General features: G+C 61.7%; 101 protein-coding genes and 1 pseudogene (2 of these 102 cut by a window edge). 55 read left to right on the forward strand and 47 right to left on the reverse strand.

Annotation, left to right across the window (positions count from 1 at the left end):
* Positions 1-661, forward strand: partial view of a helix-turn-helix transcriptional regulator gene (locus GFU70_RS16095; RefSeq protein WP_058544554.1) — the 3' portion only. 164 nt of this gene lie to the left of the window's left edge; only the last 661 of its 825 coding nucleotides appear in the window; its start codon lies off the left edge, out of view; the stop codon is at positions 659-661.
* Positions 662-841: 180 nt separating this feature from the next.
* Here GFU70_RS16095 and GFU70_RS16100 read toward each other — a convergent pair whose 3' ends face one another.
* On the reverse strand, positions 842-1429 hold the full coding sequence (locus GFU70_RS16100) for a LysE family translocator (RefSeq protein WP_058544553.1): 588 nt from the start codon (positions 1427-1429) through the stop codon (positions 842-844).
* A 175-nt stretch (positions 1430-1604) separates the two neighbouring features.
* Between GFU70_RS16100 and GFU70_RS16105 the strand changes: the two genes are divergently transcribed.
* The 4 genes from GFU70_RS16105 to GFU70_RS16120 all read left to right on the forward strand — a co-directional run bounded on the left by GFU70_RS16105 (position 1605) and on the right by GFU70_RS16120 (position 5646).
* Entirely contained in the window at positions 1605-3059 is a 1455-nt protein-coding gene (locus tag GFU70_RS16105) for a TrkH family potassium uptake protein (RefSeq protein WP_058544552.1), read from the forward strand.
* A gap of 179 nt (positions 3060-3238) precedes the next feature.
* Complete coding sequence (locus GFU70_RS16110; RefSeq protein WP_116642019.1) at positions 3239-4321, forward strand: bifunctional transcriptional activator/DNA repair enzyme AdaA; 1083 nt, start codon at positions 3239-3241, stop codon at positions 4319-4321.
* 23 nt (positions 4322-4344) lie between these two features.
* Positions 4345-4956: a DNA-3-methyladenine glycosylase family protein gene (locus tag GFU70_RS16115; RefSeq protein WP_058544550.1), complete on the forward strand. Its 612-nt coding sequence runs from the start codon at positions 4345-4347 to the stop codon at positions 4954-4956.
* Positions 4957-5157: 201 nt separating this feature from the next.
* A complete protein-coding gene (locus tag GFU70_RS16120) occupies positions 5158-5646 on the forward strand; it encodes a GFA family protein (RefSeq protein WP_058544549.1) in 489 nt (162 codons plus the stop codon).
* A 21-nt stretch (positions 5647-5667) separates the two neighbouring features.
* Here the strand turns inward: GFU70_RS16120 and GFU70_RS16125 are convergent, their stop codons facing one another.
* Positions 5668-6273 carry a tRNA-(ms[2]io[6]A)-hydroxylase gene (locus tag GFU70_RS16125; RefSeq protein WP_116642018.1) on the reverse strand — a complete coding sequence of 202 codons (606 nt, stop codon included), beginning with the start codon at positions 6271-6273 and terminating at the stop codon, positions 5668-5670.
* 177 nt (positions 6274-6450) lie between these two features.
* On the opposite strand from GFU70_RS16125, the gene GFU70_RS16130 reads away from it, so the two are divergent.
* On the forward strand, positions 6451-7314 hold the full coding sequence (locus GFU70_RS16130) for a universal stress protein (RefSeq protein ID WP_058544547.1): 864 nt from the start codon (positions 6451-6453) through the stop codon (positions 7312-7314).
* A 162-nt stretch (positions 7315-7476) separates the two neighbouring features.
* On the opposite strand, the gene GFU70_RS16135 is transcribed toward GFU70_RS16130, so the two are convergent.
* Positions 7477-7947 carry a DUF1289 domain-containing protein gene (locus GFU70_RS16135; protein ID WP_058544546.1) on the reverse strand — a complete coding sequence of 157 codons (471 nt, stop codon included), beginning with the start codon at positions 7945-7947 and terminating at the stop codon, positions 7477-7479.
* A gap of 408 nt (positions 7948-8355) precedes the next feature.
* On the opposite strand from GFU70_RS16135, the gene acnB reads away from it, so the two are divergent.
* Positions 8356-10965 carry a bifunctional aconitate hydratase 2/2-methylisocitrate dehydratase gene (gene acnB, locus GFU70_RS16140; protein WP_064106912.1) on the forward strand — a complete coding sequence of 870 codons (2610 nt, stop codon included), beginning with the start codon at positions 8356-8358 and terminating at the stop codon, positions 10963-10965.
* Positions 10966-11117: 152 nt separating this feature from the next.
* Here the strand turns inward: acnB and GFU70_RS16145 are convergent, their stop codons facing one another.
* Positions 11118-12398 (reverse strand): serine/threonine transporter, encoded by a 1281-nt coding sequence (locus GFU70_RS16145; RefSeq protein ID WP_153388414.1) that lies wholly within the window; start codon positions 12396-12398, stop codon positions 11118-11120.
* Between the two features lie 432 nt (positions 12399-12830).
* Between GFU70_RS16145 and GFU70_RS16150 the strand changes: the two genes are divergently transcribed.
* Positions 12831-13784, forward strand: a complete 954-nt coding sequence (locus GFU70_RS16150) for a 2-hydroxyacid dehydrogenase (RefSeq protein ID WP_058543081.1) — start codon at positions 12831-12833, stop codon at positions 13782-13784.
* Here GFU70_RS16150 and tssA read toward each other — a convergent pair.
* From tssA to GFU70_RS16175, 5 genes are read right to left on the reverse strand one after another with little or no spacing between them, the layout of a single operon-like run.
* The gene (tssA, locus tag GFU70_RS16155) at positions 13781-14863 is read right to left on the reverse strand and encodes a type VI secretion system protein TssA (RefSeq protein WP_058543082.1); all 1083 of its coding nucleotides are present in this window, start codon (positions 14861-14863) and stop codon (positions 13781-13783) included. The genes GFU70_RS16150 and tssA overlap by 4 nt on opposite strands.
* On the reverse strand, positions 14860-18684 hold the full coding sequence (locus GFU70_RS16160) for a type VI secretion system protein (RefSeq protein ID WP_058543083.1): 3825 nt from the start codon (positions 18682-18684) through the stop codon (positions 14860-14862). The genes tssA and GFU70_RS16160 overlap by 4 nt, the downstream gene beginning before the upstream one ends.
* Entirely contained in the window at positions 18681-19445 is a 765-nt protein-coding gene (locus GFU70_RS16165) for a DotU family type IV/VI secretion system protein (protein WP_058543084.1), read from the reverse strand. The genes GFU70_RS16160 and GFU70_RS16165 overlap by 4 nt, the downstream gene beginning before the upstream one ends.
* 18 nt (positions 19446-19463) lie before the next feature.
* Positions 19464-20795 (reverse strand): type VI secretion system baseplate subunit TssK, encoded by a 1332-nt coding sequence (tssK, locus tag GFU70_RS16170; protein WP_153388415.1) that lies wholly within the window; start codon positions 20793-20795, stop codon positions 19464-19466.
* A gap of 47 nt (positions 20796-20842) precedes the next feature.
* The gene (locus GFU70_RS16175) at positions 20843-21310 is read right to left on the reverse strand and encodes a hypothetical protein (protein WP_058545477.1); all 468 of its coding nucleotides are present in this window, start codon (positions 21308-21310) and stop codon (positions 20843-20845) included.
* 224 nt (positions 21311-21534) lie between these two features.
* Between GFU70_RS16175 and tssB the strand changes: the two genes are divergently transcribed.
* The 10 genes from tssB (at position 21535) to GFU70_RS16225 (ending at position 33163) form a co-directional block, all read left to right on the forward strand.
* Positions 21535-22095 (forward strand): type VI secretion system contractile sheath small subunit, encoded by a 561-nt coding sequence (gene tssB, locus GFU70_RS16180; RefSeq protein ID WP_058545476.1) that lies wholly within the window; start codon positions 21535-21537, stop codon positions 22093-22095.
* A gap of 30 nt (positions 22096-22125) precedes the next feature.
* Positions 22126-23607 (forward strand): type VI secretion system contractile sheath large subunit, encoded by a 1482-nt coding sequence (gene tssC, locus GFU70_RS16185; protein ID WP_003202801.1) that lies wholly within the window; start codon positions 22126-22128, stop codon positions 23605-23607.
* 191 nt (positions 23608-23798) lie between these two features.
* Entirely contained in the window at positions 23799-24296 is a 498-nt protein-coding gene (locus GFU70_RS16190) for an Hcp family type VI secretion system effector (RefSeq protein ID WP_024617958.1), read from the forward strand.
* Between the two features lie 13 nt (positions 24297-24309).
* A complete protein-coding gene (tssE, locus tag GFU70_RS16195; RefSeq protein WP_116642013.1) occupies positions 24310-24753 on the forward strand; it encodes a type VI secretion system baseplate subunit TssE in 444 nt (147 codons plus the stop codon).
* Positions 24737-26527, forward strand: coding sequence for a type VI secretion system baseplate subunit TssF (tssF, locus tag GFU70_RS16200; RefSeq protein WP_058546049.1), 1791 nt, complete (start codon positions 24737-24739; stop codon positions 26525-26527). The genes tssE and tssF overlap by 17 nt, the downstream gene beginning before the upstream one ends.
* Positions 26491-27516, forward strand: a complete 1026-nt coding sequence (gene tssG, locus GFU70_RS16205) for a type VI secretion system baseplate subunit TssG (protein ID WP_116642012.1) — start codon at positions 26491-26493, stop codon at positions 27514-27516. Before tssF ends, tssG begins: the two co-directional genes overlap by 37 nt.
* Position 27517: 1 nt before the next feature.
* Positions 27518-30061 (forward strand): type VI secretion system ATPase TssH, encoded by a 2544-nt coding sequence (tssH, locus tag GFU70_RS16210; RefSeq protein ID WP_153388416.1) that lies wholly within the window; start codon positions 27518-27520, stop codon positions 30059-30061.
* 44 nt (positions 30062-30105) lie between these two features.
* Entirely contained in the window at positions 30106-30588 is a 483-nt protein-coding gene (locus GFU70_RS16215) for a hypothetical protein (protein ID WP_153388417.1), read from the forward strand.
* Positions 30589-30597: 9 nt separating this feature from the next.
* The gene (gene tssI / locus GFU70_RS16220; RefSeq protein ID WP_153388418.1) at positions 30598-32607 is read left to right on the forward strand and encodes a type VI secretion system tip protein TssI/VgrG; all 2010 of its coding nucleotides are present in this window, start codon (positions 30598-30600) and stop codon (positions 32605-32607) included.
* A gap of 13 nt (positions 32608-32620) precedes the next feature.
* On the forward strand, positions 32621-33163 hold the full coding sequence (locus tag GFU70_RS16225; RefSeq protein WP_058543306.1) for a toxin-antitoxin system YwqK family antitoxin: 543 nt from the start codon (positions 32621-32623) through the stop codon (positions 33161-33163).
* Here the strand turns inward: GFU70_RS16225 and GFU70_RS16230 are convergent, their stop codons facing one another.
* Positions 33164-33559: a DUF4280 domain-containing protein gene (locus GFU70_RS16230; protein WP_003202818.1), complete on the reverse strand. Its 396-nt coding sequence runs from the start codon at positions 33557-33559 to the stop codon at positions 33164-33166.
* A 199-nt stretch (positions 33560-33758) separates the two neighbouring features.
* On the opposite strand from GFU70_RS16230, the gene GFU70_RS16235 reads away from it, so the two are divergent.
* The 3 genes from GFU70_RS16235 to GFU70_RS16245 all read left to right on the forward strand — a co-directional run bounded on the left by GFU70_RS16235 (position 33759) and on the right by GFU70_RS16245 (position 36865).
* The gene (locus GFU70_RS16235; RefSeq protein ID WP_058543307.1) at positions 33759-34826 is read left to right on the forward strand and encodes a phosphotransferase family protein; all 1068 of its coding nucleotides are present in this window, start codon (positions 33759-33761) and stop codon (positions 34824-34826) included.
* Positions 34827-34850: 24 nt separating this feature from the next.
* Positions 34851-35618, forward strand: coding sequence for an SDR family oxidoreductase (locus tag GFU70_RS16240; RefSeq protein ID WP_058543308.1), 768 nt, complete (start codon positions 34851-34853; stop codon positions 35616-35618).
* A 131-nt stretch (positions 35619-35749) separates the two neighbouring features.
* Positions 35750-36865 (forward strand): Gfo/Idh/MocA family protein, encoded by a 1116-nt coding sequence (locus tag GFU70_RS16245; protein ID WP_058543309.1) that lies wholly within the window; start codon positions 35750-35752, stop codon positions 36863-36865.
* A 183-nt stretch (positions 36866-37048) separates the two neighbouring features.
* On the opposite strand, the gene GFU70_RS16250 is transcribed toward GFU70_RS16245, so the two are convergent.
* Both GFU70_RS16250 and GFU70_RS16255 read right to left on the reverse strand, forming a co-directional pair.
* Positions 37049-38491, reverse strand: coding sequence for an FAD/NAD(P)-binding protein (locus GFU70_RS16250; RefSeq protein ID WP_116642006.1), 1443 nt, complete (start codon positions 38489-38491; stop codon positions 37049-37051).
* A 15-nt stretch (positions 38492-38506) separates the two neighbouring features.
* Positions 38507-39070 (reverse strand): helix-turn-helix domain-containing protein, encoded by a 564-nt coding sequence (locus GFU70_RS16255; protein ID WP_058543311.1) that lies wholly within the window; start codon positions 39068-39070, stop codon positions 38507-38509.
* A gap of 12 nt (positions 39071-39082) precedes the next feature.
* On the opposite strand from GFU70_RS16255, the gene GFU70_RS16260 reads away from it, so the two are divergent.
* Positions 39083-40087, forward strand: coding sequence for a DMT family transporter (locus GFU70_RS16260; RefSeq protein WP_064106921.1), 1005 nt, complete (start codon positions 39083-39085; stop codon positions 40085-40087).
* A 212-nt stretch (positions 40088-40299) separates the two neighbouring features.
* On the opposite strand, the gene GFU70_RS16265 is transcribed toward GFU70_RS16260, so the two are convergent.
* The 3 genes from GFU70_RS16265 to GFU70_RS16275 all read right to left on the reverse strand — a co-directional run bounded on the left by GFU70_RS16265 (position 40300) and on the right by GFU70_RS16275 (position 45597).
* Positions 40300-41799 (reverse strand): bacteriocin immunity protein, encoded by a 1500-nt coding sequence (locus GFU70_RS16265; RefSeq protein ID WP_153388419.1) that lies wholly within the window; start codon positions 41797-41799, stop codon positions 40300-40302.
* 748 nt (positions 41800-42547) lie between these two features.
* Positions 42548-43024, reverse strand: a complete 477-nt coding sequence (locus GFU70_RS16270) for a DUF6392 family protein (RefSeq protein ID WP_153388420.1) — start codon at positions 43022-43024, stop codon at positions 42548-42550.
* Positions 43024-45597, reverse strand: a complete 2574-nt coding sequence (locus GFU70_RS16275; RefSeq protein WP_153388421.1) for an S-type pyocin domain-containing protein — start codon at positions 45595-45597, stop codon at positions 43024-43026. Before GFU70_RS16275 ends, GFU70_RS16270 begins: the two co-directional genes overlap by 1 nt.
* Positions 45598-45857: 260 nt before the next feature.
* Between GFU70_RS16275 and GFU70_RS16280 the strand changes: the two genes are divergently transcribed.
* From GFU70_RS16280 to GFU70_RS16305, 6 genes are read left to right on the forward strand one after another with little or no spacing between them, the layout of a single operon-like run.
* Complete coding sequence (locus GFU70_RS16280; protein WP_153388422.1) at positions 45858-48782, forward strand: monovalent cation/H+ antiporter subunit A; 2925 nt, start codon at positions 45858-45860, stop codon at positions 48780-48782.
* Complete coding sequence (locus GFU70_RS16285) at positions 48782-49126, forward strand: Na+/H+ antiporter subunit C (RefSeq protein ID WP_003202835.1); 345 nt, start codon at positions 48782-48784, stop codon at positions 49124-49126. Before GFU70_RS16280 ends, GFU70_RS16285 begins: the two co-directional genes overlap by 1 nt.
* The gene (locus GFU70_RS16290) at positions 49123-50808 is read left to right on the forward strand and encodes a monovalent cation/H+ antiporter subunit D (RefSeq protein WP_116642001.1); all 1686 of its coding nucleotides are present in this window, start codon (positions 49123-49125) and stop codon (positions 50806-50808) included. The genes GFU70_RS16285 and GFU70_RS16290 overlap by 4 nt, the downstream gene beginning before the upstream one ends.
* Complete coding sequence (locus GFU70_RS16295) at positions 50805-51293, forward strand: Na+/H+ antiporter subunit E (RefSeq protein ID WP_116642000.1); 489 nt, start codon at positions 50805-50807, stop codon at positions 51291-51293. Before GFU70_RS16290 ends, GFU70_RS16295 begins: the two co-directional genes overlap by 4 nt.
* A complete protein-coding gene (locus GFU70_RS16300) occupies positions 51290-51568 on the forward strand; it encodes a K+/H+ antiporter subunit F (RefSeq protein ID WP_058543321.1) in 279 nt (92 codons plus the stop codon). The genes GFU70_RS16295 and GFU70_RS16300 overlap by 4 nt, the downstream gene beginning before the upstream one ends.
* Entirely contained in the window at positions 51565-51927 is a 363-nt protein-coding gene (locus GFU70_RS16305) for a Na+/H+ antiporter subunit G (RefSeq protein ID WP_058543322.1), read from the forward strand. The genes GFU70_RS16300 and GFU70_RS16305 overlap by 4 nt, the downstream gene beginning before the upstream one ends.
* A 191-nt stretch (positions 51928-52118) precedes the next feature.
* Here the strand turns inward: GFU70_RS16305 and GFU70_RS16310 are convergent, their stop codons facing one another.
* The 3 genes from GFU70_RS16310 to GFU70_RS16320 form a co-directional block, all read right to left on the reverse strand.
* Positions 52119-52556: a DUF3995 domain-containing protein gene (locus GFU70_RS16310; RefSeq protein ID WP_058543313.1), complete on the reverse strand. Its 438-nt coding sequence runs from the start codon at positions 52554-52556 to the stop codon at positions 52119-52121.
* A 136-nt stretch (positions 52557-52692) separates the two neighbouring features.
* A complete protein-coding gene (locus GFU70_RS16315) occupies positions 52693-53703 on the reverse strand; it encodes an ABC transporter substrate-binding protein (protein WP_058543314.1) in 1011 nt (336 codons plus the stop codon).
* Positions 53704-53853: 150 nt separating this feature from the next.
* Positions 53854-54303, reverse strand: a complete 450-nt coding sequence (locus tag GFU70_RS16320; protein ID WP_003202850.1) for a hypothetical protein — start codon at positions 54301-54303, stop codon at positions 53854-53856.
* A 427-nt stretch (positions 54304-54730) separates the two neighbouring features.
* Here GFU70_RS16320 and GFU70_RS29130 point away from each other — a divergent pair, with 427 nt between their 5' ends.
* The 3 genes from GFU70_RS29130 to GFU70_RS16330 all read left to right on the forward strand — a co-directional run bounded on the left by GFU70_RS29130 (position 54731) and on the right by GFU70_RS16330 (position 55653).
* Entirely contained in the window at positions 54731-54967 is a 237-nt protein-coding gene (locus tag GFU70_RS29130) for a hypothetical protein (RefSeq protein WP_116641999.1), read from the forward strand.
* A gap of 131 nt (positions 54968-55098) precedes the next feature.
* A complete protein-coding gene (locus GFU70_RS16325) occupies positions 55099-55329 on the forward strand; it encodes a hypothetical protein (RefSeq protein WP_058543315.1) in 231 nt (76 codons plus the stop codon).
* A gap of 87 nt (positions 55330-55416) precedes the next feature.
* Positions 55417-55653 carry a DUF2789 family protein gene (locus tag GFU70_RS16330; RefSeq protein ID WP_058543316.1) on the forward strand — a complete coding sequence of 79 codons (237 nt, stop codon included), beginning with the start codon at positions 55417-55419 and terminating at the stop codon, positions 55651-55653.
* Positions 55654-55901: 248 nt separating this feature from the next.
* Here GFU70_RS16330 and GFU70_RS16335 read toward each other — a convergent pair whose 3' ends face one another.
* The 14 genes from GFU70_RS16335 to GFU70_RS16400 form a co-directional block, all read right to left on the reverse strand.
* A complete protein-coding gene (locus GFU70_RS16335; protein WP_413468822.1) occupies positions 55902-57569 on the reverse strand; it encodes a methyl-accepting chemotaxis protein in 1668 nt (555 codons plus the stop codon).
* A 114-nt stretch (positions 57570-57683) separates the two neighbouring features.
* A complete protein-coding gene (locus tag GFU70_RS16340; RefSeq protein ID WP_003202859.1) occupies positions 57684-58088 on the reverse strand; it encodes a TraR/DksA family transcriptional regulator in 405 nt (134 codons plus the stop codon).
* Positions 58089-58415: 327 nt separating this feature from the next.
* Positions 58416-59438, reverse strand: a complete 1023-nt coding sequence (locus tag GFU70_RS16345) for an ABC transporter permease (protein ID WP_058546132.1) — start codon at positions 59436-59438, stop codon at positions 58416-58418.
* Positions 59439-59665: 227 nt separating this feature from the next.
* Positions 59666-61219: a sugar ABC transporter ATP-binding protein gene (locus GFU70_RS16350; protein ID WP_153388423.1), complete on the reverse strand. Its 1554-nt coding sequence runs from the start codon at positions 61217-61219 to the stop codon at positions 59666-59668.
* A 77-nt stretch (positions 61220-61296) separates the two neighbouring features.
* Positions 61297-62223 (reverse strand): sugar ABC transporter substrate-binding protein, encoded by a 927-nt coding sequence (locus GFU70_RS16355; RefSeq protein ID WP_058546134.1) that lies wholly within the window; start codon positions 62221-62223, stop codon positions 61297-61299.
* A 51-nt stretch (positions 62224-62274) separates the two neighbouring features.
* Positions 62275-62427: a hypothetical protein gene (locus tag GFU70_RS16360; RefSeq protein WP_165826021.1), complete on the reverse strand. Its 153-nt coding sequence runs from the start codon at positions 62425-62427 to the stop codon at positions 62275-62277.
* A 142-nt stretch (positions 62428-62569) separates the two neighbouring features.
* Entirely contained in the window at positions 62570-63622 is a 1053-nt protein-coding gene (locus GFU70_RS16365; protein ID WP_153388424.1) for a Gfo/Idh/MocA family protein, read from the reverse strand.
* Positions 63623-63760: 138 nt separating this feature from the next.
* The gene (locus tag GFU70_RS16370) at positions 63761-64771 is read right to left on the reverse strand and encodes a Gfo/Idh/MocA family protein (protein WP_153388425.1); all 1011 of its coding nucleotides are present in this window, start codon (positions 64769-64771) and stop codon (positions 63761-63763) included.
* 29 nt (positions 64772-64800) lie between these two features.
* Positions 64801-66732 (reverse strand): 3D-(3,5/4)-trihydroxycyclohexane-1,2-dione acylhydrolase (decyclizing), encoded by a 1932-nt coding sequence (iolD, locus tag GFU70_RS16375; protein WP_058544490.1) that lies wholly within the window; start codon positions 66730-66732, stop codon positions 64801-64803.
* A 76-nt stretch (positions 66733-66808) separates the two neighbouring features.
* Entirely contained in the window at positions 66809-67630 is an 822-nt protein-coding gene (locus GFU70_RS16380; protein WP_153388426.1) for a TIM barrel protein, read from the reverse strand.
* 31 nt (positions 67631-67661) lie between these two features.
* Complete coding sequence (locus GFU70_RS16385) at positions 67662-69164, reverse strand: CoA-acylating methylmalonate-semialdehyde dehydrogenase (protein WP_058544488.1); 1503 nt, start codon at positions 69162-69164, stop codon at positions 67662-67664.
* A 30-nt stretch (positions 69165-69194) separates the two neighbouring features.
* Positions 69195-70004 (reverse strand): 5-deoxy-glucuronate isomerase, encoded by an 810-nt coding sequence (gene iolB, locus GFU70_RS16390; RefSeq protein ID WP_153388427.1) that lies wholly within the window; start codon positions 70002-70004, stop codon positions 69195-69197.
* Entirely contained in the window at positions 70001-70894 is an 894-nt protein-coding gene (gene iolE, locus GFU70_RS16395) for a myo-inosose-2 dehydratase (RefSeq protein ID WP_058544486.1), read from the reverse strand. Before iolE ends, iolB begins: the two co-directional genes overlap by 4 nt.
* Positions 70895-71121: 227 nt before the next feature.
* Positions 71122-73059 (reverse strand): bifunctional 5-dehydro-2-deoxygluconokinase/5-dehydro-2-deoxyphosphogluconate aldolase, encoded by a 1938-nt coding sequence (locus GFU70_RS16400; protein ID WP_153388428.1) that lies wholly within the window; start codon positions 73057-73059, stop codon positions 71122-71124.
* 313 nt (positions 73060-73372) lie between these two features.
* Here GFU70_RS16400 and GFU70_RS16405 point away from each other — a divergent pair, with 313 nt between their 5' ends.
* Entirely contained in the window at positions 73373-74296 is a 924-nt protein-coding gene (locus GFU70_RS16405; protein WP_003202885.1) for a MurR/RpiR family transcriptional regulator, read from the forward strand.
* Between the two features lie 36 nt (positions 74297-74332).
* On the forward strand, positions 74333-74944 hold the full coding sequence (locus GFU70_RS16410; protein WP_116641992.1) for a glutathione S-transferase: 612 nt from the start codon (positions 74333-74335) through the stop codon (positions 74942-74944).
* Between the two features lie 73 nt (positions 74945-75017).
* On the opposite strand, the gene hcnC is transcribed toward GFU70_RS16410, so the two are convergent.
* From hcnC to hcnA, 3 genes are read right to left on the reverse strand one after another with little or no spacing between them, the layout of a single operon-like run.
* A complete protein-coding gene (hcnC, locus tag GFU70_RS16415) occupies positions 75018-76277 on the reverse strand; it encodes a cyanide-forming glycine dehydrogenase subunit HcnC (protein ID WP_116641991.1) in 1260 nt (419 codons plus the stop codon).
* Complete coding sequence (gene hcnB / locus GFU70_RS16420; protein WP_058544482.1) at positions 76270-77679, reverse strand: cyanide-forming glycine dehydrogenase subunit HcnB; 1410 nt, start codon at positions 77677-77679, stop codon at positions 76270-76272. The genes hcnC and hcnB overlap by 8 nt, the downstream gene beginning before the upstream one ends.
* Complete coding sequence (gene hcnA / locus GFU70_RS16425) at positions 77676-77999, reverse strand: cyanide-forming glycine dehydrogenase subunit HcnA (RefSeq protein ID WP_058544481.1); 324 nt, start codon at positions 77997-77999, stop codon at positions 77676-77678. Before hcnA ends, hcnB begins: the two co-directional genes overlap by 4 nt.
* 277 nt (positions 78000-78276) lie before the next feature.
* Here hcnA and GFU70_RS16430 point away from each other — a divergent pair, with 277 nt between their 5' ends.
* Both GFU70_RS16430 and GFU70_RS16435 read left to right on the forward strand, forming a co-directional pair.
* A complete protein-coding gene (locus tag GFU70_RS16430) occupies positions 78277-78960 on the forward strand; it encodes a response regulator transcription factor (protein WP_039592999.1) in 684 nt (227 codons plus the stop codon).
* The gene (locus GFU70_RS16435) at positions 78938-80323 is read left to right on the forward strand and encodes a sensor histidine kinase (protein ID WP_116641990.1); all 1386 of its coding nucleotides are present in this window, start codon (positions 78938-78940) and stop codon (positions 80321-80323) included. Before GFU70_RS16430 ends, GFU70_RS16435 begins: the two co-directional genes overlap by 23 nt.
* 243 nt (positions 80324-80566) lie before the next feature.
* On the opposite strand, the gene GFU70_RS16440 is transcribed toward GFU70_RS16435, so the two are convergent.
* A complete protein-coding gene (locus tag GFU70_RS16440; RefSeq protein WP_058544479.1) occupies positions 80567-80818 on the reverse strand; it encodes a DUF1652 domain-containing protein in 252 nt (83 codons plus the stop codon).
* A gap of 239 nt (positions 80819-81057) precedes the next feature.
* Positions 81058-82542, reverse strand: a complete 1485-nt coding sequence (locus GFU70_RS16445) for a helix-turn-helix transcriptional regulator (RefSeq protein WP_153388429.1) — start codon at positions 82540-82542, stop codon at positions 81058-81060.
* A 303-nt stretch (positions 82543-82845) separates the two neighbouring features.
* Between GFU70_RS16445 and GFU70_RS16450 the strand changes: the two genes are divergently transcribed.
* A complete protein-coding gene (locus GFU70_RS16450) occupies positions 82846-83304 on the forward strand; it encodes an REP-associated tyrosine transposase (RefSeq protein ID WP_153388430.1) in 459 nt (152 codons plus the stop codon).
* 232 nt (positions 83305-83536) lie between these two features.
* Here the strand turns inward: GFU70_RS16450 and GFU70_RS16455 are convergent, their stop codons facing one another.
* Positions 83537-84820 (reverse strand): Zn-dependent hydrolase, encoded by a 1284-nt coding sequence (locus GFU70_RS16455; protein ID WP_058544476.1) that lies wholly within the window; start codon positions 84818-84820, stop codon positions 83537-83539.
* A 67-nt stretch (positions 84821-84887) separates the two neighbouring features.
* Positions 84888-86366 (reverse strand): NCS1 family nucleobase:cation symporter-1, encoded by a 1479-nt coding sequence (locus GFU70_RS16460; protein WP_058544475.1) that lies wholly within the window; start codon positions 86364-86366, stop codon positions 84888-84890.
* Positions 86367-86971: 605 nt separating this feature from the next.
* Between GFU70_RS16460 and hydA the strand changes: the two genes are divergently transcribed.
* From hydA to preA, 3 genes are all read left to right on the forward strand, one after another.
* Positions 86972-88411: a dihydropyrimidinase gene (gene hydA, locus GFU70_RS16465; protein WP_153388431.1), complete on the forward strand. Its 1440-nt coding sequence runs from the start codon at positions 86972-86974 to the stop codon at positions 88409-88411.
* 71 nt (positions 88412-88482) lie between these two features.
* Entirely contained in the window at positions 88483-89850 is a 1368-nt protein-coding gene (locus GFU70_RS16470; RefSeq protein ID WP_153388432.1) for an NAD(P)-dependent oxidoreductase, read from the forward strand.
* Positions 89851-91125 (forward strand): NAD-dependent dihydropyrimidine dehydrogenase subunit PreA, encoded by a 1275-nt coding sequence (gene preA, locus GFU70_RS16475; RefSeq protein ID WP_058544472.1) that lies wholly within the window; start codon positions 89851-89853, stop codon positions 91123-91125. It abuts the gene before it with no gap.
* A 142-nt stretch (positions 91126-91267) separates the two neighbouring features.
* Here preA and GFU70_RS16480 read toward each other — a convergent pair whose 3' ends face one another.
* Together GFU70_RS16480 and GFU70_RS16485 are read right to left on the reverse strand one after the other, a co-directional pair.
* Positions 91268-91888 (reverse strand): TetR/AcrR family transcriptional regulator, encoded by a 621-nt coding sequence (locus tag GFU70_RS16480; RefSeq protein ID WP_003202912.1) that lies wholly within the window; start codon positions 91886-91888, stop codon positions 91268-91270.
* Positions 91889-92709: 821 nt separating this feature from the next.
* Positions 92710-93069 (reverse strand): annotated as a pseudogene (locus GFU70_RS16485) (DUF6124 family protein).
* Between the two features lie 886 nt (positions 93070-93955).
* Between GFU70_RS16485 and GFU70_RS16490 the strand changes: the two are divergent.
* The 7 genes from GFU70_RS16490 (at position 93956) to GFU70_RS16520 (ending at position 101104) form a co-directional block, all read left to right on the forward strand.
* Positions 93956-95143: an OprD family porin gene (locus tag GFU70_RS16490; RefSeq protein ID WP_413468867.1), complete on the forward strand. Its 1188-nt coding sequence runs from the start codon at positions 93956-93958 to the stop codon at positions 95141-95143.
* Between the two features lie 171 nt (positions 95144-95314).
* A complete protein-coding gene (locus GFU70_RS16495) occupies positions 95315-96136 on the forward strand; it encodes an NAD-dependent epimerase/dehydratase family protein (RefSeq protein WP_116641984.1) in 822 nt (273 codons plus the stop codon).
* A gap of 42 nt (positions 96137-96178) precedes the next feature.
* Positions 96179-97084 (forward strand): SMP-30/gluconolactonase/LRE family protein, encoded by a 906-nt coding sequence (locus tag GFU70_RS16500; protein ID WP_058543533.1) that lies wholly within the window; start codon positions 96179-96181, stop codon positions 97082-97084.
* A 56-nt stretch (positions 97085-97140) separates the two neighbouring features.
* On the forward strand, positions 97141-98109 hold the full coding sequence (locus GFU70_RS16505; RefSeq protein ID WP_058543532.1) for a TRAP transporter substrate-binding protein: 969 nt from the start codon (positions 97141-97143) through the stop codon (positions 98107-98109).
* 76 nt (positions 98110-98185) lie between these two features.
* The gene (locus GFU70_RS16510; RefSeq protein ID WP_153388434.1) at positions 98186-98713 is read left to right on the forward strand and encodes a TRAP transporter small permease; all 528 of its coding nucleotides are present in this window, start codon (positions 98186-98188) and stop codon (positions 98711-98713) included.
* Positions 98713-99993 (forward strand): TRAP transporter large permease, encoded by a 1281-nt coding sequence (locus tag GFU70_RS16515; protein ID WP_058543530.1) that lies wholly within the window; start codon positions 98713-98715, stop codon positions 99991-99993. The genes GFU70_RS16510 and GFU70_RS16515 overlap by 1 nt, the downstream gene beginning before the upstream one ends.
* Before the next feature lie 241 nt (positions 99994-100234).
* A complete protein-coding gene (locus tag GFU70_RS16520; protein WP_153388435.1) occupies positions 100235-101104 on the forward strand; it encodes an aldose 1-epimerase in 870 nt (289 codons plus the stop codon).
* Between the two features lie 123 nt (positions 101105-101227).
* On the opposite strand, the gene bkdR is transcribed toward GFU70_RS16520, so the two are convergent.
* Positions 101228-101716, reverse strand: coding sequence for a Bkd operon transcriptional regulator BkdR (bkdR, locus tag GFU70_RS16525; protein ID WP_003202929.1), 489 nt, complete (start codon positions 101714-101716; stop codon positions 101228-101230).
* Between the two features lie 192 nt (positions 101717-101908).
* Between bkdR and GFU70_RS16530 the strand changes: the two genes are divergently transcribed.
* From GFU70_RS16530 to GFU70_RS16550, 5 genes are all read left to right on the forward strand, one after another.
* On the forward strand, positions 101909-103144 hold the full coding sequence (locus GFU70_RS16530) for a 3-methyl-2-oxobutanoate dehydrogenase (2-methylpropanoyl-transferring) subunit alpha (protein ID WP_058543528.1): 1236 nt from the start codon (positions 101909-101911) through the stop codon (positions 103142-103144).
* 1 nt (position 103145) lies between these two features.
* Positions 103146-104204 carry an alpha-ketoacid dehydrogenase subunit beta gene (locus GFU70_RS16535; protein WP_058543527.1) on the forward strand — a complete coding sequence of 353 codons (1059 nt, stop codon included), beginning with the start codon at positions 103146-103148 and terminating at the stop codon, positions 104202-104204.
* Complete coding sequence (locus tag GFU70_RS16540; RefSeq protein WP_153388436.1) at positions 104205-105473, forward strand: dihydrolipoamide acetyltransferase family protein; 1269 nt, start codon at positions 104205-104207, stop codon at positions 105471-105473.
* 3 nt (positions 105474-105476) lie between these two features.
* The gene (lpdA, locus tag GFU70_RS16545) at positions 105477-106859 is read left to right on the forward strand and encodes a dihydrolipoyl dehydrogenase (protein ID WP_058543525.1); all 1383 of its coding nucleotides are present in this window, start codon (positions 105477-105479) and stop codon (positions 106857-106859) included.
* A 285-nt stretch (positions 106860-107144) separates the two neighbouring features.
* A complete protein-coding gene (locus GFU70_RS16550; RefSeq protein ID WP_058543524.1) occupies positions 107145-108164 on the forward strand; it encodes a branched-chain amino acid aminotransferase in 1020 nt (339 codons plus the stop codon).
* Between the two features lie 259 nt (positions 108165-108423).
* Here GFU70_RS16550 and GFU70_RS16555 read toward each other — a convergent pair whose 3' ends face one another.
* On the reverse strand, positions 108424-109353 hold the full coding sequence (locus GFU70_RS16555) for a DMT family transporter (protein WP_116641981.1): 930 nt from the start codon (positions 109351-109353) through the stop codon (positions 108424-108426).
* A gap of 109 nt (positions 109354-109462) precedes the next feature.
* Between GFU70_RS16555 and GFU70_RS16560 the strand changes: the two genes are divergently transcribed.
* The gene (locus tag GFU70_RS16560) at positions 109463-110257 is read left to right on the forward strand and encodes an AraC family transcriptional regulator (protein WP_153388437.1); all 795 of its coding nucleotides are present in this window, start codon (positions 109463-109465) and stop codon (positions 110255-110257) included.
* Between the two features lie 72 nt (positions 110258-110329).
* Here the strand turns inward: GFU70_RS16560 and GFU70_RS16565 are convergent, their stop codons facing one another.
* Entirely contained in the window at positions 110330-111085 is a 756-nt protein-coding gene (locus GFU70_RS16565) for an ArsR/SmtB family transcription factor (protein ID WP_153388438.1), read from the reverse strand.
* Between the two features lie 82 nt (positions 111086-111167).
* Here GFU70_RS16565 and GFU70_RS16570 point away from each other — a divergent pair, with 82 nt between their 5' ends.
* Positions 111168-112304 (forward strand): cytochrome P450, encoded by a 1137-nt coding sequence (locus tag GFU70_RS16570; RefSeq protein WP_116641979.1) that lies wholly within the window; start codon positions 111168-111170, stop codon positions 112302-112304.
* A 15-nt stretch (positions 112305-112319) separates the two neighbouring features.
* On the opposite strand, the gene GFU70_RS16575 is transcribed toward GFU70_RS16570, so the two are convergent.
* Positions 112320-112661, reverse strand: a complete 342-nt coding sequence (locus tag GFU70_RS16575) for an FKBP-type peptidyl-prolyl cis-trans isomerase (RefSeq protein WP_058543519.1) — start codon at positions 112659-112661, stop codon at positions 112320-112322.
* A gap of 146 nt (positions 112662-112807) precedes the next feature.
* Here GFU70_RS16575 and GFU70_RS16580 point away from each other — a divergent pair, with 146 nt between their 5' ends.
* Positions 112808-113869 (forward strand): M4 family metallopeptidase, encoded by a 1062-nt coding sequence (locus GFU70_RS16580; RefSeq protein WP_058543518.1) that lies wholly within the window; start codon positions 112808-112810, stop codon positions 113867-113869.
* Positions 113869-114192 (forward strand): protealysin inhibitor emfourin, encoded by a 324-nt coding sequence (locus GFU70_RS16585; protein WP_058543517.1) that lies wholly within the window; start codon positions 113869-113871, stop codon positions 114190-114192. Before GFU70_RS16580 ends, GFU70_RS16585 begins: the two co-directional genes overlap by 1 nt.
* An 8-nt stretch (positions 114193-114200) precedes the next feature.
* Here GFU70_RS16585 and GFU70_RS16590 read toward each other — a convergent pair whose 3' ends face one another.
* Together GFU70_RS16590 and GFU70_RS16595 are read right to left on the reverse strand one after the other, a co-directional pair.
* Positions 114201-114509, reverse strand: coding sequence for an RcnB family protein (locus GFU70_RS16590; protein WP_058543516.1), 309 nt, complete (start codon positions 114507-114509; stop codon positions 114201-114203).
* Positions 114510-114711: 202 nt separating this feature from the next.
* Positions 114712-115343: the 3' portion of an IS110 family transposase gene (locus tag GFU70_RS16595; protein ID WP_153387477.1), read on the reverse strand. 340 nt of this gene lie beyond the right edge of the window; only the last 632 of its 972 coding nucleotides appear in the window; its start codon lies off the right edge, out of view; the stop codon is at positions 114712-114714.

Genomic DNA, 115343 nt, shown 5'->3' on the forward strand with positions numbered 1-115343 from the left:
TCACGAACGGTCGAATTTCCAGGTAGAGAGCGGCACGGTGGTGCTGATGAACCCGGGCGACGTCCACGCGTGCAACCCGATCGACGATCAGCCATGGTCCTACGTGATGTTGTACGTCGACACCCTGTGGCTCAGGGACTTGCAGCGCCGTATCGGCTTTGACGAAAGCCTGGATTTCCAGGGCTTCGCCACCACGCACAGCCGCGACGTGGAGCTGTTTGCTGCGTTGGGACGGCTGTATGAGCAACTGGTGGACGAGCGACTCGACACTGCCGCCAAGCACGCCGCCGCCGAGGCATTTTTCATTGACCTGCAACAACGGCTCAATCCGGCCGGTCGTCCCGACCGGGGCAGTCATCCGGGCCTGATGCGTGCGGCACAGTTTATCCACGACCATTGCAGCGAAGCCTTGAAGCTGGAAGACATCTGCACCGCCGCGCAGCTGTCGCCGTCCTACCTGAGCCGAGCCTTCAAGCGCCATTACGGGATGACGCCCCACGCTTTCCTGGTCAACCGCCGGATCCAGTTTGCCCGGCGCCAATTGCGCGAAGGCAAGCTGATCGCCGACGTAGCGCTGGACAGCGGGTTTGCCGACCAGGCGCATTTCCAGCGTGCCTTCAAGCAACACCTGGCGGCTACGCCCGGGCAATATCGCGGTTGAGCTTGCTCCGGCCGGGCTCTGTAGGCGCTGGCGAAGCTGGCGATCTTTTGATCTTTTGATCTTTCGCTTGAGATTCAATTGGCTGGGGAAAGATCGCAGCCTCGTTGCACTCGACAGCTCCTACACAGCTCCTACATAGCTCCTACACAGTTCCTATATCCAACAGCTAAACGTATTGACTCAAGGCAACAACAGATACACCGCACTGGCCACCAACAACACTGCCATCGCCCGATTGAACAGGCGCATGGTCGCCGGGTTACCCAGCCACGTGCGCAGAAAACTCCCGGCGTAGGCCCAGCAGCCCACCGAGACGTAGCAGATCACCAGGTAGATCGCCGCAAACTGCCACACCAGCCGCGCCTCGCCGTCAGCCACGAATGCGCCCATCCCCGCTACGCAGGCCAGCCACGCCTTGGGGTTGAGCCATTGCATCAGCGCGCCATGGAACATCGAAGGCGCCCGTCCCTCGTCTTCGCCGCCCAGGTGCCCGTTATCCATCGCCAGTTTCCAGGCCATGAACAACAGAAACGCCACGCCTCCCAACTGCACCACCCGCGTGAGGCCAGGCCAGCGTTGCAGCACTTCATGCAACCCCAAGCCCATCAACACCAGCAGCAAGACAAACCCAAGGGTCGCACCGCCCACATGGCGCAACGTCGCACGAAACCCGTATCGCGCCCCGGAGCTGAGGGCGACGATATTGACCGGGCCGGGTGTAATGGAAGCCACCAAAGCAAAAATGGCCATGGAAAGTATCAAGCTCATCACATATCTTCTTCTTTTCAGGAAAGGGCCTCCAAAATAATGGGGCCGGCGCTGGCGGTATTGAAGAAAACTGCCTTGTCGTCTAGCGTGACCGCTCACTTTTTTACGCAAACTTTACGCGGTAGGCGATTGCCCCCAATCGATACTGTGCGGCTTATTGAATCAGGCGTTTCTCATGTCCATTGCGGTTCTGCGTCTCATCGGTTTTATCCTCGGCATTTTCCTGATTACCCTGGCGGTCAGCATGGCGATTCCGCTGCTCACGCTGATGCTGTACGAGCGCAACGATGATTTGTCGGCGTTTCTCTGGTCGAGCCTGATCACTTTCGTCTGTGGCGTTGCATTGGTCGCCCGTGGAAGACCGGCACACGCCCAGATGCGCCCCAGAGACATGTACCTGCTGACGACCGCAAGTTGGGTGTTCGTATGCGCTTTCGCCGCGCTGCCCATGGTGTTTATCCGACACATCAGTTACACCGACGCTTTTTTTGAAACGATGTCCGGCATCACCACCACCGGCTCGACCATTTTCAGCGGCCTCGATACCGCATCGCCTGGCCTGCTCATCTGGCGTTCGATGCTTCAATGGCTGGGCGGGATCGGCTTTATCGGCATGGCCGTGGCGATCTTGCCGCTGTTGCGGGTCGGCGGCATGCGGCTGTTCCAGACCGAATCGTCGGACTGGTCGGATAAAGTCACGCCGCGCTCGCACGTCGCGGCAAAATACATATTGTCGATCTATTTGGGGCTGACCGCCCTTTCCACCGCGGCATTGTGGTTGGCCGGGATGACGCCGTTCGAGGCCATCAATCACGCCATGACGCTGATCTCCACGGGCGGCTTCTCTACCTCCGATGCCTCTTTGGCTCACTGGACACAACCGGCCATTCATTGGGTCGCCGTGGTCATCATGATTTTCGGCGGGATGCCCTTTGCGCTGTATGTTTCCACGTTGCGCGGCAACAGGCGCGCTCTGATCAAGGATCACCAGGTTCAGGGGTTCATCGCTTTTCTGGTCTTCGTCTGGCTCGCGGCAGGCACCTGGCTGAGCCTCAACAGTGACTTCACCTGGCTCGATGCGGTACGGACCGTAGCCGTCAACGTCACCTCGGTGGTCACCACCACGGGTGTGGCGCTCGGGGACTACACGTTGTGGGGAAGCTTTGCGGTTTTGCTGTTCTTTTACCTGACCTTCGTCGGCGGCTGTTCCGGATCCACCTCCGGAGGCCTGAAGATCTTTCGATTCCAGGTGGCCAATGCGCTTCTGATGGGCAGCTTGAAACAGCTCATCCATCCTCGCGCGGTGACTCAAAAGAAATACAACAACCATCCTATCGATGAAGAAATCGCCCGCTCACTGCTGACCTTTTCGTTTTTTTTCGCGGTGACCATTGGCGTCATTGCATTGGGGTTGGCGCTGATCGGCCTGGACTGGACCACAGCACTGTCCGGTGCGGCCACAGCAGTATGCAACGTGGGCCCTGGACTGGGGGATATCATCGGCCCGGCGGGTAACTTCTCGACGTTGCCAGATTCGGCCAAATGGCTGCTGACCATTGGCATGCTGCTGGGTCGGCTGGAAATCCTGACCGTGCTGGTGCTGTTCACGCCGGTGTTCTGGAAGTATTGAACACCTCGAACAGACAAACAAAGAAGCCGCGACGCCATGAACAGGCGTCGCGGCTTCCCTTCAGGTGATCAGACTCAAAGGGTCCGCTTTTTGTTCGTGAGCATTCGACCAAGCGAACGGAAAATTCACTGTCGATTTTTCGGTGGAGTCGTTCCGGACACGGTTCTATGCTCAGGCCCATGAACCTACACGACTCGCTGCTCCCGCCCCATGCCGAGATGGTCCGCGCCATGCTCGAACGAGACACCGCCTACGAGGGGGTGTTCTTCACTGCGGTCAAGACCACCGGCATTTTCTGTCGCCCCAGTTGCACCGCGCGCAAGCCGAAGCCGGAGAACGTGGAGTTCTTCGCCCATGCCGACGAAGCCATGTCGGCCGGCTACCGGGCTTGCCTGCGCTGCAAGCCGCTGGACGCCGCCGCCATCGCACCCGACTGGATCCAGGCCCTGCTCAAAACCGTGGACGCCGAACCCGACCTGCGCTGGACCGACGCCCTGCTGCTGGAACAAGGCATCGAGCCGCTGAAACTGCGCCGCTGGTTCAAGCAACATTTCGGCATGACCTTTCACGCCTACCTGCGCAGCCGCCGCCTGGGCATAGCCTTGGGCGGCATCAAGGACGGCAGCTCGATCGACAACGCCGCGTTCGACTCCGGTTATGAGTCATTGAGCGGTTTTCGTGACGCGTTCGTGAAGTCCTTCCATATCACGCCAGGCCGCGCGGCCCTCAGCGAACCCTTGCTGTTCACCCGCCTGACTACGCCGTTAGGGCCGATGCTGGCCATGGCCGAACGACGGGGCCTGGTGCTGCTGGAATTCCTCGACCGCCCGGCCCTGACCAAGGAACTGGAAGAACTGCAGCAACGCTACGGCTACACGGTTGCGCCGGGGCACAACGCTCATTTGCAGCAGATCGAGACCGAACTGGCCGACTATTTCGCCGGCAAGCTCACGGCATTCAACGTCCCGCTGCACATGCCCGGCAGCGCCTTCGCCGTACGGGTCTGGGCAGAACTGCAAAAGATCCCCTACGGCGAAACCCGCAGCTACGGCAACATCGCCACGGCCCTGGGCAGCCCCGGCGCCAGCCGCGCCGTGGGCCTGGCCAACGGGCAGAATCGCTTGGCCATCGTCATTCCCTGTCACCGGGTAATCGGTGCGGATGGCTCGTTGACCGGCTATGGTGGCGGACAACCGCGCAAGGCATTTCTGCTACGACTGGAGAAAGCCGCGGTGCAGGTTTCGCTGCCCCTGGCGTTTTGAGCGCCCCGGAGAACGAATACCCGATGCCTGCCTACCACGACGCCAGTGCCTTGCTGGCAAGTCTCGACCTAGACTGGCGACGTCACGTCGAGACCATCGGCCCTTGTCTGCTGCAACCCAAGCCAGCCCGCGATCCCTATGAAGCCCTGGTGCGGGCGATTGCCTACCAGCAACTGCACGCCAAGGCAGGCGATGCAATCCTCGGTCGGCTGCTGGCATTATTCCCGGCGCAGACCTTCCCCGGTCCCGGGCAGATCCTGGCGACAGACGTTGCGCAGCTGCGCGGCTGTGGGTTTTCTGCCAGCAAGATCGCGACGATCCAGGGCATCGCCCAGGCGACGCTGGACGGCATCGTGCCGGATTACGCCACCGCGCGGGCGATGGAGGATGATGTATTGATCGAACGCTTGGTCACCTTGCGCGGCGTCGGACGCTGGACCGTGGAAATGCTGCTGATCTACAGCCTCGAGCGACCGGACATCCTGCCAGCCGATGACTTTGGCGTACGCGAAGGTTATCGACGGCTCAAGGGGTTGGAGCATCAGCCCAGCCGCAAGCAGATGGCTGAGATCGGCCTGGCCTGGAGCCCATATCGGACGGTGGCGGCGTGGTATTTGTGGCGGGTGCCCAAGTGATGGAAGCTGTACCGACGCCTTCGCGAGCAAGCCCGCTCCCACACTGACCGGGCGTGTGCGGAAAATCCATGACCGACACAGATCCCCTGTGGGAGCGGGCTTGCCCGCGAAGGCGGTCACATGGTCACCCTCAACTCAACTGACAAGACGCAGACTGTCTAGGCTGTACTGAGTCATTTCCAATCCCACTGGAGGTTCCCCATGCAGCTCGAAGGATCCTGCCACTGCGGCGCGGTGTCGTTCACCCTCGACAGTGCTCACCCCTACCCTTATCAGCGCTGCTACTGCTCGATCTGCCGCAAGACCCAGGGCGGCGGCGGTTTTGCGATCAACCTGGGGGGCGATGCCCAGAGCCTGAAGGTGCGCGGTCGCAAGCACATCTCGATCTACCATGCGCGGCTCAAGGACGAAGGCGATCAACGCGCCCACCGCAGCAGTGCCGAACGACATTTCTGTTCCTTGTGCGGTTCAGGGCTATGGCTGTTCAGCCCCGAATGGCCGGACCTGATTCACCCTTTTGCCTCGGCCATTGACACACCGCTGCCGGTACCGCCGCAGCACACCCACCTGATGCTGGGTTCCAAGGCACCCTGGGTGGAAGTCGAGGCGCATCCGGGCGACCAGCAGTTCGAGGTCTATCCCCAAGAGTCAATTGCCCAGTGGCATGAGCGCCTGGGGCTGACCGTTTGAAAGGCAGCGCGGCATAACGTCCTATGCCGCAGGCACACCGCTGTGAAAACGAAACTCCACGTCCGGTGACTCGATCAGTTCCCGCTCGGCGTCACGGACCTTGTCGATCACCTGGGCAATGTCCTTGGCGTCGCCGTACTGGTAAGCCAGCTTCAGGTAGCCCTGGAAATGCCGGGCTTCGCTTTTCAGCAAGCCGAAATAGAACTTGCCCAGTTCCTCGTCCAGGTGCGGCACCAAGGCCTCGAAACGCTCGCAACTGCGGGCCTCGATGAAGGCGCCGACCACCAGGGTGTCCACCAGCTTGACCGGTTCGTGACTGCGTACCACCTTGCGCAGCCCCGAGGCATAACGCCCGGCGGAGAGCTGGCGCAAGCCGATCTTGCGCTTTTTCATCAAGCGCATGACCTGCTCGTGATGCACCAGCTCTTCCCGGGCCAGGCGCGACATCAAATTGATCAGGTCGACGTGGGAATGGTATTTGGCGATCAGGCTCAAGGCAGTGCTGGCCGCCTTGAATTCGCAGTTCTTGTGGTCGATCAGCAACGTTTCCTGGTCAGCCAGCGCGGCCTGGACCCAGGCATCGGGGGTGCGGCAACCAAGGAATTCGTGAATTTCGGGAAGATTCATGGGGCTCACGGGAAAAGGTAGTCGAGCGAAGGGCGCCGATTATACCGGCCTGCCCCCAGACCACCAGCCACCGCCGTTGATATGCATCAAGTCGACCACTCAGCCACAGCAACTAGACTGCCCACAACAACTATAGTTGAGCAATGCCAGCCCTTTCATTGCAGGAGAACACCGATCATGCAAGCCATTCGCAGCATCCTGGTGGTCATTGAGCCCGAACATTCGGAAAGCCTGGCGCTCAAGCGCGCCAAACTGATCGCTGGGGTGACCCAGGCCCACCTGCACCTGCTGGTGTGCGACAAAAAGCATGACCATGCCGGCCTGCTCAGCGTGCTCAAGGCCGCACTGCTGGCTGACGGCTACAGCGTCACCACCGAGCAGGCCTGGAACGAAAGCCTCCACGAAACCATCATCGACGTACAGCAGGCGGAAGGTTGCGGGCTGGTGATCAAGCAGCACTTCCCCGACAGCCCGCTGAAAAAAGCCCTGCTGACCCCGGCGGACTGGAAACTGCTACGCCATTGCCCGACCCCGGTGCTGCTGGTGAAAACCGCCGGTTCCTGGAAAGACAAGGTGATCCTGGCCGCCGTCGACGTTGGCAATGCCGACGGCGAGCATCGCCACCTGCACTCCACCATCATCGATCATGGCTATGACATCGCCCTCCTCGCCAAGGCCCACCTGCATGTGATCGGCGCCCATCCCTCGCCGATGCTCTCGTCCGCCGACCCGACGTTCCAGCTCAAGGAAACCATCGAAGCCCGTTACCGCGAACAATGCCGGGCGTTCCAGGCCGAATTCGACATCGATGACCAGCACCTGCACATCGAGGAAGGCCCGGCGGACGTCTTGATTCCGTTCATGGCGCGCAAGCTGCAGGCAGCGGTAACGGTGATCGGCACCGTGGCCCGCTCGGGGTTGTCCGGGGTCCTGATCGGCAACACCGCCGAGGCTGTGCTCGATACGCTGGAAAGTGATGTGCTGGTGCTCAAGCCCCAGGAGGTCGAGGATCACCTGGTGGAGTTGGCGGTCAAGGAGTGACACGCCAACCTGTGGCGAAGGGATTTATCTGTGGGAGCAAGGCTTGCCCGCGATAAAAACGACGCGGTCTCTCTGGAACCGAGGCGCCTGCATCGCGAGCAAGCTTTGCTCCCACAGCGGGGCGGTGCGACGTTTTGCTAAATCCTCTCGCCACAAAAGCTGTCAGCCGCCAATCGCATCCTTCAGGAACCCTGGGGCGATGTAACGCTGGTAATGGGCTTCGGACAAAAGGAAAAACTCCCGATCAATGGCATCGCGCAGGTCCGGCAGTTCCCAGTCGCGAAACTCCGGCATCAGCACCATGCCGTAGGCCTCCAGGTTGTTGATCACCCGTGCGCCCCGGGCGATCAACTGATAGGCCCAGCAATATTGCGACTGGTGCGGCACAAAGCGGATCTTGCGCGACTCCAGTTGCTGGCGCAGCAGTATCGGGTCGAAAACCTCCAACTTGGCCACCATCACCTGCACCAACAGCTGCTCTAGCCGCATCCACACCGCGCGTTTTTCGTCCTCGTTGTAGCCGTTCCAGTGAATCACTTCATGGTGGAACCGCTTGCAGCCACGGCACACCAGGTCACCGTAGACAGTGGAGCAAAGGCCGATGCAGGGGGTCTTGATGAGCTGGTTGGGCATAAGGAAACGCACACGCAAAAGCAGGACAGGCCGGCATGTTAGCCCTTTGTCTAAGATTGATCACCCCTCAAACTTCCAGGCCCAACTTACCTTTAATTTTTTTTTCCCGTAGAATCAGCCAGCCTTTTAAGGCGCCAATGTCCGTTAGAAGCTGTTTTCAAAGCGTCACGAGCACAGTCGTTCCTTCAGAGCGGTGTTGGCGAAGGGTCTTTCCAGCGGGGAAAGCCCAACGCCAACCCTCATCAGCTCCCCGTTCTGCAGGCGTAAAACTTTGAAAGCAGCTTCTGTGAGGAACGTGCGGAAACTCTGGCGTGGTGGCTCAAAAAGCCGCCGACGCGCATGAGTACCGTGGGTTCCTGGATGAGCGTCCCGGACACCCATTTGGGACCACTGATGAGGGTAATAACTGTGCTTGAAGCCTACCGCAAACATATCGAAGAGCGCGCAGCCCTGGGTATCGTTCCCCAGCCGCTTAACGCCGAACAAACCGCAGGCCTGATCGAGCTGCTGAAGAATCCCCCGGCTGGCGAAGAAGCTTTCCTCGTTGACCTGATCACCAATCGCGTTCCGCCTGGAGTCGACGAGGCTGCCTACGTCAAGGCCGGCTTCCTGTCCGCCCTGGCCAAGGGCCAGGCCCAATCCCCTCTGCTGGACAAGAAGCGCGCCGTTGAACTGCTCGGCACCATGCAGGGCGGCTACAACATCGTGACCCTGGTAGAGCTGCTGGACGACGCCGAGCTGGCGCCGGTAGCCGCCGAAGAACTCAAGCACACCCTGCTGATGTTCGATGCCTTCCACGACGTGGCTGAAAAAGCCAAGAACGGCAACGCTCACGCCAAAGCCGTGCTGCAATCCTGGGCTGACGGCGAGTGGTTCAAGAAGCGCCCGGTGCTGGCCGACAAGATCAGCCTGCGCGTGTTCAAGGTCACCGGCGAAACCAACACCGACGACCTGTCCCCTGCCCCGGACGCCTGGTCGCGTCCTGACATCCCTCTGCACGCCCTGGCCATGCTGAAAATGGCCCGTGACGGCATCGTTCCGGACGAGCAAGGCAAGACCGGCCCGATGAAGCAGATCGAAGAAATGCGCGGCCAAGGCTTCCCGATTGCCTACGTCGGTGACGTGGTCGGTACCGGTTCCTCGCGTAAATCGGCGACCAACTCGGTGCTGTGGTTCTTCGGCGACGACATTCCTTATGTGCCGAACAAGCGCGCTGGCGGTTTCTGCTTCGGCAGCAAAATCGCTCCGATCTTCTACAACACCATGGAAGATGCCGGCGCACTGCCAATCGAGTTCGACGTTTCGAACATGAACATGGGCGACGTGATCGACCTGTACCCGCATGCCGGCAAAGTCTGCAAGCACGGTACCGATGAAGTCATCACCACCTTCGAAATGAAGACACCTGTGCTGTTGGACGAAGTCCGTGCCGGCGGTCGTATTCCGCTGATCATTGGCCGCGGCCTGACCGAGAAGGCTCGCGCCGAGCTGGGTCTGCCACCGTTCGACCTGTTCAAGAAGCCTGAAGCACCCGCCGAAAGCACCAAGGGTTTCACCCTGGCGCAGAAGATGGTCGGCAAGGCTTGCGGTCTGGCAGAAGGCCAAGGCGTGCGTCCTGGTACCTACTGCGAACCGAAAATGACCACCGTGGGCTCCCAGGACACCACCGGTCCCATGACCCGTGACGAACTCAAAGACCTGGCGTGCCTGGGCTTCTCGGCTGACCTGGTGATGCAGTCCTTCTGCCACACCGCGGCCTATCCGAAGCCGATCGACGTCACTACCCACCACACCCTGCCTGACTTCATCATGACCCGCGGCGGCGTTTCCCTGCGTCCGGGCGACGGCATCATCCACTCGTGGCTCAACCGCATGCTGCTGCCAGACACCGTGGGCACCGGTGGCGACTCGCACACCCGCTTCCCGATGGGCATCTCGTTCCCGGCCGGTTCCGGCCTGGTCGCGTTTGCCGCTGCCACCGGCGTCATGCCGCTGGACATGCCGGAATCGATCCTGGTGCGCTTCAAGGGCAAAATGAAGCCTGGCATCACCCTGCGTGACCTGGTTCATGCCATTCCGTACTTCGCCATCCAGAACGGCCTGCTGACCGTCGAGAAGAAAGGCAAGAAAAACGCCTTCTCCGGCCGCATCCTGGAAATCGAAGGCCTGGAAGGCTTGACCCTGGAACAGGCTTTCGAATTGTCCGACGCCTCGGCCGAACGTTCGGCTGCCGGTTGCACCATCAAGCTGTCGAAAGAGTCGATCACCGAGTACCTGCAATCGAACATCACCCTGCTGCGCTGGATGATCGGCGAAGGCTACGGTGATGCACGTACCCTGGAACGTCGCGCCCAAGCGATGGAAGCCTGGATCGCCAACCCTCAGTTGATGGAAGCCGATGCCGACGCCGAATACGCCGAAGTCATCGAAATCGACCTGGCCGACATCAGCGAGCCTGTGCTCTGCGCGCCGAACGATCCGGACGACGCCCGCCTGCTGTCCAGCGTTGCTGGCGAGAAGATCGACGAAGTGTTCATCGGTTCGTGCATGACCAACATCGGTCACTTCCGCGCTGCCGGTAAACTGCTGGAGCAGGTCAAGGGTCAGCTGCCAACCCGTCTGTGGCTGTCGCCGCCGACCAAGATGGACGCTCACCAGCTGACCGAAGAAGGCTACTACGGCATCTACGGCAAGGCCGGTGCACGGATGGAAATGCCAGGTTGCTCGCTGTGCATGGGTAACCAGGCACGCGTCGAGCCAAACTCCACCGTAGTGTCGACCTCGACCCGTAACTTCCCGAACCGTCTGGGTGACGGCGCGAACGTCTACCTGGCTTCGGCCGAACTGGCGTCCGTTGCTTCGATCCTGGGTCGCCTGCCGACCGTCGAGGAGTACATGGAGTACGCCGGCAAGATCGACAGCATGGCAGCGGACGTGTATCGCTACCTGAGCTTCGACCAGATCGCCGAGTTCCGTGAAGCGGCTGCAAACGCCAACATCCCGGTCGTTCAAGCCTAAAGCTTAAAACGCCCGACTAAAAACGCCGCCCTTCTTGCGAGGGGCGGCGTTTTTTTTATGCCTGTCTATTTGAGGGGAAGTGCCTTTTTGTTGGGGGCATATCCGTTACCGCAAAAACGGATATACACACCAACCTCGCCCCTCAATAAAAGCTACGCCAAGAGGGAGTAAACCAACGCTGTAATCGCCACCAGCCCCACCAACGTAACGAAGACATTCGAAGCCTGGCCGCGATAACGGGCCATGGCCGGAACTTTGCGGATCGCATACATCGGCATCAGAAACAGGATAGCCGCGATAACCGGACCGCCCAAGGTTTCGATCATGCCCAGGATGCTCGGGTTGAGGGTCGCGACGATCCAGCACACCATCAGCATGAAAACAGCTGTGAGCCGGTCCAAAGTCTTGGGCGCCGGGCGCCGGCCGCTCTTGACGATCAGGCCCTTGAGGCCTTCGCTGGCGCCGATGTAGTGCCCCAGGAACGATTTGGAAATGGCGACAAACGCAATCAACGGCGCGGCAAAGGCGATGGTCGGGTTGCTGAAGTGATTGGCCAGGTACGACAGGATCGACAGGTTCTGCGCCTTGGCCTCGGCCAGTTGCGCCGGGGTCAGGGTCAGCACGCAACTGAATACGAAGAACAGCACCATCACCACCATCAGCACATGGGCGCGGGACAGGATCTGTGAACTGCGCTCCTCGGCGTTATTCCCATAGCGACGTTTCTGGTCCACCGCAAAGGCCGAGATGATCGGCGAGTGGTTGAACGAGAACACCATCACCGGGATTGCCAGCCACAAGGTATGCAGCAGCGCCGAAGGTGCAGGCGGCGTCGATGCCGTGGTCAGGATGCCGCCGCTCCAATGGGGAATCAGGAACACCGCCAGGAACAGCAGCGCAACGATGAACGGGTAGACCATCAGGCTCATGGCCTTGACGATCGCCTGCTCGCCGCAGCGGACCACCGCCAGCAGGCCCAGGATCAGCACCAGGGATAGCACAGCCCGAGGGGGCGCCTGGATATGCAACTGATGCTCCAGGAAACTGCCCACGGTATTGGTCAACGCCACGCTGTAGATCAACAGGATCGGGAAAATGGCAAAGAAGTACAGAAGCGTGATCAGCGCACCGGCCTTGAGGCCGAAATGTTCTTCCACCACCTCGGTGATGTCCGCGCCGTCGCGACCGGACAACACGAAACGAGTCAGGCCCCGGTGGGCATAGAACGTCATGGGGAATGCCAGCACCGCGAGGATCAGCAACGGCCAGAAGCCGCCCAGGCCTGCATTGATGGGTAAAAACAGAGTACCTGCACCGATGGCGGTGCCAAACAGGCCCAGCATCCATGTGGTGTCCTGGCGACTCCACTGGCTGAGGGTGGCTGAAGCTGTCGTTTCAAAGCGCTCTTCGACGCTATTGGCCTGATCATTCATCCGGGCGGATCTCCGTATTCCGGTCACATGCACCCGGCCGGGACGAGTCGGAAAAACCCGACAGGCAGCGCCCTGGCCGAAACAGGGGCGCGATTGTCCGGGATTAGTGAGTAGAAGCAAAGACTTAGCTGAGGAGCGGTTATGCGGATCAGATCATTGCCATGGAATTATCCCTGCATTCCCCTGCCTGCCCTGTGGAAGCAAAGCTTGCTCGCGATAGAGGTGGGTCAGCTTGCATCAGCGCTGAATGTACCGCCGCCTCGCGAGCAAGCTTTGCTCCCACAGATCTGACGGGGTACGACCCGCAGAGCCAGGTCGGCTGCCAGGACACCACGCAACCGAAATGCACATAAAAAGCCAAGCCCCCCTGCCCCCGGCTCCTACAATCAGGTTGAATAGATAAAATCGCCCCAGCGCCCACAGGAGCCCAGCATGACCGCAACCGTTCTGGTACTGATTGAAACCGTCAATGAATACCTACCCATTCTCGAGCGGCAGGGCTACCACCTGGAGTTGGCGCCCACGCCTGCCGAACGCAAGACGGCGATTTTCGAACACGGAGACCGCTTCAGCGCAGTACTGACCCGCGGTCCACTGGGTCTGACGGCGGAAGAAATCGCCGCCCTGCCCAACCTCCAGATCATTTGCGTGATCGGTGCCGGTTACGAACAAGTGGACCTGCAGGCCGCACGCAACCGGGGCATCGTGGTCACCAACGGCGCCGGGGTCAACGCCTCGTCGGTGGCCGACCATGCCATGGCGCTGCTGCTGGCGCTGGTGCGCGACATTCCCCATTGCGATGCTGCCCTGCGACGGGGCGAATGGCCGAGGGGCGCGCGCCCTTCCCTGGCGGGTAAGCGGCTGGGCGTGTTGGGCCTTGGCGCGGTGGGCATGGCGATCGCCAAACGGGCCGCCCAGGGCTTTGACATGAGTGTCAGTTATCACAATCGCCGGGTACGCAATGACGTGCCCTACACCTTCTGCGCCACCCCCACGGAACTGGCGCGGGTCTCGGACTTCCTGATCGTCGCCACGCCAGGCGGCCTGGATACCCGGCAGTTGATCAACAAGCAGACCCTCGATGCGCTCGGCCCAAAAGGGTTCCTGGTGAACGTCGCCAGGGCCAGCGTGGTTGCTACCGCCGATCTGATCAGCGCCCTGGAACACAGGCGAATTGCCGGAGCGGCCCTGGATGTGTTCGATCACGAGCCCGAGGTGCCGCAGGCGCTGAAAAACCTGCCCAACGTCGTCCTCACACCCCACGTGGCCGGCCTGTCGCCGGAAGCGACCCGCGCCATGGTAGAACTGGTGGGCCAGAACCTGACCGCCTTCTTTTCCGGCAAACCCGTGCTGACGCCGGTGCGATTGGCCGACGAGGAACGTTAGAGAACGCCCAACAACGTCCACAACCGGCGGGATTCGGCATCGGCACTGATCAGCTCACCCAGCAACTCGCTCAACGGTTTGTTGCCCCACTCCACACCGCGCCGGATCAGGTAGGGCACCGGGCTGTGGGGTTCGGTGCGGGCCAGGTAACCGGCGATGACCAGTAGCTGTCGGTAGGCCTCTTCACGACTGGCCGGTTCCTGGAATACCTGGGCAGGTGTCGCCTGCGGCTGGGACGTCGGTGTTGTAGATGTCGGGGACGTTTGCACCGGCACGACGGTGGGTTGCTGTGGGTGCATCGCAATGAACTCCTCTACCAGTGCCAGCAAGGCCTGCATCACGTCCTGCAGGGATTTGTAGCCCGGGGCCAGGTTGCCCAGGTAAGCGTCGCTCCAGGCTTCGAGCCGTTGCAGGTGCTGCAGGCTCAACATCAAGCTGCCTTGGCGATGCAACCAGAACGACAAGGGTGTGCTGCGAATCAGTTCGCCAAGTTTCTTTTGATCGTTGCGCGCCGCTTCCGCCGAGGCCTTGGCGTTCTTGCTGTCGTTGACCAGCACTTGCTGGCGCTGCAAGCGTTGCCAGTCGTCCAGGCAAAAAGCGGCGAAGGCCTGTTCCCGACCGTCGAACAACGGCACCCGCGTCAGCAGCACTTCGCTGTAGCGACGGGCCAGCCACTCCAGCGGGATCACCCGCCATGACTGGTCGCCTTCCTCAGCCTGGGGGTGCAACTGCTCCGGATAGCGCTCACACAGCCCCGCCACCAGCGCCAGGCTGCCCGGCAAACCCTCCAGCCCGGCCATATGCAGCCAAGCCTCCCCTAGCCAGGCACTGATCATCAAGTCCTTGCTGCGCTCCAGCAGCAACGTGGTCGCGAGCCGCTCCAGGTCCGGCCACAGGGCGCGCTTGATCGAAGACTGCCACACACCGGTGGGCAGGCTAGTGTCATCCTCCCGGCGCAATTCGCGCAACTGGTCATATTCCGGTTCGTAGCGCAGGTCCGGGCCACAGGGCGATTCGGCGCTGATCGGCTCGAGCAACTGGCTGACCAGCTCAGGCAAAGGCGATATCGGCAAGTTCACAGGCCCTCCTCACGGGTGGCGATGGCGGGGTTCGATGCGCTCGTCATGAAAGGTGAACGGGGCGCCCGCGTCGGCAACGGCGGGATCGACAAGGGCAGTTTGGAGCCCTGGCTCATCAACGACAGGCGCACGAACATCAACGTTTGCTGCGCCGTGCTGGCCTGGGTCTGAGCGGTCACCGGCAGTTGCAGAGCCAAGGGAAAATCGGTGTAGTCGACATTCGGCTGGCGCTGATTCGACACCAGCGAGCGCATCAGGCGCAACAACGACCAAGGCCCCTGATACTCCCAACCGGCCTCCAGGTCGCGCACCACCAGGTTCGGTTGCAGCGGGTCGTTGGCCGGACGCTGATAACCGTTACGGGCCCAGCGCAAGGTCAGGCGCACGGGCTGGCCGACCATCCACCGCAGGTTCTGCTGGCCGCCGCCGGGGTAGCGGATCTGTTGGTTGCCGGCGTCCAGGCTCCAGGCGATCACCTGGTCGGCGCCGCGTTCTTCATCGCGATCGGTGCGCCAGCGCACGTCCATTTCCACCCCCAGGATGCCACTCTTGTCGCGTACGAACAGCGGCCCGAGCCAGGTACCGGCCTGTTTCAAACGATTGAGGAAATCCTCGGCCGCCAGCCGCTCCGGCGTCTGGCTCAACGTCAGCCCGGCCTGGGCCAGGGGTACGCGCGTGTCGATCAGCTCCAGCAAATGCTGGACCCGCGCCGGGTCGGCATCGCTGGCCCGCACATCCTGGGAAAACGGAAAGCGCCCCGCCAGGTACTGATTGAAATAGTTGGCAAGGTCATTCCAGGCGGTCGCCGCCTGGTTCTGTTGCAGGTACAGGCACCGTTGCAGGGCGCCCTGCTGCAACGCGACGGTGCGCAGGGCCAGGTCACCGCGTCCGCTGGGCAGGCTGGAGGTCTGCAAGATCTGCGCGCAGGAGGTGGTGTCCATGGCGATGAAGTCCCGGCTCACCAATTGTTCCAGTTGGGCCGCCGAACTGGCCGGGTTCTGGCTCTTGTACTTGAGCAATTCATCGTTGAGGGCCATGAAGCGTGCCACCTGATCGTGTTCCAGGGTCGACAGGTTGTCCTGCTGGACGATCAGCCATTCCAGCGCAGGCATTCGCTGCTCGGCGATCTGCAGCATCGCGCCAAACTGCTGGTCCAGGTTCAGCTTCAGGTCTTGTGGGTCGCGGGCACCGTACAACTGCAAGCCGAAGTTTTTCGAACCGTCCCAATGCTGGACGTCGGCCCGCTGGCTGAACAGCGGCTGGGCATCGATTTCGCCCAGGCCACTCTTGATCTGCGCCAATGCCCGGCGATTGAGCAAACGCTGGAAACGTATCGCCAGGTCGCCACGGTGCACGTCCATGAAGGCTTTTTGCAGCGCAACGGCCTGGGTCGTTTGTACATTGAAGCCCATGCCAGGCAGCGGCTCGTCGTTTTCATCCAGGCTCAACCACATCGCCCGCGCTGCGGCGCCTTCAGCGGCCTGCATCAGCGCGTCACGGTAATCCGGCGGAATGCGCGGCAGCTCCTCATTGGCATAGCTCTTGTAGCTGGCGAAGTAGTTCAGGGCGACGCTGAAATCATCGCTGCCATCGCCTTGGCTCATCGAACCGGAGTTGCTGTCCGACGGATCCTTCTGCATGGCCAACGCCACGAAGTCACGCTTGAACAGCGCCTGCACCGCGCCCTCCAGCGCCGTGACATGGTCTTGCAAGACCAGCAGGCCACTGCCCTGTTGCACCAACAGATTGTCCCGGGAGCCGGTCTGGACGATCCACTGGTCACGAAAGCTCTGCTGAAGCTTCGCCGCCTGGCTCTCCAGGTCCTGCTCGATATCCGGCCCCAGCAAACTGCTGTGGCTGACTTTGTCCAGCATCTGGCTGTAGCCGGGTACCAGGTCCTGGCCCTTGCCCCGGCCCCAGGCTGAATTGGTCAGGCTGACCAGCGTTTGCAAATCGTCGATCAGCGCCATCAGGTCTTCGAGTTCGCTCAACGAATTGCCACTGCCGGCCTCCAGCCGTTGCAGGTGTAGCTTGAGGTAACCGGCCTGGCGCACGAAGTTGTCCGCCAGGAAGTAATGGTCCAGCCAGCGCTGCATCAGGCCGGTGAAATTATCGGAGACCACCGGGCGCGCGGCGTTCAGGTCCAGCCCTTTCAAATCGCTGTTCTGGGCATCGAACAGCACCCGGTTGTAGAACCGCGGCCGGCTCAAGGTGCCGGTGTTGAGCCCCAGGGACAAGGCGGTGTTGCTCAGTTGCACCAGTTCGTCCAGCGGTGCCTTGGGATCGTTCACCACCTGGCTGAACATCTGGTTGTGCTGTTCCAGGCGTACGGCGAGGTCCACCAGCGCCTTGGCTTTCACGTAGCTCTGCCACTGCGCCGGGTCTTCGTTCTCCACATTGCCCCGCCGCTCGGTGTTGCGGATGGATTTAAGCTGTTCCAGGTCTGAATTGAGCAGGTCCCGCAGGGGCAATATCCAATGGTGCCGAGCCGTCAGGCGCAACCCATTCTCCAGCTGTGTGTCCACGGAGGAGAACCACGAAGTGGGAAAGACCACCGAGACGAAGCGCCAGCGCGGGGCCTTCTCCAACATGTGCCAGTAGTTCTGCACGTTGTGCCGGGTCGGTTCCAGCTGCGGTTCGTCACGGTCGACGACGACGTGGTTCTTATGGGTGCTGAGGATCAACCGTGACAGCTCCTCGGCTTGTTCCACCGAGTCGTGCCAGACCCAGACCATGCCTCCCAACCAGACCAGGCCCACCACCGCCGCCACCCCTGCGGCCAGCCGATGCCCGCGCTGGCGCAGGCGCAACAACCGTGGCACAGGCTGAGCCAGGCCACGTTCGGCCACCAGTCGACGCGACCACAGCTGGCGGGCGAACACGGTTTGCCGCTGGGCATTGTCGCTGGCGGTCAAACCGTCGCCGCTGACAGCCGGTGCCTGGCTGGCAGTGAAATACACCCCGCGAAAACGCGGCGCTTCGCCTTGGGCATTGCCCTGGAACACCGGTTCCAGCAGGATCTGCAAGGCCCGCCGCAAGCCTTCGAAGCGCTCCGGCAACCCATAGAGATCAGCACCCAATTGCCCCGACAGCGCACCGATCTCGATGATCGACTGTGACAACGCGGCGTTGACCTCGTCCAGGGCCTGGTCACTCCAATGCGACTGCCAGGCCGCCTCCGGCAAATAGGGCGAGGACCAGCCCAGCATCGACTCGCGCGCCTCGGCGGGCAGCGCGCTGACCAGCTCCTGGACTCCCGGCAGCTCCTCCATCCCGGTGATCACCACATACACCGGCACGCTGAGGCCGAACCGTTGCAACAGGTCGATAAAGCCACGCCGGACCTTGAGGCTCAGTTCGGTGGTGTGCTCGATGTCGTCAAGGGTGCTGAACGGCACGGTCCAGATCACCGCATCCAATGGTCGCTTGCTGCGCAAGCGCAACATCAGCCCCAACAGGCGCCACCAATTGCCCCGTTGCCGGTTCATGCCTTCATCGGGCAGGAACAACGCCTGGGGCACCACCAGCACCGAGCCTTCGACATCGGCAAACCAGCGCCCGAACCAGGCCGCCTTGTCGGTCGGTTGCAAGCGCCACTGGGCGCACAATTGGGCGCCGTCGGTTTCGTTGCCGAGCATCATCAGCCAAGGCATCTGATAGCGGTCCCGGGTGCCCTGCTCCTGCTCCATGCGGCGCACCGCCCCATAGAAACTGCGGATCGCCGCCCCGCCTTGGGTCCGCAGCCACCAGATCAGGGCCGCGATCAGCAGCACCACGACAATGGCGATCACTACCAGGGCAACGATGCTCAGCGGACTCATGAATCCAACTCCTGAACCACCGCCGACTCATTCAGTTGCAACACCGGCTCGAGCTCCAAACGAATGTCACGCCAGAACACCTGCCCCAGTCCGGTCAGCAACAACACCATCGCCAGGATCGCCAGCCCCAGGCGAAAGCCGTCCGGCAGTGACTCTTGCACCGGCATGCGCACTGGCGGCGTCGCCGAAGCCAGCGCCAGGCGCTGGCTGACGTCGACGTAATCGGGCTCGTGTTGCCAGGCGAACGTGAACAGCGCCGCGCGCCACTTTGCATGCTGAAGCTGGCCAGGCTCGCCACGCAATCGCCCCTGGAACCCGAGGATCAGGCATTGCAGGTAGACATTCGCCAGGTCCCGGGTGCCGGGCATCTGCTCGTCCAGCAGTTTCTTGATCGCCGCGGGCAAGCGCTCGCCGGCCTGGCGACTGGCATACATGCGTGACTCGAGGGGGTGCTGCTGCCAGGCCAGTTGTCCGGGCCAAGGGCTGAACAGCAAGGTTTCGTCCACCAGCGCCACGAAGGCATAGACCAGCGCCTTGACCTGCTCGGTGGCGGCATCGCCGACGGTGGCGAAGGCCACCCGCCACAGACGCTGGGCGCCGCGCCCGGAAAACTCCACCACCCGATTGACCAATACCGCAGGGTCGCTGTCCCTGGGCAAGTCTTGCCACTCCTGGGACCACTTCAGCCAGGCCTGGCGAAAAGCGCTGCTCAGCGGCGCCTCATGCAGACTCCGAACCGCCCCGCCACTTCCATCAGGCATACGACTCCCCTTTTGCGATCAGGCACTTTCACTGGCTTGCGCCACGAACAACACCACTTGCCACGGGCTGCTGGCCTGGGCCGATGCCGGCGCCACGATGTGCAGCGGCAATTGCGCGTCGAACCATTGCCCGCTGGCGGCCACCACGAACAAACGGGTGTCGTCGCCCACGCTGTAGGCCACCTGTTCGTTGCGGCTCATGGCCTGGTGGGGCAGACCGCTCATGCGTTGCCGGCTCAGCAGCGGGATGTGCCGCGCCGACGCGATGATCGCCCCGCGCAACCAGTCGGCCGCCGCCTGCTCGCTGGCGCCGTTGGGCATGCGCAGGCCGATCACCAGGCGTTGCTCCGGCTGGTCATCGGGCAACTGGATCGAGAAGACCTGCTCATCGCGTTCGAAGGCCAGGCTGCGATAGCCGGCACGAACCAGTTCCAGGGTGGTTTCCAGCCAGTCGAGCAACGGCTCGTAGCCGCGCTGCAATTCGAGGAAATCCAGCGGCGCGAAGGCCGGGACGCCCGCCAGCGGATCGAGGGCCGACCAGCTCCCGGCCAGCCCCAGCAGCAAACCGTAGAGCGCCTGGGGCGTCGCCACCCGGGTGCTCAGCGCCCCTTCGACTTCCGGCAAGCGCGCCCACAAGGCGGTCAATTGCCGGCGGATCTCCATGGCATCGTCCTGGTTGCCGGCCGCCTGGGCCTGGCGCAAGCGGCCGGCGAGAAACATGCACTTTTCCCGGGCCCGGGCGCACACCCCGGCGACCCGTCGACCGAGGGCCGACTCCGGCAACAGGATCGGCGTCGGCGGGGTGTAGGGCACGCGCCAGAAGCCGCCGCCCTCCTTGCGGATGCGCAACAACGGCAGGCAGATCGAATCGGCCTTGCTCAGTTGCGTACACAACCTCGGGTTGGGTCGCCAGACGGTGACCGACTCGGGAAATGCACCGCTGGTGAGGTCCGGCAACGCCTCGCCAACCACCGATTGCAGGCGCCCCTTGAGCGGCACCAATTGCCCGGCGCGCCACAGTGGGCTGACGGCCAGGTACACCGTCACGGTGGCGTCGTCGGTCTTGTCGATCGCCTCGCCGATATCCAGCTCCAGGGTCGGCCCGACACCAGCCTGCAGGTTGACCGGCAAGCCGTCCGGCAAGGTGCCTTGCAGTTGCAGCAGCCGCACCTGGCCGGCGCTGAGGGCCGAAGGATCGACTTCCAGCTCGCTGACACCCCAGAACCAAGGGTTGCAGGCCCCGGCAAAGTGCGCGGCCAGGGCCTCGGCACGCAGCCCTTGCAATTGAAAATGCTGGGGCAGCAATTGCATGCCCTCATGCCAGCACACCGCGTCAGGTAACAGACTCATACGACTCCCTTCGACATCCCAATGTCGCCGCACAAGGCGGCACGCGGTCACTCAAGCTGGCCTTTATCGAGCTGACCATCATTCACGAGGGTCATCTCGCGACTGTCGAACTTCAGCCAGGCCTTGCGCTGATCGTCCAGCCGAAGCCGGTGGGCTCCGGGAGTGTTATAGCTGGCGAAGACCAAAAGTCCAGCGGCGCGCCGGCCCTCCAACGGGAAGGGTTGGCGGTCGATGAATTGCCCCGGGACCAGCTCCAGCCCCCACACCGACATGAGTTGACGATAGTCGCGCTGGAACTGTTCCCGCTCGGCGAACCATTGGCTGGCAGTGATGCCCGACAGTTGTTTGAGCAGGTCCGGGTCGTTCACGGCGATGAAATCCACGGCGATCGGTGTGTCGTCATTGGCGCCGGCAGCGACGTCCAGGGTCAGGCTGTCCAGGTCGACGCTGGGGGCAAAAAGCGAGCAACCGGTGAGCGCCAGGCTCAAAAGAAATCCGAAAAAAAAACCACGCAAAATGAATCTTCCTTTTCTCAGCGGTCAAAAATTGTTTTTGCTTGCTTTTTTATAGACCTGTTCTAGCGTCTTGGGTAGTTCGACCCACACGGTCGAATGCACCAGGTTCGTCAAGGGAATGACAGTTTTTCTGCCGTCCATTTGCAACCTGCGGATCAGCAAGGGAATGCGATGAGCGGGACTCCCGATGCATTGCGCCCACACATGCATCGGAGTCGGCCGCCATGGCAGAAAGTACCCAGCACAAGCTCGACAGAATCCGTCCTCCCCGCGTCCAGATCACCTATGACGTGGAAATCGGCAACGCCATCGAGAAAAAAGAATTGCCACTGGTGGTCGGCATTCTGGCCGACCTCTCAGGCAAGCCACTGGACCCGCTGCCCAAGCTCAATGAGCGGCGCTTTACCGAAATCGATCGGGACAATTTCAACGAGGTGCTCGCCTCCATCTCCCCCCGCGCCACGCTCCAGGTGAACAACACCCTCAGCGGCGACGACAGCAAGCTCAACATCGAACTCAACTTCCGTCACATCGACGACTTCGATCCGGTCAAGGTCGTGGAACAGGTCACGCCGCTGCGCCGGTTGTTCGAAGCGCGCCAACGCCTGCGAGACCTTTTGACCAAGCTCGATGGCAACGACGACCTGGACAAGCTGCTGCGCGACGTGATCGCCAACACCGAAGGCCTGCAGGAAATCAAGTCGGCCCGACCCCAGGACGTACCGCCAGAGCTGCCTGCCGCGGCCGCCAACGATGACCCTGCCCCGGCCGAACCACAGGCCTGATCGCGCGCATCATTCACGGGAGATAACGCCATGCCTGCTTCATCCAGCGCTCAAACCAGCGAGAGCACGACCCAGACCCTGTCCCTGCTGGACAAGATCATCGCCGAAGGCCGCATGGCCCACGACGATAGCCAGCAAGACTACGCCCGCGACATGCTGGCCGAATTCGCCACCCAGGTCCTCGACGAAGGCATGGCCATCGACAAGGACACCGTGGCGATGATCAACGACCGCATCAGCCAGATCGACCAGTTGATCAGCGCCCAGCTCAACGAAGTGCTGCACCATCCCGACCTGCAGAAGCTCGAAGCCTCCTGGCGCGGCCTGCACCTGCTGGTGCAGAACACCGAAACCAGCACCCGGCTCAAGTTGCGCCTGCTCAACGTCACCCAGAAAGAACTGCAGAACGATCTGGAAAAAGCCGTCGAATTCGACCAGAGCGCGCTGTTCAAGAAGATCTACGAGGAAGAATACGGGACCTTCGGCGGACACCCGTTCAGCCTGCTGGTAGGCGACTACACCTTTGGCCGGCATCCGCAGGACATCGGCCTGCTGGAAAAACTCTCGAACGTCGCCGCTGCCGCGCACGCCCCGTTCATTGCCGCCGCCAGCCCACGGTTGTTCGACATGACCAGCTTCACCGAGCTGGCGATACCCAGGGACCTGTCGAAGATTTTCGAGAGCCAGGAGCTGATCAAATGGCGCGCCTTCCGTGAAAGCGAAGACTCGCGCTACGTGTCCCTGGTGCTGCCGCACTTCCTGCTGCGCCTGCCCTACGGCCCGGACACGCTGCCGGTGGAAGGCATCAACTACGTCGAAGACGTCAACGGCACCGACCACAGCAAATACCTGTGGGGCAACGCCGCCTGGACGCTGGCGCAACGCATCACCGAAGCCTTCGCCAAATATGGCTGGTGCGCAGCCATTCGCGGGGCCGAGGGCGGTGGCGCGGTCGAAGGCCTGCCGGCCCATACCTTCCGCACCAGTTCCGGGGATCTGTCGCTCAAATGCCCAACCGAAGTGGCGATCACCGACCGCCGTGAAAAAGAACTCAACGACCTGGGCTTCATCTCCCTGTGCCACAAGAAAAACAGCGACGTGGCGGTGTTCTTCGGCGGCCAGACCACCAACAAGGCCAAGGCCTACAACACCAACGAGGCCAACGCCAACGCGCGGATCTCGGCCATGTTGCCGTATGTGCTGGCGGCCTCGCGTTTCGCCCATTACCTGAAGGTGATCATGCGCGACAAGGTCGGCAGTTTCATGACCCGCGACAACGTGCAGACCTACCTCAACAACTGGATCGCCGACTACGTGCTGATCAACGACAACGCGCCGCAAGAGATCAAGGCGCAATACCCGTTGCGCGAAGCCCGGGTGGACGTGACAGAAGTGGCCGGCAAGCCAGGGGCCTACAAGGCCACGGTGTTCTTGCGGCCGCACTTCCAGCTGGAAGAGCTGACCGCCTCGATCCGCCTGGTGGCGACCCTGCCGCCACCGGTAGCTGCCTGACCGCCTTGGCAAGGGAGCAAGCTCCCACTGCCCTCTGTAGGAGCTGACTGTAGGAGCTGACGAGTGCAACGAGGCTGCGATCTTTCCAAGGACGCTTGAGTCCCAAGCGAAAGATCAAAAGATCGCAGCCTTCGGCAGCTCCTACAGGTACCGGGCACTACCTCATTCGTCTTCTTCAGGAGTTCCACACAATGGATGCAATCATTCTCGACCTCGGCGGCGACATCAAGGGCGACAGCTTGCTGGAGGGTTTCACGGACAAGATCGAAGTCATGTCCTACAGCCACAACGTGGCGATGCAGGTCACCAACGACGTCAGCAACTCGGAGCGCACTTCCGGCCGGCCGCACATCGGCGAATTCACGCTGACTAAATTCGTCGACAGCTCCACCCCTTCGCTCAACGAGTATTGCTGTGCCGGCAAGCCGATCCCGCAAGCCGTCATCACCATTGGCCGCAATGCCGCCGAGGGCAGCGGCAAACTCATGCCGTTCATCATCTACACACTGACCAACGTCGTGCTGTCCAACGTCAGTGTCAGCGGCGGCACCGGCGGCAAACCGGTGGAAACCCTGTCGCTGAACTTCACCAAGATCAAATGGGAGCTCACCGCACAGAAAGACGATGGCACCAAGGAAGGCACGGCGGGCACGACCTGGGACCTGGCCGCCAACAAAATGACCAAGTAAGGAAGCCGCGCCCATGGCTGGCTTCGGGCTGCGCCCGCCCCTGTTCGAACGCCTGGCCAGCCCGGCGGACGATACCCGGCGGGCGTTCGACCGACAGGCGCTGCAAGACTCGGTGCATGCCGAACTGTCGCGCCTGTTCAATACTCGACGCGGCCCACGGGCGCTGACCGAACCGCCAAGCATCCTGGACTACGGCATCGCCGACTGGACCGCGCTGCAACAGCAGCGCAGCGATGACCGGCGCCAACTGACCCGGGAAATCCGCCAGGCCATCACCCACTTCGAACCTCGCCTGCGCCTGGGCGAGGTCGAGGTCTGCCCGGTGCCGGGCCATCCACAGCAACTGTGCATACGGTTGCTGGGCGAACTGCGTGGCGACTTGCATGCCTGGCCCGTGGCCTTTGTCATCGAGCACGCCAGCGACGGCCTTGAGGTACGACATGAGCGACTCGATTGACCCGCAACTCTTGGACTATTACCAACGCGAACTGACCTGGTTGCGGCATGCCGGGAGCCTGTTCGCCGAGCGCTATCCCAAGGTCGCCAGGCGCCTGGAGTTGTCCCCCGGCGAATGCCCCGATCCGCATGTCGAGCGCCTGCTGGAAGGTTTCGCACTGTTGGCCGCCCGCCTGCAACGCCGACTGGACGACGACTACGCCGAATTCAGCGATGCCCTGCTCGAACAGCTTTATCCGTTGGCCATGCGTCCCTTGCCGTCGTGCGCCATCGTGCAGTTCGAACCCGACCCCAGCAAAGGCAACTTGAACGAGGGCTACCCGCTGCCCCGCGACACTCCGCTGTTCATCACCACGGACAAAGGCCAGAGCATTCATTTTCGGACCACCGCCGCCGTGCATTTATGGCCGGTGCAAATCAGCGAGGCATTGCTGCTGGGCAGCGACGAAGCCCAGGCATTGACCGGCGTGGTCCGGGCACGCTCGGCCCTGCGCCTGGAGCTACGGTGCCTGGGCGAAAGCCAGTGGTCGACACTGGCGATCGATTCGCTGCGGGTGCACCTGGCGGCATCACCGATCATCAACGCCGGGCTGTACGACCTGCTGGGCGCGCACGCCATCGAGGTCCTGGCCGGTGCGCCGGGCAGCGTGCCGGAGTCACTGACAGGCTTGCCACAAATCGTCGGCTTCGCCAGTGACCAGGTCTTGCTGCCGGACGAAGACGGCGTGCATCCCGGCATGCGCCTGCTGGCCGAGTACTTTGCCTTCCCGGATAAATTCGGTTTCTTCGACCTGCCACTGGCCGGCGCCACCAGCGACGGCCCGTCCTTGTACCTGTACATCGTTTTCGACCGCCCCCCCACCAGCCGCCTGCCGCTGCAGGCCAGCGACATCGCCCTGGGCTGCACGCCGGTGATCAACCTGTTTCCCAGGACTTCCGAGCCGCTGCGCCCGGATGGCACCCGCAGCGAGTACCGGTTGGTGGCCGACAGTCATCGGGAAAACAGCGTCGAGATCCACAGCATCCGTGGCATGCGCGCCATGTCCAGCCAGGGCGTGCGCAAAGTGCCGGCCTATTACGGCAGCCAGCATGGCAACGACCAAACCTGTTATTGGCATGCACGACGGGTCAGTGGCATGAGCCCGAACCGAATGGGCACCGACTTGATGGTCAGCCTGGTGGACACCCAGTTCGACCCGCTGGCCGACACGCGCGACTACAGCCTCACCGCCGAACTGCTGTGCACCAACCGCCACCTGGCCCAGAGCCTGCCGGCTGGCACCCCGCTGGGTTTCGAGCGGCCGGGGCCGGTGGCCTGGGCGCGTCTGCGCAACCCACCCAGCCCACAAAGCCTGCCGCGCCTGGATGGCGAATCGCGCTGGCGGCTGGTGTCGCAACTGACCCTCAACCATTTGTCCCTGGTGGAAGGCCCCCAGGCATTGGACGCATTGCGCGAGATTCTCCAACTGCACAACCTGCGGGACGAGGCCAGCGCCCATCGCCAGATCGACGGCGTATCGGGGCTCAGTTGCGACCGGGTCATCGCCCATGTCGGCGAGGACGCCTGGCGCGGCTGGCGAAACGGGCTGGAGGTGCGCCTGCAACTGGATCCGCAATACTTCGTCGGTAACAGCGCCGTGCTGTTCTCCGGGGTGCTGGCGCAATTCTTTTCCCTTTACGCCACCGCCAATCGCTTCGTGCGCACCGTGCTGGTCCAGTCCGACAAGGAGGTGAAGACATGGCAACCCCAAGCCGGCAAACCCCTGGTGCTCTGAACCTGAGCCAGCGCCTGCGGCGTGACCCGCAACGCTTCGAATGGCTCCAGGCCTTGCTGTTGCTCGAACGCGAACATCCCCAGGCCGAGCCCCTGGGCAGCGGCACCGCGCCGCACGCCGAAGCCTTGCGCCTGCGTGGGCCCTTGACGCCGCTGTTCGCCGCCAGCGAAGTGGAAAGCCTGGGCCAGGAACCCGGCCTGCCGCCAACCCTGACCACGCCGATCTTCGGCCTCGGCGGCCCCGACGGCCCGTTGCCCTACGCCTACCAGGAATGGCTGCAACAACGGGCACGGGCCAAGGACTATGCCCCGGCGGAATTCCTCGACCTGTTCCAGCATCGCCTGCTCAGCCTGCTTTACAAGGTGATGCGCAAGCATCGCATCGCCGTGGGTTTTACCGCCCCAGGCGCATCTGCCGTACACGCGCAACTGCGGGCGTTGACCGGTCTGCTGCCCAAGGCCTTGCAGGAGCGCCAGGCCGCACCCGACTCGGCGGTACTGGCCTGCACCGCGCTGTACGCCGATGGCCGGCGCTCCCTGGACGGGTTCGCGGCGATTGTCCGCGAACAGTTCGGGCTGCCCGTGGAGCTGAAGGCCTACGAAGGTGGCTGGCGTGAAATCCCGCCGGCCAGCCGCAGCCGCTTGCAACCGGGCGGGCGCAACCTGTGCCTGGGCCGCAACGCGGTGGTCGGCACCCACGTCTGGGACGAACATGCCGGCGTGCGCCTGACCCTCGGCCCGCTGACCACAAGCCAGGCCAACGCACTGCTGCCCAACGGCGAGACCCATCCACTGCTCGCCAGCCTCTACGCCCTGTACTTCGGCCCCGATCTGGATTGCACCCTGGTGCTGCTGATCCGTGGCGCCGGCCCGCTGCAACTGGACCGCCAGGCAGCGCCACGGCTGAACTGGAACGGTGGCCTGCAACGCCAGCCAACCCTCGCCGTGCAACGGATCGAAACCCGCCTTCGTCAGCCGGAGATTGCCTGAAATGGAACTGGCCAGCCTGATCGGACGCCTCAACCCGGACAACCGCCGCGCCCTGGAACGGGCCGCGCAACGCTGCATGCAGCGCAGCCACCACTATGTGGAAATCGAACACCTGCTGTTGGAATTGCTCGACATCGAGGGCGGTGACTTTGCCTGCCTGCTGCCACGTTTCGGTCTGGAGCGCGACGCGGTGGCGGTGGAAACCAACAAGGCCCTGGACCTGTTCAAGTCCGGCAGCACCCGCACGCCCGCCTTGTCGGCGCAAACCATCGGCCTCTTGGAAGACGCCGTGGTCCAGGCCAGCGTGCTGGGCCTGGACAGCATTCGCTCCGGGTTGCTGTTGCTGGCCCTGCTGGACCGTGATGAGCGCCGCAGCCTGCTGCTCAATAGCGCCTCGTCGTTGCTGCGCATTCCCCGCGATGCCCTGCGCACCCACCTATTGGAATGGACCGAAAGCTCCCGCGAGCATGTCGGTGGCGTGCGCCCGGCCAAACCCGGCGAGCCGCCCCAGAAACAGGACCCGGTGCTGGACCAGTACACCCAGGACTTGACCGCCGACGCCCGGGCCGGGCGCATCGATCCCATCGTCGGCCGCGACGGCGAAATCCGCCAGTGCATCGACATCCTGCTCCGGCGCCGGCAGAACAACCCGATCCTGGTGGGCGCGCCAGGCGTCGGCAAGACGGCGGTGGTGGAAGGCCTGGCCCTGCGTATCGCCGCCGGGGATGTGCCGCCGTCGTTGCAGGAAGTCACCCTGCGCGTCCTCGACCTGGGCCTGTTGCAGGCCGGTGCCGGCGTCAAAGGTGAATTCGAACAACGCCTCAAAGGCGTGATCGACGCGGTACGCAGTGCCGAAAAACCGATCATCCTGTTCATCGACGAAGCCCACACGCTGATCGGCGCCGGCGGTGCGGAAGGCGGCAGCGACGCGGCCAACCTGCTCAAGCCGGCCCTGGCCCGGGGCGAACTGCGCACCCTGGCCGCCACCACCTGGCTGGAGTACAAAAAATATTTCGAGAAAGACCCGGCCCTGGCCCGCCGCTTCCAACTGGTGCAGGTCGAAGAACCGGACGAACTCACCGCCGTGGAAATGCTCCGCGGCGTGGCGAGCAAACTGGAACAGCACCACGGCGTGCAGGTGCTGGACGCGGCCATCCACGAGGCGGTGAAGCTGTCCCACCGCTACATCTCCGGGCGCCAGTTGCCGGACAAAGCCATCAGCGTGCTCGACACCGCCTGCGCCCGGGTCGCCCTCGGCCAGCACGACGTGCCGCCGCCGCTGGAAAGCCTGCGCCATCGGCAGAACAGCCTCAAGGACGAGGTCGAACGCCTGCGCCGGGAACAGGCCACCGGGCTCGATCACCGCGAGCGCATCACCCTGCTCGAAGGCGAATCGACCAGCAACGTGCAAGCCATCCGCGAGCTGGAAACCCGCTGGGGCGAAGAGCGCGAAGCCGTGCGCGAATTGCTCGACACCCGCCGCGAACTGCTTGCCCTGAGCGAACGCGCCGACGGTGAAAAAGCCGACACCGAGATCGATAACCGCATCGACCACCTGGCCGCCGAACTGCTGCGTCTGGAGGCGGGCCTGGATGCCATTCGCCAGGACGATCCGTTGGTGCCCGAACAGGTGGACAGCAAGACCGTCGCCGCGGTGATTGCCGGCTGGACCGGCATTCCGGTGGGCAAGATGCTCGCCGACGAAGCCCACGCCGTGCGCACCCTCGGCCAGCGCATGGGCCAGCGGGTCATGGGCCAGAGCACCGCGCTGAACACCATCGCCCAACGCCTGCAAGCCTACCGCGCCGGCCTCACCGACCCACAGAAACCGGTTGGCGTGTTCCTGCTGGTGGGCCCCACCGGCGTAGGCAAGACCGAAACCGCCTACGCCCTGGCCGACGCCTTGTACGGAGGTGAACGCAATCTGATCAGCATCAACCTCTCGGAGTACCAGGAAGCCCACACCGTCAGCCAACTCAAAGGCGCCCCACCCGGCTACGTCGGCTACGGCAGTGGCGGCGTGCTCACCGAAGCGGTGCGGCGCAAACCCTATTCGGTGGTGCTGCTGGATGAAATCGAAAAGGCCCACCCGGATGTGCTCGAAGCGTTCTACAACGTCTTCGACAAAGGCCTGATGGAGGACGGCACCGGCCTGGTGGTGGACTTCAAGAACACCGTGATGCTCGCCACCAGCAACGTCGGCGCCGAGCTGCTTTTGGACACACCGACCGCGCAACTGGGCAGCGACGCCTTCAACGAAGCCTTGCACAAGGTGCTGCTGCAAGCGTTCCGCCCGGCGTTTTTGGCGCGCATGACGGTGGTGGCGTATCGGCCACTGGACGAAGCGACGCTGGAGGGGATCGTGCTGGCGAAGCTGGAGAAATTGCGGGGGCGCTACAAGGCTGCGACCGGTAAGCAATTCGAGTTTGATGCGGGGATTGTTAAAGCAGTGCTCGCCAAGTGCAGCGCAGCCGGGGCGAGGGACGTCGAGAATGTGCTGATGACGCAGGTGACGGGAAAACTGGCGGAGTGGGTGTTGGAATGATTTCCCATGAGTACGCAACCCAATCGATCAACGAGGTTTATTAAATGTCTGCGATAACCGTTTGGAGCTGTATCCAGTCGTACCGTACGAGCAAGGCTCAGGAATTGGATCGAATCTTCATATCGCATCATAAAATAATTGAATGCCTGGAAGGCTATGGCGGAAAAGATGAGTACCACGGTCATGAATCAGGCCCCGCAGGTGGGCCGGAATCCCCCGCGGCAACTATCAACCTGGACAAGGCGATTGCCTATCTGGAGCGGAACAAGCCAACGATTGCCCAGGAAGAAAAGAAAACCAAGAGCATGAATCATCTCCAAAAGAAGAGCCTGAGCCAGACCGATACCCTGATCCAGATAATCAATGACAACGACAATCTTGGTGCAATCCCCACCTTACTGCATAGCAAAGCGACTGAGCTCAAAACCACACAGCCCTGGTATGACATCCGGTTGGTCTGGGGGGCATTTGAAGTCAAATATCGCAAAAAAAAAGGTAAAGACCCCCAAAAAACCAATTACAAATGAGGATGTTCAATGCCCCGCGCCACCGACAGCAATACCACCCTATCCCTCACCGCGACTGCGCTGTCGGCGCTGTACCCTGAGTCGCTGTCCGGCGAAGAACGCCTCAACGCCTTGGGCTCGCACATGCTCAACGGCATCAACGACGGCGCTTCGCTGGACCTCACGACGGCCGTCGCCAGCCACGTGACCGCCACGCTGCACAAGGACGCCTTGCTGCGCCCGCTGGATTGGCTGGTGGCCGAGATCCGCCAGCTCCCGGCTGACGCCACGGCCGAGCGCTATCAACTCCTGCTGCGTCCCTGGCTTTGGTGGCTGAGCCTGGCCAGCAACAACCGCGTGTTCCAGAACCTTGTCACGTCGGACATCGTCACCACGATTTTCAAGGCCCATGGTTTCACCGACTTCCAGCTCAAACTCACCGCCAGCTACACCCCGCGCGAATACTGCGTGCAATACGGCGAAACCGACCTGGCCTTCGTCTCGCGCCTGCTGGAAGAAGACGGGATCTTCTGGTTCTTCACCCACGAGCAAGGCACCCACACGCTGGTCCTTGCCGACAGCAACGACGCCTTCGCGCCCATCCCCAACGGGCCGACGGTGAATTATCTCGGGCAGAAAATCGGCGAACGGGAACTGCACGGCATCCGCTCCGGCCAAGTGTGCCTGCAAGCGGTCGCCGGGGTTTACCAGGCCACCGACTATGAATTCACCACGCCGACGACCTCGCTCTACAGCCAGGCCGAAGCTGTGGCCGGACCAAGCTCGATGTACGAACATCCGGGCGGCTATACCGCCAAGGCCCAGGGCGATGCGTTGACCAAACAGCGGGTGGACGGCCTGCGCAGCCAGGAGAGACGCTTCGTCGGCGAAAGCGACTGCCGCTGGCTGGTGCCGGGGTATTGGTTCACCCTCGCCGGCCATGAAGACACGACGCTGAATATCGATTGGGTGGTGACCTCGGTCAGCCACGAAGCCAGCCACGACAGCTATCGCAACCGCTTCGAAGCAATTCCCAAGGCCACGGTCTATCGACCGCCCCGCGTCACGGCAAAACCGCGCATGCACACCCAGACGGCGCTGGTGGTGGGCAAGGCCGGCGAAGAAATCTGGACCGATGAATACGGGCGGGTCAAGTTGCAGTTTCCCTGGGACCGCACCGGCAAGAACGACGAGAGCTCATCCTGTTGGGTCCGCGTGGTCTTGCCCTGGAGCGGCAAAGGCTTTGGCATGCAGTTCGTGCCGCGCATCGGCCAGGAAGTCATCGTGACCTTCATCGACGGCGACCCGGACCGTCCCTTGGTCACCGGCTGCGTCTACAACGGCGACAATGCCCTGCCCTATGCGCTGCCGGCGAACCAGACCCAGTCCGGGATCAAGACCAACTCGTCCAAGGGCGGTGGCGGTTTCAACGAGTTGCGTTTCGAAGACAAGAAGGACGCCGAAGAGGTGTTTCTCCAGGCCCAGAAAGACTTCAACATCAACGTGCTCAACGACACCACCGCCACCGTCGGCCACGACGAAACCCTCACGGTACAGAACGCTCGCACCCGCACGGTGAAGGATGGCGACGAAACCGTGACCCTGGAGAAAGGCAAGCGCAGCGTGACCATCCAGACCGGCAGCGACAGCCTCGACGTGAAGGACACCCGCACCGTCACCGTGGGCTCGGACCAGACCCACAGCACCGGCGGTAACTACGAGCACAAGGTCACTGGCAATTACAGCCTGACAGTGGACGGCAACCTGACTATCAAGGTCAGTGGCACCCTGACCCTGCAAAGCGGCGACAGCTTCGCGATCAAGAGCGGCGCAGACCTGGCCGCCCAGGCCAGCACATCCATCAGCCAGAAAGCCGGCACGGCCCTGAGCAACCAGGCCGGTACGTCGCTGGAAAACAAGGCCGGCACCACCCTGACCAACGATGCCGGCATCAGCCTGATGAACAAGGCCGCCGCCGAACAGACCGTGGACGGCGGCGGCATGCTGACCATCAAGGGCGGCCTGGTGAAGGTCAACTGACAGGAGCCGATCGATGGCCTCGAAAAAACTCGACCTGGAGCGTGGCGACAGCCAACTGAGCGGGCAACTGGTCGACGGCCAGCTCGACGGTCCGCTGCAGATCCAAGAAGCGCAACGCCCGCAAGCAACACTCAACTACAACCAAGGTGAACTGCAAGGCACCAGCACCCTGTATCACCCCAATGGCAAGGTCTCGGCGGTACTGCCATTCGTGAAAGGCAAATTGCAAGGTGTGGCGAGCTTCTACGCGGCCGAAGGTGGGTTGCAACGCCAGGCCACCTATCGTCGCGGGCTGCTGCACGGCGAAGCGAACAATTATTTTCCCGACGGGCAACTGGCCGAGGCCGAGTTCTATCGCGACGGCGTGCGCGATGGCCGCTATCGTCGCCTGCACCCCAACGGCAACCCGGCGGTCGAAGCCCGCTACCTCAACGGCCAACTGCTGGAACCGGCCCATGCCTACGCTGAAGATGGCCGGCCACTGGACGCCGAGGGCAAACCGATCTCCCGGGTGCGCTGGTGGTTCAGGCGCTGGAATGATCCGACAACGGTGTAATCAGGGAATCAACATCTGCACCTGCCCCGGCACAACGATCTTGATCACCCCGGCCCAGGTGCACATCAAGGTGCTGTTGGCATCGATGGCCGGCATGTTGCCCAGCAACAGGGTCGGCGCGCCGCCGGGGATCCATGGGGCCGCGGTGGCCGGGATGCACGGCATGGGGGTCAGCACGCCGAGCGCCGCAGCGGTGGCGGCGGCCACGGTCGGGTTCGCCAGGCTCATGCACATGCCGAACGTGGTGATGTTCACCAGCGGGATGTGATCCATGATGTTCGCCGCCGGCATCCCCCCGGTCAGCAGGCGATTGACCGGCAGCACATTGAGCACCGCCGGGGCGGCGCCGAAGCTGCATTGCAAGGTCGCGGTGCCACAGACTTGCGGACATCCCATCGTGGTTGCTCCTTTGAAGCGACAGACTCTGAGAAACCTTAGCTCGCCCCTACCCGACGCGCACGCCGCCATGCATCAAGCCCGCTGATTATCCAGCAACACGCTAACCTATAAGACCCTGGCGTGCTTGTGACGCCTCCCGCGCGCCATTAGATTAGCCAATGATCGATGGCCTCCAAAATAAGCAGAAGGGATAAGCATGGCGTTTACTGATCAGTCCACCCGCGTGCGCGACGGTGAAGAACTCGATGCCAACGTGATCGACCCGTACCTCAAGGCCCACATTCCCGGCCTGACCGGCGTGCCGCAGATCAGCCAGTTTCCCGGTGGCGCGTCGAACCTGACCTACCTGCTGGAATACCCCGAGCAGGAATTCGTCCTGCGTCGTCCGCCGTTCGGCCATAAAGCCAAGTCCGCCCATGACATGGGTCGTGAGTTCCGCATCCTCAATCAATTGCGCGAAGGTTTCCCGTACTGCCCCAAAGCCTACGTGCACTGCACCGACGAGTCGGTGATGGGCGCCGAGTTCTATGTGATGGAACGGGTCAAAGGCATCATCCTGCGCTCCGAGCTGCCGCCGGAACTGGGTTTCGACGCCGCCCGCACCGAAGCACTGTGCAAGAGCTTCATCGACCGGCTCGTCGAGCTGCACCGCGTCGACTACAACGCTTGCGGCCTGGCCGACCTCGGCAAGCCCGAAGGCTACGTGGCCCGGCAGATCCGCGGCTGGAGTGACCGCTACGAAAAAGCCCTGACGCCCGATGCGCCGAAGTGGGAAGCGGTCAAGGCCTGGCTCAACGACAAGATGCCGGCCGACCACCCCACTTCGAGCATCGTGCACAACGACTACCGCTTCGACAACGTGATCCTCGACCCGCAGAACCCGATGCAGATCATCGGCGTGCTGGACTGGGAACTGACTACCCTCGGCGATCCGTTGATGGATCTGGGCAACAGCCTCGCCTACTGGATCGAAGCCGCAGACCCGGCCCCCGTCCAACTGATGCGCCGCCAGCCAAGCCATGCCCCCGGCATGCTGACCCGCCGCGAGTTCGTCGATTACTACGCCGAGCGCGCCGGGATCCGCATCGACAACTTCGACTTCTATTACACCTACGGCCTGTTCCGCCTGGCCGGCATCGTCCAGCAGATCTACTACCGCTTCTTCCACGGCCAGACCCAGGACAAACGCTTCGCGCAGTTCGTTTCGATGAACAAACTGCTGGAGCAGATGAGCCTGCAGGTCATCGGCAAATCCACGCTCTGAGCGCACCTATAACAAGGAAACAGCATGTCCAAGACCCAGTTGTTCGACCTCGACGGTAAAATCGCTTTCGTTTCCGGCGCCAGCCGCGGCATCGGCGAAGCCATCGCCAAACTGTTGGCCCAGCAAGGCGCCCATGTGATCGTGTCCAGCCGCAAGCTCGACGGTTGCCAGCACGTGGCCGACGCCATCATCGCCGCTGGCGGCAAGGCCACCGCCATCGCCTGCCACATCGGTGAAATGGAGCAGATCAGCCAGGTCTTCGCCAACATCCGCGAACAGTTCGGGCGCCTGGACATCCTGGTCAACAACGCCGCCACCAACCCGCAATTCTGCAACGTGCTGGACACCGACCTGGGCGCGTTCCAGAAAACCGTGGACGTGAACATCCGCGGCTATTTCTTCATGTCGGTGGAAGCCGGCAAGCTGATGCGCGAGAACGGCGGCGGCAGCATCATCAACGTGGCGTCGATCAACGGCATCTCGCCGGGAATCTTCCAGGGCATCTACTCGGTGACCAAGGCCGCGGTGATCAACATGACCAAGGTCTTCGCCAAGGAATGCGCGCAGTTCGGCATCCGCTGCAACGCCCTGTTGCCGGGCCTGACCGACACCAAGTTCGCTTCGGCACTGGTCAAGAACGACGCCATCCTGAAGACCGCCCTGGCGCAGATCCCCCTCAAGCGCGTGGCCGACCCGAGCGAAATGGCCGGCGCGGTGTTGTACCTGGCCAGCGATGCGTCGAGCTACACCACGGGTGTGGCGTTGAATGTCGATGGTGGGTTCCTGTCCTGATCACGACATTCATCCTGTGGGATGATCTGCAGTGACAACACAAATGAATATTTATTCCAACATTTGCAATTAGCGAATATTTATTCCATAAAGAGTCCTTCTGAAAACAATAATTCAAAGGGCTCTTTCTCATGCGTGAACTCGGCATCGGTCTGATTGGCACCGGCTTCATGGGCCGTGCCCATGCCTTGGCGTTCCACAACGCCAAGGCGGTGTTCGACCTCCCCCTGAACCTGAAACTGGCGGCCCTGGCCGACGCCGATCCGCAGCGTGCCCGGCAATGCGCCCACAGTTGGGGGTTCGAAACGGCCCACAGCGACTGGCAACAACTGATCGACGACCCGAAGGTCAACCTGATCGCCATCACCACGCCCAACCACCTGCACTTTCCCATGGCCATGGCGGCGCTGGCGGCGGGCAAGCCAGTCTATTGTGAAAAGCCCCTGGCGGTTTCCCTGGAACAGGCCGAGCAGATGCGCCAGGCGGCCAAGGCGGCCGGGGTGGTGACGCGGGTCGGCTACAACTACCAGCACAACCCGATCATCCAACGAGCGCGGGACATGATCCAGCGCGGCGAACTGGGGCAGATCATCAGTTTCCAGGGCGAGTTCAGCGAAGACTTCATGGCCGACCCGGCCTCGCCATGGTCATGGCGCTGTGAAGCGGCCCACGCCGGTGGCGCACTGGCGGACCTGGGCAGCCACTTGCTGGCCATGGCCCGGCACCTATTGGGCGATGTCGAGGCGGTGTGCGCCGACAGCCAGACCGTGCACCACCAACGCCCTGCCAACGCCGGCAATGCCGAACAACGCGCCATCGCGGTGGATGACCAGGTCCATGCGCTGCTGCGTTTCGCCAACGGCGCCCGGGGCACGGTGAGCAGCAGTTGGCTCAAGCACGGCTACAAGAACCACCTGAGCTTCGAGATCAGCGGCACCCTCGGCACCCTGGCATTCGATCAGGAACGGCTGAATGAACTGCGCCTGTGTCGCGGCGGCCAGGCAGGTTTCCAGCGCCTGCTGGCCGGTCCGGATCTGCCGGGTTATGCCGCGTTCAGCCCGGCGGCCGGGCACCAGTTGGGGTACAACGAGTTGAAGACTTTGGAAGTGCATGAACTGGTGATGACGCTTGCCGGCGAAGGCGGCAGCGGGACGGATTTTGAAGAGGCCTGGGAAGTGGAGCGGCTGGCGGCGGCGATTCGTGTGGCGGCGCGGGAGGAGCGTTGGGTGAAGGTCAGCGAGCTATAAGCGCTCATTTGTGCCCATTTTGTGAACCCGTGTGGAAGGGGATTTATTCCCATCTGTGGGAGCAAGGCTTGCCCGCGATGAAGATGACACGGTCTCCCTGGGAGCCGAGGCGCCTGCATCGCGATCAAGCTTTGCTCCCACGCAGCGCGGATAAATCCCCTCGCCACAGCGGTGTGTCCAACTTCAATCTTGGGATTGCAGTTCAACCAACCGCCCCGCCAGCGCCTTGGCCTGGCTCGCCACATCAGTCACGGCGGTGCTTTCCCACCACATTCCGCGCAATGGCGGGCCCATGGCGAACAGGCGGTCGGCGGGGTTGCCTTTGGCATCCAGTACCGCGCCATCGGCACGCGCGGCGATGCCCAAGGCCAGCGGCCCAGGCTGAATCAGTCCACGGGCCAACAGCTGTTGCGGCAACGGCCGGGCAACACGCCGCCAATCATATTCAATGCCGCTGGAGTTGATCAGCGCGGCACCCTGCACCACTTCCAGTTCAGCCTCGCCCCGTCGGCGCACGCTAATGGCCACTAATCCATCGGCAGACGCGGCCAGCCCCTTGAACGACGCCGCCTGGATCCGCAACCGCCCTTCTTCGTGCAGACGCGCCACCAATTCAGCACTTAACGGTGGCGAGCGATGGTGATGGCTCTCCCACCAGGGCCGCACATGCCGCACGAACTGCCGGCGCTGCACATCGCTGGCCTGGTTCCACAAGCGCCCGATGTGCGCGCGCACGGTGTCCAACGGGGCCTGCCAATCGATCCCTTCGGCGTGGGCCTGATGGCATTGCTCGCGCAGGGCCCGCATTAGTTGGCGGGGCGAACGCAGACTGTGATCGTCGGCGAGAAAATCCACCCAGGCGGGTGGCTGGCGACGCACATGGGGTAGCAGGCCGTGGCGGGAAAACACTTCAATCGGCCCGCGGTGCCCAGCTTGCTCCAGGGACACCACGGCATCGACCATGGTCAGCCCCGAGCCGATGATCATCACCGTTGACTGCGGATCCAGTTGCCGCATGGCCGCGACATCCCAAGGATCCAATGCCGCGGCATTCAAGCCGCTGGATTCGGTTTGCGGGGTGCGTGCCGCCGGGAACATACCGGTGGCCAGCACCGCGAAACGGCCGCGCAAGACCTGGCCGTCATCCAGCGTCAGCACTACAGCATCGTCGACAACCCGCAGGTCCACGGCCTCCCCGCGCACGTGCTCGGCGGTCGAACCGTTTCGTGCGCCCACCTCGCGGGCCTCGGCCAGGCGTTGCTGCACATAGAGGCCAAACATTCCCCGGGGCGGGAACAACTCGCTGATCGGCACCTGTTGCTGATCCGCCTCGGGCCAGCCGCCGGCCTCGATGAACGCGGTGAGCCATTGGGTCAGGTCATCGGCGTTGTCCGGGTCGACACTCATGCGGGCCGCGTTGCCGTTCAAGGTGTGGCCCAGCTCCACGGCACTGTAGGCTTCGCCCCGACCCAGTTCGCTGCGCGGCTCGACAATCAGCACTTCGCGCCGGCCCGGCAAGCGCAGCAATTGCGCCGCCAGCATGGCGCCGCTCAGGCCGCCGCCGATGATCAGGATATCGGCCTCCCGGATAATGCCCTGCTCATATCGCTCCAGCGCTGTACCCATACCGCTCTCCCGGAATCAAATCACCACATTGCGTACGAATCTCGCCGCCACCGGGCCATCGTTGCGATAGGCATGGGGCTGGTTGCTGGCAAACATGAAAAACTCACCGGCGCCAATCCGGCGCTCCTCGCTGCCCAACAGCAGGGTCAGGCAGCCCTCGAATACGTAGAGTTGCTCGCTCCAACCGTCGGCATCGGGCTCCGAAGCGTAATACTCGCCGGGCTCCAGGCGCCATTCCCAGAGTTCCACTTCACGGCTGGCGGTAGCCTTGGCGAGCAATACGGCTTTGCTGCCGGCAATGGTCCCGGCCCAGGCCAGTTCATTGATGCGGCTTGGGTCGCGGGCGTCGGGAGCCTGGATCAAGTCGCTGAAGGCCACGTCGAGGGCCTCGGCGACACGGTCCAGGGTGGTCAGGCTGACGTTCTTTTCCCCGGCTTCGATAGCCACCAGCATTCGCCGGCTGACCCCGGACAGTTCCGCCAGCGCGGTCTGGCTAAGCTGTGCGGCATGCCGCAGGCGACGGACGTTCTGGCTGACGTGTTGCAGGACGGACGCCCGCTGGCCGGTTTCTTTGTGCACTATATTGCTCACATGCTAGGGCTGCGCATTATACTGCCCAACTTCGGGCGCATTGTGCGTCCGCCTCAAGTGGCGCGCAAGGTCATGACATCGGTGAACTCCCCTCAAGCTTCCTCCCGTTTCTCCCGGTTCAGCAAGGCCGAATGCGTGCTGGTGCTGATCACCATGATCTGGGGCGGGACCTTCTTGTTGGTGCAGCACGCCATGACCGTCAGCGGACCGATGTTCTTTGTCGGCTTGCGCTTTGCCGCCGCCGCGGGGTTTGTCGCGCTGTTCTCCTGGCGGCATCTCCGGGAGCTGACCTTGTTCGAACTCAAGGCCGGGTCCTTTATCGGTGTAGCAATCATGCTCGGCTATGGCTTGCAGACCGTCGGCCTGCAAACCATCCCCAGCAGCCAGTCAGCGTTCATCACCGCGCTCTACGTGCCGTTCGTGCCCTTGCTGCAATGGTTGGTGCTGGGCCGTCGACCGGGCTTGATGCCCAGCCTCGGCATCATGCTGGCGTTCACCGGGCTGATGCTGGTGTCGGGCCCGGCCGGGGCTTCGCTGAACTTCAGCCCCGGTGAGATCGCCACGCTGATCAGCGCCATCGCCATCGCCGCCGAGATCATCCTGATCAGCGCCTATGCCGGCCAGGTCGATGTGCGCCGGGTGACCGTGGTGCAACTGGCAAGCACCGCAGTGTTGGCCTTCCTGATGGTGGTGCCGACGCAGGAAAAAATTCCGGATTTTTCCTGGCTGCTGCTGGTCAGCGCCGTGGGCCTGGGCGCCGCCAGCGCAGCGATCCAGGTGGCGATGAACTGGGCCCAGAAAAGCGTCTCGCCCACCCGCGCCACGCTGATCTATGCCGGTGAACCGGTGTGGGCCGGCATCGCCGGGCGCCTGGCGGGCGAGCGGCTGCCAGCGATTGCCTTGTTCGGCGCAGCACTGATCGTGGCGGCGGTGATTGTCAGTGAGCTGAAGACCCGGAGCAAAGGTGTTGTCGAGGTGGATGAGGCGCTTGAGCGCGAGCAGTGAGGCCGGTAGAAGCTTATGAGCTGTGTAGGAGCTGACGAGTGCAACGAGGCTGCGATCCTTTCCCAGACACTTGAATCCCAAGCGAAAGATCAAGATCAAAAGATCGCAGCCTTCGGCAGCTCCTACACGAGCCCAGCGGGAGCAAGCTCCCTCGCCACGGGTTATAGGTATGGCGTGTTATCTCCTGACTGGCATTACCCAAGTGTCTTCAATCACGCGCTTCGACGGTCGTTGAACACAACATAGACCGGCTCCAATCCCGATTCCTGGGGAAACACCACGACATAATCATCGAATCGAACCTCTTCGATGGATTCAAAAGTTTCCAATGTCGGTACCGGCGAAGCGTGAATGAAACCGGCAGAATCGAGTCGATTTTGCTCGGACGCAATAGGCGCCTCCAAGCTATCCGCACGACTCCATTCAATCACTCGGGCCTGCGGGCCGTCCGTGGTCAAGCGAAAAACCCGTCCAACTTCATCCCAAACTGCCAACCTCACACGCACCTTGGACGGCAACACACCCGTGGCAGGCGTGATGTAGATCTGAAACAGTTCACGTATTTCTTTCAGGCCCCTGAAACGGCTGCCAGGTTTTGTCGCGACCGTTGCAGTGCTCATTCGCAACGGCAACGCCACCTCGCCCTGCCGCGCGGCGAGGGCCTGCCAGTCCTGTTCGACTGCAGAGATCTCGGCCAGCGCCACACACAGGCCAAAACGCGCCTCTTTGGTTCGACTGACAAGATCAAAACCCAGGACCTCGGCATATTGCCCGGCGTGCCCCTGCTCTGGATGCGTCATCAACCAATTGAACTCGGCGACGGCTGAGCGAATGGATTTTTGCAAATCCACCCGTTGACTAACCCTTAGTGGCGGCGCATCGCTCAGCAACAGGTTTGGGTGCCTCGTACCGTTTGCAGCGGACATGCGAAACAATACTGGGCTGCTGTCCTCTCCACGCAACCGCATCAATTGCTGCGAGGAACGTTCCAGTACGGCTTCAGCGGCGGCGTGAAGAACGGCATGCCGCTGGGCGATCGAGGTCAGTCGCGCAAGATAACGACCATGATTGGCAGTGGCCTGTCGTGAATTCGCTTGCCAGAGCGCCTGGTCGGCTTTGTTATAGGTGAGATCACGCTGGGCGCCGTTCAGGGCAAACTCGACACGCATTTTACGCCGCTCGAACGCGCCAACGGCCATGACCACTTCGTGCTGCGCTTGCTCCAATTGCCGCATGCTCTGCTTGAGTGCATCCAGCGTCTGCTCAGCATCTTGTTGGGTTTGTCGTTGCCGGGTAGCAAGCTCCAGCTGGGTAAAGGCCTTTTCAACCGTCTGGTCTGCGGCGGTGATGTCCGAGGCCATCTGCTGTGCATTGGCAAACTCGCGCTGGGCTCTTGCCGTCGCGTGTTGCGCCATGTTCAAGCGAGGCGCGGGCTTGGCCGGGGCAGGCAGTACCCCACCCTTGAAGGGGATAACGTTCTTTTTGAAGTGCCACTGTTTTACAAAGTAGACGACCGCATTCGGCGAATTCATATTCACGGTGTCGTCCGGGTAAAACAGCAGGTCCGCGCCTTTGGGGTGCCCGACGATTCGATCGAAGTGGTTGATCAGTCGGTCATGCTCTTCTTTGCCCATGTCGACATTCCAGATTTTCCCTACGAACGCCTGAAACTCGGCCTCGGTGTAATCCTGGAGTTTGGGTTTAAGTTCCATCTATGGTTTTCCTTGTTTAAACATGCTGCTCGGTAACGCACCTGCTCGATTGTTCGAGCAGATGCGTACACGGGGCTTGGTCTATTCTGGTTTGAAGCCGGGTTTGTAAAAACTCAAATTCGGTATAGCCTTCATATTTTTTTGAAGATCATTTAGCAGCCATTCTCGATAAAAGTGATTCGGCACGCTCATCATCTTGATCAACGGTGTCCTTTATCTATCAAAGTGAAGACCAAGGTCTTTACTCTCATATCCTGGGTATATTGAAAAACAACCTTTTTACCGGGATACAGTTCTGGGTCCAACGGGTACGAATCCCACCCCCCAGTCATCCCTATCGGCACTGGCATTTTTATTGGGCCTTTCGATGCCATCGGTTCCCCGAAAACCCTATGAATATCAGACTGCGTCATTTCCGACATATAGAGAGCAGGAAGTTCGCCTTTATACTCTTTCGTTGAGGGTGTGGTTCGTATAAGCGAAACGAAAAGCGTCTCGAATCGCCCCGTCTCCCGCCAGACCCCCAACTCTATTCCGGGCTCTGGCTCAAACTCAAGTCGATTTCGTCCTTCATACATTTCGGTCAATGGCTGATCGGGCAGTATGCCCTCGCTTACCAATACCTAATATTGACTCCCAATACGTTCAATGAGCACTTCAAGCTCAAAAGATTTCATCAATACCAACCTTGTTTTTTATGCAAATCCTGCATCGACAGCTCTCCCTTATCCATACAAGCTAAGTAACCTCAAGAGTGACCTGTATCTAGCAAGGTAAAAACCAAGGTATTTACTCTCATATCAACGCCATATTGAAATACAACCTTTTTACCAAGATACCGCTCTGGATCCAATTGGTAGGACTCCCACCCTCCTGTCTGCCCGATCGGTAGCGGCATTTTAATGGGACCTTTTGATATCATCGGCTCGCCAAAAATCGCGTGCACATCAGTTTTTGTCATCTCCCGAACATAGGGGGCGGGAAGCTCGCCCTGATATGCAGATGTTGAAGGTGTGGTTTTTCTGAGCGTAATGAAAAGGGTTTCAAATTTTTTCGTCACTCGCCAGAAGTCCATATTGATACCAAGCTCTGGCTTAAACCCCAACCGATCCCGACCTTCATACATTTCACTCAACGGCCAATCCGGCAGGAGCCCACGACTTATCAAGGTCTCATGACTACTTCCAATACTTCTAATAAGCTCTTCAAGCTCAACTCTTTTCATTAGTACCATCCTTGTTCTTTGTGAAGGTCATGTAGTGATTCTTGAGCTGCATTTAGCTCAGCCTCCGAAAACCCTGACTCGACAAGACCCGGTTTGAGCGCTGCGAAATTGTTGCTCACCGCGGCTTCCAGATTTGTAGCGTCTTTTATGCGCCTATCGAGATTATTGCGCCCACCGTAGGTCTCACTAAATTTTTGATGAACACCAGAAGGAATTGCGATGCTTGGAGCCCTTCGGATGAGATCCGAAATCGTGTCGTAGTCCCAAGTTTCAAAATTCATACGAATATAGGTCTCCAGCGCTTTCCTCGACGGAATATGGTCAATATCCAACCCATCCCCTCTACTTCGACCACTGAGTTCGTTATACGGCCCCACCTCCAAGGGTTCCACCGGCGGACCGACAAACACCAACCCCGGCGAAGGCAGTTCCATGTCCGTCGGATACCCCGGAATATTGGCACCGACTTGCCCCGGGTCAACAGCCGGAAACGTCTCGTTTTCCGGTAGGACCGGGATGACGGGTTTGCCGGGATACACCGACGAGAGTGGCGGTGTAATCGGTGAGGTGGTGGGCCCAAGCTGTTCGATGCCCGGGGGGACCAAGGGCGTTCGGGTGCCGTTGCCGATTGGAGGCGCTGGCCAGGGGATGACCGCCGGTACGATGCCCGGCCTGCCAAGCAGGCTGTTTGGGGTGGTGATGCTGATGCGGTCGAAATTGAAAGGGTTTTCACCCAGCTCGGCGCGGTTTAGATAACGCAGTTCAAATTCACGGCGCTCACCGACCCACGTGCTTTTCGGCGCGTAGGGCGCAAAACCTCGTTCGATGCGTTTTTGGTTGAGTTCGTCTGTGTTGTCCCACAGCGTCGGATGCTCGGCGAGGGTGCGCCACAGTGCCTGGTCCAAGGCGCTGAATGACTTTATCGTCTGCGCCCGCATCTGATGGCCGACTTGCTCGGGAATGGCCGCGCCCTGGGGCTGGCTGGCCTTGCTCCACCAATCATTCGCAGCCGGCTTGCCGGCACCCGTGACAATGCCCGAGCCCAGGGGTGGCAAATCGAATGAGAAATAGGTCGGCGGCAGCCCGGGCACGCAGACGATGCAGTCTTGAATGCGCAGGTCCACGCCCGCCGGCAGGGTCTCGACTTGTGGCGCCATGAGCATCAGCGCTGGCGGGCTTGTCGGGGAAGTGCGTGGGACCGCGTATGTGGCGAACTGTAGTTGCCGGGTTACAACACCGGGAACTTCGGCGTTATAGAGGCCGGTCAGAGGGTCCAGGACTGCATTGATGACCGGAACCTGAGCGCTGATTGCCCCTCCGGTATTGGCGACGTGGATCGTGGTGCCTTCGGACACGGTTTCAGGTTTGAGCCGGTGAGGCATTTCCACCGAGCCACCTGCATCGGCAACTGAGCTCAGCCTCTGCTCGTCCGCCAGACCCAGTGTTTGGACCGGTACGCCAACGCCTTGAAACAGTCGCCGACGTTGCTCGACAGTGAGTTCTCCGTTGCCCAGAGGGGTGGTGTGTGTCGCCAGCGCGATAAATAAACCTGGCCCCTTCAAGGCAATGCTCTTTAACTCACCGAGCATCTCCACGGCCGACTGGACAGCTTTGTCCAATACCGCCGTGTCTTGCCGGGGCACAAACACGGTCCCCTGGCTCAACACCATCCCGCCCGCTGTCAACGAAGAGGCGGGCACACTCACGGTATGGACTTGCCTGAACCGCTCCAGCCGGACGCTTTCATCCATCTGCTGTTTGAAGCGAATGCGCGCCGCCCGTTGTTCGGCGTATTGACGCTGGCGCTCCCAGACAGCTTCCCGTTCACGCCAAGCCACCGCCTGTTCGGCATGATGCCGTGCCAGCGCGTTGGATTTTTCGCTCAGGGCCTTGATCTGCGCGGACAGCAGTCGCGCCTCCTGGGCTGCGGTGTAACTCTGCTCCCAGAGTCGATGACCCTCATCGAGTGAGGCGCCAAATTGATCCAGTCGCGTGCGGTAGTCGTTCGCCGAACGGGTGAGCGGATCCTGTCCGTCAAAGACGCGAGCCGCGAGATTCCTGGCGTTGAGCTCCTTGGTCTTGCGGGCGATCAGCCCGTCGATTTCGTTTTTTTCCTTGGTGATGGTGTAAAGCTGCCAACGCTCGGTCGAGTTCGAGGTGGGCGGCCGTTTTGCTGCCGAAATTTCCTTTTGAAGCGATGCGTCGAGCTGTTGCTTTTTACTCGCGAAGTTTCGATCCACCTCGGCCCGGGTGGTGGTGTAGCGCTGCACCATCGTCGCCAGCGCTTGTTGGCGTGCCTGCTCCTTGGCTTTTGCGGCAGCGGCGGCCTTGGCTTTTTCGGCGTCGGCCTTCGCTTTTGCAGCGGCTTTCGCTTCCTCGGCCTGGCGCTTGAGCGTCGCTTGCCGCCGCTTTTCCATGCCCTTGGCTGAACGCTTGGGGCCTCCTGTCGCTCCGACGCGGTTTCCTCCGAAGCCGCCGCCATACCCGCCACCGGAACCGCCACCCGATGAGGGTCGCCCCGGTCTGATAACTACCGTTCCATTTGATCCATCGCTAAATGTTCGCTTTGCCATACAGATCTCCTTTTCTGTATGGCGCAGGATGGCGATGAAGCCATGCTCGGCTGCGGTACATACCTACCGCATCCGGAAACTGTTCTTATGGTACGAGTGCCTTGATACCCGTGGCCGATCCCGACGTCCCGGCGCTCATCAAAACAACTCGAAACAGGAAAACTCCCCCCTACCTTGTAGGATTCTGCGACACCCTCACGGTTGGTGATCGGGAATACGCCACGTATGATCCCTGCTACCCACCCGCCGAATAGAAGCCTATGTCACTGATAGTTCTATTGCTTTTGCCCTTCATCGGCAGCTGTGTCGCGGCGCTGCTGCCGCATAACGCCCGTAACGCCGAATCACTGCTGGCCGGCCTCGTGGCCCTGGTCGGCACGGTTCAGGTGGCCTTGCTGTACCCGCAGATCGCCGACGGCGGCGTGATCCGTGAGCACTACGCCTGGTTGCCCAGCCTGGGCCTGGATTTCGTATTGCGCATGGACGGGTTCGCCTGGCTGTTTTCGGTGCTGGTGCTGGGCATCGGCACGCTGGTGTCGCTGTACGCTCGCTACTACATGTCACCGGACGATCCGGTGCCACGCTTCTTCGCCTTTTTCCTGGCGTTCATGGGCGCCATGCTCGGGCTGGTGATCTCCGGCAACCTGATCCAGATGGTGTTTTTCTGGGAACTGACCAGCCTGTTCTCGTTCCTGCTGATCGGCTACTGGCACCACCGCGCCGACGCTCGACGCGGTGCCTATATGGCGTTGATGGTGACTGGGGCCGGCGGGCTTTGCCTGTTGGCCGGGGTGATGCTGCTCGGCCATGTGGTGGGCAGCTATGAGCTGGACAAGGTCCTGGCCGCCGGCGACCTGATCCGTGCCCATGCCCTCTACCCCATCCTGTTGCCGCTGATCCTGATCGGCGCCTTGAGCAAAAGCGCTCAGTTTCCGTTCCACTTCTGGCTGCCCCATGCCATGGCTGCCCCCACGCCGGTGTCGGCGTATCTGCACTCGGCGACCATGGTCAAGGCCGGGGTGTTCCTGCTGGCGCGATTATGGCCGTCGCTGTCGGGCAGCGAAGAATGGTTCTACATCGTCGGCGGCGCGGGGGCCTGTACGTTGCTGCTGGGCGCCTACTGCGCGATGTTCCAGAACGACCTCAAGGGCCTGCTGGCCTACTCCACCATCAGCCACCTCGGGCTGATCACCCTGCTGCTGGGCCTGAACAGCCCCCTGGCGGCCGTGGCGGCGGTGTTTCATATCCTCAACCACGCCACCTTCAAGGCCTCGCTGTTCATGGCCGCCGGGATCATCGACCACGAAAGCGGCACCCGTGACATTCGCAAGCTCAGCGGCCTGGTGCGGCTGATTCCGTTCACCGCGACCCTGGCCATGGTTGCCAGCGCGGCAATGGCCGGGGTGCCGCTGCTCAATGGTTTCCTGTCCAAGGAAATGTTCTTCGCCGAGACCGTGTTCATTTCCGCCACGGCCTGGGTCGAACTGGCGCTGCCGATCATCGCCACCATCGCCGGGACCTTCAGCGTCGCCTATTCCCTGCGCTTCACCGTGGATGTGTTCTTCGGCCCCACCGCCACCGACCTGCCCCATACCCCTCACGAACCACCGCGCTGGATGCGCGCGCCGGTGGAGTTGCTGGTGTTCACCTGCCTGGTGGTGGGGATTTTCCCCGCCCAAGTGGTCGGCTCGTTACTCGCCGCGGCCGCGTTGCCGGTGGTGGGAGGGACGCTGCCGCAGTACAGCCTGGCGATCTGGCACGGCCTGAACGCACCGATGATCATGAGCCTGGTAGCCATGTCCGGCGGCATCGTCCTGTACCTGCTGCTGCGCAAACAGCTCCGGCAAGGGCACATCACGCACCCGCCGTTCATTGGCCGACTCAGCGGCAAGCGCCTGTTCGAACGTTCCCTGGTAATGATGATGCGCCAAGGCCGGCGCCTGGAACGACGGATCAGCACCCGCCGCCTGCAGGCCCAGTTGTTCTGGCTGGTCCTGGTTGCGGTGCTCGCCGGGCTGGTCCCGATGCTGCACAGCACGCTGGTCTGGGGCGACCGGCCGAAGATCCCCGGCTCCATCGTCTTCGTCGCCCTGTGGCTGCTGGCGATCGCCTGTGCCCTGGGCGCGGCCTGGCAGGCCAAGTACCACCGGCTCGCGGCCCTGACCATGGTCAGCGTCTGTGGCCTGATGACCTGCGTGACCTTCGTCTGGTTCTCCGCGCCCGACCTGGCCTTGACGCAACTGGTGGTGGAAGTGGTCACCACCGTGCTGATCCTGCTGGGCTTGCGCTGGCTGCCACGGCGGATCGAGGACGCCTTGCCCCGGCCCAACAGCGAGCGCCGCGCGCGCATCCGCCGCCTGCGCGACTTGCTGCTGTCCATCGCCGTCGGCGGCGGCATGGCGCTGTTGTCCTATGCGATGCTCACGCGCCAGACGCCCAACGACATTTCTTCGTTCTACTTGAGCCGTGCCCTGCCCGAAGGCGGCGGCAGCAACGTGGTGAACGTGATGCTGGTGGACTTCCGCGGCTTCGACACCCTCGGGGAAATCACCGTGCTGGTGGCAGTGGCCCTGGCGGTGTTCGCCCTGCTGCGACGTTTCCGTCCGCCGAAGGAAAGCATGCAGCTACCAGCGCAACAGCGCCTGCTGGCACCGGACGTGGTCACCGACCTGGTCAACCCGCGCCATGCCAGCGACACTGCATTGGGCTTCATGATGGTGCCGTCGGTGCTGGTGCGCCTGCTGTTGCCGATCGCCTTGGTGGTGTCGTTCTACCTGTTCATGCGCGGCCACAATCAACCCGGTGGCGGCTTCGTGGCCGGGTTGGTGATGTCGGTGGCGTTCATCCTGCAATACATGGTCGCCGGCACCCAGTGGGTCGAGGCGCAAATGAGCCTGCGACCGCTGCGCTGGATGGGCACCGGGCTGTTGTTCGCCACCGCCACGGGCCTGGGGGCGATGGCCGTGGGTTATCCGTTCCTGACCACCCACACCTGGCATTTCGAATTACCGCTGCTGGGTGATTTCCATGTGGCCAGCGCGCTGTTCTTCGACATCGGCGTGTACGCCGTGGTGGTCGGCTCCACACTGTTGATCCTCACCGCCCTGGCGCACCAATCGGTACGGGCCCATAAGCCGGGCCTGCATGCCAAACCCGTCGCCCCCGCCAAAGGAACCACCGCCTGATGGAAGAAGTCATCGCAATCGCAATCGGCGTACTGGCCGCCTCCGGTGTCTGGCTGGTGCTGCGACCACGGACCTTCCAGGTGGTCATGGGCCTGTGCCTGCTGTCCTACGGCGTCAACCTGTTCATCTTCAGCATGGGCAGCCTGTTCATCGGCAAGGAACCGATCATCAAGGATGGCGTGCCCCAGGACCTGCTGCACTACACCGACCCGCTGCCCCAGGCGCTGGTGCTGACCGCCATCGTGATCAGCTTCGCCATGACCGCGCTGTTCCTGGTGGTGCTGCTGGCGTCCCGTGGTCTGACCGGTACTGACCACGTGGACGGTCGGGAGCCCAAGGAATGATGTTCTCTCCCCACCTGATCGCCGCGCCCATCCTGCTGCCGCTGCTGACCGCCGCGTTGATGCTGATGCTCGGCGAGAAACACCGCCCGCTCAAGGCGCGGATCAATCTGCTTTCCAGCCTGCTGGGCCTGGGCATCGCCGTGCTGTTGCTGTACTGGACCCAGGACCAGGCCTTGCCCGCGTCCATTGGCGTGTATCTGCCGGGCAACTGGCAGGCACCGTTTGGCATTGTGCTGGTGGTCGATCGCCTGTCGGCGCTGATGCTGGTGCTGACCGGCATCATCGGCGTCAGCGCGCTGCTGTTCGCCATGGCCCGCTGGGACCGCGCCGGGGCGAGTTTCCACGCGCTGTTCCAGATCCAACTGATGGGCCTCTACGGTGCCTTCCTGACGGCGGACCTGTTCAACCTGTTCGTGTTCTTCGAGGTCTTGCTGGCGGCCTCCTACGGCCTGATGCTGCACGGTTCGGGCCGGGCGCGGGTGTCGTCGGGCCTGCATTACATTTCCATCAATCTGCTGGCCTCGTCGTTGTTCCTGATTGGCGCAGCGCTGATCTACGGCGTCACCGGCACGTTGAACATGGCCGACCTGGCCCTGAAAATCCCGCTGGTACCGGAGGCTGACCGCGGTTTGCTGCACGCCGGGGCAGGCATCCTTGCGGTGGCGTTCCTGGCCAAGGCCGGCATGTGGCCGCTGAACTTCTGGCTGGTGCCGGCCTACAGCGCCGCCAGCGCACCGGTGGCAGCGCTGTTTGCGATCATGACCAAGGTGGGCGTCTACACGATCCTGCGCCTGTGGACGTTGCTGTTCTCCGGCCAGGCCGGCGCCTCGGCGTATTTCGGCGCCGACTGGCTGGTCTACGGCGGCATGGCGACCATTGTCTGCGCGGCCATCGCCATTCTGGCGGCCCAACGCCTGGAGCGCATGGCGAGCCTGAGCATCCTGGTTTCGGCCGGCATCCTGTTGTCGGCCATCGGCTTCGCCCAACCGAACCTGGTGGGCGCGGCGCTGTTTTACCTGGTGAGCTCGACCCTGGCGCTTTGCGCGCTGTTCTTGCTGGCCGAGCTGATCGAACGCTCACGCTCGGCCAACGAACTGTCCCTGGATGACGACCTCGACACGTTGCCGCGACCGCTGGAGTCCTTGCAACTGCCCAAGGGCATCAACCTCGATGACGAGCAGAAAGCCGTGGTCGGGCAAGTGATTCCCTGGACCATGGCCTTCCTTGGCTTGAGCTTTATCTTCTGTGCGCTGTTGATTATCGGCATGCCGCCGCTGTCAGGGTTCATCGGCAAGCTGAGCCTGCTCAGCGCCCTGCTCAATCCCCAAGGGTTCGGGGCCAGCACCGAGGCACTGGTGTCGAACCAGGCGTGGGGCCTGTTGGCGTTGCTGATCCTGTCGGGGCTGGCCTCCTTGATTGCCTTCTCACGCCTGGGCATCCAGCGTTTCTGGACGCCGCAAGAGCGACCGTCACCGTTGCTGCGACCGTTCGAGTGCCTGCCGATCATCGTGCTGCTGGGCCTGGGCATCGCCCTGACCTTCAAGGCCGAAACATTGCTGCGCTATACCCAATCGGCCGCCGATGCACTGAACAACCCGGAACATTACGTGATGTCAGTACTCGCCACCCGCGCCGTGCCCAACCCCGAAGCTCGCGCCGCGTTGCGGGAGGTGCAGCCATGAAGCGCCTGTTTCCCGCCCCGTGGCTGTCCCTGGCGCTGGGCGTGCTGTGGCTGGTGTTGAACGTGTCCGTCAGCGCCGGCCATCTGCTGCTGGGCGCCGCATTGGGCTTCCTGGCGCCGCTGATGATGCGCCGGTTGCGACCGCGGCCCATCCGTATCCGGCGACCGTGGGTGGTATTGCGCTTGTTTCTGCTGGTGGGCCGTGACGTATTGGTGTCCAACCTGGCGGTAGCCTGGGGGGTGCTCAACGCCGGGCGCCGCCCGCCTCGCTCGCGGTTCATCAAGGTGCCGCTGGACCTGCACGACGCCAACGGCCTGGCCGCGCTGTCGATGATCACCACGGTGATTCCGGGGACAGTCTGGTCGGAACTGGCCCTGGACCGCAGCATTTTGCTGATACATGTGTTCGATCTGGAGGACGAGGCGTCATTCATCGCGCATTTCAAGGCCACCTACGAGCGCCCGTTGATGGAGATTTTCCAATGAGCCCCTTGCTGTCCAATGCGATCCTGTTGAGCCTGTTCCTGTTCTCCCTGGCGATGGCATTGACCCTGTGGCGGCTGTTCAGGGGACCTTCGGCGCAGGATCGGGTATTGGCCCTGGACTACCTGTACATCGTGGCGATGCTGATGATGTTGGTGCTGGGCATCCGTTATGCCAGTGACACCTATTTCGAGGCGGCGTTGCTGATCGCCTTGTTCGGCTTTGTCGGCTCGTTTGCCCTGGCCAAGTTCCTGTTGCGTGGCGAGGTGATCGAATGAACGGCGAACTGTCGATGTGGGTCGAAATCCCGGTGGCGATCCTGCTGGTGCTCGGCAGCCTCTTCGCCCTGGCCGGGGCGATCGGCCTGGTGCGGTTGAAGGATTATTTTCAACGCATGCACCCTCCGGCCCTGGCGTCCACACTGGGCGCCTGGTGCGTGGCACTGGCTTCGATCGTGTATTTTTCAGCGCTCAAGTCCGGGCCGGTGTTGCACGCCTGGCTGATACCGATCCTGTTGTCCATCACCGTCCCGGTGACAACCCTGCTGCTGGCCCGAGCGGCGTTGTTCCGCAAGCGCATGGCTGGGGATGATGTGCCGGCGGAGGTCAGCAGTCGCAGGACCGGGCAGGATGGCTGACTGCTATCTTGAGCCGCCCCCTTGCTCCCGCTGGGCTGCGCCCTGTAGGAGCTGTCGAGTGCAACGAGGCTGCGATCTTTCCCCAGACACTTGAGTCTCGAACGAAGATCAAAAGATCGCAGCCTTCGGCAGCTCCTACACAAGCCCAGCGGGAGCAAGCTCTCGCCACGGCTGCGTTCGCCGTTAGAGACTCAGGCCCACGCCACCGTCAGCAGCCCGGCCCCAAGCACCACGCACAACGGCGAATAGACCCAGGTGTCGAGCCTGGCGAAGGTCGAGCCCTTGACCTCCTTGAAGAAACCCACCAGCTCCGACTCGCCAATGGCCCGGGCGAACATCAGCAAGGCAATCGCGCTGATCAGCCACTGCAACGCCCGATGGGTGACCGGCTGCGCCAGCAGGCCGACCCGCAGGCACACCAGCAGCGCCACCATCAGCAGTGCCACGGCCACCAGCAAGGTCAGCCAGCCCGAGGGGTTGAATGCCGGCCGCAACGCCTCTCCCTGCTTCGTCGGCACCTGAGGCACCACAGCCTTGGCCGCCCACCGCCCGCCCAGGGCCCAATACATATGAATCAAGCTGATGGTCGCAAACACTGCGACCAGCGACCGAGCCAATAAAAGCGTCATTCGCCAGCCTCCTGAAAAGGGTTGAACACTCATCCTAGCTTGAATTTGGCATTTCGCTGGATGGGTACAGGTTGCCAGTTTCCAGCGAATGACTCATTGCCCAGGATCAAGAGTTCAACCTGCCGGCACGCGAGGCCTAGAGACCGGCAGACACCTTGTCCGCTACCTCCTTGGGCAGCCAGGCCTGCCAGACCTGCGGATGCGCCTTGAGGAACGCCTCGGCGGCTTCACGGGGTGGCGTGCGCTTCTCGCTCATGTCGGCCAGGGCCTTGTTCAACGGTTCGATGGGTAAATCGACCTTGCTGAAGAACTCGGCGATGTCCGGGTGTTGCTTCTGGAACGGCGCGGATACGCCAATCGACAGTTTCGAGGCCAGTGAGCGGGTCGGCTTCGGGTTGGGGTTATCGGCGTCGGTCAGGGTTTTCCAGGCCTCGGCATCGAACGGTGGCTCTTGCAACTGCACCAGCTTGAAGCGCCCGAGCAGTGGCGTGGGCGACCAGTAGTAAAACAGGATCGGCTTGCCCCGGCGGATCGTCGAGCTGATTTCCGCATCCAGCGCCGCGCCCGAGCCGCTGCGAAAATTCACGTAGCTGTCAGACAAGCCATAGGCCTTGAGCTTCTGTTTGTTGACCACCTCGGAGGTCCAGCCAATGGGGCTGTTGAGGAAGCGGCCCTTGTCGGGGCTCTCCGGGTCCTTGAACACATGCTTGTAGCGCGCCAGGTCTTCGACACTGCGCAGGTCCGGCGCCAGGGGCTTGATGCCCTTGGCCGGGTCGCCCTTGATGACGTATTCAGGCACCCACCAACCTTCCGTCGCGCCTTTGACCGTATCGCCCAGGGCGATCACCTTGCCCTCGGCCTCGGCCTTGACCCACACCGGGCTGCGGCCGGCCCATTCCTCGCCGATCACCTGGATGTCGTTATTGGCCAGGGCGGTTTCCAGGGTAATGGTAGTGCCCGGCAATGTGTCGGTCTGCAACCCGTAGCCTTTTTCGACGATGATCCGCAGGATATCGGTGATCAGGCTGCCACTTTCCCAGTTCAAGTCGGCAAAGTGGATCGGCGCTGTGGCAGCCGACGCCGGAAGGGGTGAAACCAACACAGCGAAGGTGGCCCAGGCAGCCAGCCACTGTCGAACTCGTTTCATGCTTTGCACCTCATGCCAGATACCCCAATAGCTGAACGGCCCTGCGTAACCGAACGCAAGCCCTGAATAGTTCAGTCAATTGACTGTAGCCGAGGTTCCAGCGAGTTCTTGCGAAACTGTCACGGTTCAGGCGCAAAGGCTCTGAAACGGTCACTCACTGGCCTTGAAGGTCACCAGTTCGCCCTTGCGCCACTTGGCGGCCTTGGCGGTGACCGCCTTCAGGGTCTTGGTCAAGCCTTCTTGCAGTTGTTCGTTGGCCGCAAACACGGTCACCACACTGTGGCCTTCCTTGAACAAAATTGCCTGACCACCGGGGGTCGTGACGAAGGCGTAATCGCCCAGGCCATAGACCGTCAGCTTGATTTCGCGAAAGCGGATTTCAAACTTGCCACCTTCACGACTGGGCAACACCGCTGCGCGAAAATGATCGCCGACCTTGAGTTCGAGCCTGGGCTTGTCATCGACCACCAGCGCCGACTCGGTGTCGATTTCGGCGACATAAATACCTTCGGCGGTCTGCTCGGTGATGTAGACGAAACGTGACTGGAAGAGTTTGACCAGTTTTGCCCGCAGGTCACCAAGTACGAATAACGCATGCATGTCGAGATTACTTACTGCCAAGGAAACATCCCCATCTTTGAAAAAGGCCCGCCCTGCATAAAGGACGGACCACGAGAACCCGTGCCGACGGTAGTGTCGTAATGGACCTGTAACTGAGTTTCGAAGTGAACGGCGCGCCCTGTCCCGGGCCGAGAGCAGACTAAAGGTTGCCGCTCTCGCCGTCTTTCCCAGGAGATCGCCAGAGGCTGAAGGAAAAAGCCACTCTGAGCATCGGAAAAGATGGGACTACTAACTTTAGGGAAATTTCTCACTTAAAAAAGCATTTTTCTGACATCGAGCCCAAAAAAAATTGCTTTAGATAGGCGCAACCGTCCACACGACACTGCCGATTCTAGAGCAGCTGGAGGCGTGGAGACTACTCGAAATACCCGACAATTCGTCGGTAAACCATAGAAAAGGAATTCACATGACCTCTTTCACAACCCTGCCCCACCCCTGCCCACCTTGCATCGTTGATACAGCTGACACGTTTGACGGGGTCAATACCCTGCACCTTTCGTTGATTCAACCGCGTTATCGGGTCGTTTTGGCTGGCAGGTGTTTCTTTCACATTGAGGAAACATCGACTGGACGTGTAAGAGGGTTCCGAACCGACCATAACGAAGCCTGCTACCTGGCCAGGCGTCTGGAAAGCAGCGCCTGAACTCATCTGTGCCCGTCCATGACTTAACTCAGCCGTCGACGGGCAACTGCTGCCATACTGCCCGCCCAGCGAAGCCGTCGCCCATCGACGGATCGCGCACCCACAGTATGACTTCGAGGAGAAGGCGCGACGTGACGGAATTTGATATCGGCGAATTTTTTATCCGGGGCGAAGCCAGAGAGGTCGAAGGCGAGTTCCAGGCCGTCATCGTTATGCGCGCCAAGCCACCCTTGACCACCGTCAGTTACCACCAGGTGGAGAAAGATCGCTGGTTCAAGACTGCGCAGATCGCTGCCGAGGCTGCCAGGGAAGCGGCCAAGGCATTGAAGGCCGCCGTGGACGAAGGGGCCTTGAACGCCTGATTCCAATCGAACTCCTGATGAGCGCTTGCCTCAGATAAAGGTAAGCACCGAGGCGCCGCGACGGCGCCCCACTCAAAGGAGACTTTCATGGAACAACCTTCCCACGATATCGAGACCCTGTTTGACCAACTGGGCCTGCCCTCCGACGGCAAGGCCATTGACGAGTTCATCATCGCCCACCCGCTGGCCCAGGATATCAAGCTGGTGGAGGCCGATTTCTGGTCGGACCAGCAAAAAGACCTGCTTCGGGAATGGCTGCTCGCCGACGGCGAAGAAGCTTTGTTGGTGGACGAACTGAACGTGCGCCTGCACGGCGGCAAATAGTCTCAAAAGCCACCACCGCTTTTTTGTGGCGAGGGGCTTGCTCCCGCTGGGGTGCGCCCTGTAGGAGCTGTCGAGTGCAACGAGGCTGCGATCTTTCCCCAGGCACTTGAGTCCCAAGCGAAAGATCAAAAGATCGCAGCCTTCGGCAGCTCCTACACAAGCTCCCTCGCCAAAGGGTTGTGGCTGGATGGAAAACTCAATCACCAGGGATTGTGGTGGGCTGAAAATCCCACCACCTGTAATCAGGCCTATCGCGGCTTCTCGGGTTTGTAGCCCAGGCGCAAACCACCCCAGTGACGCCCCTTGAGCATGATTGGTACGGAAAGATCGTGCATCAACTCACCCGTGTCGCGGGTGTAGGTCTGGAGCAGCACCGGCTGCTGGTGGCTGCCGCAGCGGATCCCGGTGCGATCGGAGAATTTGCGCTTGGTGCGGTTATTCAGCGTGTCCACCTGGGGATCGCCGGTCAGCGGCTGGCTGAAGACCTTGTTATGAGTCGGCACATAGCCCTGCTGGGTGCAGGCAATCGCAAACACCAGGCCCTCATGCCGGGTAAGCAAGGGCTCTTGGATCGCCGGCAGAACCTGGTCGGTGTAGCGGTCGAAGCGGGTCTGGTATTTGGCCGGCTGGGTATTGGGGATGGGCTGGTAGTTACGGTCGAACAGGTCCTCCAGGCTGACACGGCCCTGGTCGATGTCGGCCTCGAACTGCGCGGCGATCTGGCTCGCACCTTCGCGCGCCAGGTCGTAGACCCGTTGGTGATAATCGTCGAGGCCCACCTCGGCCAGGCGTTCGCTGATGGTTTCGGCCTGGCCTTCCATCTGCACGGCCGCCTCGGCCAGGCGCTGGGTCTGCTGGTCGCTGATGGACAGGTCGCCGCGCATCTGCTCGATGGCGTGGAACAGGCTGTCGAGTTGTTCGCGATTGGTGTCGGTGCCTTCGGCGATGGCGCTGACCTGGGTTTCGACGCCGGCGGCGAGCCGGGCGATGTTTTCCAGATGTTGGCCGGTGTGCTCGACCTGCTGCACGCCAATGTCCAGGTCAGCGGCCAGTTGACGGATCTGCTCCACCACCTGGGCGGTGCGCTGCTGGATGTCGGCCACCATCACCCCGACCTCGCCGGTCGCCGCGGCTGTGCGCCCGGCCAGGCCTCGTACCTCATCGGCCACCACGGCGAACCCACGGCCATGCTCACCGGCTCGTGCTGCCTCGATGGCCGCGTTCAGCGCCAGCAGGTTGGTCTGGCTGGCGATCGACTGGATCACCAGGCTGACCCGCTGGATTTCATCGCTGCGTACGCTCAAGGCTTCGATCAACTCGCGGCTGTCATTTGCGCGCTGGCTGAGTTGGTGCATGCGGCTGATGGATTCCACCAGCTCGCTGCGCCCGGCCACGCTGCTGCGATGGGCTTCGCTGGCGGCGCCCAGGGCCTGCTGGCTGAGTTGTGAAGTGGCCTGTTCGGTGGCGATCATCGATTCGGCATTGCTGACGATCTGCGCCGCCGCGTCGAGTTGGGACTGGACCTTGCCGGCCAGTTGCTTGACCGAATAGGCGACACCAGCCGCTGACAGTGCGTTATGGCTGGTGGTGTAGGACAGGTCGCGGGTCAGCTCGGCCAGGGTGTCGGTCGTAGGTGCGGGCGCCGCGGCCACGCGCGAACGCAGGCGCGGCAACCAGACGATGAGCATGACCAGCGGCAGGCCCAGGTACAGCGACCAGCCGCCCAGGGTCATGCCGCACAGCAGCAATGCCAGGGCGAGACTCTGCAAGGTCGGCGTCAGCCAGCGCGCCGTGCTTTTTGTCTCAGGTACCGAGGCCGGCACCGCCCCTGTCAGCGTTCGGTCTGTCGCCATGTTCGTCACCCACATTCTCGTTGTTATGACCGCATTAAACGCCACTACAGAGCCATTATCCATGGTCCATTAGTAGCGTTCTTGCAGCAGATCAACGGGAGTCGACGAACGAGCACCCACGAAAGCAAAAGATCGCGGCCTTCGTTAAAAGGTCGCGATCTTTTTGGAAAACGCGAATCAGGCCTGACGCTGGTGCTTGTCGATCTGTTCGTGACGTTCCTGGGCTTCGATGCAGTACTTGGTGGTCGGGCTGATCAGCAGGCGCTTGAGGCCGATCGGCTCGCCGCTGTCGTCGCACCAGCCGAAGCTGTCGTCGTTGATACGGTCCAGGGCCTGCTCCAGCTGAGGCAGCATGCGCTGGTCGCGATCGATGGCGTTGACCAGCCAGGTACGCTCTTCTTCTACGGAAGCAGCGTCCGCCGGGTCAGCCGGGGTGTCCAGGCTCTCAATGGCGATTCGGTTCTGTTCGATGCGCTCGTGGGTTTCGACTTTCATGTTCTGCAACAGCTTGGTGAAGAAAGCCAGCTGCTCGGCATTCATGTAGTCATCCGCCGGCATGGCCAGCAACTTTTCCTTTGTCATTGATTTCTCTATAAAAAAACGTGCATTAAGGCGAATTATGGAGCGTCCCGCAGCGCAGCTGCCGCGCTCATCAGGAAGGCGCCGTCTATTCCAAGCGCCACCCGGCACTCAATTTACGAGGGGCGGCAGTCTAAGGCCGAGTCGAGGCCTCAGCAACTGAAAACATAGGGAAAATGTCCGACAACCCCTTCAAATGTTCTCTGACAGGCTTTTGGCAGTCATCGGAGTGCGTTTATAACAAGAAATTCGGTGCAATAGCTGTATTAAGAAGACAAATGGCAACGCCACGCGGGTCAGGCGTGGCGCTTTGTCGCAACTTCTTGGGTGTCAGCGCTTGAGTTTGCGCTTGTTGCGGTACTGGTCGATGACCACCGCCACCACGATGATCAGCCCCTTGATGATGTCCTGGATGTAGGCATCGACCCCGACGAAGGTAAAACCGCTGGCCATCACCCCAAGGATCAGTGCCCCGATCACAGTCCCGGTGATGCGCCCCACCCCGCCCGCCAGGCTGGTGCCGCCGATCACCGCCGCGGCAATCGCGTCCAGTTCATAGGACATGCCCATGCCCGCCTGCCCGGTCGCCGCCCGCGCCGAGGCCACCACGCCGGCCAACCCGGCCAGCAGCCCGGCGATGCTGTAGACGATCACCAGGTGACGCTTGACGTTGATGCCTGATGTGCGCGCCGCCTGCATGTTGCCGCCGATAGCGTAGGTGTACTTGCCATACTTGGTGTAGCGCAGGGCAATGTGGAAGATCACTGCCGCCACCAGGAAGATGATCACCGGCATCGCGCCATGGCCGATGGCGGTATAGGAATCGGACAGCATGCTCACCGGCTGGCCTTCGGTGTAGTAGCGCGCCAGGCCACGGGCCGACACCATCATGCCAAGGGTGGCAATAAAAGGAGGGATGCCGGTGATGGCAATGATGCTACCGTTGATCGCCCCGGCCAGCAGCCCTACGCCGAGCCCCGCCACCACCGGTATCCACACCGGCAAGTCCGTCAACGAGGGAAACACCGCCCGGGTGAAGTCAGAAGTCTGGGCCAGGCTGGCGGCAATCATCGCCGACAGCGCCAGCACCGAGCCGGACGACAAGTCGATACCCGTGGTGATGATCACCTGGGTCACACCGATGGCCAGCAGGCCGATGATCGACACTTGCAGGATCATCAGCACCAGGCGCTGGGAGTTCATCAGGAAACTCTGGTCGCGCACGATCCAGCCGAACATCTCGAAGACCAGGCCGATACCGATCAGCACCAGGAAGATACTCAGTTCCGTCGGCAGTCGCCGGCGCGCCCTGGCCGGTGCTGCCGCGGGTTTGTTTTCCAGTATCGCGTTCATAACCATTCACCTTTTTTATCTGCGGCGAGGGAGCTTGCTCCCGCTGGGTTCTGTAGGAGCTGGCGAAGCCTGCGATCTTTTGATCTTTCGCTTGGGACTCAAGTGCCTGGAGAAAGATCGCAGCCTCGTTGCACTCGTCAGCTCCTACACCGTTCTACAGACCCAGCGCGAGCCTGCTCCCTCGCCACGGGATTATTTCTCGACGTTATTGATCCGAACGACGGGCATCAGGACAGGCCCGAGGCCAATTGCATGACGCGTTCCTGGGTCGCTTCGCTGCGGTCGAGGATGCCCATCAGGTCGCCTTCGTGCATCACCATGACCCGGTCGCTCATGCCCAGGACTTCCGGCAGTTCCGAGGAAATCATGATCACCGCCATGCCTTCGCTGGCGAGGTAGGAAATCAGCCGGTAGATCTCGGCCTTGGCACCGACATCGATGCCACGGGTCGGCTCGTCAAGGATCAGGATGCGCGGGTTGGTCATCAGCCAGCGGGCCAACAGCGCTTTCTGCTGGTTACCGCCGGACAAGGTGTCGATGCACTGTTCCAGCGACGGGGTCTTGACCCGCAGCTTCTTGCACATGTCCTCACACAAGGCGCGCAGGGCTTTCTGCTGGATGAAGCCGTTGCCCACGTAATGGGGCAGCACGGCCATCTCCATGTTTTCCAGCACCGACAGGCACGGGAACAGGCCACTGAGCTTGCGGTCCTCGGTCAACAGCGCGAAACCTTTTTCGATGGCCATGTGCGGGTCGCTGATGCGCACCGGTTGGCCGTCCAGCAGGATTTCGCCGCCGGTACTCGGGGTCACGCCGAAAATCGCCTCGGCCACGTTGGTCCGGCCCGAGCCCATCAACCCGGCGATGCCCAGGATCTCCCCGGCATGCAGGTCGAAGGACACCCCTTTGAAGATACCGTCCAGGCTCAGGTCGAGCACCGACAGCACCAAATCGCCGATGGGTTGCTCGCGTACCGGGAACAGCTGGCTCAGTTCACGCCCGACCATCATCGAAATCAGGCTGTCGCCGTCCATGCTGTCGGCCCGTTGCAAGCCGATGTAGGCACCGTCGCGAAACACCGCCACTTCATCGGCGATGGCAAACACCTCGTTCATTTTATGGGTGATGTAGATGATGCCTTTGCCTTGGGACTTGAGGTCGGCAATGATCGAGAACAGGTGGGCGACCTCGGTCTCGGTAATGGCCGAGGTCGGCTCGTCCATGATCAGGATGTCGGAGTCGTAGGACACGGCCTTGGCAATCTCCACCATCTGCCGCTCGGCGATGCTCAGGTTGCCCACCTGCTCCTCGGGGTCGAGGTTGATGCGCAGGCGCTCCAGCAGCCGGGCGGTGCAACGATGCATCTCGCCATGGTCAACCATGTGCAGGCCGTTGAGCTGTTCGCGACCGATCCAGATGTTTTCGGCGATGCTCATGTGGGGCATCAGGTTCAGTTCCTGATGGATCATCGCGATGCCGGCCTGCAAGGCCGCCAGCGGCGTGTCGAACGTCACCGGCGTGCCGCGCAGGCGCAGTTCGCCGGCGTCCGGCTGGTAGATACCGGCGATGATCTTCATCAAGGTGGATTTGCCTGCGCCATTCTCGCCCATCAGGGCCAGCACAGAACCGGGGCGTACCCGCAGTTGTACATCGGACAGGGCCACCACGCCGGGAAAGCCTTTGCTGACATTGACGACTTCCAGCAGATACGGCTCATCAGGTATTACGTCCGGCCGGAAAGTCATCGCCGGGGCGCTCGAAGCAGTCGCTGAAGCGAACATGATCAGGTACTCCCTCGGCAAGGTCGGCGTTGCAACCTTGCCTGTTTATTGTTGTGGTGGGACCGGTGCGTCAAACGTCACTTGAACTGATCGACGTTTTCCGGCGTGATCAGGCGGTACGGCACCCAGACGGACTGTTCGACCGCTTGTTTCTTGACCATTTTCACAGCCGTATCGATCGAGCCGTCGGCCTGGCCCTTGGCGTCCTGGAACACCGAGACCGCCATGTCGCCTTTCTTGATGGCGTTCAAGCCGTCCGGTGTGCCATCGACCCCGGCAATCAATACGCTGCCCTTCTTGGTGCCCGCTTGCTTGAGGGCCATGGCGGCACCGATGGCCATCTCGTCGTTGTTGGCCACCACGGCATTGAAATCGCGGCCCTGGGTCAGCCAGTCGTTGACCAGGGTCATGCCCTTGTCCCGGGACCAGGTGCCCGTCTGCTCCTGCTCGATCTTGATGTCAGGGTATTTGGCCAGGACTTCCTTGACGCCCTTGGTGCGGTTGGTGGTGGAGTTATTGGCCAGGTCACCCAGCAGGATCACGATGTCGCCCTTGCCGCCCATCTTGTCGGCCAGGTATTGCATCTGCATGCGGCCGGCTTCCAGGTCATCGGAGGCCACGGTGACCACGCCTGCTGGCAACTTCGGATCATCCGGACGGCGGTTGACGTACACCAGCGGGATACCGGCAGCCACGGCGGCCTTGGTGATACGCTGGGTCGCGGCAGTGTCCACCGGGTTGACGATGAGCGCGTCGACCTTCTGGCTGATGAAGTTTTCCACCTGGCTCAGTTGCTTGACCACGTCACTGCGCGCGTCTTCGAACTGCAGGGTGACGCCGTCCGGCAAGGACTTGGCTTTCTTGTCCATGGATTCGCGCAGGTAAGTCAACCAGGTGTCATCGAACTGGGACATGCTGACGCCGATCTTCAGGTCCGCCAGGGCAGCGCCGCTGGTGAGCATCAACGACAGGGCCAGCGAGGCGATACGGGTCTTGGTCTTCATGAACGATCTTTCTCCACTTTTTTGTTGGTTTTATGGATAAGGCGTGACGGATCAGGAACGGGGCAAGGGCACGATGGGCGCGCCGGGCATGCAACACACCACGGCGCCCTTACGCTGGATACACAGGGATTGGAACAGGGGAAGGACGGCGGACAGGCGCAGCAGATGTGGCAGGTCAAACGCAGAGCGGCTGAAGGTTTTCATCGACGGTACCTAGCTGTGTTTCTTGTTTTTGTTTCGTCTGTCATCCGTTCAAGGCTGGCTTGGCGGGAGACAGACAGGATTGTCGGTAACCTGGAATCGACTTTATTGGAAAATATTTTCCATATCAACTCATTTTAGAATTTTATTCGTTTTTCATTCCATGACCGACAGGCGTGGACAACCGCACCACTTCGCCCTGCTCGGCACTCTGCCTGGCAGCGTCAAGGATGCGTGTGGTTGCCAGTGCATCACGGCCCTCCACCGGCAGCGGACCAGCGCCCTGCAACGCGGTTTGCAAGTGTTGGTAGAACGCCAGCCAACAGCCACGCTCCGAGGTCACCCGCTCGCGCTCGGTGCCGTGTTCGAACCAGCCCCAGCGCCGATGCTCCTCAGCGCCCCAGCGTTCACCCTCGGTCGCCGGGCTCAACCCGGCCAGCGCCTGAGCCTCCTGCCCATCCAAGCCTTCGACGGTGTAGCAACCCTGGGTGCCGCTGACCCGAAAGCGCGGGCGCGCTGCGTTCTGCACACAGTTGCCGCTCAAGTGGGAAATCACGCCGCTGGCATGGGTCAAGGACAGGAAGAAGCCGTTGTCGAACACCTGGTCCGCCTGCCGGTAGTCCAGCTCGGCGTAGACCCGCTCCACCGGCCCGAACAGTTGCAGCGCCTGGTCTACCAGGTGGCTGCCCAAGTCGCGCAGGAACCCGCCACCGCTGCCTTTGCCGACCGAGGTCGGCGAGTAGCGCTCGACGCTGGATTCAAAACGAATGACCTGCCCCAGGGCGCCGGAAGCCAGCAGTTTGCGCAAGGTCAGGAAGTCCGAATCCCAGCGACGGTTCTGGTACACGCTCAACGGCACGTTGCGTTGTTCGGCGGCGACCACCATTGCCTCGGCTTGCGCTGCATCCCAGGCAAAAGGCTTGTCGCTGACCACCGCCACGCCGAGGTCGATGGCTTGCATCACCACCTCCGGGCGGCCGTCCAGCGGCGTGGACACCACCACCGCATCAATGCCGGCGGCGACCAGTTGTTCGAGGGAGTCGAAGGCTTGGACGTGCGGATAATCATTCGCCAGTTGCTGGCGCCGCTCGGCAGACCGGGTCACCACGCCGACGAACGTGGCCCCGGGCAGACTGCTGATCAACGGCGCATGAAAAAACCGCCCGCCCTTGCCGTAGCCCACTAGTCCGATTCGCATGAAAGCTCCTTAGATCACGGTTTGAATGCAGTCCCTGTGGGAGCTGAGCTTGCTCGCGATAGCGGTGGATTAGCTTGCATTGATGCTGAATGTGCCGCCGTCTTCGCGAGCAAGCCCGCTCCCACATTTGGGTTGTGGTTAGCCGTAGAAACGCGGGCGCTCGGGCAGGTCGACCTTGACGATCTGCCCATTCTGCTGCGCTTGGACACAGGCATCCGCCGCCACGGCAGCGGCAAAACCATCCCAGGCCGACGGCCCGCCCACCTGTCCGGCGCGCACGCCGTCGATGAAGGCCTGCAATTCGACGTCGTAGGCCGCGATGAAACGGTCCTTCCAATCCATCAGGATCGCATTCGACAACTTGGCGCCACTGCGCAATTGCACCTGGGACGGTTCCGGCAGCTTGGCGATGCCGGTCTCCCCCACCACTTCGCACTGGATGTCGTAGCCGTACTGGCAGTTGACGAACACTTCGACGTCGATGCGCGTGCCCCGGGCGGTTTCCAGCAGGATGATCTGCGGGTCGCGCAAGTGGGCCAGGGCCTTGCTGGTCTTGCGCGGAAACACCACCTGCACCGACACGAAGTCATCGGCCAGCAGCCAGCGCAACACATCCAGCTCATGGATCAAGGTGTCGGTGATCGCCATGTCGGTCTTGTAGTTTTCACCCACGCTCGGGTTGCGGTGGGCGCAATGCAGCATCAGCGGTTCGCCGATCTGGCCGCTGTCGATCACTGCCTTGAGCGCGCGATAGCCTTCATCGTACGGACGCATGAAACCGACCTGCACCAGGCGTTTGCCGTGGGCGATTTCGGCCTCGACGATCTTGCGGCAACCTTCGGCCGTGACCGCCAGGGGCTTTTCACAGAATACCGGTTTGCCCGCTGCAATCGCCGCCAGCACGAACTCTTCATGGCTCGGGCCCCAGGAGGTGACGAGGATCGCCTCCACCTCCGGCGCCTTGATCAATGCGTGACCGTCGGGGTAGACCTCGGCGGTCAGCTTGAGATCGGCAACGACCTTGGCCGCTTGTTGCAGGTTGATGTCGGTCACCGCCACAACCTGGCTGTTGAGCAAGGTCTGGCTGCAGCGACGGATATGGTCCTGGCCGATGGCCCCGGCGCCGATGACGCCCAGCTTCAAAGACATGAAAAACTCCTTTCGTAGTGTTGGGGCAATCAGTATTGACGGGCCTTGGCCAGTCGTTCGTTGAGGGTCTTGGCGACGGCATCGGTGCGGGCGCTGGTGGACACTTGCGCCACGCCGACCCGCCACCACGACAGGTATTTGTGGATCATGGTCTTGGGCAGGACCTTGATGTCGATCAGCGTCGAGACGCTCTGGCGCCGCGCATCGGCCAGGGCCGCGTGCAATTCGTCGAGGGTCTTGACCTTGTAGGTCTTGCAGCCATAGGCCGCGGCACTCATGGCGAAGTCCACCGGCACGAAACCGCCGTCGAGCTTGCCGGAGTCCGGGTTGCGGAAGCGGAACTCGGTGCCGAAGCTGTCCATGCCGTGTTCCATTTGCAGGTTGTTGATGCAACCGAAGGTCATGTTGTCCAGCAACACCACATTGATCTTGCGACGTTCCTGGATCGAGGTCGCCAGTTCCGAGTGCAGCATCATGTAGGAGCCATCACCCACTAACGCGTAGACCTCTTTGTCGGGCTCGGCGAGTTTCACCCCCAGCGCCGCATTCACTTCGTAGCCCATGCACGAATATCCGTACTCGACGTGGTAGGTGTTCACGCCCTTGCTGCGCCAACTGCGCTGCAAGTCACCGGGCAGGCTGCCAGCGGCGGCGACAATGATGGCGTCATCGGCCAGGGTCTGGTTGAGGGTGCCGAGCACGCGGCTCTGGGTCAGGCAGGAGCCGGTGAGTTCGATGAACTCGCGAAACACCGCCGGGTCCATGTGGTCGTTGATTTCCGGGACGAAATTCTCGGCCTGGAAGTCCGCTTGATAGATCCGGTCCACTTCGGCGTCCAGCTGGGCCTTGGCATCGGCGATCTGTCCGCCCCATTCGGCGCGATAGTCGCCCATCGCGGCAGACAGTGCCTGCAGCCCCGAACGGGCGTCGGCCAGCAGTTGCACGCCATCGAGCTTCAAGGCATCGCACGGGCTGATGTTGAGGTTGAGGAACTGCACATCCGGGTGCTGGAACAGCCATTTCGATGCCGTGGTGAAATCGCTGTAGCGGGTGCCGATGCCGATGATCAGGTCGGCCTTCTTGGCCAGCAGGTTCGCCGCCAGGCAACCGGTCTCACCGACACCGCCGACATTCAGCGGGTGACTGGACACCACCGCACTCTTGCCCGCCTGGGTCTCGGCGAACGGAATGTCGAAGCGTTCGGCAAAGGCCTGCAACGCGGCGTTGGCACCGGCGTAGCGCACGCCGCCGCCACAGATGATCAACGGCTGGCGCTTGCCCTTGAGCAACGCCAGGGCATCGTCGAGCATCGCCTCGGTGGCCGGGCGACGCTCAATGCGATGAACCCGCTTTTGCAGGAAGTAATCCGGGTAATCGTAGGCTTCGGCTTGCACGTCCTGGGGCAGCGCCAGGGTCACCGCGCCGGTTTCAGCCGGGTCGGTCAGTACGCGCATCGCATGGATCGCGGCGGTCATCAATTGCTCGGGGCGGTTGATGCGATCCCAGTATTTGCTCACGGCCTTGAAGGCATCGTTGGTGCTGATGCTCAGGTCATGGAACTGCTCGATCTGCTGCAGCACCGGGTCTGGCTGGCGACTGGCGTAGACGTCGCCGGGCAACAACAGCAATGGGATACGGTTAGCCGTCGCGGTGGCAGCGGCGGTCAGCATGTTCGCCGCGCCAGGGCCGACCGACGAGCTGCAGGCGTAGATCTTGCGCCGCAGATGCTGCTTGGCAAAACCGATGGCGGCGTGGGCCATGCCCTGCTCGTTGCGGCCCTGATGGACCACCAGGTCGCCGCTGTCCTGCTCCAGCGCCTGACCCAGGCCCAGCACGTTACCGTGGCCGAAAATGGTAAAGACCCCGGCGACGAACTTGCTCTGGACGCCATCGACTTCGATGTACTGGTTATCGAGGAATTTCACCAGGGCCTGGGCCATGGTCAGTCGTGTTGTGGTCATGCTTGCACCTTGTCTGGAATGCAAATTTACGGCTGACTCGCTCCCACAGGGGGACTTCATCATTTTGATGACTGGGTCAGGCCTGGGAGCTCTGCAGGTGATTCATGCTCGCCCCCAACGCCTGGCGGATGTCGGCCAGGTCATGGACGCTCTCGGCGAACGGCTCGAAGGATAGGTAGCCCTCGTAGCCACCGGCCCGCAACGCCTCGATCTGCGCAGCGTTGCCGAGGATGTCGGCCGCGCCCACCAGCACCCGGTGACCATCACGGATCGTTGCCAAAGGCGCCTGGGCATCCTCGACGCCGGAGATGTGCACCAGCCCGGTCAACTCGGGGAAGAGTTCCTGTTCACCGGCCAAATGATGGTGAAAGGTGTCATGCACCAGGCGGAACACATCCAGCCCGCCCATACTCTTGATCGCTTCCACCGCCGTGCGCTTGCGGCGCAGCGAACACTCTTCGAAACCCAGGGGTTCAATGAACCCGTAGATGCCGAAGGCGCGCAGGATCGGCGCCAGTTCACTGAGGGCCGTACGCAGCCCCGCCGCGCGTTCAGCCTCGCTGCGCGGGTCGGCGCGATCATTGAGCGGGCACATCACCAGCCCCTCGGCGCCGCATTCGCGGGCGTAGTCGGCCAGCCGCACGGCCTGGGCACGCCGCTCTTCGTTCCACACGTCAAAGGGATACAAGGCGTTGATCGACAGCACCTTGATGCCGCGCGCCTCGCACAACTCACGCACCCGAGCCGGCGGCATGCCGTCTTCGATCTCGACGCCCTTCAGATCGTTGCGGATCTCGATGGCATCGGTTTTCAACGCCAGGGCCAGGTCGATGAAAGCAGGCAGTGACAGGCGTGGCGCAACCATTCGGTTCAAGGCAAAACGCAGGGGCTTGTTCATTGTTGTTCTCCCTCCGGCACTTATAAAAAGATTATTGGGCTGTCGGCATGCTGAACTCAGGGCCCTTGGCGATGCTGTCGGGCCAGCGTTGCATCACGCTTTTGTAGCGGCTGTAGAAGCGCAGGCCTTCTTCGCCGTAGGCATGGTGATCGCCGAACAGCGAACGCTTCCAACCGCCAAAGGAGTGCCAGGCCATGGGCACCGGAATCGGCACGTTGATGCCCACCATGCCGACCTTGATGCTGCGGGCGAACGCCCGGGCAATGCCGCCGTCACGGGTGAAGCAAGACACGCCGTTGCCGAACTCATGGGCGTTGATCAGCGCCACCGCCGTGGCGAAATCCGGTACGCGAACGATCCCCAGCACCGGGCCGAAGATTTCTTGCTGGTAGATGCTCATCTGGGCGGTGACCTGGTCGAACAGCGTCGCGCCGACAAAGAACCCCTGCTCGGCCCCAGGCACCTTGAAGCCACGGCCATCGACGATCAGGCGAGCCCCTTCGGCGACGCCAGCGTCGATGAAACCTTCCACCTTGGCCTTGTGCTCGGCAGTGACCAGCGGGCCCATGTCGGTGCCGGGCTGCTGGCCGTTACCGATTTTCAGTTGGTCAATGCGAGGCAACAATTTGGCGATCAATTCATCGCCCACATCGCCCACCGCCACAGCGATGGAAATCGCCATGCAGCGTTCGCCGGCCGAACCGTAGGCTGCACCGATCAACGCATCCGCCGCCTGGTCCAGGTCGGCGTCAGGCATGACGATCATGTGGTTCTTGGCCCCACCCAGGGCCTGCACGCGCTTGCCGTTCGCCGTGCCCTGCTGGTGGATGTATTCGGCAATCGGCGTGGAGCCGACAAAGGAAATCGCTTCGACGTCCGGGTGCTGCAACAGTGCATCCACCGCCACCTTATCGCCTTGAACGACGTTGAACACGCCGTCCGGCAAGCCGGCTTCCGTCAGCAAACGGGCCATCAGCAAACTGGCGGACGGATCGCGCTCCGAAGGCTTGAGGATGAAGCAGTTGCCAGTGACCAGCGCCAGGGGAATCATCCACAACGGCACCATCACCGGGAAGTTGAACGGCGTGACCCCGGCACAAACGCCCAGGGGTTGGCGCAGGTTCCAGTTGTCGATGCCGCCGCCGATGTTGTCGCTGAAATCAGTCTTGAGCAGGTTCGGCGCACCACAAGCGTACTCGACGATCTCGATGCCGCGGGTAACTTCGCCGTGGGCATCGGACAGCACCTTGCCGTGTTCACGGCTGATGATCTGCGCCAGCTCGTCGTGGTGACGGTCCAGCAGTTCCTTGAACTTGAACATCACCCGCGAACGACGCAATGACGACTGCTCGGACCAGGCCGGGAACGCCGCCAGCGCCGAGGCCACCGCCGCGTCGACGGTGCCCGGCTCGGCCAGGGCCACCCGGGCCTGCACCGCGCCGGTGGCCGGGTTGAAGACATTGCCGAACCGCGTGCTGTCGCGGTCCTGCACGTGGCCGTTGAGGTAATGGCCGACTACCGGGGCGTCACTCATTGTGCGTGTTCTCCGTGCGAATGTTGGAAATCAGAGGTCCAGCAGCCAGCTGTGCTGCGGATCGTTATGGAACTGCCAGACCCGCTTCGGGCCGGCCATGACGTTCAGGTAATACGACTCGTACCCGTAGGGCACGCTGACCGGGTGGTAACCCTTGGGCACCACCACCAGGTCGCTGTTCTCCACGGCCATGGCCTGGTCGATGCTGCGGTCGTCGGTGTAGACCCGCTGGAACACGAAGCCTTGGGACGGGTTGACCTGGTGGTAATAGGTTTCCTCCAGGAAGCTCTGGTGCGGCAGGTCGTCGGTGTCGTGCTTGTGCGGTGGGTAGCTGGAGGAGTGTCCCGAGGGCGTGCGCACTTCCACCACCAGCAGTGAGTGGGCCGGCTCGCTGGCGGGCAGGATGTCGCAGACATAACGGGTGTTGGCGCCCTTGCCGCGCACGCTGCGCTTCATGCTGTCCGGGCGGATCAACCGTGGGCCATGGCTGTGCTGGGCAGACCCCGGCGCGGCGCACACGGCAATCTGTACATCGCTCAACGCGGTGACCTGGGCCTGGCTGCCGGGCGGCAGGTAAGCGGCATACGGTGACTTGTCCTCGAACACCGACTGGCGATCGCCGAGGTTGTCCCAATCGAAGGCCCCCTGCCCTGGTGCTTCGCCCTTGAGGCTGATGCGCCCGCTGAGCAGCACCAGGCACAACTCCTTGTCGCCGGCGGCCACCGGCAGGGTTTCACCGAGGCTCAGGCGATAGGCGGCGAACCCGACGTATTCCAGCTCACCTGCCGGCAACTGGACCATGGTTCGACCACTGGAATGGCTCTTGATCAACAGGCTCATGACGGACTCCTTTCTTGCAGCAAGGCACGCAGCGTGTCGTAGCCCTTTTTGGCGTAGGCATAACTCGGCGCCACGGCCGGATCCTGCTCGGCTTCCACCACCAGCCAGCCTTGGTAGTCGGCGGCCAGCAGCACATCGAGCAACGCGGCGAAGTCGATGTCACCGTCCCCCGGCACAGTGAAGGTGCCGTTGATGATGCAGTCGGGGAAACTCCAGAGGTTATTGCGCGCCAGTTGCACCACTGGTTTGCGCACGTCCTTGAAGTGCACATGGCAGACCCGCTCGATGTGTTTGCGCAGCACCTGCAACGGCTCGCCACCGCCCATGTAGCAGTGGCCCGAGTCGAACAGCAGGCCCACTTCGCTGCCGGTCAGGGCCATCAGTTTGTCGATGTCCGTGGGCGACTCGACGTAGGCGCCCATGTGGTGGTGATAGGCCAGGCGCACACCTTGGGACAAAGTGAAGCGCGCCAGTTCGGTGAGCTTGTCGGCGTAGGCTTGCCAGGCTTGATCCGTATGGAAACGCGGCCGCTCGATCAGTGAAATGCGTTGGCCTTGAATGGAATCGGCGACTTCACCATAGACCAGCACCTTGGCGCCGTTCTGTGCCAGCAGCTCGACGTGGCTGGCGATGGCGTCGATCTCCTCGGCCGCCGAACGCCGGGCCAGGCGACTGGAATACCAGCCGGAAACCAGCGCCAGGTCATAAGGCCGCAGCACATCGCCGACGCCCTTGGCGTCCTTGGGGAATTTGCCGTTGAGTTCAAAACCTTCGTAGCCGATTTCCTTGCCTTCACTCAGCGCCGTGCTCAACGGCGTCTCGCCGCCCAACGACGGCAAGTCGTCGTTGCTCCAGGAAATCGGGTTGATGCCAATTCGAATAGCGGGCATGGCTGCACCTTTTATTGTTGTCTCTAATGTTCAACCGATCACCTGTGGCCAGAGATTGCTCCCGCTCGGCTGCGCCCTGTAGGAGCTGTCGAGTGCAACGAGGCTGCGATCTTTCCAATACCAATTGAGTCGAGAGCGAACGATCAAGATCAAAAGATCGCAGGCTTCGCCAGCTCCTACAGCGTCCTGCGGGAGCGAGCTCCCTGCCACACAAGCCTGCACAGTCATCAATCCCGCGCGGCACGCCACGCCTCGATCAACTCCACGAACCTGCCCTGCACCTGCCGGATCAGCGTTTCATCATCGATTTCCCCGGCCAGCCAGGCCCGACTCGGCTCCTGGAAGATCGTGCGGCCCACGGCAAAACCGCGGCAGGTGGTGCTCTGACTGGCCTGGCGGAAGCCTTCGGCCAAGGTAGAGGCCGGGGCGTTGAGGCCCAGCAGGACCACGCCGCGGCAATACGGGTCGCGTTGCTGGATCAGCTCATCGAGCTGTTTCCATTGCTCCGCGCCCTGGGCTTCGATCTTCCACCACGCCGGAAAGATACCCAGGTTGTAGAGGCGTTTAAGGGCGCGATAGAGCACGTCCGGGTGCGGCGATGGATGATCCTTGGGCGGAATGACTTCCAGCAGCAATTCATGGCCGCTGACCTGGGAGGCCTTGTACAACCCCATCAATTGCGCTTCCTGCTCCAGGCGCAGCAGCGGTTCGTCGTCAGGGTGAAATTGCACCAGGCACTTGATGATCTGTTCCTGTGGCCAGGCGATCAGGTTGCTGCCAATGGAGCGTCCGTGTTCGAACGCCAGTGGCCGCGAACCCTGCACTTCTACCGGTCGCGCCACCCACCAGCCACGTCCGGTGGCAGCGTTCAGCGAGTCCTGGCCGAAACGTTGGTCGGCCAGCAGACCGACGTCGGCCTCGATGCCTTGGCGCTGCAGGTCGGCTTCGACCCGCTCTACCGCCTGGATGAACAATTGCTTGAGTTCGCCGATGCTGCTCAACTCACGGCCACCCTTCTGGGCCAGTTCCACCAGCTGCCAGCGATGGTCGAAAGCAAAGACGAACAGTTGTTTCCAGGCCTTGCGGGGCACGCTGACCTGATGCAACCGTTGCAGCACGGCGTCCTGGTCCGGCCGGGTGATGGGCACCGGGCTCTTGAATAAATAGTCGAGCTCGGCCCGGGTCGGCATCGCCGGCGCACAGGCATGGCGCGACACCACCAGGCCGCCGCAGGCATTGGCCAACTGACAGCAGCGCTCATCGCTGGCGTCCTCCAGCCAACCGGCGAGGAACCCCGACATGAATGCATCACCGGCGCCCAATACATTCAAGACCTCGACCCGGACACCTGGGTAAAGGGCGCCGTCTTCAAGGCGGGCCGGGATAGCGCCATGGATCACCGTGCAACCTTGCGGGCCAAGCTTGACCACCAGGGTCGCCGCCGTCAGCGAGCGCACGGTGCGCAAGGCGCTCAGCAGGTCTTCGCTACCGCCCGCGATCAGGAATTCTTCTTCAGTGCCAACGATGAGGTCGAAACGCGACAGAATGCCTTGCACATGCTGGCTGACCTTCTGGTCGGCCACAAAGCGGGTTTCCCCATCGGCCTTGCCCGCCAGGCCCCAGAGCACCGGCCGATAATCGATGTCCAACACGCATTTGACGTTGTGCTTCTGGGCGTAATCCAGCGCCTGGATGCTGGCCTTGTACACGCCATCGGTAGAGAAATGGGTGCCGGTGATCAGCAGCGCCTTGCTGGAAGCGATAAAGGTTTCGTCGATGTCTTCGGCGCGCAGCGCCATGTCGGCGCAATTTTCCCGATAGAACACCAGGGGAAAGGTTTCCCGGTCCTTGATACCCAGCAGGACCATGGCCGTCAGGCGTTCGGGATCGACCTTGATGCCGCTGACGTCGCAGCCCTCGCGCGTCAGGGACTCCACCAGGAAGCGGCCCATGTGGTCATCCCCTACCCGGCTCAACATCGCCGACTTGAGCCCCAATCGCGCCGTGCCGAAAGCGATGTTGGCAGAGGAACCGCCCAGGTATTTGGCGAAGCTTGCGACATCTTCCAGGCGCGCGCCGACTTGCTGCGCATAGAGGTCGACACCCAGGCGTCCCAGGCAAATCACATCCAATTGACGCCCACCGGCAAAACGAGTCTGGCCCATGCTGGCTCCTGTTATTTTTATCAGCCTGCGTTTGTCGCCGAAACCGGCGCCAACGCTGTTGGTGGATGCAGACTAAAACGAGCAGCGCGCAACAATCAATAATTATTCTATAAATTTTTTATGTGGAATATTTTTTCCAATAGACCATGACCCAAGCGAGCCAGACGCAGTGCATCGTTTCAGCAGAGGCGGCAACATTTGTCCGCCCATGATTTTCCCTGCGCCTACGCTGTAGACTGCGACCAGCCAACCTATTGTCGAGGGCCGGCCTTTTTCCGGGCCGCCCTAAAAGAACAAGCCAGAAGGATTTTCTATGACCCGCCCCGATGATCTGCCGGCGCCGTCCGAGAGCGCGTCCGAACCCGCCCTCCCGAGCCCACCGATCAATGCCGAGCGCCTGTTGCAACTGATCACCGATGAGTACGAAAGCCTGCCGCGCCAGCTCAAACGCATCGCCAGCTACATGAGCCAGCAGAGCGACCGGATCATGGTCGACCGCATCAGCGACATTGCCCGGGAATGCGAAGTGCACCCCTCGGCCATCGTCAGGTTCTCCCAGCGCTTTGGCTTCAGTGGGTTCAGCGAAATGCAGGCGTTGTTCCGCGAGGCCTACACCCACAAGACCACCCCGGTGCAGAACTACCAGCAGCGCATCCGCAGCATGATCGCCAACAAGTCGCAGAAGGCCAGCGGCGGCGACCTGGCTCGCGAGTGCGTCAATGCGACCCTGTCGGGCATCGAGCGCCTGGGGTTGGAACTGGACGACCAGGCGTTCGAAAAGGCCGTGGACCTGGTGGTCAACGCCGACAATATCTATGTGGTGGGTGTGCGTCGCTCGTTCGCGGTCGCCGATTACCTGGTCTACAACCTGCAACACACCAATAAACGCATTCACCTGGTGTCCGGCCTGGGCGGCAGTTACCGCGAGCAGATGCGCAGCGTGCGCGCCAACGACCTGGTCATCGCCATCAGCTTCACGCCCTACGGCAAGGAAACCCAGCACTGCCTGCGCATTGCCCAGCACCACCAGGCCAAGACCCTGATCATCACCGACAGCAACCTGTCGCCCCTGGCCAAACGGGCCAACGCGGTGTTGCTGGTCAACGAAGGCAGCTCGTTCGCCTTCCGTTCGTTGAGTGCCACGCTGTGCCTGTGCCAGGCGTTGTTCATCGCCGTGGCTTACCGACTGGAACTCAAGGTCGATGAAATCCATGAACAGGTCGGGTTCGAGGATTAACACCCGCAAGACTTTCTAAATTCTAAAGGAGAAGTCATGAAACTGATCGGCATGCTGGACTCGCCCTACGTGCGACGCGTCGCCATTTGCGCCAAGTGCCTGGGCGTTGCCCTGGAGCACGAGTCCGTTTCGGTGTTCAGGCATTTCGAACAGTTCCAGCGCATCAACCCGGTGGTCAAGGCCCCGACCCTGGTGCTGGACGACGGCAACGTGCTGATGGACTCCACATTGATCATCGACTACCTCGAGGCCTTGGCCGCGCCGGGCAAAAGCTTGATGCCGGTCGACCTTGGGCAACGGCTGCGCTCACTGCGCCTGATTGGCTTGGCCCTGGCGGCGTGCGAGAAGTCGGTACAGATCTACTACGAACGCAACCTGCGGCCGACAGAGATCCAGCACGCCCCCTGGGTTGAACGCGTGGAAGGCCAATTGGCGGCGGCCTATGGAATGCTGGAACAGGAGCTGGAGAAACAGCCGTTGGGCACCGATGGCACACTCGATCAGGCCGGCATCAGCGTGGCAGTGGCCTGGAGCTTCACCAACCTGGTGGTGCCGGACCAGCTGCAGGGCAAGGCTTTCCCGTTGATCAGCGCGTTTACGGCTTATGCCGAAGGGTTGGAGGCGTTTGTCAGTACGCCGATGGAATAATCGGCTGTGAACAAAAAATCCTGGAGGTAACCAGAGTACCTGTGGAAGCAAAGCTTGCTCCCACAGGATTAGCTCAGGCCAGTTCCATTTCCTTGGGCTCTGCCGTCGTCGCCACCTCGAAGCGATCTTCCAGGAACGGGGTAATGTCCAGCGGCAACGGTTCGTTGTTCACCAGCTTGTCCAACAGTACCCCGGTGATGGCCGAGGTCAGGATGCCGGTGCGGAAATGCCCGCAGGCGTTGAGATAGCCTTGCACCCCGCGCATCGGCCCCAGGATCGGCAATTCATCAGGTGACCCCGGGCGCAGGCCGGCCCAGGTCCGCTTGAGGTTGATGTCGGCCAGTTGTGGGATGCACCGCACCGCGCCTTGCACCAACCCTTCGATCTCCGGATAGGTCGTGGTCACGTCGAAGCCTTTGTCTTCGGTGGTGCTGCCGATGAGGATTTCACCATTGTCTTTCTGCGCCACATAGCAGTCGCTGGTGGTCAGGCAACCGTTGAGGATCTTGGGCATGCGCTCGGTCAGCAGGATCTGCCCCTTGACCGGCTTGACCGGAATCCGCACGCCAGTGGCCTGCTCACTCAAGTCCGCCGCCCAGGCACCGGCCGCGTTGATCAGGGTCCGGCAGTTGAACGTCCCCGCCTCGGCGGTTTCCACGCCTGTGACCCGCGTGCCGCTGCGCAGCACCTCGGTCACGCTGGTGTTGAAGAACAAGTCGACACCGTTCTGCCGGGCGCCTTCGGTGTAGGCGTCGGCCAGGCGGAACGGGCTGACCTGGTGATCGCAGAGAAACTCCAGCGCCCCCAGGGCCTCATGGCTGACATTCGGCTCCGCCTCACGCAGGGCAGCCTGGTCAAGCCAGCGCACCTGGTCTGCCAGGTGGGGAATGCAGGCGACGATGTGCTCGGCGTACAAGCGGTCTTCGTCGTCGTAGATCACGAACTTGAGCCCGGTCTCCTCGAACTTGAAGTCCATGCCATGGTTGTCGATCAATTCGCGGTGCAACTGCGGATACATCGCGTTGGACTGCAAGGCGAAATCAAAGAACGACTGGGGCAGGATGTGCGGCGTACTGGCATCCACCGCCACGGCGGCGCCCTGGGCCTGGCGCTTGCGGTTGGCCGACATCATGCGAAAGAAGATCACTCCGCAACCCAAGCCCACCGACTCGCCAATGGCCCACAGGCCACCTGCCGAGGCACGGGTCGCATTGCCGGGGCGCTTGGCGTCGATCAGGGCGATCTTCAGGTGTTTGCGCTTGGACAGTTGATAGGCACACGAGGCCCCGATCACACCGCCGCCAGCGATGACCACGTCATAGTCCTTAATCATGGGAAACGGCCTCCATACCGACATTCTGGAACGCTGAAAAGGGAATCGGATCGATGGGGAAACGCGGCCGCAGCCAGCCCACGTCGGCACGCCCGGTGGCTTCACGCAAGCGGTCACTGCAATAGCCGACGCACATCCGCCCCTGGCAATCGCCCATGCTCACGCGGGTGCGCATCTTCAGGCTGGCCATGTCCTGCACGCCTTGCTCCAGCGCCCGGTCGATGTCGGCACGGGTGGCGTGCTCGCAGCGGCAGATCACCGTATCGGCGGCCGGCAACGCGGTTTGCCCGGCGCCACGCTGGGTGTAGCGATCCACGGCGGCGCGAAAGCGAATGATCCGCTCCAGTTGTGCCTGGTAGCGCTCCCGATGCGCCAGGGCGGTAGACGGGTCCAGCACGTTGCGTTGCATCAGGATCGACAGCGCCGCGATGCGCCCGCTCAGCATGGCGGCTTCACCGCCGCGAATCCCGCCCATGTCGCCAGCCAGGTGAATGTGCGCTTCGCTGCTTTGTTGCCAGGCATCGGACACGGCCCGCAAATAGCCGTCGTCGCTGAAGCCATGTTCCAGGCCCATCTGTTGGCTCAATTGAGTCCGCGGGATAAACCCGTAGCCGACTGCCAGCGTCTGGGCTGGAATCTGTTCAGCGCGTTTGAGGTCGGGCTCCCAGGTACTGGAATACGGCGCGACGGTCACATGGCTCAATTCACCTTCCCCGTCAGCCTGCACCACGCCCCAGCCATAGCGCACGGGAATGCGATTGAGCTTGAGGTAAGCCAACATGCTCAAGCCGTCGAGAAACAGTTGCGGCTTGTTCAGCAACGCCAGGCTTTCCTTGGCGATCCGGCCGAACGCACAAGCCTCATACACACCCGCCACCGCCACGCCCGATGCGTGCAGTTGGCAGGCCACCAGTGGCAACAACGGACCGGTGCCCGCGATCACCACTGGGCTCGGCGGCTTGACCACACCGCTCTTGATCTGCAATTGCAGGCCGCCGAGCATCATCACGCCCGCCAGGGTCCAGCCAGGAAACGGCACGCTGCGTTCATGACAACCGGCCGCCAGGACCAGATGGGAATAGGCGACCTCGCCCAGGCGCTCGTCGGCATCGAGCAGCATCAGCGCCCGGAAGCCTTCGGCACCGATGACACGGCTGCTCAATCGCACGTCGATCAGGCCGGCGTGGCGCTGGTATTCTCCGTGGAGTTTCTCCAGGGCTTCGCTGTAGCGCGGGCCCAGGTAATCCAGGCGCACACCATCACGCAGCGGCCCGCGATACACCACGCCACCCAGGCGCGGCGCTTCTTCGAGCAAGGTGCAGCGCACGCCGTGGGAGGCCAGTTCAATGGCCGCGGCCATGCCCGCCGGCCCACCGCCGACAATCACCGGATCGAGGTTCATGGCGCCTCCGTTTCGGTGATGCGGTTGACCCGGGTTTCGATCTGCATGCCAGGGCGCACCAGGGTCTGGCAGGCGCGGCGCTTGTGGCGACCGTCGATCTTGACCAGGCAGCATTGGCACACGCCCATGCCGCAATAGGCACCGCTGATCTGGTCGTGGTCGTTGCGGGCCACCTGGCGTTGTCCCAGGGACTGGATGACGGTGAGGACGGTTTCACCGTGGGCAGCGCCGACAGCCTGCCCGTCCAGGCGTACCGTCATGTCGGCCTGTGGCAGCGGCTGGATATCGAATTTTCGGCGTAGAAGGTCTGAAGGTTGCATGATACTGCTCTTCCTTGAAGATTCTGTGGGGGCTCGGCTCCTTGCGGCACACCATCACCGGTTCGCATCGGTACCCTGCAGCGGTAGCGCCAAAACAGGGCAACAGACGCAACATGATAGTGCGCACGAAATTTATGTTAGGGATTATTTGTGACCAAGTGTTGATCCAGGCCAGCGAAATGGCTCGCCGGCTCATGAACTTTTTTTCAGAAAGCCGACAGGTATTCTTTGGCAGAATGCTGCGCAATAGCACCAACTTCCCAACACGGTACCGCCCATGAACCGCATCCTGACCATCGAAGACGACGCCGTGACCGCCCGTGAAATCGTTGCCGAGCTGACCCGCAACGGCCTGGATGTCGATTGGGTCGACAACGGCCGCGAAGGCCTGGAACGGGCGGTGAGCGGCGACTACGACCTGATCACCCTCGACCGCATGCTGCCCGAGCTCGACGGCCTGGTAATCGTCACCACGCTGCGCACCATGGGCGTGGCCACGCCGATCCTGATGATCAGCGCCCTCTCCGACGTGGACGAGCGGGTCCGCGGCCTGCGGGCCGGCGGCGACGATTACCTGACCAAGCCGTTCGCCACCGACGAAATGGCCGCCCGGGTCGAAGTGCTGCTGCGGCGCAACAATGGCGCCCGCGAACCGGAAACCGTGTTGCGGGTGGCTGACCTTGAGTTGAACCTGATCAGCCGCGAAGCCAGCCGCAACGGGCAACTGCTCAGCCTGCTGCCCACCGAATACAAGTTGCTGGAGTTCCTGATGCGCAACAGCGGACAGATCCTCTCGCGCATGATGATTTTCGAGGAAGTCTGGGGCTATCACTTCGACCCCGGCACCAACCTGATCGACGTCCACATCGGCCGCCTGCGCAAGAAAATCGATCCGCCGGGCCTGGAACCGCTGATTCGCACGGTACGGGGTTCCGGCTATGTCATTGCTGAACCCCGCTAAAGGCTGGCGCTCCTCCAGCAGCCGCCTGCTGGCGCTGTACAGTTCGCTGTTCGTGATCTGGAGCGCGATCCTGATGGGGGTCATGTATTACGAAGTGTTCGGCTACCTCGACAGCCTGGCCAAGCACTCCCTGATGCAACGCCAGCACCTGTTCGCCCGGATCCATGGCGATCAACTGGAAGATGCGCTCATGGCCAGCCTGACGCTGGACGAGCGCGGCGTTGACGCCTACGGCTTGTTCGATCCACTACTGCGGCATTTGAGCGGGCCGATCGTGCGGATCCCGGCGGACCTGCCGCTGGACGGCAAGATCCACATGCTCGGCGGTTGCGTCGATTCCGACGACCCGAGCGTGCCTTCCGACAGTTGTGACGCGGTGGCGACCCGGACCCAAGACGGCCGCTGGCTGGTACTGGCGCGGGACAATGGTTCGCTGTTCGCCGTGACCCGCATCATCTTGCACGCGCTGTTCTGGGGGGTATCGCTGACGATCCTGCCGGGGATCGCCGGCTGGCATCTGCTGCGTCGCCGACCGTTGCAGCGGATTCGCAAACTGCAGGCCAGCGCCGAAGCCATCGTCGCCGGCGACCTGACCCACCGCCTGCCGCTGTCGAGCCGGCGTGATGAATTGGACATGCTGGCGGCGATCGTCAATGCCATGCTCGAGCGCATCGAACGCTTGATGAATGAGGTCAAGGGCGTGTGCGATAACATCGCCCATGACCTGCGCACCCCTTTGACGCGTCTGCGCGCCCAACTTTATCGCATCCAGCAGCAAGCGCCGGACGGCTCGCCCGAGGCCTTGCAAATGGACCAGGTGATCGGCGAAACCGACACCCTGATGGCACGGTTTCGTGGCTTGTTGCGGATTTCCGAGCTGGAAGACCAGCAACGGCGCTCGGGCTTCGTGCGCCTCGACCCGTTGCAGTTATTGCAGGAGTTGCATGACTTTTACCTGCCGCTGGCCGAGGAAGGCGAACTGACCTTCATCCTGGAGGCGCCTGATGCCCTGCCCCTGCTCAACGGCGACCGGGCATTGCTGTTCGAAGCCGTGTCGAACCTGCTGAGCAACTCCATCAAGTTCACCCCGCCGGGAGGCACGGTGATACTGCGCGGGGTCGATCAGGGCGACAGCACGCGCATCGAAGTGCTCGACTCAGGCCCGGGCATTCCCGATGCGGAGCGCAAGGCCGTGTTCCGCCGCTTCTACCGTGCCGAGGGCAGCAGCCAGCACGGCGGATTCGGCCTGGGCCTGTCGATCGTCGCGGCGATCGTCAATCTGCATGGGTTCACACTAGAGGTGGGCAGCAGCGAATACGGCGGCGCACGGTTGGTGCTCGATTGCCGGGGGACGTTGTTGTAGCCATGGGACTGGAACAGCACCTGTGGCGAGAGTGCTCGCTCCCGCCAGGAACTGCGCAGAAGCTGCGCAGAAGCTGTGTAGGAACTGCGCAGAAGCTGTGTAGGAGCTGTGTAGGAGCTGTGTAGGAGCTGTCGAGTGCAACGAGGCTGCGATCTTTCCCCAGACACTTGAATCTCAAGCGAAAGATCAAGATCAAGATCAAGATCAAGATCAAGATCAAAAGATCGCAGGCTTCGCCAGCTCCTACAGAAGATGGTCACTGCGATGCAGCGGGATGTTTTCCAGCTCATAGCGCAGCTCGTCGATCAACTTTGCGATGCTCTCTTCCGACCGGACGCTGTCGACACTCATGCCACTCACCACCAGGTCTACTTCACCGCTTTCACGATGATACAAGCGCACGGTGAGGGTCCCGTCACCATTGAGGCTGCATTCGCAAGCCAGCGGCGTAAAGCTTTCTTCGAGGCGGGCGCGCAAGGGGGCCAGATGGGTCATGCGATGCACCTCAGCCGCGGGGGCGCAAATGAACGGTGGACAGTGCCGGCCTCCTGGTTCGTATAGACATCCTGTCGCTCTCATACTGAGTTCGTTCTCTGCACATTGTGGCGTATTCCTTGACTGTTTCGTGGGGACGCGACATCACGGACGATGTCGCACACTGACAGCCTAAGGAACCGCCTCTCCCTGCAAAACCCGAATTTGCACCAGCACGCCCGGTGCATTTGCACTGGCTATCATGGTGCCTTCCTGCGCCATTCATTAGCGAACAATCCCCGCTCCCGCGCCCAGACAATCGCCTCGCTGCGGCTATGGACATCGAGTTTCGAATACAGCGTAGCCACGTGATTGCGCACGGTGTTGGGCGCCAGCTTCAGGCGCGCGGCGATTTCCTTGTCTGCCAGGCCTTCGCAAATCAGCCCCAGCACGTCCCGCTCCCGGGCCGTCAGCTCGGTGAATGACACACTCGGCACCTGAGCGTTGATGCTCTTCACGTTGGCCAGTTTTTCAATCAGGGTCCGACTGAACCAGGAAGCGTCTTTCATCACTTCCTCAATAGCCGCCACCAACTCCAGCTCCGAACGTTTGCGCTCGGTGATGTTCATCAGCACCAGCAGGTAGCAAGGCTTGTCCTGGATGAGCACGGTATCGGCGGCCACCTCACAGTCGATGAGTTCGCCGCCCTTCTTGTGCACCTTGACGTCGATGCTTGAAACAGCGGCAGCCTTTTCCAGCCGGGCAAACAGCGCGGCGCTGGCATCCTTGTCGAGAAAGCCGACTTCCTCCACGGTCTTGCCCAACAGCTCTTCGCTGGCGTAACCGGAGGTCTGGAGAAACGCCTCGTTGACTTCCAACAACTGTTGTTCGGCGCTGCACACCAGGGTCGGTACGGGCGAGAGGCGGAACGACTTGGCAAAGCGCTCCTCGCTCTGGCGCAGCGCCGTTTCTGCCTTGCGTCGCGGCTCCATGTCCATGAAGGAAAACAGCATGCAGTCTTCGTCGTGCAGGTCCAGCGGCTGGCCGGCGACGATCACCTGTTTGCCGGTGCCGTCGGGCAATTTCAACTCGGCCTGCATTTGCGGAATGGTCGCGCCCTGCCCCAGGCGCTCGATGGCCAAATCGCGTTTTTCGGCGGCCTCAAGCACATCAAGCTCATACACCGAACGCCCGATCACCTGCTCGCGGCTGTAGCCGGTCATCTCCAGGAACCCCGGATTGACCTTGATGTAACGCAGGTCGCTGAGGCGACAGATCACCGCCGGGGCCGGGTTGGCGCCGAAGGTTTTCTCGAAGCGCTGCTCGGCGCTGGCCCATTCGGTGGCATCGCTTAAGATCAGCACGAGAAGCTCCGGCTCGCTGTTGCGGTCGGCCAGCACCATGCTGCGGATCCGATGCACCCAGGTGCGATCCGGGTCGGCCTGGGGCGTGACTTCCACCAGCACATCACTGAACTCATCGCCACGGGCAACCCGGGCGATGGGATAGTTGTCTTCGCTCAACGGGTGATTGTTGCGATAACGCAAATTGAAACGCCGGGCGTATTGCCGGGCCGTGGTGCCCAGCTCACGGAGGTCGTCGACCCCGTGCATCGCCAAGGCCGCTGCGTTGGCCCAGGCAATGGTCTGGTCGACCTCGATCAACATCACCCCGTCGGACAGCCCGGCAATGATCTGCAGCAATTGACGACGGTTGGTATCGGTGGTCGGGACTTGCTGATTCATTGGGTCTCCATGTGGTCGCAAGTGCATGGAGATTACGACCACCCGCAGTGACGACACGTTCCCGTAGGAGTTGCATAGAAGCTGCGCAGGAGCTGTGTAGGAGCTGTCGAGTGCAACGAGGCTGCGATCTTTCCCCTAACACTTGAATCCCAAGCAAAAGATCAAGATCAAAAGATCGCAGGCTTCGCCAGCTCCTACGGAAATCGGCATGCGCTGAAATATTGCGCAATTGCTTTTTCAATCGTCCTTCGTCGCAACGACTAATTTTCGATGATCTACATATTTTCCTTTGGAGATCACGCAATGCCCGCCGCAGCACATGGATGTCGTTTGCGTAAAGGTCGAGTAAATGAACCCGACCGAATCTATCTGCTGACTGCCGTGGTGTACCAGCGCCAACCTGTTTTTAGCGATTGGCGACTGGGCCGGCTGCTCGTCGATCAGTTGCGCTGTGCCGAAGAAGTCTCAATGGTGACCTCCCTCGCCTGGGTAGTGATGCCGGATCATGTGCATTGGCTGGCACAATTGCATAGCGGCAGTCTGGCCGAGCTGATGAGCCGCATCAAATCCCGCAGCAGCCGAGCGGTCAATCTTGCCCGTTGCCAGCAAGGCCGATTATGGCAGCGAGGCTACTATGATCGTGCGCTACGCAAGGATGAGGATCTGAAGGACGCTGCACGGTACATCATCAGCAATCCGTTGCGTGCCGGATTGGTGATGCGCGTGGGTGACTATCCCCTGTGGGATGCCATTTGGATTTGATGAGCAAAAAGATCGCAGGCTTCGCCAGCTCCTACATATCGACGCGTTCCCTGTAGGAGCTATGTAGGAGCTGCGTAGGAGCTGTCGAGTGCAACGAGGCTGCGATCTTTCCAAGACCAATTGAGTCCAAAGCAAAAGATCAAGATCAAGATCAAGATCAAGATCAAAAGATCGCAGGCTTCGCCAGCTCCTACATAGGCGTTCCCCCGTGGGAGCTACGATCTTTTAGCCTTCAAGCCGCCATGCGCCCCTCGGCAATCGCTTGTGAGGCGGCCAGCATCGCTCGCAGCAGCACCGCGCAGCCAGCGGCGAGGTCGTCCGGGGCGGCGTTTTCGATTTCGTTGTGGCTGATGCCGCCTTCGCAGGGCACGAAGATCATGCCGGCCGGGCCCAGTTCGGCGAGGAAGATCGCGTCATGGCCCGCGCCGCTGACGATGTCCAGATGGGACAGGCCCAGCCCCTGGGCCGCGCTGCGTACGGCGTCGACGCAGCCCTTGTCGAAATACAGCGGCGGGAAGTCGGCCGTGGGTTTCAACTCGAAGGTCAGGCCGTGCTGCCGACAGGTGTCTTCGATGACCTGCTTGACCTCGGCAATCATCGAATCCAGACGCGCCGGCTCCAGGTGACGAAAGTCCAGGGTCATGCGCACTTCGCCGGGGATGACATTGCGCGACCCCGGATAGGCTTGCAGGCAACCCACCGTGCCGCAGGCATGGGGTTGATGACCCAGGGCGGCGCGGTTGACAGCACCGACGATGATCGACGCGCCCACCAGGGCATCCTTGCGCAGGTGCATCGGGGTCGGGCCGGCGTGGGCTTCGACGCCGCGCAACGTCAGGTCGAACCACTTCTGCCCCAGCGCGCCCATCACCACGCCGATGGTCTTGCCTTCGTCTTCGAGGATCGGCCCCTGTTCGATGTGTGCCTCGAAATACGCCCCCACCGGATGCCCACTGACCGGACGCGAACCCGCATAGCCAATGGCATCGAGCGCCTGGCCCACGCTGATGCCTTCGGCGTCGACCTTGGCGAGGGTTTCTTCGAGGGTGAATTTTTCGGCGAACACGCCGGAGCCCATCATGCACGGGGCGAAACGCGAGCCCTCTTCGTTGGTCCAGACCACCACTTCCAACGGTGCCTCGGTTTCGATGTTCAGGTCATTGAGGGTGCGCAGCACCTCCAGCCCGGAGAGCACGCCAAAGCAGCCGTCGAACTTGCCGCCGGTGGGCTGGGTGTCGATGTGGCTGCCGGTCATCACCGGCGGCAGGTTCGGATTGCGCCCCGGGCGACGGGCGAAGATATTGCCCACCGCATCGATGCTGACAGTGCAGCCCGCCGCCTGGGTCCATTGCACGAACAGGTCGCGGGCCTGGCGGTCAAGGTCGGTCAGGGCCAGCCGGCACACCCCACCCTTGACCGTGGCACCGAGCTGGGCCAGGTCCATGAGCGATTGCCACAGGCGATCGCGGTTGATGTGCTGATGGGTGGATTGCAGAACGTCGATGGCTGCGTTCATGGGGATCTCCATTTTTTCAGGCATGTTTTTGGTGTGCTTGAGGCCGCTATCGCGATGAGGCCCTCCTTCACACCGCTGTTTTGGCAACGGACGGGCTCGCTCGCAGACTGCACAACCCGTAATAAATCACCCCGCCCAGCGCCGAGCCGGTGAACCAGCCGTAGCTGTAGAACCAACTGAACGCATCGCTGCCCAGGGACAGCAGCGTCAGCACCACCGGCACGCCAAAGGCGATGAAGCCGTTCCAGTTCCACGCCGGGTAGACGTCGTCGCGGTACAGCCCGGCCAGGTCCAGTTGCTGTTTCTTGATCAGGAAATAATCCACCACCATGATCCCGGCAATCGGCCCCAGCAGGCTCGAATAACCCAGCAGCCAGTTGGAGTAGACCGACTCAAGGCTGACCTCGGAGACGATCAGGCCAAGTTTCTTCAACAGTTCGTGGGCCATCAGCGCCAACCCCACCAGCCCGGTGAGCATCACCGCCTTGGTGCGGCCGATCAGTTTCGGCGCCAGGTTCTGGAAGTCGTTGGTGGGCGAGACGATGTTGGCGGCGGTGTTGGTCGAGAGCGTGGCGACAATGATCAGGACCATCGCCAGGGCCACCCACACAGGGCTCTGGATGTGCCCGATCAAGCTCACCGGGTCGGAGACGGTCACCCCCACCAGTTTTTCCGAGGCCGCGGTCATGACCACACCGAGGGAGGCGAACAGGAACATGGTCAATGGCAGGCCGATGACCTGCCCCACGATCTGGTCTTTCTGGCTCTTGGCATAACGGCTGAAGTCAGGAATGTTCAACGACAGGGTGGCCCAGAAACCGACCATGGCCGTCAGCCCGGCCAGGAAATAGCTGGTCACGCCAGCCCCTTCGGGACGCTTGGCCGGGACCGCCATCAGTTCAGTCATCGAAACGTTGGGCAATGCCCATAGCAACAGCCCCGCGCCCACCAGCACCAACAGTGGCGCAGACAAGGTTTCCAGCCACTTGATCGACTCGGCGCCGCGCAACACCACCCACAGGTTGATGACCCAGAACAGCATGAAGCCGATCACTTCGCCGGTGCCACCCAGGCTCTTCCAGCCTTCGAACACCGAGCCGAGAAGCAGGTGGATCGCCAGTCCGCCGAACATCGTCTGGATGCCGAACCAGCCACAAGCCACCAGGGCGCGAATCAGGCACGGCACGTTGGAGCCAATCACGCCGAAGGATGAGCGCAACAGCACCGGAAACGGAATGCCGTACTTGGTCCCGGCAAAGGCATTGAGGGTCAGGGGGATCAGCACGATGATGTTGGCAAACAGAATCGCCAGCAGCGCCTCGCCCACCGTCAAGCCGAAATAGGCAGTGAGCACACCGCCCAAGGTGTAGGTCGGCACGCAGATCGCCATGCCCACCCACAATGCGGTGATGTGCCATTTGTTCCAGGTTCGCTCGTGCACCTGGGTCGGCGCAATGTCGTGGTTATAACGGGGGCTGTCGAGGACGTCGCTGCCGGCTTCAAGCTCGAACAACCCGTCGCGCTCAGTCACTGTTGATCTGGTCATGTCCGCTCCACTGTTTTCATTATTTTTGCTCATCGACTGGCGATGGCCGGAGTACTTGCACGCGTGCTACCGACCACCTCGCCAGACTACGACGGCACTCAATAACCGTGCCGAATAACGCGCCGAGCTGACCAGACGATCGATATAACCTTCTCAAACATTTGATATTTAAAGATTTAAAGCCAATTAACCGCCCTGCTTCACTTTGTCCTCATCGACTTGAGGCTAGATGACCTGCACGTCCTGTCGAGTTCGAGATTCAAAGTGGTGCACCCCGAATCAAGGCGAGGTGTCTGGACCGCACTTCAAGCGCTTTCAAGCCGCTGATTTACCATGACAAATCTCGCTCAAATAATGATCCTGTCAAGTGCGTCAAAATGGTGAGCAGGCTCACCATTTTGGTGATTTTCAGATTTAATCGTTTAATTTCAATAAGTTAATTAACGCATAAGCTTATAAAAAATAATCTTGCTCATTTCAATAACTCCAGCTAGCGTCTAATCCTGACAGTCGTGACAAGAATACAAATCTGCACGACGTTGTCACTTAACAACCAAAAACATAAAGAACCGGCAACAGTCGGTCATGCCTGCGAGGAACTCGGAATGTCTCTGTTGATCCGTGGTGCCACCGTTATTACCCATGATGAAAGTTATCGCGCCGATGTGTTGTGTGCCGACGGCGTGATCAAGGCCATTGGTGAAAACCTGGATGTTCCGGCTGGCGTCGAAGTGCTCGATGGCAGCGGCCAATACTTGATGCCCGGCGGCATCGACCCTCATACGCATATGCAGTTGCCGTTCATGGGCACGGTCGCCAGTGAAGACTTCTTCAGCGGCACGGCGGCGGGCCTGGCCGGGGGCACTACATCGATCATCGACTTCGTGATTCCCAACCCCCAGCAATCGCTGATGGAAGCCTTTCACCAATGGCGTGGCTGGGCCGAGAAAAGCGCCAGTGACTACGGTTTTCACGTGGCAATCACCTGGTGGAGCGAGCAGGTCCGTGAAGAAATGGCCGAGCTGGTCACCCATCACGGCGTGAACAGCTTCAAGCACTTCATGGCCTACAAGAACGCAATCATGGCCGCCGACGACACCTTGGTGGCGAGCTTCGAGCGCTGCCTGGAACTGGGTGCGGTGCCCACCGTGCACGCCGAGAACGGCGAACTGGTCTATCACCTGCAACGCAAGCTGCTGGCACAGGGCATCACCGGGCCCGAAGCCCATCCGTTGTCCCGGCCCTCGCAAGTGGAAGGCGAAGCTGCGAGCCGCGCCATCCGCATCGCCGAAACCCTGGGCACGCCGCTGTACCTGGTGCACGTGTCCACCAAGGAAGCCCTGGACGAAATCACCTACGCCCGCAGCAAGGGCCAGCCGGTCTACGGTGAAGTACTGGCCGGGCACCTGCTGCTGGACGACAGCGTCTATCGCGATCCGGACTGGAAGACCGCCGCCGGTTACGTGATGAGCCCGCCCTTCCGCCCGCGCGGGCATCAAGAGGCGCTCTGGCATGGCTTGCAGTCCGGCAACCTGCACACCACCGCCACTGACCACTGCTGCTTCTGCGCCGAACAGAAAGCCGCCGGCCGCGACGACTTCAGCAAGATCCCCAACGGCACCGCCGGTATCGAAGACCGCATGGCGGTGCTCTGGGACGAGGGGGTCAACAGCGGCAAACTGTCGATGCAGGACTTCGTCGCCCTCACCTCCACCAACACCGCAAAGATCTTCAACCTCTACCCACGCAAGGGGGCGATCCGCGTCGGCGCCGATGCCGACCTGGTGCTATGGGATCCGCAAGGCAGCCGCACGATTTCCGCCAAGACCCACCACCAGCAAGTGGACTTCAACATCTTCGAAGGCAAGACCGTGCGCGGCGTGCCCAGCCACACCATCAGCCAGGGTCGGCTGGTCTGGGCCGACGGCGACCTGCGGGCCGAACGCGGCGCCGGGCGCTACATCGAACGGCCGGCGTATCCGGCGGTGTTCGATTTGCTGAGCAAGCGGGCTGAGTTGCACAGGCCTGTTGCCATCAAGCGATAAGCGAACGCCGTGCGCAGACAAAAAACACTGCCCATCAGAGGCAGCACCTCAAACACCGTGAGGCCCATTCCATGATCCAGCCCTTGAGTCACCTCCCCCATTCCCTGGAAGACCCGGCCACCCTCGCCGATCGCTTCAGCGACCTGGCGCCGCCGCTCAACGCGCGCCAGGCCCACTTGGAAGCGTCCCGCTGCCTGTACTGCTATGACGCGCCGTGTGTGAACGCCTGTCCGAGCGAGATCGACATTCCTTCATTCATTCGCAACATCCACCAGGACAATGTCCAAGGCGCGGCGCAGACGATTCTTTCGGCCAACATCCTCGGTGGCAGTTGCGCCCGGGTCTGCCCCACCGAGGTCCTTTGCCAGCAAGCCTGCGTGCGCAACAACGCCCATGAGTGCGCGCCCGTGTTGATCGGCTCGTTGCAGCGCTACGCCGTAGACAACGCCCACTTCAGCGAACACCCCTTCCCGCGTGCCGCCGCCACCGGCAAGCGCATCGCCGTGGTCGGGGCCGGGCCGGCGGGGTTGTCGTGTGCACATCGCAGCGCCATGCATGGCCATGAGGTGGTGATGTTCGAAGCCCGGGAGAAAGCCGGCGGCCTCAACGAATACGGCATCGCCAAGTACAAACTGGTGGACGATTACGCCCAACGTGAACTGGACTTCCTGCTGGAGATCGGCGGCATCGAAATCCGCCACGGTCAGAAACTCGGCGAGAACCTGAGCCTGAGCGACCTGCACCAGCAGTTCGACGCGGTGTTCCTCGGCCTCGGCCTGGCCGCCAGCAAACAACTGGGCCTGAGTGACGAACAAGCGCCAGGGCTGTTGGCCGCCACCGACTACATCCGCGAACTGCGCCAGGCCGACGACCTCAGCCAGTTGCCCCTGGCCGACCGCTGCATCGTCCTCGGCGCCGGCAACACCGCCATCGACATGGCCGTGCAAATGGCTCGCCTCGGTGCCCGGGACGTCAGCCTGGTCTACCGTCGCGGCCTTGAAGACATGGGGGCCACCTTGCACGAGCAAGACATCGCCAAGGCCAATCAGGTGCGCCTGCTGACCTGGGCCCAGCCACAACAGGTGTTGCTCGATGACGGCGGGCATGTGCGCGGCATGCGCTTCTCCCGCACGCATATGGAGAACGGCCGGCTGGTCATCGGCACCGACACCTTCGACCTGCCCGCCGACGCCATTTTCAAAGCCATCGGCCAGGCCTTCGACGACAACGCACTGTTGGACCCGCTGGCCCGGGAACTCAAGCGCCAGGACGGACGGATTTTGGTGGACGAACACCTGCGCACCAGCATTCCCGGTGTCTACGCCGGCGGTGACTGCACCAGCCTGGACCAGGACCTCACGGTGCAAGCCGTGCAGCATGGCAAGCTCGCCGCCGAGGCGATCAACGCTCAACTGATGCTCAACGTGGAGGCTGCGTAAATGGCCGATCTGTCGATTGTCTTCGCCGGCATCAAAGCGCCCAATCCGTTCTGGCTGGCCTCCGCGCCACCCACCGACAAGGCCTACAACGTCGTGCGTGCCTTCGAGGCCGGCTGGGGTGGCGTGGTCTGGAAAACCCTCGGAGAGGATCCGGCGGCGGTGAACGTGTCCTCGCGTTATTCGGCCCACTACGGTGCCAATCGCGAAGTGCTGGGCATCAATAACATCGAGCTGATCACCGACCGTTCGCTGGAGATCAACCTGCGGGAAATCACCCAGGTGAAAAAGGACTGGCCGGACCGGGCGTTGATCGTGTCGCTGATGGTGCCCTGCGTCGAAGAGTCCTGGAAACGCATCCTGCCCTTGGTGGAGGCTACCGGTGCCGATGGTATCGAGCTGAACTTCGGCTGTCCCCACGGCATGCCGGAACGGGGCATGGGCGCGGCAGTCGGCCAGGTGCCGGAGTACGTCGAGCAAGTGACCCGCTGGTGCAAGACCTATTGTTCGTTGCCGGTGATCGTCAAGCTCACGCCGAACATCACCGACATTCGCGTCGCCGCCCGAGCGGCCCATCGCGGCGGCGCGGATGCGGTGTCGTTGATCAATACCATCAACTCCATCACCAGCGTCGACCTGGACCGTATGGTCGCCCTGCCCAGCGTTGGCAGCCAAAGCACCCACGGTGGTTACTGCGGCTCGGCGGTCAAGCCCATCGCGCTGAACATGGTCGCCGAAATCGCCCGCGACCCGCAGACCCAAGGCCTGCCGATCTGCGGCATCGGCGGCATCGGCAGTTGGCGCGACGCCGCCGAATTCATCGCCCTGGGCAGCGGCGCGGTGCAGGTCTGCACGGCGGCGATGCTGCATGGTTTTCGCATCGTCGAAGAGATGAAGGACGGCCTGTCGCGCTGGATGGACAGCCAGGGCCACGCCAACCTGCAAGCGTTCTCCGGGCGCGCGGTGGGCAACACCACCGACTGGAAGTACCTGGACATCAACTACCAGGTCATCGCCAAGATCGACCAGGAGGCGTGCATCGGATGCGGGCGCTGCCACATCGCCTGCGAGGACACCTCACACCAGGCCATCGCCAGCCTCAAGCAGGCTGACGGCACCCATAAATATGAAGTGATCGATGAAGAGTGCGTGGGCTGCAACCTGTGCCAGATCACCTGCCCGGTGCAGGACTGCATCGAGATGGTGACGGTGGACACCGGCAAGCCGTTCCTGGATTGGAACCATGATCCGCGTAATCCCTACCATGTAGCGGTCTGAGGACTGAGGTGTCTGGACTGACGCCATCGCGAGCAGGCTCGCTCCCACACTGGGTCGTGTCGTTCACAGAGTTTGTGTACGCCAGAAATCCACTGTGGGAGCGAGCCTGCTCGCGATAGGGCCATCAGCCACACCACAAATTTCAGGGCTCCAACCCAATCCCCCGCAAAATCACACTGGTCACCGTCTGCACCGCCCGTTCGAACTGCATGTCCGACAGCGGCTGGTGGTCGTTGAGAATGTTGATCTGGTGGTCGAAGTCGGCGTAGTGCTGGGTCGAGGCCCAGATCATGTAGAGCAGGCTTGAAGGCTCCACCGGCAGGATGCGTTTGTCCTCCACCCATTGGCGGATTTTCGCTTCCTTCATCTTGGCCCAGTCGTAGAGGCTGGCGTCCAGGGCCTGGCCCAGCGTTGGGGCGCCGTGGATGATTTCGTTGGCCCAGACCTTCGAGCCGTAGGGCCGGCTGCGGGAGTGGTTCATCTTGGCGCGGATGTAGCTGCTGAGCACCACCCGTGGGTCGTCGAACATTTCGAAGCACAAGGCGTCCTGCTTCCAGACCTCCAGCAGGTCGAACAGCACGGCGCTGTACAGTTCGCTCTTGGTGCTGAAGTAATAATGCAGGTTGGAACGGGGCAATTGCACTTCGGCGGCAATGTCGGCCATGGCGGTGCTGCCGAAGCCTTTTTCGGCAAAGACCTTCTCGGCGGCCAACAGGATTTTCTCGACGTTACTGCGACGAATCTCGATCTTGTGATTGCCCATGAGGGCTCCCTGGCAACAGCGTTGGTCAAGACTAGCATTCACCCACTTCTGAAAACACTGGGGAGCCCTGTAGGAGCTGGCGAAGCCTGCGATCTTTTGATCTTGATCTTGATCTTGATCTTGATCTTCCGACTCAATCGGCAATGGAAAGATCGCAGCCTCGTTGCACTCGACAGCTCCTACACAACTCCTACAGCTCATACGGTAGGCCTCTGTAGGAGCTGGCGAAGCCTGCGATCTTTTGATCTGGATCTTTCGCTCACGACTCAATTGGCAGTGGAAAGATCGCAGCCTCGTTGCACTCGACAGCTCCTACACAACTCCTACAGCTCATACGGTAGGCCTCTGTAGGAGCTGGCGAAGCCTGCGATCTTTTGATCTTGATCTTTCACTTCCGACTCAATCGGCAATGGAAAGATCGCAGCCTCGTTGCACTCGACAGCTCCTACACAACTCCTACAGCTCATACGGTAGGCCTCTGTAGGAGCTGGCGAAGCCTGCGATCTTTTGATCTTGATCTTGATCTTTCACTTCCGACTCAATTGGCAGTGGAAAGATCGCAGCCTCGTTGCACTCGACAGCTCCTACACAACTCCTACAGCTCATACGGTAGGCCTCTGTAGGAGCTGGCGAAGCCTGCGATCTTTTGATCTTGATCTTGATCTTGATCTTCCGACTCAATCGGCAATGGAAAGATCGCAGCCTCGTTGCACTCGACAGCTCCTACACAGCTCCACACAGCTCCACACAGCTCCTACGCAACGCTTACACAACGCCTACACAGCTGCAACAGAGGCCAGCGGGAGCATGCGCCCTCAGCGCTATGTCGACTGGCGTGCTTCGACGTTGTCCAACGCGCGGTTTGCCAGCATTGCGCTCAGTTCAATCGATTGCTGGATGCCCAGGGCGATATGGCGCCTGGAACCTTCCAGGTCAAAGGCCAGGTCACTGACCATGGCATTGGCCGAGGCCAGGTTTTCGCTGAGGTTGGCGAGCAGGGTTTAGGTGTCGACGCCATGGGCGACGGTGAACAGCTGGCCGGGATCGGACTCGGGTTTGCTGGGTTTGGGCTTGAGGTAGGAGTCGAGGATGCGGTCGGCGGCTTTGTCGAATGCTTTTGTGTTGGATGGATCGGTGTCCGGTGGGTTGGGGGTTACTTTGAACGTAGATGAAGCTCCGATGCTGTAGAAGGGAGCCAACACCCTCTCGCTACCAAACGAATTAGGGTGGCGGCCATACGAAGGTTGGTAGACCGGGCATCGGAGCCGGCGCCTCCGAAGAGGCCCTGCGCATGGCCACCAAAACGCGAAGTGCATGATTGCACTTGCAAGAGATGACGCTATGCACCGACACCTGGGCTACCAAACCCGATCGCTGATTCAATCAGCGACCCGGAAACGATAGCGCCCGACCCCAAGGCGCACAAGCTGGCGGATTCTGGCGCAGTTGTAGGCAACGGCGCAAGACAACGTAGCCCGATCCCGAATGATCCTATATCTGGATAAACACGCCCCCTTTTGGACTGGGAGCCTGGGTTAACACAAACACCTGTGGCGAGGGAGCTTGCTCCCGCTGGGTGGCGAAGCCGCCCCGAAAAATTCTGCGTTGAAACAAAAAAAGGCCTGCTTCGCAGTCCAGCGGGAGCAAGCTCCCTCGCCACAAGAGCCCGCTCAAGCCTTCCGATCACCCACATTCGACTAATGTCTTAGACCAGTCATCGCACAACCAAGCGCCCTCATCGCTATTCTCAAGCCCCGGATTTTCCCAGCGCCAAGGCCTGCGATCTTGACCTCAATCGGTGACAACCATTGAAATTCCTCATTTTGAAGCATCCCCAAGTTGGATAATTCCGATAATGGCCAGTTGACAATGGGGAGCAGCTTCCAAATAATCGCCCTCATGTTGTACGACGACGTATGACAAATAAAAACAACAAAAAGTAGGAGCGTCACAGTGAGCACACGTGTCCGTTTTTCGCCCGACCGCCGCCCAAACCGCCGTACCCTTCTCAACGCCAGCCCCGCGCTGCTCCTGCTCGGTTGCAGCAGCCTTGCTGCGTTTGTGCCAATGAGCGCCAGCGCCGAAGGCTTTGTTGATGACGCCAAGGTCAATCTCAACCTGCGCAACTTCTACATCAACCGCAACTTCACCAACCCGAACAACGCCCAGGGCAAAGCCGAGGAATGGACCCAGAGCTTCATTCTCGACGCCAAGTCCGGTTTCACCCAAGGCACGGTCGGTTTCGGCATGGACGTGCTGGGGATGTACTCGGTCAAGCTCGACGGCGGCCGTGGCACGGCGAACACTTCCCTATTGCCGGTTCATGACGACGGTCGCCCCGCCGACGACTTCGGCCGCCTGGGCGTGGCCCTCAAGGCCAAGGTATCGAAAACCGAACTGAAGGTCGGTGAATGGATGCCGGTGTTGCCGATCCTGCGTTCCGACGATGGCCGTTCCCTGCCGCAGACCTTCCGCGGCGGCCAGGTGACCTCCACTGAAATCAACGGCCTGAGCCTCTACGGCGGCCAGTTCCGCGCCAACAGCCCGCGCAACGACGCGAGCATGGAAGACATGTCGATGAACGGCCGCGGCGCGTTCACCTCCGACCGTTTCAACTTCGGCGGCGGCGAATATGCCTTCAACGACAAACGCACCCAGGTCGGCGTCTGGTACTCGGAACTGTCCGACATCTACCAGCAAAAATATTTCAACCTGACCCACAGCCAGCCCATCGGTGACTGGACCCTGGGTGCCAACCTCGGCTACTTCATCGGCAAGGAAGACGGCAGCGCCCTGGCCGGCGACCTGGACAACAAAACCGCGTTCGCCATGCTCTCGGCCAAATACGGCGGCAACACTTTCTACGTCGGCCTGCAAAAACTCAGCGGCGACGACGCCTGGATGCGCGTCAACGGCACCAGCGGCGGCACCCTGGCCAACGACAGCTACAACTCCAGCTACGACAACGCCCAGGAAAAATCCTGGCAAGTGCGCCACGACTTCAACTTCGCCGCCGTCGGCGTGCCGGGCCTGACGTTGATGAACCGCTACATCAGCGGCGACAACGTGCACACCGCTACGGTTGATGACGGTAAGGAATGGGGCCGCGAAACCGAACTGGCCTACACCGTGCAGAGTGGCGCGCTGAAAAACCTCAACGTGAAATGGCGTAACGCATCGATTCGTCGTGACTTCAGCAACAACGAATTCGACGAAAATCGACTCATTTTCAACTACCCGATTTCGCTTCTGTAATACAGGATCATTGCCATGGGCGCATCCCATGGCAACGGGCGGCAGGGAAGCCGGTTTAGAGCGGTTCGTCGATCAAACGTTGACAAGGTAGCAGAAGGATAAGGATATTCCCTCTCGGTCGTACGACAACTTATAACAACTGTACCTCTCACTGTTTGCTCAGGTAATGCCATGACCACGACACAGATTCGCCACCCCTTCAATCGCCTCCTATTGACCGGCGCCGCTGGCGGCCTTGGCAAAGTCTTGCGCGAACGCCTCAAGCCTTTCGCGCGCCACATTCGCCTGTCGGACATCGCCAACATGACCCCGGCCATCGACGAAAGCGAAGAAGTGGTGCCGTGCGACCTGTCGGACAAGCAGGCCGTGCATCAACTGGTCGAAGGCGTCGATGCCATCCTGCACTTCGGCGGTGTTTCGGTGGAACGTCCGTTCGAAGAGATCCTCGGCGCCAACATCAGCGGCGTTTTCCACATCTATGAAGCCGCCCGCAAACACGGCGTCAAGCGGGTGATCTTCGCCAGCTCCAACCACGTTATCGGCTTCTACAAACAAGATCAGACCCTCGACGCCCTCTGCGCTCGCCGCCCGGATGGCTACTACGGCCTGTCCAAGTCCTACGGCGAGGACGTGGCCAGCTTCTATTTCGATCGCTACGGCATCGAGACCGTCAGTATCCGCATCGGCTCGTCGTTCCCGGAACCGCAGAACCGCCGGATGATGAGCACCTGGCTGAGCTTCGACGACCTCACCCAACTGATCGAATGCTCGCTCTACACCCCGAAAGTCGGCCACACCGTAGTCTACGGCGTCTCCGCCAACCGCGACGTCTGGTGGGACAACAGCCACGCCGCTCACCTGGGTTATCAGCCCAAGGATACTTCCGAGATTTTCCGCGACAAGGTCGAAGCCCAGCCAATGCCGGCCGCCGATGACCCGGCCAGGATCTATCAGGGCGGTGCCTTTGTCGCAGCCGGCCCGTTCGACGACTGATTCGCCTGTTGTTCATGGGATAAAACGAACCAAGGAATCGCCATGCAAGCCGAATTGATTGTCGATGCTCGCAACGCCGTCGGGGAAAGCCCGGTATGGGTCCCCGAGGAAAATGCCCTGTATTGGGTGGACATTCCCAGCGGTGGCCTGCAGCGCTGGAACGCCAGCAGCGGAAAAATCCAGGGCTGGGAAGCCCCTGAAATGCTCGCCTGCCTTGCCCGTCATCAGGACGGTGGTTGGGTAGCGGGCATGGAGAGCGGTTTCTTTCGCCTGTACCCCCATGATGACGGCAGCCTGGACAGCGAACTGTGCGCAAGCGTCGAGCACAGCCGCACCGACATGCGCCTCAATGATGGCCGTTGCGACCGCCAGGGCCGCTTCTGGGCCGGCAGCATGGTGCTGAACATGGGCGCCAATGCGGACGCAGGCCGGATGTATCGCTACGAGGCGGGCCAGCGCAGCCCGGTCGAGGCACAACTGAGTAGTTTCATCGTACCCAACGGCCTGGGCTTCAGCCCGGACGGACGCACGATGTACCTCTCCGATTCACACCCGCTGGTGCAGCAGATCTGGGCTTTCGACTACGACATCGACAGCGGCACGCCGTCCAACCGGCGGCTGTTCGTCGACATGATGCCGTTGGCCGGTCGCCCGGATGGCGCCGCGGTGGATGCCGAGGGTTGCTACTGGATCTGCGCCAACGATGCCGGCCTGATTCACCGTTTCACTCCCGATGGACGCCTCGACCGTTCACTGCAAGTGCCCGTGAAGAAACCGACCATGTGCGCCTTTGGCGGCAGTCGTCTGGACACCCTCTTCGTGACCTCGATCCGCCCGGGTGACGACAACGACCCGCAGTCCCTGGCCGGTGGTGTGTTCGCCCTCAATCCCGGCATCAAGGGCCTGGATGAACCTGCTTTCGGAGGACGGAAACACTCCGCGAACTGATCTGCTTTGCCGCTTCACATCGATAGACATAAAAACAACAACACTGGAGATTGACCATGAATTTCAAACGCACGCTTCTGATCGCAGCCCTGCCCCTGGCCTTCCTGGCACAGGCGGCCCATGCCCTCGACATCAAGATCGCCGACGTCCACCCCAAGGGCTACCCGACCGTAGTCGCCGAGGAATCCATGGGTAAAACCTTGGAAAAGGAGAGCAACGGCGAGCTGAAGTTCAAGTATTTCCCAGGCGGTGTACTGGGTTCTGAAAAAGAAGTCATCGAGCAGATGCAAGCTGGCGCGATCCAGATGTCGCGGGTCAGCCTGGGTATCGTCGGCCCTGTGGTGCCGGACGTGAACGTCTTCAACATGCCGTTCATTTTCCGCGACCAGGCCCACATGCGCGCCGTTATCGACGGTGAAGTCGGCGACGCCATTCTCGACAGGATCACCAATTCCGAGTTCGGCCTGGTGGCCCTGGCCTGGATGGACGGCGGCACGCGCAACCTCTACACCAAGAAACCGGTGCGCAAGCTCGAAGACCTTCATGGCATGAAAATCCGCGTGATGGGCAATCCGATGTTCATCGACACCCTCAACGCCATGGGCGGCAACGGCATCGCCATGGACACCGGCGAGATCTTCAGCGCCTTGCAGACCGGCGTGATCGACGGCGCGGAAAACAACCCGCCGACCATGCTCGAGCACAACCACTACCAGAACGCCAAGTACTACAGCCTGACCGGCCACCTGATCCTGCCAGAGCCGATCGTGATGTCGAAAATCACCTGGAACAAGCTCACCCCAGAACAGCAAGTCATGGTGAAAAAAGCCGCCAAGGCCGCCCAGGCTGAAGAACGCGTGCTGTGGGACAAAAAGACCGCCTCCAGCGAAGAGAAACTCAAGGCCGCTGGCGTCGAGTTCATCACCATTGACAAAAAACCCTTCTACGACGCCACCGCACCGATCCGGGCCAAATACGGCGCGCCGTATGCCGACTTGATCAAGCGTATCGAAGCGGTCCAGTAACACCTCTGGATCTGTACTCATGAAAAGGCTGGGCGCGCCGGCGGTTAAAAGGCGCGCCCGGTTACGGTGGAACCCGATGAAGAATTTGCTGCTGCGTATCAACGACACGATTTACATGACTTGCATCTGGGTGGCCGGCCTATCAGTCCTGGCAATTGCCCTGATGATTCCGTGGGGGGTGTTTGCCCGCTATGTACTGGGTACCGGCTCCAGCTGGCCGGAGCCCGTCTCTATCCTGCTGATGATCGTGTTCACCTTTATTGGCGCTGCCGCCAGTTACCGCTCCGGCTCGCACATGGCCGTGGACATGGTCACCAGCCGCCTGCCGTCACACTGGCGAACCCTGGCTTCGGTTTTCACCCAGCTATTGATGGCGGCCGTCTGCATTTTCATGACCGTCTGGGGCACCAAGCTGTGCATGACCACCTGGAATCAGTTCATGAGCGCCATTCCCACCCTGCGCGTCGGCATCACCTACATGCCGATTCCGATCGGTGGCTTCCTGACGTTGATTTTTGTGCTGGAAAAACTCTTGCTGGGCGATCAAAGCCAGCGTCGGGTCGTGCAGTTCGACCTGGTTGAAGAAAACGAAGGTGCCGCTTAATGGACGCTCTGATTCTGCTGGGCAGTTTTTTGTTGTTGATCCTGATCGGCATGCCGGTCGCCTATGCACTGGGCGCGGCCGCCTTGATCGGGGCGTGGTGGATCGATATCCCATTCCAGGCGATGATGATCCAGGTCGCCGGTGGGGTGAATAAATTTTCGCTGCTGGCCATTCCATTCTTCGTCCTGGCCGGCGCGATCATGGCCGAGGGCGGCATGTCCCGCCGACTGGTGGCGTTCGCCAGTGTGCTGGTCGGATTCGTGCGCGGTGGCCTGTCTCTGGTCAACCTCGTGGCCTCGAGTTTTTTTGGCGCAATCTCCGGCTCCTCGGTGGCCGACACCGCCTCGGTCGGTTCGGTGCTGATCCCGGAAATGGAACGTCGCGGCTATCCGCGTGAATTCGCCACCGCCGTCACCGTCAGCGGCTCGGTACAAGCACTGCTGACACCGCCCAGCCATAACGCGGTGCTGTACTCGCTCGCCGCCGGCGGCACAGTATCGATCGGTTCGCTGTTCATGGCGGGCATCGTCCCCGGCATCCTGATGAACCTCAGCCTGATGGCGCTGTGCCTGATTTTCGCGAGAAAGCGCAATTACCCCAAGGGTGAAGTGATTCCGCTCAAGCAAGCGTTGAAAATCTGCAAGGAAGCCATGTGGGGCATGATGACGCTGTTCATCATCCTCGGCGGCATTCTCTCGGGTGTTTTCACCGCCACCGAATCGGCCGCCATTGCCGTGGTGTGGGCATTCTTCGTGACCATGTGCATCTACCGCGACTACAAGTGGAGCGAGTTGCCGAAGCTGATGCACCGCACGGTCCGCACGATCTCCATCGTGATGATCCTGATCGGCTTCGCCGCCAGCTTCGGCTACATCATGACGCTGATGGAGATCCCGGCGAAGATCACCACCGCGTTCCTGACGCTGTCGGACAACCGCTACGTGATCCTGATGTGCATGAACGTGATGCTGCTGATCCTCGGCACCGTGATGGACATGGCGCCGCTGATCCTGATCCTGACCCCGATCCTGATGCCCGTGATCATAGGCATCGGCGTGGACCCGGTGCAGTTCGGCATGATCATGCTGGTGAACCTGGGTATCGGGCTGATCACGCCTCCGGTAGGCGCGGTATTGTTCGTCGGTTCCGCCATCGGCAAGGTCAGCATCGAAAGCACCGTCAAGGCCCTGCTGCCGTTCTACGGCATGCTGTTCCTGGTCCTGCTGCTGGTGACCTACGTCCCCGCCATCTCGCTGTGGCTGCCGCATCTGGTGATGTAACGCCGCGCGCAAGCACCCTTATGGTGAGGGTGCTGGCTCCGCTGAATTGCGGCAGGAGCCGCGTAGGAGCTGCGTAGGAGCTGTCGAGTGCAACGAGGCTGCGATCTTTCCCCAGACACTTGAATCTCAAGTGAAAGATCAAAGGATCGCAGCCTCGTTGCACTCGACAGCTCCTACAGCGCGCAGTCGCGGCCACTCCCTTGCCATAACGGATTTTTCCCATTCGAAAGACGCGACTACCATGACGCTGCCTCTCCTATACCTCGAAGACGAACTGACCCGCCTCACCCTCGCCCCGCACCTGGGCGCCAGCCTCGTGGAATGGACCTTGCGCGGCAGCGGCGCGCCGCTGTTACGCCCGCCCACGCCGCAAGCGCTGGAAAACGGTCTGCCCGGCAAACTCGGCGGCTTCCCCCTGATCCCCTGGTCAAACCGGATCGCCCAAGGCGGTTTCGATTGCCCGGACGGCTGGCTCTCCCTGGAAGCCAACAGCCCCAACGATCCGTTCCCGATCCATGGCAGCGCCTGGCAACAGCCGTGGCAAGTGATAGAACAAGGCGCCCAGGAAGTCTTGTTGCAACTCGACAGCCAATCCCCATTCGCCTACTGCGCCAGCCTGCGGATCCGCTTGAATGGCGGTCAGTTGCAGATCGCCATGCACGTCACCCACATGGCCGAACGGGCCGCGTGGCATGGGCTGGGGTTGCATCCGTATTTTCCGCGCACCGCCGGTACTCGCTTGCAAACCTGCGCCAGCGAAGTCTGGCTCTGCGATGCATCGAAACTGCCAACGCAACTAAGGGACATTCCCACAGAGTGGGATTTCCAGCACGCCCGGTTACTGCCAGACGCCCTGGTCGACAACGGCTTCGGCGGTTGGGACGGGCGATGCCTGATCCAGCAACCGGACCTGGGTTATGAGCTGGAATGCCGGGCCAGCGGCAGTGAGTACTTCCTGCTGTACTGCCCCGTCGGGCTGGATTTTTTCTGCATCGAACCGGTGAGTCATCCAGTCAACGCCCACCATCTGTCGGGGCGGCCGGGCTTGCGTTTGCTGGAGCAAGGGCAGTCGGTGACGCTGGGGTTTTCGATGCAGTGTCGGTTGCTCTAATGCCCACTTCCCTGTGGGAGCTAGGCTTGCCCGCGATGAAGTGGACGCGGTCTCCCGGGAACCGAGGCGTCTGCATCGCGAGCAAGCTTTGCTCCCACAGGGATTGGTACGGTCTTTTGATGTTCAGGTGCCCAAGGTCAACCCATTGGCCGGCAACGGCAGCGCGGTCTTGTAGCGCACTTGCTTGAGGGCAAAGCTGGAGCGGATGTTCGCCACGCCCGGGACCTTGGTCAAAAAGTCCATCATGAACCGCTCCAGCGACTGGATGGTCGGCACCAGCACGCGGATCAGGTAATCCGGATCGCCGGCCATCAAGTAACACTCCATCACCTCCGGCCGATCGGAGATCGCCTCTTCGAAGTGCTGCAGCGCCTCTTCCACCTGTTTCTCCAGGCTGACATGGATGAACACGTTGACGTGCAGCCCCAGCAGGTCGGCATCCAGCAGCGTGACCTGCTCGCGGATCACCCCCAGTTCCTCCATGGCCCGGACGCGGTTGAAGCACGGGGTTGGCGACAGGTTGACCGAACGGGCGAGATCGGCATTGGTGATGCGGGCGTTTTCCTGAAGGCTGTTCAGAATGCCGATGTCAGTGCGATCCAATTTACGCATGGGACAAATAATCCTGTTTTTTATCGTTGTGCAGATTTTTTATCTGCAAATGATCTGAACAGCAAGCTAACAGAGAAAAATATTCTTCTTCGTCGAGCCTATGATTGTTGTAGGACAATTTCCCGTACCCGGGGAAATTCGTCAGCTAGCGCGCCCACTACAAGAAATTCACAAGATCGAGCGTAGAAAGCCATGAACCCAGCGTATGAACCGCTACGCCTGCACGTCCCCGAACCCTCGGGCCGTCCCGGCTGCCAGACCGACTTCTCCTACCTGCATCTAAGCGATGCCGGCACGGTGCGCAAACCCTCCATTGACGTTGAACCGTCCGACACGGCCGACCTGGCCCGCGGGCTGATTCGGGTGCTCGATGACCAGGGCAATGCCCACGGTCCATGGGCCGAAGACGTGCCTCTGGAGATCCTGCGCAAAGGCATGCGCGCCATGCTCAAGACGCGTATCTACGACAACCGCATGGTGGTCGCCCAGCGCCAGAAAAAAATGTCGTTCTACATGCAGAGCCTCGGCGAAGAAGCCATCGGCAGTGGCCAGGCCCTGGCGCTGAACATCGACGACATGTGCTTTCCCACCTATCGCCAGCAAAGCATCCTGATGGCCCGCGACGTGCCGTTGGTGGGCATGATCTGCCAACTGCTGTCCAACGAGCGCGATCCGCTCAAGGGCCGGCAGTTGCCGATCATGTACTCGGTCAAGGACGCCGGTTTCTTCACCATTTCCGGCAACCTCGCCACGCAATTCATCCAGGGTGTGGGCTGGGGCATGGCCTCGGCGATCAAGGGCGATACCAAGATCGCCTCGGCCTGGATCGGTGACGGCGCCACTGCCGAATCGGACTTCCACACCGCCCTCACCTTCGCCCACGTCTACCGGGCGCCGGTGATCCTCAACGTGGTCAACAACCAGTGGGCGATCTCCACCTTCCAGGCCATTGCCGGCGGTGAAGCCACCACCTTTGCCGGACGCGGTGTCGGTTGCGGCATCGCCTCGCTGCGGGTGGATGGCAACGACTTCATGGCGGTCTACGCCGCCTCGCGCTGGGCCGCCGAACGTGCCCGCCGCAACCTCGGCCCGGCGCTGATCGAATGGGTCACCTACCGCGCCGGCCCGCACTCCACTTCCGATGATCCGTCCAAATACCGTCCCGCCGACGACTGGAGCCACTTCCCGCTGGGCGATCCGATTGCGCGCCTCAAGCAGCACATGGTGAAGATCGGCCAGTGGTCCGAAGAGGAGCATGCGGCAGTTACCGCTGAGCTGGAAGCCGAGGTGATCGCCGCGCAGAAGGAGGCCGAGCAGTACGGCACTCTCGCCGGCGGGCAGATCCCAAGCGCCGCGACCATGTTCGAAGACGTCTACAAAGAGATGCCGGAGCACTTGAAGCGCCAGCGTCAGCAGTTGGGGATCTGACATGAACGATCACAACAACAATATCCAGCTGGACACCGCCATGACCACTACCACCATGACCATGATCCAGGCCCTGCGCTCGGCCATGGACGTGATGCTCGAACGCGACGACAACGTCGTGGTGTTCGGCCAGGACGTGGGTTACTTCGGCGGCGTGTTCCGCTGCACCGAAGGCCTGCAGAACAAGTACGGCACCTCGCGGGTGTTCGACGCACCGATTTCCGAGAGCGGCATCGTCGGCGTGGCGGTGGGCATGGGCGCCTACGGGTTGCGGCCGGTGGCCGAGATCCAGTTCGCCGACTACGTCTACCCGGCGTCGGACCAGATCATTTCCGAAGCCGCGCGCCTGCGCTATCGCTCGGCCGGCGAGTTCACCGCGCCGATGACCCTGCGCATGCCCTGCGGCGGCGGTATCTATGGCGGCCAGACCCACAGCCAGAGCATCGAAGCGATGTTCACCCAGGTCTGCGGCCTGCGCACCGTCATGCCGTCCAACCCGTACGACGCCAAGGGCCTGCTGATCGCCTCCATCGAAAACGATGACCCGGTGATCTTCCTCGAACCCAAGCGTCTGTATAACGGCCCGTTCGACGGCCACCACGACCGCCCGGTAACGCCGTGGTCGAAACACCCCTCGGCGCAAGTGCCGGACGGTTACTACACCGTACCGCTGGACGTCGCCGCCATTACCCGTCCGGGCAAGGACGTGACCATCCTCACCTACGGCACCACGGTCTATGTGTCCCAGGTCGCCGCCGAGGAAACCGGCATCGACGCCGAAGTCATCGACCTGCGCAGCCTGTGGCCGCTGGACCTGGAGACCATTGTCAAGTCGGTGAAGAAAACCGGCCGCTGTGTGGTGGTCCACGAAGCCACCCGCACCTGCGGTTTCGGTGCCGAACTGGTGGCGTTGGTGCAAGAACACTGCTTCCACCACCTGGAAGCGCCTATCGAGCGTGTCACCGGTTGGGACACCCCCTACCCGCACGCGCAGGAGTGGGCGTATTTCCCAGGGCCGTCCCGTGTGGGCGCGGCGTTGAAACGGGTCATGGAGGTCTGAATGGGCACGCACGTTATCAAGATGCCGGACATCGGCGAAGGCATCGCCGAAGTTGAACTGTCGGTGTGGCACGTCAAGGTCGGCGACATGGTGGTCGAAGACCAGGTACTGGCCGATGTCATGACCGACAAGGCCATGGTCGACATCCCCTCGCCAGTGCATGGCCGGGTCATCGCCCTGGGTGGCGAGCCCGGCGAAGTGATGGCGGTGGGCAGCGAACTGATCCGCATTGAAGTCGAAGGTGCGGGTAACCTGAAAGAATCGGCCCAACAGGCTCCCGTTGCGGCGGTTGCCCAGGCGCCCAAGCCTACGCCAGCGGCCACACCGGAACCGGTGCTGGAAAAAACCGCCGCGCCACGCTGCGCCCCGCAAGCGCCTGTGGCCCGCGACCCCGACGAGCGTCCACTGGCCTCGCCGGCCGTGCGCAAACACGCGCTGGACCTGGGCATTCAATTGCGCCTGGTCCAGGGCAGCGGCCCCGCCGGGCGTATCCTGCACGAAGACCTCGAGGCGTATCTGGCCCAGGGTTCGTCGACCCAGGCCAAGGGCGGCTCCGGTTATGCCGAACGCCACGACGAGCAACAGATCCCGGTGATCGGCATGCGCCGCAAGATCGCCCAACGCATGCAGGAAGCGACCCAGCGCGCCGCCCACTTCAGCTACGTCGAGGAAATCGACGTCACCGCCCTGGAAGAGCTGCGGGTTCACCTGAATGAAAAACACGGCGCCAGTCGCGGCAAGCTGACCTTGCTGCCGTTCCTGGTCCGCGCGTTGGTCGTGGCCCTGCGCGATTTTCCGCAGATGAACGCGCGCTACGACGACGAAGCCCAGGTCATCCACCGCTCAGGCGCCGTGCATGTCGGCGTCGCCACCCAGAGCGACATTGGCCTGATGGTACCGGTGGTGCGTCACGCCGAGGCCCGTAGCTTGTGGGACAGCGCGACGGAAATCGCCCGCCTGGCCACGGCAGCCCGCACGGGCAAGGCCAGTCGCGATGAGCTGTCCGGTTCGACCATCACCCTGACCAGCCTCGGCGCGCTCGGCGGCATCGTCAGCACACCGGTGCTGAACCTGCCGGAAGTGGCGATTGTCGGCGTGAACAAAATCGTCGAGCGGCCGGTGGTGATCAAGGGCCAGATCGTGATCCGCAAGATGATGAACCTCTCCAGCTCTTTCGATCACCGGGTGGTCGACGGCATGGACGCGGCGCAATTCATCCAGGCCCTGCGCGGCTTGCTCGAACAACCTGCCACTTTGTTTGTGGAGTAAGAGATGCAAACTTTGAACACCACGCTGCTGATCATCGGCGGCGGTCCTGGCGGTTATGTGGCGGCGATCCGCGCCGGGCAACTGGGCATCTCGACCATCCTGGTGGAAGGCCAGGCGCTGGGCGGGACCTGCCTGAACATTGGCTGCATTCCGTCCAAGGCATTGATTCACGTGGCCGAGCAGTTCCACCAGACCCGGCACCACAGCCAGGGCTCGGCCTTGGGCATCACGGTGGCGGCACCGACGCTGGACATCGGCAAGAGCGTGGAATGGAAGGATGGCATCGTCGATCGCCTCACCACCGGCGTCGCGGCGTTGTTGAAAAAGCACAAGGTCCAGGTCATTCACGGCTGGGCCAAGGTGATCGATGGCAAGACGGTCGAGGTTGGCGACACCCGCATCCAGTGTGAACACCTGCTGCTGGCTACCGGCTCGAAAAGCGTCGACCTGCCCATGCTACCGATTGGCGGACCGATCATTTCCTCCACCGAAGCCCTCGCCCCCACCTCGGTGCCCAAGCACCTGGTGGTGGTCGGCGGTGGCTACATCGGCCTGGAGCTGGGCATCGCCTATCGCAAGCTCGGCGCCGAGGTCAGTGTGGTCGAGGCCCAGGAGCGGATCCTGCCAGCCTATGACGGCGAGCTGACCCAACCGGTGCACGAGGCGCTCAAGCAGTTGGGCGTGAAGCTGTACCTCAAGCACAGCGTCGAAGGTTTCGATGCCCAGGCCAGCACCTTGCAAGTGCGTGACCCCGATGGCGAGACGCTGAACCTGGGCACCGACCGGGTGCTGGTGGCCGTTGGTCGCAAACCCAACACCCAGGGCTGGAACCTCGAAGCGCTGGATTTGGCGATGAACGGTTCGGCGCTGAAAATCGACAGCCGTTGCCAGACCAGCATGCGCAACGTCTGGGCCATCGGCGACCTGAGCGGTGAACCGATGCTCGCCCACCGGGCCATGGCCCAGGGTGAAATGGTCGCCGAGCTGATCGCCGGCCAGCACCGGGAATTCAACCCGACGGCCATCGCCGCGGTGTGCTTCACCGACCCGGAACTGGTGGTGGTCGGCAAGACGCCGGACGAGGCCAAGGCAGCCGGTCTGGATTGCATCGTGTCGAGCTTCCCGTTCGCCGCCAACGGTCGGGCCATGACCCTGGAATCGAAAAGCGGTTTCGTGCGGGTCGTGGCGCGCCGGGACAATCACCTGATCGTTGGCTGGCAGGCGGTTGGCGTCGGCGTGTCGGAGCTGTCCACCGCGTTCGGCCAATCCCTGGAGATGGGCGCGCGCCTGGAGGACATCGCCGGCACCATCCACGCCCACCCGACGCTGGGCGAGGCCGTGCAGGAAGCGGCGTTACGGGCGCTGGGGCATGCTTTGCATCTGTAATACATAAGTTATGGACCAGCAATGTCTGGGGATTTATCCCCGCTGGGATATTGTAGGAGCTGGCGAAGCCTGCGATCTTTTGACCTTGATCTTTCGCTTAGGACTCAATGGGTAGTGGAAAGATCGCAGCCTCGTTGCACTCGACAGCTCCTACGGCAGCCCAGTGGGGATAAATCCCTTGCCACAGGCTGCGAAATAACCCCGGAATGAAGTATTGTTGTCCCCATCCAAAAAACGTCAGAAGCCTTGAACCGTTTCGACGGTTGTTAAGAAATAGAGGGTGTCATGGGTAACGAGAGCATCAATTGGGACAAACTGGGCTTTGACTACATCAAGACCGACAAGCGCTACCTGTCGCACTGGCGCGATGGCGCCTGGGACGCGGGCACCCTGACCGACGACAACGTGCTGCACATCAGCGAGGGCTCCACCGCCCTGCACTACGGTCAGCAGTGCTTCGAAGGCCTGAAGGCCTATCGCTGCAAGGACGGCTCCATCAACCTGTTCCGCCCGGACCAGAACGCCGCCCGCATGCAGCGCAGCTGCGCCCGCCTGCTGATGCCGCAAGTCGAGACCGAGCAGTTCGTCGAAGCCTGCAAGCAAGTGGTCCGCGCCAACGAGCGCTTCATCCCGCCTTACGGCACCGGCGGCGCGCTGTACCTGCGCCCGTTCGTGATCGGCGTGGGTGACAACATCGGCGTGCGCACCGCACCCGAGTTCATCTTCTCGATTTTCTGCATCCCGGTCGGCGCCTACTTCAAGGGCGGCCTGACCCCGCACAACTTCCTGATCTCCAGCTTCGACCGCGCCGCCCCACAAGGCACCGGCGCGGCCAAGGTCGGTGGCAACTACGCCGCCAGCCTGATGCCCGGTTCCCAGGCCAAGAAGGCGAATTTCGCCGACTGCATCTACCTGGATCCGCTGACCCATTCGAAAATCGAAGAAGTCGGCTCGGCCAACTTCTTCGGCATCACCCACGACAACAAATTCATCACCCCCAACTCCCCTTCGGTCCTGCCGGGCATCACCCGCCTGTCGCTGATCGAACTGGCCAAATCGCGCCTGGGCCTGGAAGTGATCGAAGGTGACGTGTTCATCGACAAGCTGTCGGACTTCAAGGAGGCCGGTGCCTGCGGTACCGCTGCGGTGATCACCCCGATTGGCGGCATCAGCTACAAGGACAAGCTGCACGTGTTCCACAGCGAAACCGAAGTCGGCCCGATCACCCAGAAGCTCTACAAAGAGCTGACCGGCGTGCAGACCGGCGACGTGGAAGCGCCAGCGGGTTGGATCGTCAAGGTTTGATCCAAGCCCTCGCCGGGCTCTGTAGGAACGGTGTAGGAGCTCTGTAGGAGCTCTGTAGGAGCTGTCGAGTGCAACGAGGCTGCGATCTTTCCCCAGACACTTGAGTCTCAAGCGAAAGATCAAGATCAAGATCAAGATCAAGATCAAGATCAAGATCAAGATCAAGATCAAGATCAAGATCAAGATCAAGATCAAGATCAAGATCAAAAGATCGCAGCCTTCGGCAGCTCCTACCCTCCCTCACCCTATGGCCCCCCCATTACCCCCGACGCAAAACCGGCCACCGCCCCCAACGCTGGCGGAACCATCCGTAACCGCTGACCAGCAAGATCCCGCCCAACACCAGAACCGCGCCCACGATAAAGTTCGGCTCCAGCGGCTCATCCAGCAACCAGACGCCAAAACCGATGCCAAACAGCGGCGTCATGAACGACAGCACCCCCAGTTGCGAAGCCAGGTAGTGACGCAGCAGGGAAAACCAGATCAGGAAGCTGGCAAAGGACACCAGCAACACCTGGAACGCCATGCTGGCAATGAGTTGTGGCGTGGGGTTGATCGTCGTTTGCCCCAACGCTATCGACATGCCGATCAGCAGCACCCCGGCGCCTACCAATTGGTACAGCAGCGTCTGGCTGGCCGGCAGATTCGTCAACCGCGAACAGCGTACCGTCACCGTGGTTGCGCCCCACAATGCGCCGGCCAGCAAGCCCATGCCGTCACCGAGCAATGAACTGCCGTTCGCCGCGCCCGAGCCCCCACTGAAGGCCACCACGATCCCGCCGAATGCAACGGCGATGCCCAGCCATTGCGCCGGCTTGAGGCGTTCGCTCGGCAGTTTCCAGTGCAAGCCCAGGGCGGCGAACATCGGTGCGGTGTAGAGGAAAATCACCATGTGCGAAGCCGTCGTATGCCGCAGGCCTTCGCCGACCATCACGAACTCCAAGGCAAACAACAGCCCCACCAGCAAGCCCGGACGCCAACTGCCATCGGCCAGGGACAGGCGCTCACCGCGCGCCAGCACCAACAGCCAGACCAGTACCGCAGCGATGGCCGAGCGCACGCCCAGTTGCAGCATCGGCGCCATGTCGGCAGCGCCGGCCTTGATCGCGACTTGCTGGAAACCCCAAATGGCACAGAGGCCGGTCATCAGGGCGCAGACCTGGCCATCCAGGGCGCGGCGGGTGGTCATGGGAACGGTCCTTGGGCAGAAAGAGATGAAAGGATTGTCTGCCTGACACCTTTGCTGGATATAGTGATTACCCGACAAGCCATCCCGGTAATCCGCCATTGCGGTCGATATGCAGCCTCCAGCCCAACATCTGAAGACTCCTCCGTTCGAAGCGGCCCTGCCCTCGCCGATTTTCTTTCGCAGCGCCTGCATGCCGGCCCATGCCACTTACCCCCGGCATCGGCATGCCTGGGGTGAGTTCGTCTACTCCTACAGTGGTGTGATGGAAATCGAGATCGCCCAGCACCATTACCTGGCGCCACCGCAGTACGGCATCTGGTTGCCGCCGGACATGGAACACGTCGGCTTCAATCGCCATGAGGCCTGCCATTGTTCCTTGTACCTGGTCGCCGAACTGTGCGATGCGCTGCCAGCCGTACCCTGTGCGCTGACCTTGAGCCCGCTGATTCGAGCCCTGCTGGAAGAATTGCGCAGCGACCCACCGAGCCAGCCACAGACGCCCGAGCAGCAGCGTTTGCTGCAGGTGTTGGTGGACAAGCTGGCGCAGGCACCTCATGTCGGCAGCTACCTGCCTTCCTCGGATGATCCCCTGCTCGGCCCCGTGCTGCGGGCCTTGGAGGCGAACCCCAGCGACCCGCGCTCCTTGCCGCAACTGGCCCGCGCCGCCAACACCACCGAGCGCACACTGATGCGCCGGGCTCAACGGGACCTGGGCATGTCATTGGTGGAATGGCGCCAGCGCCTGAAAGTCATCGAGGCCCTGGCCCTGCTCGAACGTGGCCAGAGCGTGGAAACCATTGGCCTGGACCTGGGCTACAGCAGCGCCTCGGCGTTCATCAGCATGTTCCGCAAAATGATGGGCACCACGCCGGATGAGTATCGCCGCAGGCACATGGCTGGATGATGTGGGTGGTGCTGAAATTGCTATCGCGAGCAAGCTCCCACAGGATATCTTGGGTGTTCATGAGCCTTGCGTTCACCGCAGGCCCATTGTGGGAGCGAGCTTGCTCGCGATAGCGCCAGTGGGTTTGACGTCGACTTCGGCACTCACGCCAAACCGCCCCGCCATCTCCCGGCGACCACTGGCCGTCACTCCCAGCGCCCGACTGTCCAGGTCCTGGATCACCCACTTGCGCTTGATCGCCACTTGCAGCAACGCCGCCCCCAAGGCACCGCCCAAGTGCGGACGGCGCATGCTCCAGTCCAGGCAGGGACAGGCGAATCGGCGGCGTTGCGTGGCAAGGTGCCGGACATCGACACCCAATCCCTCGAACACCGCCTCGCCGGATTCACTCAGCCGATAGCCGTCACCTTCCACCTCTATCAGCCATCCGGCCTCGATCATCCGATCATGCAGGCGCACGGCCAAGGTGCCGGCCATGTGGTCGTAACAGGTGCGGGCAAATTGCAGACGGTCCGGTGTGCGCGGCGTGAAGGTCGGCACGGCGCTCTGACCGATCACCATCAGCGCCTCCAATGCCTGGGCGACGCGCGGGTCGGCCAGGCTGTAATACCGATGACGGCCCTGGACATGCAGGCGCACCAAGGCCATTTGCTTGAGTTTCGCCAGATGGGCGCTGGCGGTCGAGGCACTGACCTGGGCGATGCTCGCCAATTCGGTGCTGGTGCGGGCATGGCCGTCCATCAGCGCGCACAGCATCCGGGTGCGGGCCGGTTCGGCAATGGCCGCGGCCACTTGGGACACGCCCAAGTCATGCTGCTCTGCGTTCATATTTCGCTCCCCGACGAATCAAGCCCTGCATCGATTGGAGATAGTAGCAACACTTTCTTCATCATGAACAAGGCCGCGCTTCATGGACCCGATCACCGCCGCGACGCATCCCGACCCTTACCCTTTTTACGCCACCTTGCGCGCTGCCGGCGGGCTGGCCTTCGATCCCGGGCTGAACCTGTGGATCGCCAGCAGCGCCGAGGCCGTGTGTGCCGTGTTGCACCATCCCGATTGCCATGTACGCCCGGCCCACGAGCCGGTGCCAAAGGCCATCGCCGAGGGGCCGGCCGGACGGGTGTTCGGGCACCTGATGCGCATGAACGAAGGTGAACGACAGCGTTGCCCGAGGGCGGCGATTGCGCCGCGGTTGCAGGACATCGATCCCCGACAGGTCGAGGCACGGGTCAGGGCCCGCGTTCTGCAAGAGGGTGCCGAAGGCCTGCACCAGGCCCAATTCATCGGGCCGGCCAGCGTGGTTGCGGCGTTGCTGGGTTTCAGCCCGACGGACTGTCACCGGGTCAGCGAATTGACCGGGGATTTCGTCGCCGGCCTGTCGCCCCTGAGCCAAGCGCCGCAACTGGACGCGGCGCACCGGGCCAGCGAGCAACTGGCCAGGTTGTTCAAGGAGCGGATCGAGGCGCAGGACAGCCCTTTGTTGCAGAGCATTGGCCAAGGCTTCGAAGACACTGATCCGGACAGCAAAATCGCCAACCTGATCGGTTTGCTCTCGCAAACCTATGAAGCCACGGCTGGTCTGATTGGCAACGCGTTGCTGGCACTGATCGGCGACCCGGCGTTGCGCCAGGCGCTGCGGAACGATCCGGCACAGGTCGGCTTGCTACTGGCCGAAGTCCAGCGCTTCGATCCTCCCGTGCAGAACACCCGCCGTTTCGTCGCCGCCCCTTGCGAAATCCTTGGCGCCGCACTGAACCCTGGAGAGACGATCCTGGTGCTGCTGGCCTCAGCCAACCGCGACCCGCAACTCAACCCCCGACCAGACACCCTGCTGCTCGAGCGCCCGAACCGCCGCAGTTTCAGCTTCGGCAGCGGGCGCCATGAATGCCCGGGCCAAACCCTGGCCATGCACATCGCCCGCGCCACGCTGGCGGCGATGCTTGAGCGTGAACCGCCACTGGACCCGTTGACCTGGTGCTACCGCCCCTCCGTCAACGGCCGCATTCCGCTGTTCAGCGAGCGGTCCCGCGCCGACACGCCATGACCCGCCCTTGCATCATCAATCGTCTCGAGTCAGGACTTCCAGCAACTCGATTTCAAAGATCAGGTTGGCGTTGGGCTTGATGTGGGCGCCCATGGATCGCTCACCGTAGGCCAGGTGGGCCGGCACCCACAACTTGCGCTTGCCGCCTACTTGCATGCCCATCAGGCCCAGGTCCCAGCCCTTGATGACGCGACCGGTGCCGATCACGCATTGAAAGGGTTTGCCGCGACTGTAGGACGAATCGAATTCGGTGCCGTCTTCAAGGGTGCCGCGGTATTGGGTGGTGATCAGCGCGCCTTTGACGACGCTTTTGCCGTCGCCCTGTTTCAGGTCGATGATTTGCAGCTCTTCATTCATGGCGATATCCCTCGTGTAATCCAGGCGCGGGGTTTTCGCAGAAATCCGGGCGCATGGCAAACGTTGTCTACCCTGCAGCAGGGAACCGCGACGTTGACTTCGGTTCACATGGGTATCGACCCTGCATTTCAGATAAGGATGTTCTGATGATCGACTCTCGCCCGCTCCACGGTTTCATTCCGCCGTACATTCTCAATCGCATCATCGCCCACGGCTCTGAACAGCAACGCTCCAGCGCGCTCGGCACCTTGACCCACGTGCGCAGCCTGCGACACACCCCCGGCCCGCCCGGCCACCTTCCCGCCGCCGCGAAGCTGCCCAAGCCCGGCAAGGCCGGACAGCCGCAACGCAGCGTGCATGACGCCCAGAACACCATGGAACTGCCCGGCCAGCCGGTCCGCCTGGAAGGCCAGCGGGCCACTGGCGACCCGGCCGTGGACGAAGCCTACGATGCACTCGGCGCCACCTATGATTTTTTCTGGAACGTGCTGGGGCGCGACTCCATCGACAACAAAGGCTTCGCCCTGGTGGGCAGCGTGCATTATGGCCAGGGCTATGAAAACGCCTTCTGGAACGGCGCGCAGATGGTATTCGGCGACGGCGATGGCGAAATCTTCCAGCGCTTCACCCGCTCCCTGGACGTGGTGGCCCACGAGTTGGCCCATGGCATCACCGACAGCGAGGCCGGCTTGATCTACGCCAACCAATCCGGGGCGCTGAACGAGTCCATCTCCGATGTGTTCGGTGTGCTGGTCAAGCAGTTCGTGCTCGAACAGACCGCCGAGCAGGCCGACTGGCTGATCGGCGCCGACCTGCTCACCGACAAGATCAACGGCGACGGCCTGCGCAGCATGTCCAACCCCGGCAGCGCTTACGATGACCCGTTGCTGGGCAAGGACCCGCAACCTTCGCACATGCGCGAATTCGTCATTACCCGTGAAGACAACGGCGGCGTGCACATCAACTCCGGCATCCCCAACCGGGCCTTTTATCTGGTAGCGACCACGCTGGGCGGATTTGCCTGGGAAAAGGCCGGCCGGATCTGGTATGAAACCTTGTGCGACCGAAGATTGGCCAATGACGCGTCCTTCAGCGCCTTCGCCCGCCTGACCGTCGAGCACGCCCGCCAGCGCTTCGGCACGCGGGAAGTGCAAGCGGTACAAAGCGGTTGGGCCCAGGTCGGCGTCGACCTGACACAGGAGAGCTGATGAAAACCCTTCCAAAGCTCGATGACAAGGCGGTGATACGGCTGTCGCGCCAGGGCGGCGTGGCCGCCATCCACGCGCTGACCCGACCACGGGAAATCGAATTCGCCCAATGCGACCTCGACCAGCGCACGCGCATCTGTTCGGTGCTGGAGGGTTGCCTGCCACTGACGTCCTCCACGCCCGGGCGCGGCGACCAGCGGTTTTTCCAGATCGAGGTGCACTACCACGCCAACGACCAGGACGACGAGATGGTGCTGCAGGTGCCCGAGGACCAGGCACCTGGCGAGCTGGTTCACCTGTGGGACAAAGGCGAAGTGCTCTAGGAAGTGCTCTAACGTGTCGCCGGCACGATCTTGACGATGGCGCCGGACACGGTTTCGATCAGCAAGTACTTATCGTCGATATGCACCCATTGCTGCTCGTTTGTCGGTTGCTCGAGTTTCTTCTGTTTCCAGTCTTTCATGGCCCTGTCCGCGCGCTGGTAATCCGCCGGTACCCGGTCGTTCTCCACCAGCCTGCGGCCATTGCTCGGCGAATGCTCCAGGGCGTCTCCGGTTTTCTCGACCGCTTGCGCAACAGGCCCAAGGGCTCCGAGGCCGGCGATCAGGACCAGGCTGGCGATCAGGGATGGTTTGCGCATAGAAAAAACTCCAGTTATTCAAGGGACTGAATCTGGGACTTCACGGGCAGCGAATCATTCCGTAATTCCTCGAAACCGCTGCTCCCGCCGCCCCTGTAGACGCCGCATAGAAACTGCGTAGGCGCTGCGTAGAAACTGCGTAGGCGCTGTGTAGGAGCTGTGTAGGAGCTGTGTAGGAGCTGTGTAGATACCGTCTTGCCCCTCATCGAGCAAGGGCAAATTTTGGATCAAATGGCTGACCCGATTTGAGAACGGCGTAAACGAAATGTAGTAGCTTGCGCATCGCTGCGCAGATGATCTGCTTGGGGGCCTTGCCGTTGGCCTTCAAGCGATTCTTCATGGCGATAATGGGTTCGTTGTGCTTCAACGCTACCAGGCCAGGCATGTACAGACCCGCACGAACGCGCGCCGAGCCAATCCTCGAAATTACTGTTCTGCCTTTGAGCTTTCCTGAGTCCTGTAGCTTTGGGTTCAACCCAGCAGCAGCGACCAGTTTGCGAGGGTCATCATATTTACGCAGGTCGCCCAGTTCGGCCAGCAGCCGCTCAAGGGTTTTCTGCCCGATCCCGTCGATGGTCACGATCAAATCGCGCATTTGGCGCATGTCCGGATCATCGTCGATGTGTTTTTTGATCACTTTGTGAGTTTCAGCAATCTCTTTTTCGATGTGGCGCAGCACGGAGTTGATCGAGTCTTTGACTTTTTCGTCAGACACATCCAGGCGGTTGAGCTCCATTTGCTCCATTTCCTGAAGATCATCCAGCCGACGGACCATTGCCTTTAGTTGGCGGTATTTCTTCGGCTCCGGTGCCCACTGCTGAAGCTTTTCCGCCT

It is taken from the genome of Pseudomonas brassicacearum, assembly GCF_009601685.2.
GTDB lineage: Bacteria > Pseudomonadota > Gammaproteobacteria > Pseudomonadales > Pseudomonadaceae > Aquipseudomonas > Aquipseudomonas kilonensis_B.

Excerpts from the sequence above, each read along its gene's own strand:
- GFU70_RS16100 (WP_058544553.1), bottom strand. The coding sequence starts at position 1,429 with ATGAGCTTGATACTTTCCATGGCCATTTTTGCTTTGGTGGCTTCCATT.
- GFU70_RS16105 (WP_058544552.1), top strand. The coding sequence starts at position 1,605 with ATGTCCATTGCGGTTCTGCGTCTCATCGGTTTTATCCTCGGCATTTTC.
- GFU70_RS16110 (WP_116642019.1), top strand. The coding sequence starts at position 3,239 with ATGAACCTACACGACTCGCTGCTCCCGCCCCATGCCGAGATGGTCCGC.
- GFU70_RS16115 (WP_058544550.1), top strand. The coding sequence starts at position 4,345 with ATGCCTGCCTACCACGACGCCAGTGCCTTGCTGGCAAGTCTCGACCTA.
- GFU70_RS16120 (WP_058544549.1), top strand. The coding sequence starts at position 5,158 with ATGCAGCTCGAAGGATCCTGCCACTGCGGCGCGGTGTCGTTCACCCTC.
- GFU70_RS16125 (WP_116642018.1), bottom strand. The coding sequence starts at position 6,273 with ATGAATCTTCCCGAAATTCACGAATTCCTTGGTTGCCGCACCCCCGAT.
- GFU70_RS16130 (WP_058544547.1), top strand. The coding sequence starts at position 6,451 with ATGCAAGCCATTCGCAGCATCCTGGTGGTCATTGAGCCCGAACATTCG.
- GFU70_RS16135 (WP_058544546.1), bottom strand. The coding sequence starts at position 7,947 with ATGCCCAACCAGCTCATCAAGACCCCCTGCATCGGCCTTTGCTCCACT.
- GFU70_RS16145 (WP_153388414.1), bottom strand. The coding sequence starts at position 12,398 with ATGAATGATCAGGCCAATAGCGTCGAAGAGCGCTTTGAAACGACAGCT.
- GFU70_RS16150 (WP_058543081.1), top strand. The coding sequence starts at position 12,831 with ATGACCGCAACCGTTCTGGTACTGATTGAAACCGTCAATGAATACCTA.
- GFU70_RS16160 (WP_058543083.1), bottom strand. The coding sequence starts at position 18,684 with ATGAGTCCGCTGAGCATCGTTGCCCTGGTAGTGATCGCCATTGTCGTG.
- GFU70_RS16165 (WP_058543084.1), bottom strand. The coding sequence starts at position 19,445 with ATGCCTGATGGAAGTGGCGGGGCGGTTCGGAGTCTGCATGAGGCGCCG.
- tssK (WP_153388415.1), bottom strand. The coding sequence starts at position 20,795 with ATGAGTCTGTTACCTGACGCGGTGTGCTGGCATGAGGGCATGCAATTG.
- tssB (WP_058545476.1), top strand. The coding sequence starts at position 21,535 with ATGGCAGAAAGTACCCAGCACAAGCTCGACAGAATCCGTCCTCCCCGC.
- tssC (WP_003202801.1), top strand. The coding sequence starts at position 22,126 with ATGCCTGCTTCATCCAGCGCTCAAACCAGCGAGAGCACGACCCAGACC.
- GFU70_RS16190 (WP_024617958.1), top strand. The coding sequence starts at position 23,799 with ATGGATGCAATCATTCTCGACCTCGGCGGCGACATCAAGGGCGACAGC.
- tssE (WP_116642013.1), top strand. The coding sequence starts at position 24,310 with ATGGCTGGCTTCGGGCTGCGCCCGCCCCTGTTCGAACGCCTGGCCAGC.
- tssF (WP_058546049.1), top strand. The coding sequence starts at position 24,737 with ATGAGCGACTCGATTGACCCGCAACTCTTGGACTATTACCAACGCGAA.
- tssG (WP_116642012.1), top strand. The coding sequence starts at position 26,491 with ATGGCAACCCCAAGCCGGCAAACCCCTGGTGCTCTGAACCTGAGCCAG.
- tssH (WP_153388416.1), top strand. The coding sequence starts at position 27,518 with ATGGAACTGGCCAGCCTGATCGGACGCCTCAACCCGGACAACCGCCGC.
- GFU70_RS16215 (WP_153388417.1), top strand. The coding sequence starts at position 30,106 with ATGTCTGCGATAACCGTTTGGAGCTGTATCCAGTCGTACCGTACGAGC.
- tssI (WP_153388418.1), top strand. The coding sequence starts at position 30,598 with ATGCCCCGCGCCACCGACAGCAATACCACCCTATCCCTCACCGCGACT.
- GFU70_RS16225 (WP_058543306.1), top strand. The coding sequence starts at position 32,621 with ATGGCCTCGAAAAAACTCGACCTGGAGCGTGGCGACAGCCAACTGAGC.
- GFU70_RS16230 (WP_003202818.1), bottom strand. The coding sequence starts at position 33,559 with ATGGGATGTCCGCAAGTCTGTGGCACCGCGACCTTGCAATGCAGCTTC.
- GFU70_RS16235 (WP_058543307.1), top strand. The coding sequence starts at position 33,759 with ATGGCGTTTACTGATCAGTCCACCCGCGTGCGCGACGGTGAAGAACTC.
- GFU70_RS16240 (WP_058543308.1), top strand. The coding sequence starts at position 34,851 with ATGTCCAAGACCCAGTTGTTCGACCTCGACGGTAAAATCGCTTTCGTT.
- GFU70_RS16245 (WP_058543309.1), top strand. The coding sequence starts at position 35,750 with ATGCGTGAACTCGGCATCGGTCTGATTGGCACCGGCTTCATGGGCCGT.
- GFU70_RS16250 (WP_116642006.1), bottom strand. The coding sequence starts at position 38,491 with ATGGGTACAGCGCTGGAGCGATATGAGCAGGGCATTATCCGGGAGGCC.
- GFU70_RS16260 (WP_064106921.1), top strand. The coding sequence starts at position 39,083 with ATGCTAGGGCTGCGCATTATACTGCCCAACTTCGGGCGCATTGTGCGT.
- GFU70_RS16265 (WP_153388419.1), bottom strand. The coding sequence starts at position 41,799 with ATGGAACTTAAACCCAAACTCCAGGATTACACCGAGGCCGAGTTTCAG.
- GFU70_RS16270 (WP_153388420.1), bottom strand. The coding sequence starts at position 43,024 with ATGAAAAGAGTTGAGCTTGAAGAGCTTATTAGAAGTATTGGAAGTAGT.
- GFU70_RS16275 (WP_153388421.1), bottom strand. The coding sequence starts at position 45,597 with ATGGCAAAGCGAACATTTAGCGATGGATCAAATGGAACGGTAGTTATC.
- GFU70_RS16280 (WP_153388422.1), top strand. The coding sequence starts at position 45,858 with ATGTCACTGATAGTTCTATTGCTTTTGCCCTTCATCGGCAGCTGTGTC.
- GFU70_RS16285 (WP_003202835.1), top strand. The coding sequence starts at position 48,782 with ATGGAAGAAGTCATCGCAATCGCAATCGGCGTACTGGCCGCCTCCGGT.
- GFU70_RS16290 (WP_116642001.1), top strand. The coding sequence starts at position 49,123 with ATGATGTTCTCTCCCCACCTGATCGCCGCGCCCATCCTGCTGCCGCTG.
- GFU70_RS16295 (WP_116642000.1), top strand. The coding sequence starts at position 50,805 with ATGAAGCGCCTGTTTCCCGCCCCGTGGCTGTCCCTGGCGCTGGGCGTG.
- GFU70_RS16300 (WP_058543321.1), top strand. The coding sequence starts at position 51,290 with ATGAGCCCCTTGCTGTCCAATGCGATCCTGTTGAGCCTGTTCCTGTTC.
- GFU70_RS16305 (WP_058543322.1), top strand. The coding sequence starts at position 51,565 with ATGAACGGCGAACTGTCGATGTGGGTCGAAATCCCGGTGGCGATCCTG.
- GFU70_RS16310 (WP_058543313.1), bottom strand. The coding sequence starts at position 52,556 with ATGACGCTTTTATTGGCTCGGTCGCTGGTCGCAGTGTTTGCGACCATC.
- GFU70_RS16315 (WP_058543314.1), bottom strand. The coding sequence starts at position 53,703 with ATGAAACGAGTTCGACAGTGGCTGGCTGCCTGGGCCACCTTCGCTGTG.
- GFU70_RS16320 (WP_003202850.1), bottom strand. The coding sequence starts at position 54,303 with ATGCATGCGTTATTCGTACTTGGTGACCTGCGGGCAAAACTGGTCAAA.
- GFU70_RS29130 (WP_116641999.1), top strand. The coding sequence starts at position 54,731 with ATGACCTCTTTCACAACCCTGCCCCACCCCTGCCCACCTTGCATCGTT.
- GFU70_RS16330 (WP_058543316.1), top strand. The coding sequence starts at position 55,417 with ATGGAACAACCTTCCCACGATATCGAGACCCTGTTTGACCAACTGGGC.
- GFU70_RS16335 (WP_413468822.1), bottom strand. The coding sequence starts at position 57,569 with ATGGATAATGGCTCTGTAGTGGCGTTTAATGCGGTCATAACAACGAGA.
- GFU70_RS16340 (WP_003202859.1), bottom strand. The coding sequence starts at position 58,088 with ATGACAAAGGAAAAGTTGCTGGCCATGCCGGCGGATGACTACATGAAT.
- GFU70_RS16345 (WP_058546132.1), bottom strand. The coding sequence starts at position 59,438 with ATGAACGCGATACTGGAAAACAAACCCGCGGCAGCACCGGCCAGGGCG.
- GFU70_RS16350 (WP_153388423.1), bottom strand. The coding sequence starts at position 61,219 with ATGTTCGCTTCAGCGACTGCTTCGAGCGCCCCGGCGATGACTTTCCGG.
- GFU70_RS16355 (WP_058546134.1), bottom strand. The coding sequence starts at position 62,223 with ATGAAGACCAAGACCCGTATCGCCTCGCTGGCCCTGTCGTTGATGCTC.
- GFU70_RS16360 (WP_165826021.1), bottom strand. The coding sequence starts at position 62,427 with ATGAAAACCTTCAGCCGCTCTGCGTTTGACCTGCCACATCTGCTGCGC.
- GFU70_RS16365 (WP_153388424.1), bottom strand. The coding sequence starts at position 63,622 with ATGCGAATCGGACTAGTGGGCTACGGCAAGGGCGGGCGGTTTTTTCAT.
- GFU70_RS16370 (WP_153388425.1), bottom strand. The coding sequence starts at position 64,771 with ATGTCTTTGAAGCTGGGCGTCATCGGCGCCGGGGCCATCGGCCAGGAC.
- iolD (WP_058544490.1), bottom strand. The coding sequence starts at position 66,732 with ATGACCACAACACGACTGACCATGGCCCAGGCCCTGGTGAAATTCCTC.
- GFU70_RS16380 (WP_153388426.1), bottom strand. The coding sequence starts at position 67,630 with ATGAACAAGCCCCTGCGTTTTGCCTTGAACCGAATGGTTGCGCCACGC.
- GFU70_RS16385 (WP_058544488.1), bottom strand. The coding sequence starts at position 69,164 with ATGAGTGACGCCCCGGTAGTCGGCCATTACCTCAACGGCCACGTGCAG.
- iolB (WP_153388427.1), bottom strand. The coding sequence starts at position 70,004 with ATGAGCCTGTTGATCAAGAGCCATTCCAGTGGTCGAACCATGGTCCAG.
- iolE (WP_058544486.1), bottom strand. The coding sequence starts at position 70,894 with ATGCCCGCTATTCGAATTGGCATCAACCCGATTTCCTGGAGCAACGAC.
- GFU70_RS16400 (WP_153388428.1), bottom strand. The coding sequence starts at position 73,059 with ATGGGCCAGACTCGTTTTGCCGGTGGGCGTCAATTGGATGTGATTTGC.
- GFU70_RS16405 (WP_003202885.1), top strand. The coding sequence starts at position 73,373 with ATGACCCGCCCCGATGATCTGCCGGCGCCGTCCGAGAGCGCGTCCGAA.
- GFU70_RS16410 (WP_116641992.1), top strand. The coding sequence starts at position 74,333 with ATGAAACTGATCGGCATGCTGGACTCGCCCTACGTGCGACGCGTCGCC.
- hcnC (WP_116641991.1), bottom strand. The coding sequence starts at position 76,277 with ATGATTAAGGACTATGACGTGGTCATCGCTGGCGGCGGTGTGATCGGG.
- hcnB (WP_058544482.1), bottom strand. The coding sequence starts at position 77,679 with ATGAACCTCGATCCGGTGATTGTCGGCGGTGGGCCGGCGGGCATGGCC.
- hcnA (WP_058544481.1), bottom strand. The coding sequence starts at position 77,999 with ATGCAACCTTCAGACCTTCTACGCCGAAAATTCGATATCCAGCCGCTG.
- GFU70_RS16430 (WP_039592999.1), top strand. The coding sequence starts at position 78,277 with ATGAACCGCATCCTGACCATCGAAGACGACGCCGTGACCGCCCGTGAA.
- GFU70_RS16435 (WP_116641990.1), top strand. The coding sequence starts at position 78,938 with ATGTCATTGCTGAACCCCGCTAAAGGCTGGCGCTCCTCCAGCAGCCGC.
- GFU70_RS16440 (WP_058544479.1), bottom strand. The coding sequence starts at position 80,818 with ATGACCCATCTGGCCCCCTTGCGCGCCCGCCTCGAAGAAAGCTTTACG.
- GFU70_RS16445 (WP_153388429.1), bottom strand. The coding sequence starts at position 82,542 with ATGAATCAGCAAGTCCCGACCACCGATACCAACCGTCGTCAATTGCTG.
- GFU70_RS16450 (WP_153388430.1), top strand. The coding sequence starts at position 82,846 with ATGCCCGCCGCAGCACATGGATGTCGTTTGCGTAAAGGTCGAGTAAAT.
- GFU70_RS16455 (WP_058544476.1), bottom strand. The coding sequence starts at position 84,820 with ATGAACGCAGCCATCGACGTTCTGCAATCCACCCATCAGCACATCAAC.
- GFU70_RS16460 (WP_058544475.1), bottom strand. The coding sequence starts at position 86,366 with ATGACCAGATCAACAGTGACTGAGCGCGACGGGTTGTTCGAGCTTGAA.
- hydA (WP_153388431.1), top strand. The coding sequence starts at position 86,972 with ATGTCTCTGTTGATCCGTGGTGCCACCGTTATTACCCATGATGAAAGT.
- GFU70_RS16470 (WP_153388432.1), top strand. The coding sequence starts at position 88,483 with ATGATCCAGCCCTTGAGTCACCTCCCCCATTCCCTGGAAGACCCGGCC.
- preA (WP_058544472.1), top strand. The coding sequence starts at position 89,851 with ATGGCCGATCTGTCGATTGTCTTCGCCGGCATCAAAGCGCCCAATCCG.
- GFU70_RS16480 (WP_003202912.1), bottom strand. The coding sequence starts at position 91,888 with ATGGGCAATCACAAGATCGAGATTCGTCGCAGTAACGTCGAGAAAATC.
- GFU70_RS16490 (WP_413468867.1), top strand. The coding sequence starts at position 93,956 with ATGAGCGCCAGCGCCGAAGGCTTTGTTGATGACGCCAAGGTCAATCTC.
- GFU70_RS16495 (WP_116641984.1), top strand. The coding sequence starts at position 95,315 with ATGACCACGACACAGATTCGCCACCCCTTCAATCGCCTCCTATTGACC.
- GFU70_RS16500 (WP_058543533.1), top strand. The coding sequence starts at position 96,179 with ATGCAAGCCGAATTGATTGTCGATGCTCGCAACGCCGTCGGGGAAAGC.
- GFU70_RS16505 (WP_058543532.1), top strand. The coding sequence starts at position 97,141 with ATGAATTTCAAACGCACGCTTCTGATCGCAGCCCTGCCCCTGGCCTTC.
- GFU70_RS16510 (WP_153388434.1), top strand. The coding sequence starts at position 98,186 with ATGAAGAATTTGCTGCTGCGTATCAACGACACGATTTACATGACTTGC.
- GFU70_RS16515 (WP_058543530.1), top strand. The coding sequence starts at position 98,713 with ATGGACGCTCTGATTCTGCTGGGCAGTTTTTTGTTGTTGATCCTGATC.
- GFU70_RS16520 (WP_153388435.1), top strand. The coding sequence starts at position 100,235 with ATGACGCTGCCTCTCCTATACCTCGAAGACGAACTGACCCGCCTCACC.
- bkdR (WP_003202929.1), bottom strand. The coding sequence starts at position 101,716 with ATGCGTAAATTGGATCGCACTGACATCGGCATTCTGAACAGCCTTCAG.
- GFU70_RS16530 (WP_058543528.1), top strand. The coding sequence starts at position 101,909 with ATGAACCCAGCGTATGAACCGCTACGCCTGCACGTCCCCGAACCCTCG.
- GFU70_RS16535 (WP_058543527.1), top strand. The coding sequence starts at position 103,146 with ATGAACGATCACAACAACAATATCCAGCTGGACACCGCCATGACCACT.
- GFU70_RS16540 (WP_153388436.1), top strand. The coding sequence starts at position 104,205 with ATGGGCACGCACGTTATCAAGATGCCGGACATCGGCGAAGGCATCGCC.
- lpdA (WP_058543525.1), top strand. The coding sequence starts at position 105,477 with ATGCAAACTTTGAACACCACGCTGCTGATCATCGGCGGCGGTCCTGGC.
- GFU70_RS16550 (WP_058543524.1), top strand. The coding sequence starts at position 107,145 with ATGGGTAACGAGAGCATCAATTGGGACAAACTGGGCTTTGACTACATC.
- GFU70_RS16555 (WP_116641981.1), bottom strand. The coding sequence starts at position 109,353 with ATGACCACCCGCCGCGCCCTGGATGGCCAGGTCTGCGCCCTGATGACC.
- GFU70_RS16560 (WP_153388437.1), top strand. The coding sequence starts at position 109,463 with ATGCAGCCTCCAGCCCAACATCTGAAGACTCCTCCGTTCGAAGCGGCC.
- GFU70_RS16565 (WP_153388438.1), bottom strand. The coding sequence starts at position 111,085 with ATGAACGCAGAGCAGCATGACTTGGGCGTGTCCCAAGTGGCCGCGGCC.
- GFU70_RS16570 (WP_116641979.1), top strand. The coding sequence starts at position 111,168 with ATGGACCCGATCACCGCCGCGACGCATCCCGACCCTTACCCTTTTTAC.
- GFU70_RS16575 (WP_058543519.1), bottom strand. The coding sequence starts at position 112,661 with ATGAATGAAGAGCTGCAAATCATCGACCTGAAACAGGGCGACGGCAAA.
- GFU70_RS16580 (WP_058543518.1), top strand. The coding sequence starts at position 112,808 with ATGATCGACTCTCGCCCGCTCCACGGTTTCATTCCGCCGTACATTCTC.
- GFU70_RS16585 (WP_058543517.1), top strand. The coding sequence starts at position 113,869 with ATGAAAACCCTTCCAAAGCTCGATGACAAGGCGGTGATACGGCTGTCG.
- GFU70_RS16590 (WP_058543516.1), bottom strand. The coding sequence starts at position 114,509 with ATGCGCAAACCATCCCTGATCGCCAGCCTGGTCCTGATCGCCGGCCTC.